Annotated in this window: 98 protein-coding genes, 1 tRNA gene and 2 pseudogenes (1 of these 101 cut by a window edge); 48 read left to right on the top strand and 53 right to left on the bottom strand. The window is 68.5% G+C overall.

Annotation, left to right across the window (positions count from 1 at the left end; all coding sequences use genetic code 11):
- The 3 genes from ACWPXK_RS31980 to ACWPXK_RS31970 all read left to right on the top strand — a co-directional run.
- A protein-coding gene (locus tag ACWPXK_RS31980; protein WP_454199886.1) for an EXLDI protein crosses the window boundary here: on the top strand, window positions 1-283 show its 3' portion. Its footprint begins 248 nt before the window's first position; the window shows 283 of its 531 coding nt (coding positions 249-531); its start codon lies beyond the left edge, outside the window; it ends in the stop codon at window positions 281-283.
- A 122-nt stretch (window positions 284-405) separates the two neighbouring features.
- Window positions 406-1380, top strand: coding sequence for an ATP-binding cassette domain-containing protein (locus ACWPXK_RS31975; RefSeq protein WP_454199885.1), 975 nt, complete (start codon window positions 406-408; stop codon window positions 1378-1380).
- Entirely contained in the window at window positions 1377-2147 is a 771-nt protein-coding gene (locus ACWPXK_RS31970) for an ABC transporter permease (RefSeq protein WP_454199884.1), read from the top strand. The genes ACWPXK_RS31975 and ACWPXK_RS31970 overlap by 4 nt, the downstream gene beginning before the upstream one ends.
- Window positions 2148-2208: 61 nt before the next feature.
- Here ACWPXK_RS31970 and ACWPXK_RS31965 read toward each other — a convergent pair whose 3' ends face one another.
- The 3 genes from ACWPXK_RS31965 to ACWPXK_RS31955 form a co-directional block, all read right to left on the bottom strand.
- The gene (locus ACWPXK_RS31965) at window positions 2209-2973 is read right to left on the bottom strand and encodes an anti-sigma factor family protein (RefSeq protein WP_454199883.1); all 765 of its coding nucleotides are present in this window, start codon (window positions 2971-2973) and stop codon (window positions 2209-2211) included.
- Complete coding sequence (locus ACWPXK_RS31960) at window positions 2970-3497, bottom strand: sigma-70 family RNA polymerase sigma factor (RefSeq protein WP_454199882.1); 528 nt, start codon at window positions 3495-3497, stop codon at window positions 2970-2972. The genes ACWPXK_RS31965 and ACWPXK_RS31960 overlap by 4 nt, the downstream gene beginning before the upstream one ends.
- Before the next feature lie 132 nt (window positions 3498-3629).
- Window positions 3630-4274, bottom strand: coding sequence for a YqgE/AlgH family protein (locus tag ACWPXK_RS31955; protein ID WP_454199881.1), 645 nt, complete (start codon window positions 4272-4274; stop codon window positions 3630-3632).
- A gap of 125 nt (window positions 4275-4399) precedes the next feature.
- On the opposite strand from ACWPXK_RS31955, the gene ACWPXK_RS31950 reads away from it, so the two are divergent.
- A complete protein-coding gene (locus ACWPXK_RS31950) occupies window positions 4400-5161 on the top strand; it encodes a lysophospholipid acyltransferase family protein (protein WP_454199880.1) in 762 nt (253 codons plus the stop codon).
- 1 nt (window position 5162) lies between these two features.
- On the opposite strand, the gene ACWPXK_RS31945 is transcribed toward ACWPXK_RS31950, so the two are convergent.
- Window positions 5163-5474 (bottom strand): GNAT family N-acetyltransferase, encoded by a 312-nt coding sequence (locus ACWPXK_RS31945; RefSeq protein WP_067477949.1) that lies wholly within the window; start codon window positions 5472-5474, stop codon window positions 5163-5165.
- A 158-nt stretch (window positions 5475-5632) separates the two neighbouring features.
- Here ACWPXK_RS31945 and ACWPXK_RS31940 point away from each other — a divergent pair, with 158 nt between their 5' ends.
- Window positions 5633-7222: an alpha/beta hydrolase gene (locus ACWPXK_RS31940; protein ID WP_454199879.1), complete on the top strand. Its 1590-nt coding sequence runs from the start codon at window positions 5633-5635 to the stop codon at window positions 7220-7222.
- A 79-nt stretch (window positions 7223-7301) separates the two neighbouring features.
- Window positions 7302-8426, top strand: a complete 1125-nt coding sequence (locus ACWPXK_RS31935; RefSeq protein ID WP_454199878.1) for a glycerate kinase — start codon at window positions 7302-7304, stop codon at window positions 8424-8426.
- Here the strand turns inward: ACWPXK_RS31935 and ACWPXK_RS31930 are convergent.
- Complete coding sequence (locus ACWPXK_RS31930) at window positions 8423-8773, bottom strand: winged helix-turn-helix transcriptional regulator (protein ID WP_454199877.1); 351 nt, start codon at window positions 8771-8773, stop codon at window positions 8423-8425. The genes ACWPXK_RS31935 and ACWPXK_RS31930 overlap by 4 nt on opposite strands.
- Here ACWPXK_RS31930 and ACWPXK_RS31925 point away from each other — a divergent pair.
- The 3 genes from ACWPXK_RS31925 (at window position 8662) to ACWPXK_RS31915 (ending at window position 10818) form a co-directional block, all read left to right on the top strand.
- Complete coding sequence (locus tag ACWPXK_RS31925) at window positions 8662-9795, top strand: NAD(P)-dependent oxidoreductase (protein ID WP_454199924.1); 1134 nt, start codon at window positions 8662-8664, stop codon at window positions 9793-9795. The two genes, ACWPXK_RS31930 and ACWPXK_RS31925, sit on opposite strands and share 112 nt — an antisense overlap.
- A gap of 186 nt (window positions 9796-9981) precedes the next feature.
- Window positions 9982-10191, top strand: a complete 210-nt coding sequence (locus tag ACWPXK_RS31920) for a hypothetical protein (RefSeq protein WP_454199876.1) — start codon at window positions 9982-9984, stop codon at window positions 10189-10191.
- 177 nt (window positions 10192-10368) lie between these two features.
- On the top strand, window positions 10369-10818 hold the full coding sequence (locus tag ACWPXK_RS31915) for a nitroreductase family deazaflavin-dependent oxidoreductase (protein ID WP_454199875.1): 450 nt from the start codon (window positions 10369-10371) through the stop codon (window positions 10816-10818).
- 24 nt (window positions 10819-10842) lie between these two features.
- On the opposite strand, the gene aroQ is transcribed toward ACWPXK_RS31915, so the two are convergent.
- Entirely contained in the window at window positions 10843-11298 is a 456-nt protein-coding gene (aroQ, locus tag ACWPXK_RS31910; protein WP_040784787.1) for a type II 3-dehydroquinate dehydratase, read from the bottom strand.
- Between the two features lie 25 nt (window positions 11299-11323).
- The gene (locus tag ACWPXK_RS31905; protein ID WP_454199874.1) at window positions 11324-11941 is read right to left on the bottom strand and encodes a hypothetical protein; all 618 of its coding nucleotides are present in this window, start codon (window positions 11939-11941) and stop codon (window positions 11324-11326) included.
- Window positions 11942-12378: 437 nt separating this feature from the next.
- On the opposite strand from ACWPXK_RS31905, the gene ACWPXK_RS31900 reads away from it, so the two are divergent.
- Window positions 12379-14007, top strand: coding sequence for an NTF2-like N-terminal transpeptidase domain-containing protein (locus tag ACWPXK_RS31900; RefSeq protein ID WP_454199873.1), 1629 nt, complete (start codon window positions 12379-12381; stop codon window positions 14005-14007).
- On the opposite strand, the gene ACWPXK_RS31895 is transcribed toward ACWPXK_RS31900, so the two are convergent.
- From ACWPXK_RS31895 to ACWPXK_RS31885, 3 genes are read right to left on the bottom strand one after another with little or no spacing between them, the layout of a single operon-like run.
- Complete coding sequence (locus ACWPXK_RS31895; RefSeq protein ID WP_454199872.1) at window positions 13978-14379, bottom strand: DUF3054 domain-containing protein; 402 nt, start codon at window positions 14377-14379, stop codon at window positions 13978-13980. The genes ACWPXK_RS31900 and ACWPXK_RS31895 overlap by 30 nt on opposite strands.
- Before the next feature lie 28 nt (window positions 14380-14407).
- Complete coding sequence (locus tag ACWPXK_RS31890) at window positions 14408-15496, bottom strand: lysylphosphatidylglycerol synthase transmembrane domain-containing protein (protein WP_454199871.1); 1089 nt, start codon at window positions 15494-15496, stop codon at window positions 14408-14410.
- Window positions 15497-15500: 4 nt separating this feature from the next.
- A complete protein-coding gene (locus ACWPXK_RS31885; protein ID WP_454199923.1) occupies window positions 15501-17021 on the bottom strand; it encodes an adenylate/guanylate cyclase domain-containing protein in 1521 nt (506 codons plus the stop codon).
- A gap of 193 nt (window positions 17022-17214) precedes the next feature.
- On the opposite strand from ACWPXK_RS31885, the gene ACWPXK_RS31880 reads away from it, so the two are divergent.
- The 5 genes from ACWPXK_RS31880 to ACWPXK_RS31860 all read left to right on the top strand — a co-directional run bounded on the left by ACWPXK_RS31880 (window position 17215) and on the right by ACWPXK_RS31860 (window position 21571).
- Window positions 17215-18519 carry an AI-2E family transporter gene (locus ACWPXK_RS31880; RefSeq protein ID WP_454199922.1) on the top strand — a complete coding sequence of 435 codons (1305 nt, stop codon included), beginning with the start codon at window positions 17215-17217 and terminating at the stop codon, window positions 18517-18519.
- Entirely contained in the window at window positions 18497-19672 is a 1176-nt protein-coding gene (macS, locus tag ACWPXK_RS31875; RefSeq protein ID WP_454199921.1) for a MacS family sensor histidine kinase, read from the top strand. The genes ACWPXK_RS31880 and macS overlap by 23 nt, the downstream gene beginning before the upstream one ends.
- Before the next feature lie 46 nt (window positions 19673-19718).
- Window positions 19719-20384, top strand: coding sequence for a response regulator (locus ACWPXK_RS31870; protein WP_454199870.1), 666 nt, complete (start codon window positions 19719-19721; stop codon window positions 20382-20384).
- A gap of 148 nt (window positions 20385-20532) precedes the next feature.
- Window positions 20533-21177, top strand: coding sequence for a DUF1707 SHOCT-like domain-containing protein (locus tag ACWPXK_RS31865; RefSeq protein ID WP_454199920.1), 645 nt, complete (start codon window positions 20533-20535; stop codon window positions 21175-21177).
- A gap of 25 nt (window positions 21178-21202) precedes the next feature.
- Entirely contained in the window at window positions 21203-21571 is a 369-nt protein-coding gene (locus tag ACWPXK_RS31860; RefSeq protein ID WP_364320912.1) for a MerR family transcriptional regulator, read from the top strand.
- Here the strand turns inward: ACWPXK_RS31860 and ACWPXK_RS31855 are convergent.
- Window positions 21568-22758, bottom strand: a complete 1191-nt coding sequence (locus ACWPXK_RS31855; protein WP_454199869.1) for a helix-turn-helix domain-containing protein — start codon at window positions 22756-22758, stop codon at window positions 21568-21570. The two genes, ACWPXK_RS31860 and ACWPXK_RS31855, sit on opposite strands and share 4 nt — an antisense overlap.
- A 374-nt stretch (window positions 22759-23132) precedes the next feature.
- On the opposite strand from ACWPXK_RS31855, the gene ACWPXK_RS31850 reads away from it, so the two are divergent.
- A complete protein-coding gene (locus ACWPXK_RS31850) occupies window positions 23133-23585 on the top strand; it encodes a hypothetical protein (RefSeq protein ID WP_454199868.1) in 453 nt (150 codons plus the stop codon).
- A gap of 160 nt (window positions 23586-23745) precedes the next feature.
- On the top strand, window positions 23746-25821 hold the full coding sequence (locus ACWPXK_RS31845) for a DUF2339 domain-containing protein (protein ID WP_454199867.1): 2076 nt from the start codon (window positions 23746-23748) through the stop codon (window positions 25819-25821).
- A gap of 558 nt (window positions 25822-26379) precedes the next feature.
- Here ACWPXK_RS31845 and ACWPXK_RS31840 read toward each other — a convergent pair.
- The 4 genes from ACWPXK_RS31840 to ACWPXK_RS31825 are packed head-to-tail and all read right to left on the bottom strand — an operon-like array spanning window position 26380 to window position 32319.
- Window positions 26380-29376 (bottom strand): MMPL family transporter, encoded by a 2997-nt coding sequence (locus ACWPXK_RS31840; protein ID WP_454199866.1) that lies wholly within the window; start codon window positions 29374-29376, stop codon window positions 26380-26382.
- Window positions 29376-30104, bottom strand: coding sequence for an NYN domain-containing protein (locus tag ACWPXK_RS31835; RefSeq protein WP_040784763.1), 729 nt, complete (start codon window positions 30102-30104; stop codon window positions 29376-29378). The genes ACWPXK_RS31840 and ACWPXK_RS31835 overlap by 1 nt, the downstream gene beginning before the upstream one ends.
- Entirely contained in the window at window positions 30101-30913 is an 813-nt protein-coding gene (trmB, locus tag ACWPXK_RS31830) for a tRNA (guanosine(46)-N7)-methyltransferase TrmB (protein ID WP_454199865.1), read from the bottom strand. Before trmB ends, ACWPXK_RS31835 begins: the two co-directional genes overlap by 4 nt.
- A gap of 59 nt (window positions 30914-30972) precedes the next feature.
- Window positions 30973-32319, bottom strand: coding sequence for a lipase family protein (locus ACWPXK_RS31825; RefSeq protein WP_454199864.1), 1347 nt, complete (start codon window positions 32317-32319; stop codon window positions 30973-30975).
- Between the two features lie 148 nt (window positions 32320-32467).
- Between ACWPXK_RS31825 and ACWPXK_RS31820 the strand changes: the two genes are divergently transcribed.
- The 4 genes from ACWPXK_RS31820 to ACWPXK_RS31805 all read left to right on the top strand — a co-directional run bounded on the left by ACWPXK_RS31820 (window position 32468) and on the right by ACWPXK_RS31805 (window position 38147).
- Window positions 32468-33250: an SDR family oxidoreductase gene (locus ACWPXK_RS31820; protein WP_454199863.1), complete on the top strand. Its 783-nt coding sequence runs from the start codon at window positions 32468-32470 to the stop codon at window positions 33248-33250.
- A gap of 64 nt (window positions 33251-33314) precedes the next feature.
- Entirely contained in the window at window positions 33315-34448 is a 1134-nt protein-coding gene (locus tag ACWPXK_RS31815; RefSeq protein WP_454199862.1) for a hypothetical protein, read from the top strand.
- A 109-nt stretch (window positions 34449-34557) separates the two neighbouring features.
- Window positions 34558-36096 carry a hypothetical protein gene (locus ACWPXK_RS31810; protein WP_454199861.1) on the top strand — a complete coding sequence of 513 codons (1539 nt, stop codon included), beginning with the start codon at window positions 34558-34560 and terminating at the stop codon, window positions 36094-36096.
- Window positions 36097-36314: 218 nt separating this feature from the next.
- Window positions 36315-38147, top strand: coding sequence for a phosphoenolpyruvate carboxykinase (GTP) (locus ACWPXK_RS31805; RefSeq protein WP_454199860.1), 1833 nt, complete (start codon window positions 36315-36317; stop codon window positions 38145-38147).
- A gap of 109 nt (window positions 38148-38256) precedes the next feature.
- On the opposite strand, the gene ACWPXK_RS31800 is transcribed toward ACWPXK_RS31805, so the two are convergent.
- Entirely contained in the window at window positions 38257-39093 is an 837-nt protein-coding gene (locus ACWPXK_RS31800; protein WP_454199919.1) for a phosphohydrolase, read from the bottom strand.
- 32 nt (window positions 39094-39125) lie between these two features.
- On the opposite strand from ACWPXK_RS31800, the gene ACWPXK_RS31795 reads away from it, so the two are divergent.
- A complete protein-coding gene (locus ACWPXK_RS31795) occupies window positions 39126-40076 on the top strand; it encodes a GlxA family transcriptional regulator (protein WP_454199859.1) in 951 nt (316 codons plus the stop codon).
- A gap of 347 nt (window positions 40077-40423) precedes the next feature.
- Complete coding sequence (locus ACWPXK_RS31790; protein ID WP_454199858.1) at window positions 40424-40627, top strand: hypothetical protein; 204 nt, start codon at window positions 40424-40426, stop codon at window positions 40625-40627.
- Here ACWPXK_RS31790 and ACWPXK_RS31785 read toward each other — a convergent pair whose 3' ends face one another.
- Window positions 40628-42073 carry an aldehyde dehydrogenase gene (locus ACWPXK_RS31785; RefSeq protein WP_454199857.1) on the bottom strand — a complete coding sequence of 482 codons (1446 nt, stop codon included), beginning with the start codon at window positions 42071-42073 and terminating at the stop codon, window positions 40628-40630.
- A 209-nt stretch (window positions 42074-42282) separates the two neighbouring features.
- Between ACWPXK_RS31785 and ACWPXK_RS31780 the strand changes: the two genes are divergently transcribed.
- Window positions 42283-42585, top strand: a complete 303-nt coding sequence (locus ACWPXK_RS31780) for a hypothetical protein (protein WP_040784748.1) — start codon at window positions 42283-42285, stop codon at window positions 42583-42585.
- A gap of 5 nt (window positions 42586-42590) precedes the next feature.
- Here ACWPXK_RS31780 and ACWPXK_RS31775 read toward each other — a convergent pair whose 3' ends face one another.
- Complete coding sequence (locus ACWPXK_RS31775; protein ID WP_454199856.1) at window positions 42591-43376, bottom strand: class I SAM-dependent methyltransferase; 786 nt, start codon at window positions 43374-43376, stop codon at window positions 42591-42593.
- 110 nt (window positions 43377-43486) lie between these two features.
- On the opposite strand from ACWPXK_RS31775, the gene ACWPXK_RS31770 reads away from it, so the two are divergent.
- On the top strand, window positions 43487-44659 hold the full coding sequence (locus ACWPXK_RS31770; RefSeq protein WP_454199855.1) for a glycosyltransferase family 4 protein: 1173 nt from the start codon (window positions 43487-43489) through the stop codon (window positions 44657-44659).
- Window positions 44660-44818: 159 nt separating this feature from the next.
- Here the strand turns inward: ACWPXK_RS31770 and ACWPXK_RS31765 are convergent, their stop codons facing one another.
- A complete protein-coding gene (locus tag ACWPXK_RS31765) occupies window positions 44819-46957 on the bottom strand; it encodes a hypothetical protein (protein ID WP_454199854.1) in 2139 nt (712 codons plus the stop codon).
- 453 nt (window positions 46958-47410) lie between these two features.
- On the opposite strand from ACWPXK_RS31765, the gene ACWPXK_RS31760 reads away from it, so the two are divergent.
- Window positions 47411-48586 (top strand): polysaccharide biosynthesis protein, encoded by a 1176-nt coding sequence (locus tag ACWPXK_RS31760; protein ID WP_454199853.1) that lies wholly within the window; start codon window positions 47411-47413, stop codon window positions 48584-48586.
- Between the two features lie 138 nt (window positions 48587-48724).
- On the opposite strand, the gene ACWPXK_RS31755 is transcribed toward ACWPXK_RS31760, so the two are convergent.
- Complete coding sequence (locus tag ACWPXK_RS31755; RefSeq protein WP_454199852.1) at window positions 48725-49873, bottom strand: DUF3068 domain-containing protein; 1149 nt, start codon at window positions 49871-49873, stop codon at window positions 48725-48727.
- 203 nt (window positions 49874-50076) lie between these two features.
- On the opposite strand from ACWPXK_RS31755, the gene ACWPXK_RS31750 reads away from it, so the two are divergent.
- Entirely contained in the window at window positions 50077-51261 is a 1185-nt protein-coding gene (locus ACWPXK_RS31750) for an acyltransferase family protein (protein ID WP_454199851.1), read from the top strand.
- Between the two features lie 18 nt (window positions 51262-51279).
- Here ACWPXK_RS31750 and ACWPXK_RS31745 read toward each other — a convergent pair whose 3' ends face one another.
- From ACWPXK_RS31745 to ACWPXK_RS31725, 5 genes are all read right to left on the bottom strand, one after another.
- On the bottom strand, window positions 51280-51699 hold the full coding sequence (locus ACWPXK_RS31745; RefSeq protein WP_454199918.1) for a DinB family protein: 420 nt from the start codon (window positions 51697-51699) through the stop codon (window positions 51280-51282).
- Between the two features lie 326 nt (window positions 51700-52025).
- Window positions 52026-56372 (bottom strand): alpha-(1->3)-arabinofuranosyltransferase, encoded by a 4347-nt coding sequence (locus ACWPXK_RS31740; protein ID WP_454199850.1) that lies wholly within the window; start codon window positions 56370-56372, stop codon window positions 52026-52028.
- Window positions 56353-56523 carry a DUF2613 domain-containing protein gene (locus ACWPXK_RS31735; protein WP_454199849.1) on the bottom strand — a complete coding sequence of 57 codons (171 nt, stop codon included), beginning with the start codon at window positions 56521-56523 and terminating at the stop codon, window positions 56353-56355. The genes ACWPXK_RS31740 and ACWPXK_RS31735 overlap by 20 nt, the downstream gene beginning before the upstream one ends.
- A gap of 173 nt (window positions 56524-56696) precedes the next feature.
- A complete protein-coding gene (locus tag ACWPXK_RS31730; RefSeq protein ID WP_454199848.1) occupies window positions 56697-57791 on the bottom strand; it encodes an isochorismate synthase in 1095 nt (364 codons plus the stop codon).
- A 61-nt stretch (window positions 57792-57852) separates the two neighbouring features.
- On the bottom strand, window positions 57853-58326 hold the full coding sequence (locus tag ACWPXK_RS31725) for a universal stress protein (protein ID WP_454199847.1): 474 nt from the start codon (window positions 58324-58326) through the stop codon (window positions 57853-57855).
- A 365-nt stretch (window positions 58327-58691) separates the two neighbouring features.
- Here ACWPXK_RS31725 and ACWPXK_RS31720 point away from each other — a divergent pair, with 365 nt between their 5' ends.
- The 3 genes from ACWPXK_RS31720 (at window position 58692) to ACWPXK_RS31710 (ending at window position 62000) form a co-directional block, all read left to right on the top strand.
- A complete protein-coding gene (locus ACWPXK_RS31720; RefSeq protein WP_454199846.1) occupies window positions 58692-59852 on the top strand; it encodes a glycoside hydrolase family 3 N-terminal domain-containing protein in 1161 nt (386 codons plus the stop codon).
- Between the two features lie 166 nt (window positions 59853-60018).
- The gene (locus ACWPXK_RS31715; RefSeq protein WP_454199845.1) at window positions 60019-60618 is read left to right on the top strand and encodes a TetR/AcrR family transcriptional regulator; all 600 of its coding nucleotides are present in this window, start codon (window positions 60019-60021) and stop codon (window positions 60616-60618) included.
- Between the two features lie 65 nt (window positions 60619-60683).
- A complete protein-coding gene (locus ACWPXK_RS31710; protein ID WP_454199844.1) occupies window positions 60684-62000 on the top strand; it encodes a DUF5685 family protein in 1317 nt (438 codons plus the stop codon).
- Between the two features lie 68 nt (window positions 62001-62068).
- Here the strand turns inward: ACWPXK_RS31710 and ACWPXK_RS31705 are convergent, their stop codons facing one another.
- Window positions 62069-62956 (bottom strand): MaoC family dehydratase, encoded by an 888-nt coding sequence (locus tag ACWPXK_RS31705; RefSeq protein ID WP_454199843.1) that lies wholly within the window; start codon window positions 62954-62956, stop codon window positions 62069-62071.
- Window positions 62956-64314 carry a 3-oxoacyl-ACP reductase gene (locus ACWPXK_RS31700; RefSeq protein ID WP_454199842.1) on the bottom strand — a complete coding sequence of 453 codons (1359 nt, stop codon included), beginning with the start codon at window positions 64312-64314 and terminating at the stop codon, window positions 62956-62958. Before ACWPXK_RS31700 ends, ACWPXK_RS31705 begins: the two co-directional genes overlap by 1 nt.
- Before the next feature lie 210 nt (window positions 64315-64524).
- Here ACWPXK_RS31700 and ACWPXK_RS31695 point away from each other — a divergent pair, with 210 nt between their 5' ends.
- Window positions 64525-65847, top strand: coding sequence for an acetyl-CoA C-acetyltransferase (locus ACWPXK_RS31695; RefSeq protein ID WP_454199841.1), 1323 nt, complete (start codon window positions 64525-64527; stop codon window positions 65845-65847).
- Between the two features lie 84 nt (window positions 65848-65931).
- Here ACWPXK_RS31695 and gnd read toward each other — a convergent pair whose 3' ends face one another.
- On the bottom strand, window positions 65932-66960 hold the full coding sequence (gene gnd / locus ACWPXK_RS31690; RefSeq protein WP_454199840.1) for a phosphogluconate dehydrogenase (NAD(+)-dependent, decarboxylating): 1029 nt from the start codon (window positions 66958-66960) through the stop codon (window positions 65932-65934).
- A 459-nt stretch (window positions 66961-67419) separates the two neighbouring features.
- On the opposite strand from gnd, the gene ACWPXK_RS31685 reads away from it, so the two are divergent.
- Complete coding sequence (locus ACWPXK_RS31685; RefSeq protein WP_454199839.1) at window positions 67420-69192, top strand: VanW family protein; 1773 nt, start codon at window positions 67420-67422, stop codon at window positions 69190-69192.
- Window positions 69193-69308: 116 nt separating this feature from the next.
- On the opposite strand, the gene ACWPXK_RS31680 is transcribed toward ACWPXK_RS31685, so the two are convergent.
- From ACWPXK_RS31680 to ACWPXK_RS31670, 3 genes are all read right to left on the bottom strand, one after another.
- A complete protein-coding gene (locus tag ACWPXK_RS31680; RefSeq protein WP_454199838.1) occupies window positions 69309-70394 on the bottom strand; it encodes a DUF4185 domain-containing protein in 1086 nt (361 codons plus the stop codon).
- Between the two features lie 68 nt (window positions 70395-70462).
- The gene (locus tag ACWPXK_RS31675) at window positions 70463-71212 is read right to left on the bottom strand and encodes a helix-turn-helix domain-containing protein (protein ID WP_454199837.1); all 750 of its coding nucleotides are present in this window, start codon (window positions 71210-71212) and stop codon (window positions 70463-70465) included.
- Between the two features lie 202 nt (window positions 71213-71414).
- Window positions 71415-73250: an acyl-CoA dehydrogenase gene (locus tag ACWPXK_RS31670; RefSeq protein ID WP_454199836.1), complete on the bottom strand. Its 1836-nt coding sequence runs from the start codon at window positions 73248-73250 to the stop codon at window positions 71415-71417.
- A gap of 270 nt (window positions 73251-73520) precedes the next feature.
- Between ACWPXK_RS31670 and ACWPXK_RS31665 the strand changes: the two genes are divergently transcribed.
- Window positions 73521-74111 (top strand): alpha/beta hydrolase family protein, encoded by a 591-nt coding sequence (locus tag ACWPXK_RS31665; protein WP_454199835.1) that lies wholly within the window; start codon window positions 73521-73523, stop codon window positions 74109-74111.
- Window positions 74112-74231: 120 nt separating this feature from the next.
- Here the strand turns inward: ACWPXK_RS31665 and ACWPXK_RS31660 are convergent, their stop codons facing one another.
- The 4 genes from ACWPXK_RS31660 to ACWPXK_RS31645 all read right to left on the bottom strand — a co-directional run bounded on the left by ACWPXK_RS31660 (window position 74232) and on the right by ACWPXK_RS31645 (window position 78299).
- The gene (locus ACWPXK_RS31660; protein WP_454199834.1) at window positions 74232-74921 is read right to left on the bottom strand and encodes a class I SAM-dependent methyltransferase; all 690 of its coding nucleotides are present in this window, start codon (window positions 74919-74921) and stop codon (window positions 74232-74234) included.
- Window positions 74922-74979: 58 nt separating this feature from the next.
- Window positions 74980-76179, bottom strand: a complete 1200-nt coding sequence (locus tag ACWPXK_RS31655; protein ID WP_454199833.1) for an erythromycin esterase family protein — start codon at window positions 76177-76179, stop codon at window positions 74980-74982.
- Window positions 76180-76272: 93 nt separating this feature from the next.
- Window positions 76273-77379 carry a DUF4185 domain-containing protein gene (locus tag ACWPXK_RS31650; protein ID WP_454199832.1) on the bottom strand — a complete coding sequence of 369 codons (1107 nt, stop codon included), beginning with the start codon at window positions 77377-77379 and terminating at the stop codon, window positions 76273-76275.
- Between the two features lie 176 nt (window positions 77380-77555).
- Window positions 77556-78299, bottom strand: a complete 744-nt coding sequence (locus tag ACWPXK_RS31645) for a crotonase/enoyl-CoA hydratase family protein (RefSeq protein ID WP_454199917.1) — start codon at window positions 78297-78299, stop codon at window positions 77556-77558.
- A gap of 196 nt (window positions 78300-78495) precedes the next feature.
- Here ACWPXK_RS31645 and ACWPXK_RS31640 point away from each other — a divergent pair, with 196 nt between their 5' ends.
- Window positions 78496-79260: a crotonase/enoyl-CoA hydratase family protein gene (locus ACWPXK_RS31640; RefSeq protein ID WP_454199831.1), complete on the top strand. Its 765-nt coding sequence runs from the start codon at window positions 78496-78498 to the stop codon at window positions 79258-79260.
- 8 nt (window positions 79261-79268) lie between these two features.
- Here ACWPXK_RS31640 and ACWPXK_RS31635 read toward each other — a convergent pair whose 3' ends face one another.
- Complete coding sequence (locus ACWPXK_RS31635) at window positions 79269-80057, bottom strand: alpha/beta fold hydrolase (RefSeq protein WP_454199830.1); 789 nt, start codon at window positions 80055-80057, stop codon at window positions 79269-79271.
- A 168-nt stretch (window positions 80058-80225) separates the two neighbouring features.
- On the opposite strand from ACWPXK_RS31635, the gene ACWPXK_RS31630 reads away from it, so the two are divergent.
- The 3 genes from ACWPXK_RS31630 (at window position 80226) to ACWPXK_RS31620 (ending at window position 81205) form a co-directional block, all read left to right on the top strand.
- Window positions 80226-80450, top strand: a complete 225-nt coding sequence (locus ACWPXK_RS31630; RefSeq protein ID WP_063016531.1) for a hypothetical protein — start codon at window positions 80226-80228, stop codon at window positions 80448-80450.
- Window positions 80437-80733, top strand: coding sequence for a hypothetical protein (locus tag ACWPXK_RS31625; RefSeq protein ID WP_454199829.1), 297 nt, complete (start codon window positions 80437-80439; stop codon window positions 80731-80733). The genes ACWPXK_RS31630 and ACWPXK_RS31625 overlap by 14 nt, the downstream gene beginning before the upstream one ends.
- A 142-nt stretch (window positions 80734-80875) precedes the next feature.
- The gene (locus tag ACWPXK_RS31620; protein WP_454199828.1) at window positions 80876-81205 is read left to right on the top strand and encodes a hypothetical protein; all 330 of its coding nucleotides are present in this window, start codon (window positions 80876-80878) and stop codon (window positions 81203-81205) included.
- 134 nt (window positions 81206-81339) lie between these two features.
- Here the strand turns inward: ACWPXK_RS31620 and ACWPXK_RS31615 are convergent, their stop codons facing one another.
- Window positions 81340-81501 carry a DUF1905 domain-containing protein gene (locus tag ACWPXK_RS31615; RefSeq protein ID WP_454199827.1) on the bottom strand — a complete coding sequence of 54 codons (162 nt, stop codon included), beginning with the start codon at window positions 81499-81501 and terminating at the stop codon, window positions 81340-81342.
- A gap of 52 nt (window positions 81502-81553) precedes the next feature.
- Window positions 81554-81607, bottom strand: a pseudogene (locus ACWPXK_RS31610) (DUF1905 domain-containing protein); the annotation flags it as partial.
- Window positions 81608-82007: 400 nt separating this feature from the next.
- Between ACWPXK_RS31610 and ACWPXK_RS31605 the strand changes: the two are divergent.
- Together ACWPXK_RS31605 and ACWPXK_RS31600 are read left to right on the top strand one after the other, a co-directional pair.
- Entirely contained in the window at window positions 82008-82523 is a 516-nt protein-coding gene (locus tag ACWPXK_RS31605; RefSeq protein WP_454199826.1) for a flavin reductase family protein, read from the top strand.
- Between the two features lie 298 nt (window positions 82524-82821).
- A complete protein-coding gene (locus ACWPXK_RS31600; protein WP_454199825.1) occupies window positions 82822-83931 on the top strand; it encodes a methyltransferase in 1110 nt (369 codons plus the stop codon).
- Window positions 83932-83986: 55 nt separating this feature from the next.
- On the opposite strand, the gene ACWPXK_RS31595 is transcribed toward ACWPXK_RS31600, so the two are convergent.
- Window positions 83987-84057, bottom strand: a tRNA-Gly gene (locus tag ACWPXK_RS31595).
- Window positions 84058-84368: 311 nt separating this feature from the next.
- Here ACWPXK_RS31595 and amrS point away from each other — a divergent pair.
- Entirely contained in the window at window positions 84369-85457 is a 1089-nt protein-coding gene (gene amrS / locus ACWPXK_RS31590) for an AmmeMemoRadiSam system radical SAM enzyme (RefSeq protein ID WP_454199824.1), read from the top strand.
- A gap of 94 nt (window positions 85458-85551) precedes the next feature.
- On the opposite strand, the gene ACWPXK_RS31585 is transcribed toward amrS, so the two are convergent.
- From ACWPXK_RS31585 to ACWPXK_RS31570, 4 genes are all read right to left on the bottom strand, one after another.
- On the bottom strand, window positions 85552-86718 hold the full coding sequence (locus tag ACWPXK_RS31585; RefSeq protein ID WP_454199823.1) for an HEXXH motif domain-containing protein: 1167 nt from the start codon (window positions 86716-86718) through the stop codon (window positions 85552-85554).
- Window positions 86705-89131 (bottom strand): FxsB family cyclophane-forming radical SAM/SPASM peptide maturase, encoded by a 2427-nt coding sequence (locus ACWPXK_RS31580; RefSeq protein WP_454199822.1) that lies wholly within the window; start codon window positions 89129-89131, stop codon window positions 86705-86707. The genes ACWPXK_RS31585 and ACWPXK_RS31580 overlap by 14 nt, the downstream gene beginning before the upstream one ends.
- Before the next feature lie 24 nt (window positions 89132-89155).
- The gene (locus ACWPXK_RS31575) at window positions 89156-89308 is read right to left on the bottom strand and encodes a hypothetical protein (RefSeq protein WP_454199821.1); all 153 of its coding nucleotides are present in this window, start codon (window positions 89306-89308) and stop codon (window positions 89156-89158) included.
- Window positions 89309-89784: 476 nt separating this feature from the next.
- Window positions 89785-90549, bottom strand: a complete 765-nt coding sequence (locus ACWPXK_RS31570; protein ID WP_454199820.1) for a phosphatase PAP2 family protein — start codon at window positions 90547-90549, stop codon at window positions 89785-89787.
- Window positions 90550-90678: 129 nt separating this feature from the next.
- Here ACWPXK_RS31570 and dcd point away from each other — a divergent pair, with 129 nt between their 5' ends.
- Window positions 90679-91278: a dCTP deaminase gene (gene dcd, locus ACWPXK_RS31565; protein WP_454199819.1), complete on the top strand. Its 600-nt coding sequence runs from the start codon at window positions 90679-90681 to the stop codon at window positions 91276-91278.
- A gap of 77 nt (window positions 91279-91355) precedes the next feature.
- Here the strand turns inward: dcd and ACWPXK_RS31560 are convergent, their stop codons facing one another.
- Window positions 91356-91805, bottom strand: coding sequence for a hypothetical protein (locus tag ACWPXK_RS31560; protein WP_364321073.1), 450 nt, complete (start codon window positions 91803-91805; stop codon window positions 91356-91358).
- A 229-nt stretch (window positions 91806-92034) separates the two neighbouring features.
- Between ACWPXK_RS31560 and ACWPXK_RS31555 the strand changes: the two genes are divergently transcribed.
- The 3 genes from ACWPXK_RS31555 (at window position 92035) to ACWPXK_RS31545 (ending at window position 96356) form a co-directional block, all read left to right on the top strand.
- Window positions 92035-93372, top strand: a complete 1338-nt coding sequence (locus ACWPXK_RS31555; protein WP_454199818.1) for a helix-turn-helix domain-containing protein — start codon at window positions 92035-92037, stop codon at window positions 93370-93372.
- A gap of 102 nt (window positions 93373-93474) precedes the next feature.
- The gene (locus ACWPXK_RS31550; RefSeq protein WP_454199817.1) at window positions 93475-94731 is read left to right on the top strand and encodes a pyridoxal phosphate-dependent aminotransferase; all 1257 of its coding nucleotides are present in this window, start codon (window positions 93475-93477) and stop codon (window positions 94729-94731) included.
- Between the two features lie 347 nt (window positions 94732-95078).
- A complete protein-coding gene (locus ACWPXK_RS31545; RefSeq protein WP_454199816.1) occupies window positions 95079-96356 on the top strand; it encodes a YibE/F family protein in 1278 nt (425 codons plus the stop codon).
- 234 nt (window positions 96357-96590) lie between these two features.
- Here the strand turns inward: ACWPXK_RS31545 and ACWPXK_RS31540 are convergent, their stop codons facing one another.
- Complete coding sequence (locus tag ACWPXK_RS31540; RefSeq protein WP_454199815.1) at window positions 96591-97898, bottom strand: Hsp70 family protein; 1308 nt, start codon at window positions 97896-97898, stop codon at window positions 96591-96593.
- Window positions 97899-98050: 152 nt separating this feature from the next.
- Entirely contained in the window at window positions 98051-99373 is a 1323-nt protein-coding gene (locus ACWPXK_RS31535; protein WP_067476621.1) for a UDP-glucose dehydrogenase family protein, read from the bottom strand.
- 144 nt (window positions 99374-99517) lie between these two features.
- Between ACWPXK_RS31535 and ACWPXK_RS31530 the strand changes: the two genes are divergently transcribed.
- From ACWPXK_RS31530 to ACWPXK_RS31520, 3 genes are all read left to right on the top strand, one after another.
- On the top strand, window positions 99518-100054 hold the full coding sequence (locus ACWPXK_RS31530) for a YdcF family protein (RefSeq protein ID WP_454199814.1): 537 nt from the start codon (window positions 99518-99520) through the stop codon (window positions 100052-100054).
- Between the two features lie 121 nt (window positions 100055-100175).
- Window positions 100176-101405: an acyl-CoA dehydrogenase family protein gene (locus ACWPXK_RS31525; protein WP_454199813.1), complete on the top strand. Its 1230-nt coding sequence runs from the start codon at window positions 100176-100178 to the stop codon at window positions 101403-101405.
- Window positions 101405-102553, top strand: a complete 1149-nt coding sequence (locus ACWPXK_RS31520; RefSeq protein WP_454199812.1) for an acyl-CoA dehydrogenase family protein — start codon at window positions 101405-101407, stop codon at window positions 102551-102553. The genes ACWPXK_RS31525 and ACWPXK_RS31520 overlap by 1 nt, the downstream gene beginning before the upstream one ends.
- A gap of 75 nt (window positions 102554-102628) precedes the next feature.
- On the opposite strand, the gene ACWPXK_RS31515 is transcribed toward ACWPXK_RS31520, so the two are convergent.
- Complete coding sequence (locus tag ACWPXK_RS31515) at window positions 102629-105787, bottom strand: (Fe-S)-binding protein (RefSeq protein WP_454199811.1); 3159 nt, start codon at window positions 105785-105787, stop codon at window positions 102629-102631.
- A gap of 458 nt (window positions 105788-106245) precedes the next feature.
- On the opposite strand from ACWPXK_RS31515, the gene ACWPXK_RS31510 reads away from it, so the two are divergent.
- On the top strand, window positions 106246-106953 hold the full coding sequence (locus ACWPXK_RS31510; RefSeq protein ID WP_454199810.1) for a hypothetical protein: 708 nt from the start codon (window positions 106246-106248) through the stop codon (window positions 106951-106953).
- A gap of 71 nt (window positions 106954-107024) precedes the next feature.
- On the opposite strand, the gene ACWPXK_RS31505 is transcribed toward ACWPXK_RS31510, so the two are convergent.
- From ACWPXK_RS31505 to ACWPXK_RS31480, 6 genes and pseudogenes are all read right to left on the bottom strand, one after another.
- Window positions 107025-107912, bottom strand: a complete 888-nt coding sequence (locus ACWPXK_RS31505; protein ID WP_454199809.1) for an NRDE family protein — start codon at window positions 107910-107912, stop codon at window positions 107025-107027.
- A 138-nt stretch (window positions 107913-108050) separates the two neighbouring features.
- Window positions 108051-109376: a S1 family peptidase gene (locus tag ACWPXK_RS31500; RefSeq protein ID WP_454199808.1), complete on the bottom strand. Its 1326-nt coding sequence runs from the start codon at window positions 109374-109376 to the stop codon at window positions 108051-108053.
- 112 nt (window positions 109377-109488) lie between these two features.
- Entirely contained in the window at window positions 109489-110847 is a 1359-nt protein-coding gene (locus tag ACWPXK_RS31495) for a S1 family peptidase (RefSeq protein WP_454199807.1), read from the bottom strand.
- 164 nt (window positions 110848-111011) lie between these two features.
- On the bottom strand, window positions 111012-112106 hold the full coding sequence (locus ACWPXK_RS31490; RefSeq protein WP_454199806.1) for a hypothetical protein: 1095 nt from the start codon (window positions 112104-112106) through the stop codon (window positions 111012-111014).
- Between the two features lie 47 nt (window positions 112107-112153).
- Window positions 112154-114751 carry a LuxR C-terminal-related transcriptional regulator gene (locus tag ACWPXK_RS31485; protein WP_454199805.1) on the bottom strand — a complete coding sequence of 866 codons (2598 nt, stop codon included), beginning with the start codon at window positions 114749-114751 and terminating at the stop codon, window positions 112154-112156.
- Window positions 114744-114961 (bottom strand): annotated as a pseudogene (locus ACWPXK_RS31480) (Hsp70 family protein); the annotation flags it as partial. The pseudogene ACWPXK_RS31480 and the gene ACWPXK_RS31485, both read right to left, overlap by 8 nt.

The raw sequence follows: 114961 nt of genomic DNA, 5'->3' as shown, positions 1-114961 counted from the left end.
GCACGTCAGGGTGTATCGCAGCCGCAAGGGCAAATATGTGATGCACGCCCAGTATTCGAACTGGGACGACTACCCGACCGACGCGGGTGCGAAGTGGCTCAAGGACTGGAAGGACCCGAAGAGCTGGCGTCGCCTGCTCGGCGTCGGGCAGCAGGATTGGGGTGAGTTCATCTTCGTCGTGGTGGATTCGCCCGACGAGCTGAAGGGGCACCTCCCCGACAAGCTCTATCAGCGGGTGGTCGACCTGGCCGAGGGGCCGAAGATCGAGGATCTGGACATCTAGCCGGCGCACACCCGGCACGACAAGCGAATAACCAACCGGCAATCGCCGCACCGGACACCGGGCGCGGTGCAGCTGAAACATGCCCACATTCGCATGAAGGCATGCATTTCGAAAGGAAAATCATGGTGAACGGCCACCGCGCGCCTGCCGTCTCGGCACAGGGCTTGCGCAAGAAATTCGGCGAGCAGGTGGTGCTCGACGGCATCGACCTCACCGTCGCGGAGGGCACGATCTTCTCCCTGCTCGGCCCGAACGGCGCGGGCAAGACCACCACCGTGCAGATCCTCACCACGCTCATCAACGCCGACGCGGGTGAAATCCGGGTCGGCGGGCACGACGTGGCCGCCGAGCGCAAGCAGGTGCGTTCGCAGATCGGGGTGACCGGCCAGTTCTCCGCGGTCGACGAGCTGCTCACCGGCCGGGAGAACCTGCTGCTGATGGGTGATCTGCACCATCTGCCGCGCCGCGAGAACCGCAGGCTGGCCGCGGATCTGCTGGAGCGCTTCGACCTGGTGGACGCGGCCGACAAGACCGCGTCCAGCTACTCCGGTGGCATGACCAGGCGGCTCGATCTGGCCATGACCCTGGTCGGCGATCCGCGCATCATCTTCCTGGACGAGCCGACCACCGGGCTCGACCCGCGCAGCAGGCGGTCGATGTGGGACATCATTCGGGGGCTGGTCGACGACTACAGCGTCACGGTCTTCCTCACCACCCAGTATCTGGAGGAGGCCGACCAGCTCGCCGACCGCATCGCCGTGCTCGACCGGGGCAAGATCGTCGCCGAAGGCACCGCCGCCGAATTGAAGCGGCTGGTGCCGGGTGGGCATATCCGCCTGGAGTTCGCCGATCGGTCCGCCCTGCTCGCGGCGGCCGACGCGCTCGGGGCCGCCGCACCGACCCCGGATGACGACGAGGAAAACCTCACTCTCGCGGTGCCGAGCGACGGCGGCGTGAAATCGCTGCGGTCGGTGCTCGACCGGCTGGACTACGCGCAGATCGAGGTCGACGGGCTCTCGGTGCACACACCCAACCTCGACGACGTATTCCTCACCCTCACCGGCCACCCCACCACCGAAAAGGAAACCGTGCGATGAGTGCCATGTCCTACGCGCTCGCCGATTCGGCGACCATGCTGCGCCGCAACCTCGTGCGCGCCAAGCGCTATCCCAGCATGACCTTCGGTGTCATCGTGATGCCGACCATACTGCTGCTGGTGTTCAACTTCGTCTTCGGCGGCGCGCTGGAGAAGTCCTCCGGCGGAAACTACATCGACTATCTCGCTCCCGGCATGCTGCTGATGATTCCGGCGTACATGACGGTCTCGGTCGCGGTCTCGGTCGCCACCGACACGACCAAGGGCATCGTGAATCGGTTCCGCACCATGGACATCGCGCAATCGGCCATGCTCACCGGCCACGTGGTCGGCGCGCTGATCCAGGCGCTGGCCGGGATCGCCGCGATGGTCGCGATCGCGGTGCTGATCGGGTTCCGCCCGAACGCGAACCTGCCCGAGTGGATCGCGGCATTCGCGTTGCTCGCGCTGATCATGGTCGCGCTCACCTGGTTGTCGGTGGCGCTCGGACTGCTCGCTCCGAACCCGGAGAGCGCGAGCAACACGCCCTTCCCGCTGGTGATGCTGCCATTTCTCGGCAGTGGGCTGGTCGCCACCGACACCATGCCCGCCGGTCTGCGCCAGTTCGCCGAATACCAACCGTTCACGCCGTTCACCGAGACCCTGCGCGGCCTGCTGATGGGCACCGAGATCGGCAACAACGGCATCATCGCGGTCGCCTGGTGCGTCGGCATCACGGTGGCCGGGTACCTGTGGTCGTCCTCGATCTTCCGGCGTCAGACGCGCTGATCGGCTTGCCGCACGACGATCCCCCGCGGGCATTTGTCCCGGCGGGGGATCGTTCGATCGATCAGACCGCGCCTGCCAGCAACACCCGGCCAGTGCTCGCGGCGCGGATCTCGACCGAGCGGACCTGATCGGGCGGGCCGTCGATGGTCCGATCGATGGTCAGTTCGGTGCCGGGGCCCGCGGGCCACTGGTCGAGTTTCTGCTGCTGTCCGTTGGCGCTGGTGACGTACAGGGCCAGCTCCCAGTTGTAGCGCTGCTGCTCGCCGGGCGGGTAGCTGCAGGACATCACGAGCCGCGTCTTGTCGCCTGCCGGAAAGAGCTTGAAGCTCGCCGAGACCGGCGTTGCCTCCAGCGGATCCATCGGGCGTTCGACGAAAGCCTGCTCGGTGGTGCCAGGTGTGTCCGTCCCGTCCGACTCCGACATCGTGACGGCGATCGGCACCGCTATCGCCACGGCGGCCGCGGCCGCCGCCACCGCCACCCCGACCGACGTCCACCGGCTGCGCCGGTTGCGCCGTTCGGCGGCGTCGGCGAGCCGCGGCGGCGGGGGCGGCGCCGCCGGCCGTTGCGGCATCGGCGGCGGTGGCGGCATCGGTGGCGGCATCGACGGAACGGACTCGGCGGTGGTCGGCTCGATCATCGCGAGCGCGGTCTCGGTCTCGACCATGGCGAGCATGCCGGGCAGACCCGCCAGCTCACCCACCGCGGCTCGGCATTCGGTGCAGCCGGCGAGGTGGCTTTCGTACTCCAGGCGCTCATTACGGGTGAGGGAGCCGAGCACGTACGGTGCGTCCCACGTGGTGTAGTCGTCCGTGATATCCGTCATTGATTCGTCACCCCCATCTCCTGTAGTGCCAGTCGCAATGCGCGCATGCCGTAGTGCATCCGGGATTTCACCGTGCCCGGCGGGACGTCGAGTTCCTCGGCGATCTGGTGGGTGGACAGTCCTCGGTAGTAGGCCCGCACGATCACCTCGCGATGGTCGGCGCTGAGCCTGCCGAGGGCGTCGGCGACCAGCCACCCGTCCAGTGCGCGGTCGGACTGGTCCGGGGCGGCCCGTTCGGGCGGGCTGTCGGTGCGGAACTCGCGCCTGCTGCGGGCGCTGCGATGCTCATCCACGGCGAGATTGCGCGCCACGGTGAACAACCACGCGCGCGCCGACATGGTCGATTGGTCCAAGACGTTCGGGCGTTGCCATGCCCGCAGCAAAGTTTCCTGCACGATGTCCTCTGCTCGCCCTGGATCCCGGACCAAGCCGAGCGTGTACCGCCACAGTGGGGTGGCGTGTTCGCGATAGAGAGCCCGCATCAATTCGGACTGATCGTCGGGCTGATCTGCTTCGTTGCGCACAACTAGATCCCTCTCCGCCTGTGCTGCGGGTCCGGTGTGTGGGCGCACCCGAGGAGTCACCCATGCTCTCGCCAGATCAGTTGTCGTGTCTCATACCGTGTCTCCTTCGGTCCCTTCGAGGAGTACACGTTGTCAGTTGCGTTCGAGTTCAATCGGGTGTGTCGCGAGAAGGGCCAGCGGCAGCGGCTGGCGGCGCAGCACGTGTGCCCACAGGTCCGGGCGGCCCGTGCTGATCGGGTCGGACGGCAAGGCCGACAGCACGATCCAGTCATTGTTCTCCAGCTCGCCTTCCAGTTGGCCGAAGGTCCAGCCCGCGTAGCCCGCGAAGATCCGGATGCCCTCGACGATCGGGCCGACTCGTTCGGGATCGGCGTCCAGGTCGACCAACACGACGCGGCCGTCGACCCGACGCAGCCCTGGCACGCCTTCGATCTGCGCGCCCACCCGGACGGTGCCCAGGCACAGCGCCGCGTCCCGTTTCACCGGGCCGCCGATGAACAGCGTGCGCGGCGCCGCGACCGCGTCCGTCCAGCGGGGTAGCACGTCGTGCACCGCCGTGTCGCTGGGACGGTTGAGCACGACCCCGAGACTGCCCGCCTCGTTGTGCTCGATGATGTAGACGACGGTGCGCCGGAAAGTGGGTTCGACCAGCTCGGTGGCCGACACCAGCAGCGTTCCGGCACGTACCACCTGCTCGCCGGGCCGGAAATCGCGCCGCCTGCGGTCGCCGTGTCCGCCGCGAGTCTTCCGATCATCCGGGTCTTCTGCGCGTGCCACTCCGACATCATCGCAGCTGTTCGCCCACAATGCGCCTTCTGCGGCGCACTTCTGTCGCCCGGATTTGCGGGCGGCGGCGGGACGCCGCGTTGCGGTGCCGGCGCGACATCGTAGAGTCCAAGGTCATGGAACCGCCCGAGGTGCGCCTCGAGAACAGCGACACCGTGTACGACTTCTACCGAGACCATCGCCAGAACCGGCTGAAAGCGTGGGGGGCTTACGCCCTTCTCGGCCGCCGCTACCATCCTCGCGTCAGCTACGCGGAAGGGGCACGCGCCTCGCTCCGCGCGGTGATCGACCAGGGTCGGCCGCTGCTGATCGCGATCAACCACCTATCCGAAAACGATCCCTACACGGTCGCCGCGGCGGCGTGGCGCAGCGGGCTGCGGCCGGTTATCGGGCGGGTGCGCGTGCTGGCGAAGGACGAACTGTTCGTCGACTCCGAGCAGCGGCGCAAGATCGACATGATGGGCGGCATCCCGGTGTTCCGCGGCAAGGACCACGGCATCCGTGCGGTGAACGCGGCCGGTCAGCGCATGATGGACATCTGCGCGGAGCGGATGGCTCGCGGCGACGGCATCGCGGTGTTCCCCGAGGGCACCTGCAACGACGTCGACCCGACCCAGGTGCAGCCGGTGGGCAGCGGCATCGGGCACATCGCCTTCCGGGCGATGAAACTCGGCGTCGAGCCGGTGCTGCTGTCCATGGGGCTGAGCTACGGGCCGCGCCAGGACCCGGCGGTGCAGCCGACGAAGGAGGAGGCCAAGTCGGCCAGCTTCTACTTCGGCGCCCCGGTGCTCGACCTGCCGACCCGGCCCGGTGACATCGCCCGATTGGTACGCAAGGACCTGCAAGCGGCGCTCGACGGCGCCGTGGCGGCCTACTGAGTTACTGCGGCAGGTTGAGCCGGTCGCGCGCCCAGTGCGGCACCATCGCCAGGTATTCCGGGCGGGTCTCGATGAAGTGGTGGACCGTGCGGCACATGGGCAGCGCGCCGAGCTTGTCGTCGCGGGTGCTGTTCAGCGCGGTCTCGACCAAGAGCCGCGCGTAGCCCTGGCCCTCGTAGCGCGGATAGATCTCGGTGTGCACGAACGCGCGTTCGGAGGCCGTGTCCTGGTATTCGGCGTAGCCGGCGATCGCACCGTCGACGTAGATCTCGAAACGTTCCAGTGCGGTGTTGTTGCTGACCTCGGTCGACATGGCTCGACGCTACTCCGTGCACCGCTATCGGGATAAACCACATGCTCGACCCGGCGAAATCCCGCCACCGACTTGTCTGTCCGGGCGGGCCTGCGCAGAATGCTCTTGGTCGGCGCCGGTTCACGCGCGAGCGCGGCAGGCCCGGGGAGGTACGGAACATGATGAGGACACTGCGGGTTTCGCGGGTCGCGGCCACCGTCGCCGCCGCGGCTCTGTTCGGCGGATCGATCGTCACCGGCCTCGCGAATGCCGCACCGGGCGTCGAGTTCGGTGCGTGCCCCGACGGGTCCGTCACCGCTGACCGCGGCGTGCAGTGCGCCGTGGTCCGCGTTCCGATGGACTACGCCGAGCCGAACGGGCCGACGATCGAGGTGACCGTCAGCCGGATCGCGGCGACCGGCACGCGAGAAGGCGTCTTGTTCACCAATCCCGGCGGTCCCGGCGCGGACGCGCTGGACTACTGGGCGCGCCGGTCGGAGACATTCCCCGCTGAACTCGCCGCCCACTACGACCAGATCGCCGTCCAGCCGCGCGGGCTGCGCTGGGCCACACCGCTGGAATGCGGAGCGGGCGGGAAAACCGCGGAGAGTGAACAGGTTTCCTTGGGCGGCGGCAACCGCGACGCCATCAAGAAGGCCTGTGACGCCGCGCAGCCCGGCTATCTGGACACCATCACCACCGAGAGCACCGCACGTGACCTCGACGCCGTGCGTGCCGCGCTCGGGCTGGAACGGATCAGCTACTTCGGCACGTCCTACGGCACCTACCTCGGCGCGGTGTACGCGAGTTTGTTCGGCGATCGGGTGGAGCGGATGATTCTGGACTCCAACGTCAACCCGGACTGGGTGTGGACCGAGGAGTTCGCCCAACAACAGCTCGCGGGCAAACAGCGCCTCGACGATCTGTTCGCCTGGATCGCCGAACACAATGCCGAGTACCACCTGGGCGACACCGCTCTGCAGGTCTACCGGACCTGGGTGCAGCTGGCGGCGGCCCAGGGCGGCGGCTGGTACGCCAACCTGACCCCGCCACCCGCGAGCCTCGCCGACCTCCCCGGCGCACTGCCCGAGCCGCTGGCCGAGATCGCCAAGGACGGCTACAACGGCAGCGTCGAGCAGCTGGGCAAACTGCAGAACCTGCTGCGCACCTTGGTGAGCGGTGGTGTCTCCGCGCAGGTGCCGTTGCTCGGCGCGACCACCGTGGCCACCTACACCCGCACGTTCTGGCCGACCTTCGCCCGCGCGATGGCCGACGCCGCCGCCGATCCGGCGAACGTGCAGCGACTGCGGGCCATCGAGGGCGCGACCTCGACCGACCCCACCGGGCGGTTCGTGTTCAGCGCGATCACCTGCAACGAGAACGCCGTGCCCGGCAGGCCGGAACTGCTCGGCTCCGCGGTCGGCACCATCGCCTCCGGCGGCAACGCCATGGACGCCCGCGCCGACCTGATCCGCTCCGGAATGGCCTGTGGTTCCTGGAAACCCGTGACGAAGCCCGTGCCGATCACCGGGGCAGCTCTGCGTACCCCGCCGCTGGTGCTGCACAGCCGTCACGACGCGCTGACCAAGTACGAAGGCGGCCCGGCCATGGCCAAGGCGCTCGGTGGTGCACTGGTCACCGTCGAGGGCGGCGACCACGGCACCTTCGGTCGGGCAAACCCCGCGGTCGACGAGGCCGTGCTCACCTACCTGCGGACCGGGAAGGTCACCATCACGCAGGCTGACCAAGCTCCCCTGCCCGGAAGCTGAGCGCACCGCGCGGGTTGCGCGTCGTGTGCGCCGAACATGCCGTGGTGCGGCCGATCCGGTCGCGTCCGACAATGTGGGGATGACGCGTGCATCCACCGCCCGGGTGATCCTCGCTCCGGACAAGTTCAAGGGGTCGCTTTCCGCGCCGCAGGTGGCGGTGGCGCTGGCCGCGGGATTGACGCGGAGCGCGCCGAATGTCGACGCCCGGCTGGTTCCGGTTGCCGATGGTGGTGACGGCACGGTCGAGGCGTTCGTCGCCGCCGGTTGGACGCGCGTGGAGCTGACGGCGCCGGGACCGACCGGGGTGCCACGTCGGGCGGCCTACGCCCGGCACGGGACGCGGGCGGTCGTCGAATTGGCGGCCGTGGTCGGTTTGTCGGCTCTGCCCGAGGGGCGGCTCGATCCGCTCGGCGCGAGCACGTACGGGTTGGGCGTAGTCCTGGCGCATGCCATGGACCACGGTGTGACCGACATCGTCCTAGGTCTCGGCGGCAGCGCGTCCACCGACGGAGGGGCGGGCATGCTGCAAGCGCTGGGCGCGCGCATCCTGGACGCCAACGGGCGGGAATTGTCCACGGGTGGAGCTGTTTTGGCGCGCGCCGCCGAACTGGATCGTTCCGCCATGCACCCCGGAATCGCCGCCACGACGTTCACGCTGGCCTGCGACGTCGACAATCCGCTGCTCGGAGCGAACGGTGCGGTCGCGGTATACGCGCCGCAGAAGGGCGCGGGTCCGGCGGAGTCGGACGTGCTCGAATCCGCGCTCGGCACCTGGGCGTCCGTCGCGGGACCCGATTTCGCAGGCCGTCCCGGTGCGGGCGCCGCGGGCGGTACCGGTTTCGGAGCGCTCGCCGTGCTGGGTGCGCGGGTTCGCAGCGGCATCGACGTCGTGCTCGAACTCCTCGAATTCCGCGACCTGCTCGCCACCGCCACCCTCGTCCTCACCGGCGAAGGCTCGCTCGATCGGCAGAGCTTGCACGGCAAGGCTCCCGTCGGTGTCTGCGCGGTGGCTCGCGAGGCGGGTGTTCCGGTGGTCGCCGTGGCCGGCCGCACGCTCCTCGAGCCCGACGAGGTGCGGGCCGCGGGTTTCGCGGACTGCTATGCGCTGACCGACCTGGAACCCGATCCGGCACGCTGTATGACCGACGCGGCGTCGCTGCTCGAACGCGTCGGCGCGCGTATCGCGGTCGAGCAGCTGACTTAACTCGCGGACGCCAACAGGTTCGCGGTCAGTTCGTGCCGGTGCCGGTCGCCCCACTCCTCGAGCGGGCGCAGCGCGACGGCGAGTTCCTGACCGAGCGCGGTGAGCGAATATTCGACCCGCGGAGGGACTTCGGGATACACCTCGCGGTGCACCACGCCACTGGCTTCCAGCTGGCGCAGATTCTCGGCGAGCACCTTCTCGCTGACCCCGGTGAGGAGCCGGCGGATCTGGCCGAATCGCTGCGGGCCGGCCCCGAGCACCCACATCAGGTGCAACTTCCACTTTCCGCCGACGACATCGATGGCGACCGTCATGCCACACACATCGTGATCCGCGTCACTGCTCATGCCCACCGCGCTCCTCTGACCTGTTTTCGAACCTCGAGGTAAGCAACCGCACCTCGACGTACGGTCTTCCCGACTCTACCTGCGGGAACGACGATGGATTCCGGCGCCGACAGCAATCCGAACGACAACCGAAGGGACACATCATGTCCGAGCAGACCACCGCCAGCGCCGTCTCCGTCATCGGGCTCGGCCCGATGGGTCAGGCGATGGTCCGGGCTTTCCTGGACGCCGGCGTGGAGGTGACGGTGTGGAACCGCAGCTCCGAGAAGGTCGACGCCATGGTCGAACTGGGCGCCAAGCGCGCCGCGACCGTCGCGGACGCGCTCGACGCCAACGAGGTCACCGTGCTCAGCCTCACCCACTACGCGGCCATGTACGACGTGCTCGGTCAGGCGACCGATCACCTGAAGGGCAAGGTGATCGCGAATCTGTCCTCCGATTCGCCGGAGAAGGCCCGCAAGGGCGCCGAGTGGGTTCGCTCGCACGGTGCGCAGTTCCTCTCCGGCGGCGTCATGTCGGCCGGCGACAACATCGTGCATCCGGCGTCGTACATCTTCTACAGCGGCCCACGGGAGGTCTTCGACGCCCACGCCGAACTGCTGCGCCCGTTGAGCCCGCAGGAGTACCTCGGCGCGGACGACGGCCTGGCGCAGGTCTTCTACCAGGGTCTGCTGACCATCTTCCATCCCTGGCTGCTCGCCTTCGACCAGGCGACCGCGATGATCGAGCGCGCGGGCCACGACATCGCCGCGTTCGTCCCGTTCGCGATCCGTTCGGCCGCCGCCTTCCCCTACTTCATGGAGGAGTTCTCGGTCGCCAACCAGAACGGCGGATGGGCCACCCTGGCCAGCCTGAAGATGATGGACGCGGGCGCCCAGCACATCATCGACGCGAGCGAGGAAGTCGGTGTCGACGCGACGTTCTCGCACACCTCCCAGTCGTTCTGGCGCAAGGCCGTGGCCGCCAGCGAGCAGGCGGGCAAGCCGGTCTCCACCTACGCGCTGATGCGCGGCGACGCGTAGTCCTGCCGCCGCCCGACCTCGCAGCGCTGGTCGCTTCCTCACTCACGCCGGTACATGGGCGAGGAATCAACTGGCCCTGCGAGGAACACGGGAGCCGCGGTCGAAGGTCATCTTCGAGCTCGAACCTCGACGCCTGCACCAGCCTCCCCGCCGGCTCCTACGTCCACGCCTACCCCGGCTCCCCCCATGCCCAGCCCCTACGGCACCGATGGTTACGACCGTCACGGCTATGACCATTCAGGCTACGACCGCGGTGGCTACGACAGATTCGGCTATGACCGAGTCGGCTACGACCACAGCGGCCGCGACCGGGAAGGCAAGGACAGGCACGGTCGCGGCCGAGTGAATCCGCAAACCAATCCCCGGCCGCTTCCGGCTACCGGCAGCGCGGGCTGAGTCGCCCGCGTCACCCACCTGGGCTCCTATGGCCGTGCTGGGTGACGCGCTTCCCGGCCTGCTATGTCCGGCGCACCGATGTAAGCCGAAATAGAGAGCAGTGCTCTTGACTTGGCCGTGGGAAACATGGAACACTTCTCGCTATAGAGAGCAGTGCTCACAATCGAGGAGTCGGACATGGACTACAGCACCCGCTACATCGGCCCCGCCGGACTGGATCCGTTCTTCAACCGGATCTTCAATCTGCTGCCCAAACTGGGAATCAGCGTGATGGGTTCGCGGCTGCTCGCGGTGCGCGGGCGCAAGAGCGGTGAGTGGCGGACCACGATGGTCAATCTGCTGGTGCGCGAGGACGGCGAGCGCTTTCTGGTGGCGCCGCGCGGACACACGCAGTGGGTGCGCAACCTGCGGGTCGCGGGCGGCGGTGAGCTGCGGCTCGGTCGCAAGGTCGAGGCGTTCACCGCCACGGAGGTGCCCGACGCCGACAAGGTGCCGTTGCTGCGGCTCTATCTGCAGAAGTGGGGCTGGGAGGTCGGCAAGTTCTTCGAGGGCGTGACCAAAGACGCCACCGACACCGAACTCGCCGCCATCGCACCCGGGTTTCCGGTTTTCCGGCTCGCCAAGTGAGAAATGCCGAGGACGCTGGTCGGATCAGGCCGAGCGCGCCAGGAATTCGATGGCGGCGGCGTAGCCCTGGATCCCCATTCCCGCGACCACGGCGGTGGCGATCGGGGAGATGTACGAGTGGTGCCGGAACTCCTCACGCGCGTGCACATTGCTGATGTGCACCTCGACAATGGGGAGCTCCGGAATCACCAGCGCGTCCCGCAGCGCCACCGACGTATGGGTGAGTCCGCCGGGATTGATCACGATGCCCGACTCGGCGCCGCGCGCCTGATGGATGCGATCGATCAGCGCGCCCTCGGAATTGGACTGGAAGGCGACGACCTCCCGGTCGAACTTCGCCGCGGTCCGCTTGCACAGTTCCACGACGTCGTCCAAGGTCGCCGACCCGTACACCTCCGGTTGCCGGGTGCCGAGCATGTTCAGATTCGGGCCGTTGAGCACGAGGATCGGGCCCGGCGTCGCGCCGACGGTCTCAGCCATGCACGCAACAGTAGACCCGGCCCGGCTAGAGCCCCTGCGGTCCTTCCGAGCGCAGATCGTCGACCTTGCGCATCGCTACGCGCAGTTCCTCCAGCCACGCTTCCGCGTGCTTGCCCGCCAGTTTCACCGTCCAGGCGAGCGCGTCGGCGCGGGAACGGGCCACGCCCGCGTCGACCAGGGTGTCGAGCACCTTGCGTTCCGGCTGACGCAGCCGGGTCATGACGGGAACGGCCAGGTGGGTGAACATGATCCGTTCCCCGTCCACCGATACGCCCCAGGCGACACTGCGCCGGTAGCGGTGCTGCGCTTCGTTCGCGATCTGCATGCGAGCCGGGCGGGTGGACTCGCGGAAGCGGGCCACGGCGCCCTCTTTGGTCGCGCGCGGCACCTCGTCGGTCTGCGCTCCGGCGTCGTCGGTCTTCGCTTCGGCGTCGTCGGTCTGCCGCTTCTCCGGTTGCGGGATCGGCAGCTCACCGATGACGACGATCTCGTCCCGGTCCACCTCGATCACCGGCGGACCGGAGAACCAGTCGCTTGGCAATCTTCCGGCGAACCAGTCCGGCACGTCCGCGGGATCCGGCAGGTCGGCCTGCTGCCAGCCGCCCGGTCGTCCGAAACCGCGGCCGCGGTGTGTGTTTCTCATGGAGAGTCACCTACTTACTGTGGTGCGTTGCTTTCACTGATTACAAGATTACTTCGCAATTGAGCGCGCGGGTTCCGCTCTGTGCGAACAGGGCCCGCATGCTTCGATCGGGGCGCGGAAGGGTATTTATTGATTCGAAGCGTCCGGTACGGCGGTAACCGCGCGACTTTTCGTGGAGGCCGGTACGGTAGCGGCGCCGGAGCGGCGCCGGTTTGCCTCCGTGCGGCCGGTCGATGATCATGAAAGGCCCCCCGAGATGCGAGATCCCGGGGCAGAATTGGGATGCTGAGCATGGGTAACGTCCGCGCTACGGAGGCATCGCGGTCTGGTCTTTTTCGGGTACGGTGGTCTTGTTACTGGAGTGACAAGAGTGAAGAGTGGGCGACATGGATGTGTGGGGATCCCGCCCCTTTCGCGTTCGGGGCGCAATGGCACTCATGGCGGTGGCATCGCTCGCGCTCGCGATCGGGTCGTGTGGGATACACGAGAAGCAGAATGAAGCCGAGGCAGTCGTAGAGCGCTTCACGGATCTGCTCGACGATCAGGACTACGCCAAGGCGGCGGACCTGACGTCGTACCCCACTGCGGCTTCGGCAACGTTGAAGCAAATGTTCGACGGACTCCAGCCCGGCAAGGTCGACTACCGCAAGACCCAATTCATCGGTCTCGACGCGCAGTCGGGGATCTTCAGCATGGACGTCGAGTGGAGCTTCGGCGAGAAGAAGACCTGGAACTACAGCCTGCAGGGCAACGTGCGCAAGCTGGCCATCGGCTGGCGGATCTCCTGGGAGCCCGCGGTGGTCATGCCGCAGCTGGCGCACAACCGGACGGTCCGGTTGGTGCGTACCCTGCCGTCGCCCGCCCCTCGGGTCAACGACATGGTCGGCCAGCCGCTGATGACCGAGCAGATCATCAACGTCATCAAGCTCGACCCCGCGAAGATGCCCGACCCGGTGGCCTCGACCGATGCGCTGGCCAAGGCCATCGCGCCGGTCGCGCCGCTGATCACCGGGCCGTCGCTGATGCAGCAGCTGGCCACCTCACAGGGCAAGCCGATCATCGCGGTCAACCTGCGCGAGGGTGATTTCGCCATTCTGGAACCGCGGATGGCGCCGATTCCCGGCGTGGTCATGGAGAAGCAGCCGCGGCTGATCTCCGCCGACCGCAGGGTCTGGTCGCCGATGCTGGACGCGTTGCGCAAGGTGCAGCAGGAAAGCCAGGAGGAGCACTCCGGCTGGGGTGTCCAGTTGTTCGAGCGGGATGGCCGGTTCATCACGCAGCTCGCCGGCCAGCAGGGCCCGCCGGGGCCGGACATCGCGGGCACCATGGACCAGCGCTTGCAGCGTGCCGCCGAGGACGCGGTGGTCAGCGTGGGCACGCCCGCCTCGATCGTGGCGATCCAGCCGTCCAGCGGGGCGGTGGTCGCGGTCGCGCAGAACAGCTACGCCAGCGAGCACGGCCCCGTGGCGTTCACCGGGTTGTATCCGGTCGGCGGTGCCATGGACCTGTTCCGCACGGTCGCGGCGGTGGCCAAAGGCAAGGCGCCGCAGGAGGTCTCGGTGCAGGACGCGGCCGAGGCGGCGACCGCCCTCGGGGTCGGCATCGACTTCAAGGTGCCCGGCTTGGACGAGGTGACCGGCCGGCTGGCCGTGGCGGGACGCAGCGCCGAGCAGGTCGTCCAGGGTGCCGGTTCGGACGCGGTGCTGGCCAGTCCGTTCGGCATGGCGATCGCCGCGGCCACGATCGCGCGCGGCTCGGTGCCGCCGCCGATGATCGAGGTCGCTCGGCCGAGCACCACCGACGCCCAGCTCGCGCCGCTGTCGCCGGAGACCGCCGATCGGCTGCGCGGCCTGTTGCGCGACGCCACGAACGCGCCGGAGCTGGCCAGTGTGCGCCGCTACCGGGACGTCAACGCGTTCGCCGCGATCGCGGGGCGGGACGGATGGTTGATCGGCGGCATGGGCGATCTGGTCTTCGCCGTTCACATCAAGGACGTGGACAGCAGAGACGCGACCGCGCGAATGGCGGCCAGGATGCTACAGGCGCTGGCGACCCCGGAACCGTGATCGGCTCAGGGCCCCGAACGCGGCGCGCCACCCGAGCAGGAACAGCGCGAGCACGGTGCCTGCGACCAGCACGAAGCTGACCGCCGTGCCCTGACCGCTCACCACGCGCAGCAGCATGCCGCCGACCAGGGTGCTGATCCAGACCACGATTCCGGTGGGCCACAGGGCCGTACCATCGAACCCAGGCTCGTCGGCCCTGCGCCACCATCGGCCGGACGCGACGATGAGCCAGCCCACGGCCAGTCCGGTGGCGAACGGCCAGAAGGTGCGCAGCAGCCCGGCGAGGACGGCTTCGTCGTGGCTGCGCCTTCCGATCGCGCAGAAGACGATGACCAGCAGCGCATCCGTGACCAGCGGCAGCAGTTTCCTCACGCGGGCAAGCGTAGTGGGGCCACCCGGCTCACAACCGCCGCTGCTCGAATTCCTTCTCGAACTCCGCGTCCTCGGCCTGGCGTGTCCGGAACAGGAACAGGAACACGATCCAGCCGACGATGGCGACCAGGATGAAGCTCACCATCCGGTAGACGAACGCCGCGGCGACCGCCTGCGCGGCGGACAGTCCCGCGGCGGCGGTGAGACCGTAGATCAGTGTCGCGTCGACGTAGACGATGCCGCCGGGTGCGAACGGGATGGAGCCGACCACCTTGCCGATGGCGAACGCGAGCAGCAGCCCGGCCATACGCGGGTCGGCGCCGACCGCGTAACAGGCCGCACCGAGGCAGGCCACATCGGCGAAGCGATGGACCACCGCCCATACCGCGACCAGGACGCCGTCGCGCTTGCCGAGATCCACCGACTCCAGCTGGCCGAGCACGTCGGCGATCTTGTTCGCGCCCTGGTCCCGCGGGCGCTTGCGCAGCCGGTTGACCAGCGCGAGCTGCCTGCGCAGCAGCGCTTCGAGCGAACCGGGATTGCGCGAGACGTAGTTACCCGCCAATACCAGCACGACGATGGCGGCCAGCGAGAGGATCAGGTTGAGTGGGCCGACGTTCCCGCCCGCCAGTAGCGTGCCGCCGACGCCGAGCAGCGCCAGTCCCACCGCGGCGACCACACCGGAGAACACCAGCTGCCAGGAGGCGACGATCGGACTCGCACCCCAGCGCCTGGTCTGCCGGTAGGTGAAGGCCGTGGAGAAAACTTGGCCCGCGGGCAGGGTGACCGACATCGCGGTCGCGCCGTAGACAACCGCGACCGACTTCCGCTGACTCACCGCCACGCCGCCCGCGTTGAGCAGCTGTTTCTGCACTCTGGCGAAACCGCTCATGGACACCGCCTGCAGCCAGATGGCGACCGCGAGCCAGCCCCAGTGGATTTCGGTGAGTTTGCGCCAGGATTCGTGCAGCCGGGGCCAGAGGTATACCCCCTCGGCGATCAGCAAGGCCAGCAGGGCGGCTCCGAGCACCCATTTCAGCCACCGGAATCTGCCACGGCGGGAACCCGCCGTGGGCGGCGGCGCAGGTTCTCCTGCCAGTTCCCCGTCGGCCGTCACGCGGTCAGCCTAACGAACGCGCCGTTTCGACATCGGTACCCTCGGGCGCGTCGTCCCTTTCCCGTGGCCAGGCCAACAGCGTTTTCCTGCGTCTGCCGCGCAGCTGTACCTCGTCGCCGGTTTCCCACTGCTCCTGCTCGCTTTCCTCGGCGAAATACAGCGCGCTGCCCGACGCCAGTGTCCGGCCGGGCCGTTCTTTGGCCAGTTCGGTCAGCCGGGATGCCTCGTTGACCGGATCTCCGATCACCGTGTATTCGAAACGGTTCGCGGCACCGATATTCCCCGCGACGGCCAGACCCGCCGAAACGCCGATTCCGATGTCGAGGCCGGGGACTTCGCGCAGGGTTTCGCGCAGCTCCCGTGCGGCGGCGAGCGCGGCGGTCGGCGCGTCCGGGCGGTCCAGCGGCGCGCCGAAGATGGCCAGCGCCGCGTCGCCGACGAATTTGTTCACGAAACCGTGGTGACGGTCGATCACGTCGACCACGATGCGGAAGAACTCGTTGAGCAGGCTCACCACTTCGGTGGGCGGGCGCTCGGCCGCGGTCGCCGTCGAGCCGACCATGTCGACGAACAGCACCGCGACGAAGCGTGTCTCGCCGCCGAGCTCGGTGCCGTAGTCCAGCGCCCGCTGGGCCACGTCCTCGCCGACGTGCTGGCCGAACAGCTCTTGCAGCTGGCGGCGCTTGGCGGCCTCCTCCATCATCCGGTTGAAGCCGACCTGCAGCAGCCCGATGACGCTGCCGTCGAAGACCTCGACCTGAACGTCGCGTGCGCCGGCTTGCACCCGGTCGATCGCTTGGCTGAGCTGGCGCACCGGGTCGGAGATGCTGGAACCGGTGAGCATGGACAGCGCGAGGGCCTGCATGATCACCACGCCGCACAGCAGCAGGATGGACAGCGCCAGCGACTGGGCGGAGAACTTCACATCCGAGGAGATCTGGGTGACGCACAGCAGCACGATGGCGATGGTGGGGGCGAAGGTGCCCAGTCCCCAGGTCATCGCCATCCTGGTGCCGATGCCAGGGGTCAGGGTGTGGTCGAAGGTCCCCTCGGTCAGCGCCTGGGCCGCGACCGGCCGCAGGATGCGTTCGCCCAGCATGTAGGTGAAGCCGAAGACGAAGGTCGCGGCCATGCATTCGGTGACCACGACCGCGCCCGCCAGCTCGGGGGTGTCCTTGATGATCAGCGCGGCGAGGATGGCTCCGCCGATGAACCACAGCGCGAGATGCAGGATCGCCTGACGCAGCGGGGCGTGCAGCGCGGCCATCTGCTCTTGCCGGCTCGGCGGTCCGCCGCGCATCTGCCAGCGCATCACCGGTCGCAGCATCAGGGCGGAGGCGGCCACGCTGAGCAGGCCGCCGGTCAGGAAGACCAGGGCCGGGATCAGCAGGCCGGTGCGCCTGACACCGGAGGGCTCACCCTCCGGGACGGGCAGCCCGTACTGGATGAAAGCCCATACCAGAACCGCGCCGAAAGCGTTCGCCAGCAGCATCGATGTCAGGTACAGCGGCCAGCGCGTTCGCATGGTCTGTTTGACCGCTTCCAAGGGCGCCGACACGAGGACCAATCTAGCGTTTCGACAAGTGGGCCTGTCCGGGCGCCGTGCTGCGCGGACTGAAGAAGGACCACGTCCGACCGCGCCGATTAGGCTCACGGAGGTGACCGAGCCGAAGTCGAGTCCAGAGCGGAAAATCAGCCTGTCGCGGCCCGCGGCGGAGATGGTGCACCCGGTCGTGCGCGTCGCCGCGGAGTGGGGCTGGCGGCTGCTGGTGCTGTTCGCGCTGGCGATCGCGGTCACCGCGATCGTGCAGAAGTTGGCCACGGTGGTCATTCCGCTTGCCATCGCGCTGCTCGCGGCGGCGCTGCTCGCACCGCTGGTGGACTGGATGCAGCGCCTGGGGATACCGCGCGTGCTGGGCGTCTTCGTCGCGCTGGTGGGGTCGCTCGGTGTGGTCGCGGGCATCATGACGTTCGTCGTCGAGCAGTTCGTCGCCGGTGTGCCGCAGCTGTCCGCCAAATTCACCGACAGCATCCATCAGATTCAGGACTGGCTGATCAATGGACGGCTGCACCTGAGCAACGAGCAGATCCGCAACGCGGGCGACGCCATCGTCAAGGCCATCCAGTCCAATCAGGCCAGTCTGACCAGCGGGGCGCTCACCACCGCGACCGTGATCGGCGAGTTGCTCACCGGCGCTTTCCTGACCATGTTCATCCTGATCTTCTTCCTCTACGGCGGGGATCAGATCTGGGAGTTCGTCACCAGGATCGTGCCGACCGAGCACCGCGAGCGGGTGCGCACCGCGGGCCAACTCGGGTTCGGCACGCTGGTCGGGTTCGTTCGCGCGACCGTGGTGGTCGCCGCGGTGGACGCCATCGGCATCGGCGCCGGATTGGCGATCCTGGGCGTGCCGCTGGCGCTTCCGCTGGCCTCGCTGGTGTTCATCGGCGCGTTCATCCCGATCATCGGCGCGTTCCTCGCCGGATTCATCGCGGTGTTCATCGCGCTGGTGACCAAGGGGCTCGTCACCGCCCTGATCGTGCTCGGCATCATCATCGCGGTGATGCAGCTCGAGGGCCATGTGCTGCAACCGCTGCTGCTCGGCCGGGCGGTGAGCATCCATCCCCTCGCCGTGGTGCTGGCCATCACCGCCGGTGTGGTGCTGGGCGGCATCGCCGGGGGTCTGCTCGCGGTGCCGTTCGTCGCGGTGATGAACACCGCGATCCGGTCGCTGCTGGAAGGTCCCGAGGAGCTGTTCGAGGAATTGCAGACCGGCGAGGACCATCGCAGGTTGTATGCGGCCGAACCGGACCGACCCGATCCCGGCCGGTTCGACGTGGTGGCGACACTGGTCGAGGCGGCGCACCGGCAGGCGGCGGAGCGGAAAGCCGCGGGACACGAAGGGGGGAAAGCGGCTGAGCAGGAAACGGCGGGACCGTCAGGCGCGGAGCGGGAAGCCGCGCGGCAGCGGGCGGAATCCGATGAGGGCGCGGAATTCGATGGCGGCGCGGCGAACACCTGAGTTGCGCTCGGCCGACGTGGCGACCACGCCGCTGTGGCGGGCCGCCCAGGCGCTGCGGCTGGTCACGCTGCTGTACGCGGTCGGTCAGCAGATCGCCTCCGTGCCGTACTACTCCAACCAGCGGTTGAGCTGGGTGCTGATCGCGTTGATGGCCGTGTGGTCGGGTGCTTCGGCGATCATGTTGTCGCAGTGGCAGTTCCCCGGCGTCGCCCGGTTGCGCACCTGGGTGGTGATCGGCGATCACGTGGTGGTGATCGGGCTGATGGCCGCCACCAGGCTGGTCGCCGACTACGGCTGGTACCACGGACACCAGACGCTGCCGACCACGCTGTGGGCCACCAACGCCGTGATCGGCGCGGCGATCCTGCGCGGACCGATCGCGGGCGTGCTGTCCGGCGCGCTGATCGCCGCGGTGTCGCTGACCGTGCGCGACCAGTGGGGCGAGGACGTGTGGACGGATGCGACGGTGCCGGTGCTCGTCTCGGTGGGCCTTGCCTTGGGGCTGGCCGCCAACACCGCGCGCCGCGCACAAGATCAACTCGAGCGCGCGGTGCGCCTGACCGCGGCCGCCGAAGAGCGTGAACGTCTTTCCCGCGAGGTGCACGACGGCGTGTTACAGGTACTCAGCTACATCAAGCGCCGTGGCAGCGCCATCGGCGGTCCCACGGAGGAACTGGCGCGGCGCGCCGGTGAGCAAGAGGTGGCCCTGCGGGTGCTGATTTCCGAGCAGGCCGACCACCGAGACGAAGGCGGGACCGAGGTGGACCTGCGTCCGCTGCTGACCGCGCAGTCCACGCCCAAGGTGTCGGTGTCGACGCCGGGCGATCCGGTGCGGGTCGGGCGCTGGGTGGCGAACGAGATCGCGGCCGCCGTGGCCACCGCGCTGTCCAATGTGGAGCTGCACGCCGGACCGGATGCGAAAGCGTATGTGCTACTGGAGGACACCGGCGACGAACTGGTGGTCAGTGTGCGCGACGATGGTGTCGGCATCCCGCCGGGCCGGTTGGCCGAGGCGGAAGCCGAAGGGCGGATGGGGGTGTCGCGGTCGATCGTCGGGCGGATCGCGGCGCTCGGCGGCAGCGCGGACCTGCTCACCGAGATCGATGGCGGCGTCGGGTTCGGCACCGAATGGGAATTCCGGGTGCCGAGATGAGTGAGCGCCGGCGAGGCGCGGGCATGGGCGAAGACGGGAGGCGCGGATGACGGACCGGGCGGCCGAGACCATTTCGGTGATGGTTGTGGACGATCACCCGATGTGGCGGGACGGCGTCTCCCGCGATCTCACCGAGGCCGGATTTCAGGTGACGGCCACGGCCGATGGCGTCGGCGCGGCGACCAGGCGGGCAGCGGCGGTGCGGCCGGACGTGGTGCTGATGGACATGCAGTTCCCCGACGGCAACGGGGCGCAGGCCACTGCCGAGGTGCTGCGCGTTTCGCCGCGGACCCGGGTGCTGGTGCTCTCGGCATCGGCAGAGCGCGACGACGTCCTGGACGCGATCAAGGCCGGGGCCTCGGGGTATCTGGTCAAGAGCGCGTCGGTGGCGGAGCTGATCGACGCCGTTCGCGCCACCGCCGCCGGTCAGGCTGTCTTCACGCCCGGCCTGGCGGGGCTCGTGCTCGGCGAGTACCGGCGCATGGCGACCGCGCCTGCTGAGCTCGACGAGCCGCATCGCCCCGCCCTCACCGAGCGGGAGACCGAGGTGCTGCGGATGGTGGCGAAAGGACTGTCCGCCAAGCAGATCGCGGCGCGGCTGGGCCTGAGCCATCGCACGGTGGAGAACCACGTGCAGGCGACGCTGCGCAAACTCCAGCTGGCGAACCGGGTCGAATTGACCCGCTATGTCATCGAGCAGGGACTCGAGTAATACGGAAATGGCGACAGGCGGAGGCCGGAATCGGGGATCGCCCTGATGCGGCCGTGGTCGTGCGCTCGGTAACCTCGATTGCATGGTCGGCCCCGAATCGGTATCCAATGCGGTCGGCTCCGATGGCGGCAACCCCGCGGCGTCCACGGTGGGTGACCGGGAACTGCGGGTGTCGGACACGGAGCGCGAACACGTCGGACAGCTCTTGCAGCGCGCGGTCGGCTTGGGCATGCTCTCGCTCGGTGAGTTCACCGAGCGGATGGACACCGCGCTGGCCGCGAAGACGCGCGGAGAACTGAACGCCGTGCTCATCGACCTCCCCGGCGTCCGCCTGATCGGCCAGCCCGCCGCCCCGCCGTCGACCTTCGTGCACTCCTCGCGCGCCTTCGGCAAGCCGGCCCCTCCGGTTCCCGGCTCGAATACGGCGGGCAATGTGATCCGCGCGCGCATGTCCGCGGTCAATCGCCGCGGCCCGTGGCAGGTGGCGCCCAGGCTGTATCTGAACAACTGGATGTCCGGGGTAACCCTGGACTTCACCGAAGCGATCATGTCGACCCAGGTGGTCGAGGTCCGCATCGACGACTACTGCGGTTCGGTGACCCTGATCGTGCCCGCCGAGGCCACCGTCGACCTGAACGCGCTGGAACTGATCGGTTCGAGCGTGAACAACAAGGTCCGCACCGGACCGCCGCTCGGCCCGCTGCACCTGGTGGTGCACGGCCGGATGCGGCTGGGATCGGTCACCGCCAAGCATCCGTTCCTGGCGCACTGGCGCCGATTGATGGGGCGCTGAGCCGACGCGAAAGTCGAGGTGGCGGATGCGGATCGGGGAGCTTGCCGAGCGTACCGGCGTCAGTGAGCGGTCACTGCGCTACTACGAGCAGCAGGGGCTATTGGCGTCCGATCGCACGCCCGGCGGCCATCGCGAGTATCCGGAGCGGGCCGTGGACCGGGTCATTCACATTCAGGAACTGCTCGCGGCGGGGCTGACCAGCAAGAAGATCGCGCGGATCCTGCCGTGCATGCGGGATGCGGACGGCGGCCCCAACGAGTACGCCACCCCGGCGCTCGTCGCGGAGCTGCGGACCGAGCGGGAGCGGATCACCCGCACGATCAATGATCTCGTGCGCTCGCGCGAGGTGCTGGACGACGTGATCGACCGGGCGGGCGAGCGTCCGGCGGTCTAGGTGTTGACCCCGATGCGGCGGGCGAACGCGCGCAGCGGCACCTTCCGGTCGTGGTCGAGCAGTTCGGACACGATGTGCCGGGGCAGCGTCTGGTATTTCAGCCAGTCCGCTCCGCCCACCCGTTCGGCGGTCAGCAGCGCGTCGAGCGCGCGCTGGTGCTGCCCGGTGCGGGTCAGCGCGACCGCGGTGTCGGCCAGGTGGCGGGCCCGCGACGCCTGCGGGAGACTCCCGTTGACCGGCATGTCCTTGGCGGCGGCCAGCGCCTCCGGGTAACGCTCGGAGGAGACGTTCACGTCGACGGTCTGCATGACCACCTGCGAAGGGCCGAAATAGGTTTCGTAATCCTGGCGATCCCCGCCGATCCGCAGCGCGACCTCGCTCGCTGCCTCGACCAGCGACAAGGCGCCCGGCACGTCCTGCGCCCGGCCCGCCGCGGTCGCACCCTGCAACACCAGCGAGCCGTAGGCGGACAGATGGGCGGCCGTGACATCGCCGGAAGGCTCCAGATTCGCCGCCGCGTTCAACGCGACGCCGCGCGACTCCTCGTAGCGGCCCTGCACCAGCAGCTGCCAGGCGACCGAGCCACGGATGGTGGCCAGCAGCAGCGGGTCGTTGCCGAGCTCGGCCGCGGCGAGCGCTTGGCGGATCGCCAGGAACGCCGGATCGGTCTGGCCGAGATGCACCAGCGTGCAGCCGGTTACCCAGTACATCCTGGCCAGCAGCTCGTTGGCGGGCGCGACCGAACCGTTGCGGGCGGCGTGCACGGTGGCGCGCAGCTGGGTCAGTCCAGGCGGAAGGATGGAGGTCAGCGTTTCGTAGCGGCCCGACCAGTAAGCGCCCCAGGCGTACTCGACCGCTCGGCGACCGTCGTCGAGGCTGACCGCCGCCTCCTCCTTGGTCTCGCCGAGCAGGTCGTCGACCGGCGTCAGCGCGCGGCGGATGGCGACGATGCCCGCGTCCGGATTGGCGGACGGCACGCCGTGGCGTTTGCCGATGAGGTCGGCGATGTCCACATCCAAGGCGCGCGCGATCTTCTGCAAGCTGGCGATCGAGGCGGTCTGGCGACCGCCCTGCTCGAGCTTGCGCACCAGATCCACGCTGACCCCGGCCTGATCGGCGAGCTGGCGCTGGGTGAGCGCCTTCCCGCGGAACTGGCGGATCCGAACTCCGATCGACGATTCGTCCATGTACCCAAGTCCTTTTGTTAAATCTGGGTTTCAGAGTACGACGCTATGCCATCGAACTCGACCGAAGTGGGACATTGCGTACGACTAGTTGGCTGCTGGTTGGAATACCGTTGCCTTTCTGCAACTTTGACAGCAAAGGGCGGCGGCAATGATCACCATGCCGAACAACACCGTGCAGGCCGGACGCGCCGATCGCGCGTGCGGGCTCGATGCACAGACCAAGCGACCAGCGCGCCACAGCACCACTCGATCGGCACGCTTCGTCAGCGCCCTACCCGCGTTCCCCAGGCGGCGGGTGCGCGACCAGCAGGAGTTGCTATGCCAAAGGTCCGTTGCCGTCAGCGGATCCGGCTTCTTCGGGGCGGGGTAGGGCCATGTTCGAGCGCTGTCATTCTCCCCACGAAGTCGCGCACCTGCTGCGGCATACCTACGGGCTGCCGGTTCAGCTTCTCGCCGGACGCCCGATAATCACCACCGGTTCCATCATCGGCGCGATCGTCATGCCACCGGAACTGGGCCGTAAGGTCCTGACCCAGCTGGAACGCCACCACACCGCGCCCGTGGTCGCCGATCCGGGCGAACGCAACTGGACCTTCCTCGTCACGCCGCCGAGCCCCGCGCGGCCCGTGGAGGTCCCGATCCGGCGCAGCCTCGCCGGTCACCAGGTCACCGTGGTCCCGGGCGGCCGGATCATCCTGCTCCCCAGTTCCGACTCCCCTCTCGGCTGGCACTGGGCAGGGGAGCCCGCGCCCGGCGTGCTTCGGATGCCGCCGCGTTCCGCGGTGATCGAAGCCGTGCACGAGGTCATCGGCCTGCGTGCCTACTGACCATCTGGCGCGGACCGGCCCTCACTCGACTTCCCGGGTGGGGGCCGGTCGTGTCCGCGGGACGTGCACGACCGGTAATCCGGCGAGAACAGGTAGATCTCGGCTGTCTACAGGGGTTACTACTCATGCTCGCGCGCGTGGTGGCAACCAGCATGAAGTCATGACTACCTCTATCGATCCGGCGCTGCTCGCGCGGCTCTCCGGCGAGTTCACCACGCTGGGGACGCGGCTGGGTGCGCTCGGTCGTGATCTGGAGCTGCTGCGCGAGCAGGTCGCCGCGGATTCCGCCGCAGGTCAGGGGGTTACTGCGCAGCCGGGGCGCACGTCTTCCGCGGGACCGGCTTCGGCCGCGACGCCGGGCGCTCAGCAGACGCAAACCGGCGCGGCTGCGATGTCCGGCGGAGCCGGTGACCCGACACCACCTTGGCCCGGGCATGCTCCGATGACTGGTGCACCGATTCCCGCGCCACAGCCCGCTTACGTGGCGCGTTTCGCCCCACCGCCCAGCGGGGGATGGGGTGGCGGCGCGCCGTGGGCGCCGAACCCGCGGGGACCGATGCCGGGAGTCGCGTCGCCGATGTCGCCGCCGCGTCCGCCCGTCCCACCACGCGCGGCAGGGCCGCGCGTGCCACACACGCCATGGTGGCAGCGGGACGGGGTGATCAGCCGGATCCTGGCGTTGGCCGGTGTCGCGGTGACGCTGATCGGCGTCGCGATGTTGCTGGTGCTGGCCGCGCAGGCGGGTTTCTTCGGGCCGGTGCCGAGGGTGGTCGCCGGCGGTGTGTTCTCGGCTGCGCTGGTGGGCGCGGGCGTGCGGGTCTTCGGGCGGACCGGCGGACGGGTCGGCGGAATCGCTTTGGCGGCCACCGGCATCGCCGGTGCTTACCTCGACGTGGTCGCGGCGACCGCGATCTACCACTGGCTGCATCCGGTGCTCGGACTCGCGGTCGCCTTCGGTGTCGCCGCCGTGGGCGTCGGACTCGCGATGCGGTGGCGGTCGCAGCCGCTGGCCGTGCTGGTGGTGCTCGCCGTGGCGGCCCTGTCGCCGGTGCTGACCACTCGTCTGGTGCTGCTGGGGTTCCTGATCGTGTTGCAGGCGGCCTGCGTACCGGTTCAATTGCCGCGGAACTGGCCATACTTGCACGCGGCGCGGACGATCCCCGCGGTACTCGCGACGTTCGTGTTTCTCGTGGGTGCCGTACTCGGTACTCCCGCGGCGGGTGAGCGGGCCTGGTTGCTGGTCGCCGCGGCGGCGGTCGCGCTGGTCGGGCTCGCCGGGACGATCGTCGTCGTCCGGCATCGGCCCGCCGACCTCACCGCCTCGCTGACGATGGCGTCGGCGCTGGTCCCGATGCTGATCGCGCCCGGCATGTACGAGGACCGGCGCGCCGCCGTGCTGGTGGCGTCGGTCGCCGCCGCGGTGCTCCTGCTCGTCGCCGCGGCGCCCATGATGCCGAAACTCGGCGCGTACCTGCGGATTCCGGGACATACCAGCGTGGTCGCCGCCGTGGCGGGCTCACTCGCCTTGCTCGAGGCGTGCGTCGGCGTGTCCGAGACGGAGACGCTGCCGATCGCTCTGCTCATGGTGGCGCCGGTCTTTCTCGGCGTGGCGGGTCAGCAGCGGTCCCGCGTCGCGGCCGGAATCGGGGCGGCCTTCGCCGTACTCGGCGGATTCGCGTTGCTGAACGTCGCGGGCCCGGGAATTCTTGCCTCGCAGGCTCGTTCCGAGGCGAATTTGGGCTCGGCGACCGTGCTCGGCGCGGTGCTCGCCCTCGGGGTGGTCGCGGTGGCGCTGTGGTGCGCGCGACGGCTCCCCGGTATGGCGGCAGGCGGCGAATTGCAGTGGATCGCCGCGAGCGTCGCGGGACTCTACGCGGTGACCGCGGCGACGGTATCCATCGGCGTCGCGACCGGCACGCCGAACGGATTCCTCATCGGCCACAGCGCCGCGACCATCCTGTGGATGGCGGGCGCCACCGCGGCCCTCCTGTTCGGATTACGCAGGCTTGCCGGCGCACCCGCCGTGGCCAAACTCGCCCTCGGATCCGGATTGCTGGTCACTGCCGCCGCTTTGGCCAAACTGTTCCTCTTCGACCTGGCCACCCTGGACGGGCTCGTCCGCGTCGCCGCGTTCCTGGTCGTCGGCATCCTGCTGCTCCTGGTCGGCACCCGCTACGCCCGCGCCTTCGCCGACGCGGGAGCGGGCAACGATGCAGGTGATGCGGCGGTCGGTTGACGCCGACCACATCACGCACAGCGCGGACCAGACTGCGGAGATCCATGGAACCGATCGGGGACGTGCCACGTCCTACATAGTGATCGGCCGAGAGTCGAAAGGGGACCAGTCGGGTGTGCAAACGCTATGCGAAATGGCTGTGCTACGAGCCTCTGACCGAACTGTATCTGCGCGAACTAAGGGGTGACGACCTATACATACGAGCATTGTTTGCGCGCCAAAATTCGCCTGACTTTGAGGAGTTGTAATGCTTGCCAAGATTTCGGTTGTCATGGCTGTTGCCGCATCGCTATCCGGGATAGCTTCTGGTGTTGCTTCTGCGGAGCGGCCCGGGGTTCCTGTCGAAGGCCCGATGTACGACACGTTTGAGTGTATTGGGTGGATAGCTAACCATGGAAATCCGAATTCGGAATACGAATGCCGGGAGGGGGCGGATGGGCGTGTGTGGGTGATTTTGTTGACTGGATAGTCTGGCCGCAGAACACAGAACCCGCGGTCTGCGGTTTACCGCAGATCGCGGGTTCCGTGTATGCATATTGGTTTGCGGCGACCTACCGTTCACTCGCGTTCGCGGCGGCGCAGCAGTTCGTTCACGCTGACCGTGCGGCCCTCGCTGTCATGGTGACGTCCCTCGCTGTGCCGCACGCTCTGACGGCGGGACGAGCGGAGTTCGGCCATCCAATTCTCGATGCTGCTGCGGTTGGTGTCCGGGCCGTTGTCCGGGTCCGAAGTCGCCCCGCTCTCAGGCGCACGATGCGCCGGACCACCCGTCTCCCGCGACAGCGGCTGGGGTTCGGGTGGTGTGGAGGTCTGGGGCGGCAAATCTACGGTGGGGTCCTGCCAGAGTCCCGAAAGTGGCTGCGGTTCCGGCGACTGGACCGGGCGCGGCGGGGGCGTGACGGACGGGACGATGGGGCCCGGGCTGTGCTCCGGCAGGGCCAGCGAGGGCGTGCCGGCGTGCGACCCGTTCGGATCCCGCGGCGTGCCAGCGGACGGAGCCAGTCGTGGTGCGGCGGCGTTATAGGTCGTCGCGGACATCGGCTGCGGTTGCGGTTCGGCCTGGTCCGGCGCGAAGTGTGAAGCCTTCGGGATCTGCGCGATTCGCCGCGGGCGGATCGGATCCCCTTGCCCAGCCGCGGAATTCATCGGTGGCGCAGGACGCCTCCTGGTTGGATCGTGCGGGGCGGGCGCGGGAGCGGTCTGCGGTGCGGGCGACGGCGGCGGCGTGCGGTCCAGCCGCTGCGTGGGCGCATCGGCCTCGATCTCCGCGACGGTGCGCGGCTTGCGCCTGCGTGGCACCTTGTTGGCGGATGTCACCGCGGGGATCTGCATGGTCACCGGGTCGGTGACCGGCGTGGTCTTGACCAGGTCGACGACATCGCCGCCGCCGGGGCGCTCGTCGTCGAGAATGGGTTCACCGAGGCCGATCTTCTGCTGAACCTTCTTCATCCAGGCAGGGGCCCACCAGCAGTCGTCGCCGAGCAGCTTCATGGTGGCGGGCACCAGCAGCATGCGCAGGACGGTCGCGTCGATGAACAGCGCCGCGATCAGGCCGTAGGCGATGTACTGCATCATCACCAGATCCGAGAACCCGAACGCGCCGACCACGACGAGCAGGATGAGCGCGGCCGCGGTGATGATGCGGCCGGTGTGCGCCGTGCCCGCCCGCACCGCCTCGGTGGTGGAGGCGCCCATCGTGCGCGCCTCGACCATGCGGGACAGCAGGAAGACCTCGTAGTCGGTGGACAGGCCGTAGATCACGGCGATGATCAGCACCAGCACCGGCGACATGATCGGCTGCGGCGTGAAGTTCAGCAGGCTCGCGGCGTGGCCGTCCACGAAGATCCAGGTCAGAATGCCCAGCGTGGAGCCGAGGCCGAGCGCGCTCATGAGCGCGGCCTTGATCGGCAGCACCAGCGAGCCGAAGGTGAGGAACATCAGCAGCGTGGTCACGAACATGACCAGCGCGATCATCGCCGGCATGCGGCTGAGCAGCGCGTCGATGCTGTCCTTCTGGATCGTGGGCTGGCCGCCGACGTAGAGCTGGACGTTGTCGGGCACGTCGATCGAGCGCAGGTAGTCGATGGTCGGATCGGCGTTTTCCGAATCCTCCAGCGTCGCGCTCGTCCGGTAGACGTCGGGCTGGCTGCTGGAGCGGCTGGGCACCTCGAACTTGCCGGTGAGGCCGGGAGCCTCGCTGGCTTGCTTCCACACCTTGCCGACCGCGTTGCTGTCGTCGGAGACCATGACCAGCTGGACCGGATCGGTCTTCTTCAGCGGGAAGACCTCGTAGAAGTTCTCCAGTGCCACGCGGGTCTTGTTGTCCGGCGGCAGGTATCGCTCGTTGATGCCGCCGAAGGCCAGATTCTTCACCGGAATGATGAGCAACAGCAGGCCGATACAGATCGGCACGGCGATCTTGAGCGGGTGCTTCATCACCCATTGCGTAATCCGGCCCCAGAAGCCGTTCTCGACTTCTTCCGCGGTCTTGGACTTACGGAACGCCTTCAGGCCCAGCATGTCCACGCGGGGGCCGAGGACGCCGAGCATCGCGGGCAGGATGGTGATGGCGGTCAGCGCGGCCAGCGAGACCGTCGCGATGGTGCCGTAGGCCACCGATTTCAGGAAGCCCTGCGGGAACAGCAGCATGCCGCCGAGACTGGCGATGATCATGGTCGCGGAGAACACCACGGTCCGCCCCGCCGTCATCACCGAGCGCCGGACCGCCGCGCGGGTGTCGTAGCCCTCGGCCAGTTCCTCGCGGAAACGGCTCACGATGAACAGTCCGTAGTCGATGGCCAGGCCGAGGCCGATCATCGAGACGACGCCGGAGACGAACGAATTCACCTCGGTGAACTTCGTCAGGAACATGATGATGCCGTTGGCGCCGATGACCGTGAGACCGCCGACGACCAGCGGCAGGCCCGCCGCGACCAGTCCGCCGAAGATGAAGAACAGCAGCACCGCAACCGCCGGGATGGCGAGCATCTCCATGCGCTTCTGGTCGGCGGCCATGGTGTCATTGAGCGTGCCTGCCACCGCCTGGAGGCCGGTGACCTGGACGTCGACGCCCGGAATGTAGAAGACGTCCTTCACTTTCCGGAAGTTGCGCACCATCACGGTGTCGTTGTCGCCGACTATGGCGATCGAGGCGAAGGTGTACTTCTTATCTTTCGAACCAAAGAGCGAAGGAGATGCCTGCCCGGTCTCGGTCTGCCAGTAGGCGCCGTTGACCTTGGCGATCTCATCCGGGTGCTCCTTGGGCAGCCGGTTGAGGCTGTCGACGATCTTCTGCCGGAACGCCGGGTCGTCGATCGTCTTGCCCTCGGGCGGGGTGTAGAGCACGATCACGTCGCTGCTGTGATCTCGCCCGAACGCGGCGTCCGAGATCCGCGCTGCCTCCGCCGATTCCGAGGTCGGATCGTCCCATCCGCTGGAGCTGAGGTGGTGTTCCAGGCCGAAGCCGTATCCGCCCAATGCCAACAGGGCCGCGCTGACGATGCCGATGACGGCGAAGCGCAGCCGGTAGGCCAGATCGCCCCAGCGTGTGAACACTAAGCGACTCCTTGCGCAGGGCGAGAGGTGAGCAGTGCCGACAGCGGCCGGAACGGCTGCAGCCAGGCACCCTCGTCGGGCAGCGAGTCGAGGCTCACCCGGGGCAGTGGTTCACGGAATACGCCCGGAATGTCCTCGAGGTCGATGAATTCGAGAGTATCGGATGTGACGGCCCAACTCGCGTGCTCGCGGAAGCCGAGCACTTGCACCGGTACACCCTTGGCGGCGAGTTCTTCCAGCGGTTCGCGAAACGCCTGGCCATCGGCCGACGCGACCATGATGCCGGCCAAGCCGGCGCCGCGGCTGCGTAACGCGATATGCGCCAGCATGTCGGCGTCGACATCGGAGTCGTCGTCGATCTTGGGTTTGGCGAAGACCGCGTAACCGACGTTGCGCAGCGCCTCCACCCACGGCCGCACGACGTCGGCGGTGCCCGGCGCGATGTTGGTGAAGACGGTCGCCTCGGGTTCGACGCGATGCACGCTGCCCACCGACAACTCGGCGGTTCTGGCCAGCAGCCAGCGGCCGAGGGCGTCGAACCTGGGGCGGTAGGCGGCGGTCGGCCGCCCGCCCAGGATGGCGCCGAGGCCCATGTCGAGGTTCGGGGCGTCCCAGACCAGCAGGACCCGGCGCACGTCCGGCGCCGCGCCGCCCAGGCCTTCGGCTCCGCCTCCGTGCACCTCCCCGGCAACATCGACTACCTCGTGGGCCATCTCACTGACGCTCATCGGTCGATCTTCCCCCATATGAGCTCGGTGATGGCGCTACCGGCGCGATGCGCCTTGCCTTCGAATTTCGTGACGGGTCGTTCGAAACCGATCGGCGCGGTCGCGCGATGCTGCGCGCTGTCACCGCCCGTGGTCTCATTCAACCCTCTGAGCTGCGGTTCCGCCATGCCGACCTGATGAATGTGTTCGGCGTAGCCGGCGTGGTCGGTGGCGACGTGCAACACACCGCCCGGCTTCAGGCGGCTGGCGATCAACGCGACTGTCGCGGGTTGCAGCAGCCGCCGCTTGTGATGGCGCGCCTTGGGCCACGGGTCGGGGAAGAACACTCGGACGCCGGTCAGCGACTCCTCGGCAATCATGTTCTCCAGCACGTCGACCGCGTCGCCGCGCAGCAGCCGGATGTTCCCGATTCCTTCGCGCTCGATGCGCTGCACCAGCTGCGCGAGGCCGGGCTGGTATACCTCGATGCCGATCAGGTTCAGATGCGGCTCGGCCTGCGCCATGGCGGCCGTCGCGGTGCCCGTGCCGCAGCCGATCTCGATGACCAGCGGCGCCTCGCGGCCGAACCAGGCGGCCGCGTCCAGTGGCTCGTCGGCCACTTCGCGACCGATCGTCGGCCACATCCGGTCCCAGGATTGCTGCTGGGTCGCGGTCAGCGCGCCCCTGCGCGACCGGAAGCTGGTGACTCGGGGGTACAGGCGGGAGCCGGTCTTGTGCCGAGGCCCGCCTTCGGCCGAAGCCGAAACTGTGGACGGCGGGCCCGGAACTGATTCGGCAGTATGGTTCACGGCGTCGTTCACGGCGTCCATTGTCCAGCATCCGGCGATCAGTGCGGCAGGCGGTTGTGCACGGACCGCTGAGCGGGAGGTCAGGCGGCGCGCGCGGGCGCGATCCTGGACTCGGTCGGTTGCTGCTGGCGCAGCGGACGGCCCAGCGCGACCTTGGCCGCGGTCACCGCCATTTCCAGCAGGCCACGCACCCCCGACGGCGAGGCGGCGACCGACCACACGGTCGTGTCGCCGACGTCGCTCACCGGTTGCCCGGCGAACCGATCGGCCAGCCAGTCCAGGCTGATCGGAGTGGACAGCGGCAGCAGCGAAAGATGCTCGCTGAGCCGGTCGCGCACGTAGGTGACCATGGCTCCGCCCCGGCGGTATCGCTCCACTTGGCCGTCGACGGCCTCGACGTGGATGACCTGATCGTGCACGGGTTGCAGCACGAGCAGCGGGCAGGCCGGTGTCGCGTTGCCGAGGCGCAGATCATCGAACATCGCCGTCAGTTCCGGCGTGTCGAGCACCTCGGCGAGCGGGCGGCTGAGGAAGTCGTCGACTTTCTTGTGGGCGAGCCCGAGGACCGCGCCGACCGGGGTCGCGTTCTCGGCGTGGACGACGAACCGACGGCCATCGTGGTTGAGTTCGTGGTCGATCAGCCTGCTCAGCGCGGGATACAGCCTGCGCAGGGCGGCGATCACGATGGCGGGCAGGCCCGCGTAGGCGGTGCCGTTGAGCCGGTCGAATATCTGGCGTGGGTCGCCGACCGGGGCGCCGAGCACCGCACCGACGATGTCGAGTTCGGGGGCGTACGTCGGCGCCACCTCGACCGTCCACGAGCTGGCCATGCCGCCGCCGGAGTAGCCCCACACCGCGATCCGGGTGTCGGGGGCGAGGCCGAGCGGGGCAAAGCGCAGCGCGGCGCGGATCCCGTCGAGCGCCCGGTAGCCGGGCTCCCGCGGGGCCCCGAAGTTTCCGTGCGGGCCCTCGTGGTCGGCGATGCTGACCGCCCAGCCGCGCCGCAGCGCGTTCGCGACCAGCAGCCATTCGAACTGGGTGATCGAGCCGAGCGCACGGGCTCCGTAGCGCAACGCGTACGACGGCGAACACTTCTCGGCCACCGCGTCCATCGCGGTCTGGAAGGCCAACAGCGGTCGATCCTCGTCCGGTTCCGCGTCGATCGGCAGCAGGACCGTGGTTATCGCCGCCTCAGGGGCTCCGTGCAGATCACAGCTGCGGTACAGCAGCTGCCAGGCCGAGACCTGCTGCGGGATGATGCCGAACAGCGCCACGTCGATCTTCCGGCTGCGCAGGATGGTCCCCGGCGGCTTGGCCGCGAACCCCTTCGGAGGTCGGTGGAACGGGTCCACGCTCGGCAGCAGGGGCCCGTGGTCCGAGGTGGAAACAGGCTCAGGATCGACAACGCAGGTGATTTCCGCGGTCATCGCAACCTCCGCATCGTTGTGGTCGTTGCCGATTCGAGACCTAACATTGCGTTTTGATAACGGTGCTGACCTCAAAGAGAGGGTAAATGACCAACCACAGGTCTGTGAACCCCCTGTTACCAGGACTATCGGTACTAGACTCCGCGGCATGAACAGACCGACCGTGTTCATCAGCGGTGCGGCAGCCGGGATCGGGCGGGCTACCGCCCTCCTTTTCGCCGCGCAGGGCTACCACGTCGGCGCATATGACATCGACGAAGTCGGTTTGACAAGGCTCGCCGCCGACATCACCGGCAAGGGCGGCAGCGTGCGCACCGGCGTGCTGGATGTGACGAACGACACGCAGTGGGCGAAGCGACTCACGGAGTTCGATGCCGAAAACGGGCGGCTGGACATCTTGGTGAACAACGCGGGCATCCTGCGCGCCGGGCCGTTCGAGTCCATCGATCTGTCCGCTCACCGGGCGATCGTCGAGGTCAACCTGGTCGGCGTGCTCGCGGGGACACACCAGGCGTTCCGCTATCTGCGCGACACCCCCGGCGCCCAGGTGGTCAATCTCTGTTCGGCCTCGGCGATCTACGGCCAAGCCGAGCTCGCGAGCTATGGCGCGACCAAGGCGGCGGTCAAGAGCTTGACCGAGGCCCTCGATCTCGAGTGGGAGCCCTACGACATCCGGGTGATCGCGATCTGGCCGTTGTTCGTCTCCACCGCGATGGTGGAGGGTGTGACGACCGGGACGACGAAGTCGCTCGGCGTGCGGTTGACCGCCGATGACGTCGCCGCCGGAATCTGGGCGGCCACCCGCAAGCGCGGCCGGCTGCCGAAGGTGCACTACGAGATCGGCACGCAGGCGAAGGTGCTGGCCACGGTCGCGAAATACGCCCCGAACTGGGCAGTGCGGACGGCGAACAAGTTCTTCAGCGGCAGCTGAACGGTCGAGCCTGTCCGGTGGCGCGACTTCTGACAGAATTGCGCACCGAACAAGGGGGTGCAGCATGCCGACAGCCACTGAATCCGACGGGCCACTGCGTGGGCGGGGCGTTCCCGCGCCCGACCACGATCAGCTCGACAAGCTGCTCGCCGAACTGCGTTTCGGAGCGGGACGTGACCCGCAGATCGGCTACGCCGCCGCGGCGGCGGTCAGCGCCTGGCGTAAACCGCCGCGCATCCAGGTGACCGGGCGCGCGCACGCGGGGCGGACCACGGTGCTGCACGCGCTGGCGCTGCTGTCCGCGGTGGAGACCGATCCGGTGGACGAGCCCGGGGCGCCCGATCCGGAGCTCGACGCCGACATCGTCGTCTACGTGCTGTCGGCCGCGCCGACGCCCGCCGACCGCAGAATCTTGGCCGCTCTGCCGCCGCAGCGCACGGTCGTGGTGCTGAACAAGGCCGACGCCATCGGCTCCCGCTGGGGCGACGCGGTGGCGGCGGCCGAACAATACGGCAGGGAATTGCGGGTTCCGGTCGTTCCGGTGGTTGCGTCGCTGGCGGTGCGCACCAGGGCGGGAACGATGACCGGCGCCGACCTGGCCCTGTTGCGCAAGCTCGCCACCGAGGCGGACCCCGCGCTGGTGCTGTCGCCGGACCTGTTCGTCGCGCCGGGGCCGGATGTCGCCGAGCGGGAGCAGTTGTTGCAGCGCTGGGACCTGTACGGCGTGGTCTGCGCCTGCACCGCCCTGCGCCACGATCCGGAACTCGCGCCGCAGGCGCTGCTGCAGATCCTGCACGCCGCCAGCGGCATCGACGCACTGCACCGGCTGCTGCACCGCCGTTACGAACAGGTCTCCGCGCTCCGCGGCGGCGAACTGCTCGACGAACTGGCCCGGCTCGCCGCCCGCGCGGTCCCGGAAGAGGGCGGCCGTGCTCGCGACCTCCTGGAGACCTATCTCTACGGTGACGACGCTCTCTGGCTCGGGCTCTGCGCGGGCCTGGCCCGGCCCGAGGTGGCGCACCTCGCCGCGGGCTATCCCGCTCCGGCGCCCTCGGACGCCGACGACGCGATGGCCCGCGCCACCCGGTGGCGCGCCGTCGTCACCAGTGACATGCCCCCGGCGGCCCGCCGCGCCGCCTTGCGCGTGCACAACGGGTACGTCCGACTATGGGAGCGGATGAGCAGTGCCGGTCTCTGAGCCCTCGGACGCACCGACGGCCGACACTCCCGACGCGGCAGGTTCGGCGCCGGGCACCGGAACCGGCCGACCCGCCGGCCCCGGCTCACCGACCGACGATGGTCCCGCCGTGGACTCCGGAACCGTGCGCGCCCTCTCGCCGGAGGTCGAGGCGGTGGTGGCGCGATGGAATCCGCAAGGTTTGGCGCTGCTGGGTGCGGTGCACGGTTCCGGCGCCGCGAGGACGGTCACGGTGATCGGTCCCGCCGATGTCAACACCACACTGCTGCGAACCGAGCTGGCCCGGTTCGAGCCGCGCATCGCATTGTCCGAGCCGATTCCCGACCCGCGTGCGGCCGTGGCGACGACCTCGCCGTCCGACCGTGGTCAGCCGTCCATCGGCGCCCTGTCGGCGCCGGCGCTGATTCTGCTCGACGCGGGCACCACCATCGGCGCGGACCTGCTGGAGATGATCGGCAGGATGCGCGCGGTCGGGACGCGCGTTCTGCTCGCCATGAACGGCATCCACGCCTACCAGGACTGGCGTGCGGTGCGGGCGCGGAACCTGGAGCTGCTGGCCGCCCAGGGCGCCGATCTGAACATCGTGCCGGTCTCGGCACGGCTCGCCGCGGCGGCCCGCACCGCGGGCGACGCCGGGCTGCTGGATCGCTCCGGTCTCGGCGCGCTGCACGCGGAGTTGACCGCGGCGACCTCGGGCGCCGCGGCGACCGGCGACCGGTTGGCCACGGTCACCGGCCGAGTCCTGGCCGATACGCGCCAGCGAGTGATCGAGCAGGTGGCCGCGCTGCGCTCCGGCGCCGACCTGGCCCGGCTGCGCGAGGAACGTGCGGTGCTGCTCGCGGGCCGTGACGGCGGACGCGCCACCGCCATGTCCACCCTGCGCGGGCAGTTGCACCTGGCGCGAGTCGACCTGATGACCGATATCGGCGCGCGGATTCGCGCGCTGCACACCGCGGCTCGCGCCGAGTTGGATCGAGTGCGTCCCGCCCAGCTCCGTGGCTATCCCGACCGGCTCCAGCAGGCCGTGACCGAGCTGACCGGCGCTGTCGATCACACCATCGACCACCGCTTGGCCCAACTCGGGGACCGGATCGAAGACGTTGACCGCGCTGTGCCACCGCGACGGCGTGATCCGGCTCCGCGGGTAGGGCCGGATCCGGAGCCCAGACACCGGGGTGTCGAAGATCACCTTATGATCGCGCTCGGCGCGTCGGCGGGTGTCGGCATCGGTCGCCTGCTGGTTGCTCCGCTGGCGCTGGTGCCCGCGCTCGATGTCGCGAGTGTCCCGGTCACCCTGCTACTCGGCGGTAGCGTTGCGGCCTGGGTGGTCCGTGCCCGCGGGCAGCTGGCCGATCGAGCGCACATCCGGCAATGGGTGGCCGACGCGCTGGTCAATGTGAAAGCCCAGCTCGAGCAGCGGGTGGCGACCGCGCTCGTGGAAACCGAGACCGCTTTGGCCGATAACGTGGTGCAGGCAAGCACCGCGCGAATGGTGGAAACCGATCGTCGCGTCGCCGAACTGGAGGTGAAGCTGCGCCGGATGGCGGCCGAACAGCCCGGTCAACTCGCCGCATGCGAGCGGGATATCCGGATCCTCGACCGCTGGATCTCACCTGTTGAAACGAGCGACCAATTGGGTACACAGTGAGGAACCCGATGCCGTACGGGTCGTCACATGGCGTTAACCTCTAGTCAGGAACTTGGGCGTTCCGCTGAGTCCTGATCTGCCGCCCGGCTGGGTGCGCTGACGACCGGTCGGAGCGGGCGCCTTCCCGCCAACGGTGGCGCTGGGTGCATTCGCGCTGGTCATGGGCCTTGGGCCAGGCGGCGAAGCATCGAGTGGCCGCCCATCTCAGGAGAGTTTTCATGACGTCAGCGACCATTCCTGGTCTTCGTGGATCCGACGGCAAGGCGCCGACCGAGCACAGCGAACTACTCGCCTGGGTACAAGAAGTCGCCGAACTCACCCAGCCGGATCGAGTGGTGTGGGCGGACGGCTCGGACGAGGAATGGGACCGGCTGACCGAGCAGCTCGTCGCGGCGGGAACGTTCAAGCGCCTGGATGAGAAGAAGAAGCCGAACTCCTTCCTCGCCCTTTCCGACCCCTCCGACGTGGCACGGGTGGAGTCCCGCACGTACATCTGTTCCAAGACCGAGGCCGACGCGGGCCCGACCAACAACTGGGTCGACCCCGCCGAGATGCGCGCCACGATGACCGAGCTGTACCGCGGTTCGATGAAGGGCCGCACCATGTACGTGGTGCCGTTCTGCATGGGCCCGCTGGGCGCCGAGGACCCGAAGCTGGGCGTGGAGATCACCGACTCCGAGTACGTCGTCGTGTCGATGCGCGTGATGACCCGCATGGGCGCCGCCGCGCTGGAGAAGCTGGGCGCCGACCGGCCGTTCGTGAAGGCGCTGCACTCCGTGGGCGCGCCGCTGGCCGAGGGCCAGGCCGACGTGCCGTGGCCGTGCAACGACACCAAGTACATCACCCACTTCCCCGAAGACCGGGAGATCTGGAGCTACGGCTCCGGCTACGGCGGCAACGCGCTGCTCGGCAAGAAGTGCTACTCGCTGCGAATCGCCTCGGCGATGGCCCATGACGAGGGCTGGCTCGCCGAGCACATGCTGATCCTGAAGCTGATCTCCCCGGAGAACAAGGCCTACTACATCGCCGCCGCCTTCCCGAGCGCCTGCGGCAAGACCAACCTCGCGATGATCCAGCCGACCGTGCCGGGCTGGCGCGCCGAGACCCTGGGTGACGACATCGCCTGGATGCGCTTCGGCAAGGACGGCCGCCTGTACGCGGTGAACCCGGAGTACGGCTTCTTCGGCGTCGCGCCGGGCACCAACCGCAGCTCCAACCCGAACGCCATGGCCACCATGGAGGCGGGCAACACGGTCTACACCAACGTCGCGCTGACCGACAACGGCGACGTGTGGTGGGAGGGCCTGGAGGGCGAGCCCGATCACTTGATCGACTGGAAGGGCAACGACTGGTACCACCGGGAGACCGAGACGCTCGCCGCCCATCCGAACTCCCGCTACTGCACGCCGATGGCGCAGTGCCCGATCCTGGCCCCCGAGTGGGACGATCCGCAGGGTGTGCCGATCTCGGCGATCCTGTTCGGCGGTCGCCGCAAGACCACGGTTCCGCTGGTCACCGAGTCCTTCGACTGGCAGCACGGCGTGTTCATGGGCGCGACGCTGTCGTCCGAGCAGACCGCGGCCGCCGAGGGCAAGGTCGGCACGGTGCGCCGCGACCCGATGGCCATGCTGCCGTTCATGGGCTACCACGTCGGTGACTACCTGGGCCACTGGATCAACGTGGGCAAGAACGCCGACGCGGCCAAGCTGCCGAAGATCTTCTACGTCAACTGGTTCCGCCGCGGCGACGACGGCCGCTTCCTGTGGCCGGGCTTCGGGGAGAACTCCCGCGTGCTGGAGTGGATCATCGGCCGCATCGAGGGTTCCGCCGAGGCGGAGGCGACCGCGATCGGCAACGTGCCGACCGCCGAGCACCTCGACCTGGACGGTCTGGACGTCGAGCCCAAGGACGTCGACGAGGCGCTCGCGGTGAACGCCGACGAGTGGCGCAAGGAGATCCCGCTGATCGAAGAGTGGTTCGAGTTCGTGGGTGACAAGCTGCCTTCCGGCGTGCGCGACGAGTTCGAGGCGCTCAAGCAGCGTCTGGGCTGACACTCCACCAAAAGTAGCACCGCCCGCACCATCTGGCCGATGGTGCGGGCGTTTTGCTTGCGCCCCAAGCCTTTTCCCGCTTCCGAAGCTCGGCTTCCGCCCGGCGGCGCTATTCGTCGAACGGCGCCATCCGGACCATCGTCAGGAAGCCGGCGCCGCTCAGCCAGCGCACCCTGCCCTCCGGCACGGCCTTCGCCTCCGCCTCGAAAGCCGCGATCACGTGCCGTTTGAGGTCGTGGCGCGGGTGCCGTCGCAGCAGGTCGGCGACCCAGTCCCGGTCCAGTTCCGCCAGCCGCGCACCGATCACGTCCACGGACGCGCCCGCGGAGACGAAGCCGCCCGGGTCGTTGAGATCGTCGGCGACACCGGGCGTGATGTGGGCGGCGATGGCCGCGCCGATCGCGTCGGCGCGCACGGGGTCGGCGCCCGCTTTCCGGGCGAACGCGGCGGCACGCTCTCCGCCGGTCACCGCGAAACACCGTCCCGGCGTGGGGTGTTCGAGCTGAAGGTCGTGCAGCAGGCACGAGACGTAGACGAGTTCGTCGTCGTAGGTGGCGCCATCGAGGTCGGCCAGGACTCGTCCGAAGTAATAGGTGCGCAACGAATGATGCAGCACGTGCGGCGAAAGTGATTCGCGCGCTTCGATTTCCGCTGCAACGGCCAGCGCGGAATCGGGCAGCCGCAGACCGGCGAAGTCCAGTTTGCCGCGTCCGCGCCGACCCAGCGCGAGCCGGACCCGGTTGGGCACCGTGGCGGGCAGCGTTCGCGCCGTCTCGACGGCCAGTCTGCGGCGTTGCTCCTTGGTCAGCGCGCCACCGGTGCGGGTGGCCCATTCCCAGTCGAGGCCCGTTGGTGCGGCCACGGCGTTCTCCTTCGTCGTCGGAAACTCGCTGCGGGCTTCAGTCAAGCGCGCACCAGGGCCCGCGACGAGTGGCGGAAACGACAGTAATACTCGGATTCATGCCAAACTAGTGCGTGATGAAGAAAGTGGTCGCGCTCGCGCTGGACGGCGTCATGGCCTTCGACCTGGCCTCCGCCGTGCAAGCGTTCCGGCACGGACCCGGTAAGACCGGCGAGCCGCACGGGTTCGAGATGCGCACCTGTGGACTGCGCCCGGGGCCAGTGTGGACGCCCAACGGCTTCGAATTGCGGGTGGAACACGGGCTAGAGGCGCTCGCGGAGGCCGATATCGTCGTCGTCCCCGGGATCGGCATTCCGACACTGCCCACTCCGCGGGAGGCGCTCACCGCGCTGCGGGATGCGGCGGAACGCGGCGCGACGCTGGTGAGCATCTGCGTCGGCGCGTTCATCCTCGCCGAGGCGGGTCTGCTGGACGGGCGGCCCGCCACTACGCACTGGGCCTACTGCGACGAGTTCGCCGAGCTGTATCCCGCGGTGAAACTGGACCCGGCGGCGCTGTATGTGGACGACGGCGACGTGCTCACGTCGGCGGGCCTCTCGGCCGGTCTCGACCTGTGTCTGCACATCGTCCGCAGGGAGCTCGGCGCGCATGCGGCCGCGGAGCTGGCCAGGTGGAACGTCACTTCGCCGCACCGGGAAGGCGGTCAGGCGCAATACATTCCGGAGGGACCCGGCGCTCGCGGTGTCGATGGCGGCCTCGCCGCCACGCTGGCTTGGGCGGTCGCCGAACCGACTGCGGCGGTGGATGTTTCGGCGCTCGCCGCGCACGCGTTGATGAGCGAGCGCACGTTCATCCGCCGGTTCAAAGCGGAGGTGGGTACCACGCCGCGACGCTGGCTCGACGCCCAGCGCACCGCACGTGCCCGTGAGCTACTGGAAACTACGCGTTTGCCGGTCGAAGTCGTCGCGGCCGAAGCGGGATTCGGCAGCGTCACTGCCCTGCGGGTGCATCTGCGTGCGGCGACGGGAGCCACGCCGGCCGCGTATCGCCGATCACTGGGTCGGTGACCAGGGCTCGACTCGGCGGTTCTGTGCGAATGGGATTGTGGTGCAGTTGAATCGGGCCACAAAGTGAAAGTTTTTGACCCGGAGTGCATCCGCGTACGGCGTCAGCACCGGCAGTAGGTTACTGAATTCACCCGATTCAGTAGGTTTATCAACCGGCGCAATGGGGTAATGATCTTGTCGAGAGATCTTATGTAGTCGTAGCTTATGCTTGACGTGTTGTTCCTGCTACCTACACCGCTCTGATTACTGGCGGTTAACTGATCGACTGACCTACTTCCCTATCGACATCGGATCCGCGATCCCCGCGGTGCACGGCGAGATCGAGGCGCGAGAGAGGCGGTTGGAGCATGGCCGATCTGGAGACGACGGCGTCCATTCCCCGGATGGGTGCCGAATTCGAGTTCGCGACCGCGAGCACGCCGCTGCGCCGAGCTGCGGGACGGCTGCGGTCGGTGCTGCCGCCAGGGTGGCGCGTCGAGATCGTCGACGCGCCGACCCGGCTGTACGGCGACCGTGCGCCCGTACTCCGGGTGGTCATGCCGCCGGACTGATCACCCGGTCCAGCCGAGCGGCATGAGCAGCGACTTCTGCTCGCAGAAGGAGTCGAGGCCCTCCGGGCCGTTCTCCCGTCCGAGTCCGGAGGCCTTGTAGCCGCCGAACGGCGAGCTCGGGTCGAACGCGTACCAATTGATCGCGTAGGTGCCGGTGCGCACCCGCGCCGCGATCTCGGCGCCGTGTTCGATGTCGGTGGTCCACACCGATCCCGCGAGGCCGTAGACCGAGTCGTTGGCGATGGCGACGGCCTCGTCCTCGGTCTCGTACGGGATGACCGACAGCACGGGGCCGAAGATCTCCTCCTGGGCGATGGTGGACTTGTTGTCCACGTCGGCGAAGATCGTCGGCTCGACGAACCAGCCGCGGTCCAGGCCCTCCGGCCGGCCACCGCCGAGCACCAGCCGCGCGCCCTCGGCCTTGCCCTTGGCGATGTATCCCTCCACCCGCTCGCGCTGGCGTTCGGAGATCAGCGGGCCCAACTGCACGGTGGGGTCGCTCGGGTCGCCGACCTTCATCGTCCGCACATGGTCGACCAGCGCGTCGAGGATTTCGTCGTACCGGCTGCGCGGGGCGAGGATGCGCGTCTGCGCGACGCAGCCCTGCCCGCTGTTCATCAGGCCGGAGAACGCGAGCACCGGGATGCCGGCCGCGACATCCATGTCGGGCAACAGGATCGCCGCGGACTTGCCACCCAGCTCGAGCGAGACGCTCTTGAGCTGTCCGGTGGCGATCGCGCCGATCTTCCTGCCGATCGCGGTGCTTCCGGTGAAGGTCACCTTGTCCACGCCGGGGTGCGAGACGAGGTACTCGGCCGCGTCGGGCTCGGCGGGCAGCACCGAGAGCACGCCTTCGGGCAGCCCGGCCTCGGTGAATATGTCCGCGAGCATATTGGCCGTGATCGGCGTCAGCGGGGCCGGCTTCAGCACCACGGTGCAACCGGCCAGCAGGGCCGGAGCGAGCTTGTTGGCCGCGAGGAACAGCGGGACATTCCACGCCGTCACCGCCGCGACGACGCCGCGCGGCTCGCGGGTCACCCGCGTGGTGCCGAACCCGCCGACCCGTGTTTCGCGCCAGGGGAAGGATTCGGCCAGGGCGGCGTAGGCGTCCAGCGCGGCGACCGCGGGGATCTGGTTGAGCGTCATGGCGATCATCTGCGGCGCGCCGACCTCGGCGGTCAGCGCGGCGAGCAGGTCGGCGGAACGCTGCTCGATCAGCCGTGCGGCCCGGGTGAGCACCGCGGCACGCTCCTGCGGTGGCGTTGCGGGCCACGGGCCGTGGTCGAAGGCGTGCCTGGCCGCGGCGACCGCGGCGTCGACGTCGGCCCGGCTCACCGCGGGTACGCTGCCCACCGGCTCGACCGTGACCGGCGAGATGACCTGGACGCGCTCGGCGGTGGCTGGCGCGGTCCAGCGGCCGCCGATGAACAAGCTGTCGTAATGCATGGGAACACGTTACAGATTTCCCCGAATTTTGTCTGTAACCTGTTCTAGTTTTTCCTCCGCTCGAAACCCTCTTGGGTGTGAATTCCGACCTCTCGGTTCGCTTTTCGCCGAACGCACTATTGCGTTCTGTTGCTGGAAAGGTCATGCTGTAGCGACAGATCAGCTCGCTCCATTCACCAACCGTTACCGCAAACTGGGGAGTCCGAGTCATGGCGGTGCAAGTGATCGGCCGGTCGCTGATGACCAGTGATCAAACCGAGCATCAGGCGAAGTGCGTCGGCAGCGGAGGATGGGTGGTCTCCTTCCTACCCGGCCGTACCCTGACAATCGAGCAGGCAACCGCGGCTATGCAGGCCGCCGAGGCTGTCGCCGCAGTCGGGATGCTAGCCGATCTGGTCGGTCTGACCACGCTGGAAACCGTCGGGTTGGCCATGCGGGAGTCGCCGTGGAGTGAGCCCGTGCACGCGCCGTGCGGTAAGCGGCACTGGCGTCGCGGATGGCTGGAGCCTTAGTTCAGCTAACTTTTAGTTGCCACAACGACCAGATTGCTCACGAGTAACTCGCGCACCACTGGTATCCGCACCAGCCACCAGGCCCAGCGCGGGTGGTACCGCGGGAAGACCGTGTGGACTTCGGCTGGAGTGCCTGCCGCCCAGCGCAATCCGTCCGCAGCGCGCACCGCGAACAGCGACCTGCCGAACCGGTTCTTGGGTTCCCGCCCGTGCTTGCGCCGATACCGGCGCGCGGCGTACTCACCACCGAGGTAGTGCCACGGCCCGGTCTCGTGCCCGCCGAACGGGCCGTGCCACACCGTGTACGAGAGCACGATCAGTCCGCCCGGCCTGGTCACCCGCACCATCTCGTCGGCCATCAACCACGGCTTCGAGACGTGCTCGGCGACGTTCGACGAGAAGCAGATGTCGACCGCGTCGTCGCGGAACGGCAGCGCCATCCCGGACCCGCGAACGGCACCGGCAACCGAACGTCCCGCCGCGTGCATTTCCGATGGGTCCGGCTCCACCGGGATATAGCGCGCTCCGGTGCGGATGAACTCGTCCGCGAAGTACCCCGGTCCGCCCCCGACGTCGAGAATCGTCGCGCCGTCCAACGACCGGCCGGTGAGGTCGCCGTAGAAGTCGGCGATCATGGCCGCGCTGTCGGCGGCCAGACCGCCGTAGAACAGCGCCGGATCGGTCTGCTCGAACCGGAAACTGCCGAGCAGCCGCAGCGACCGCCGTAGCGTCGCCCGCCGGGCGAACCGGGGCGAGCTGCTGCGCGCGGGCGTTGTTTCGGCTTTGAGCACGGCGCCGAGTTTCGCACAACCCCGATGGTCGGCGTACTGGGCGGGTGCTCGGTTAGGGTGTAGCGCGACATCCGACCCTCCCACCGGGACCGACCGAGAGAAGCTCCACCGTGCGCGAAGTCCTCCTGCTCTGCTGGCGTGACACCGGACACCCGCAGGGCGGCGGCAGCGAGCGGTACCTCGAGCAGGTCGGCGCGCAGCTCGCGGCACGCGGGGTCAAAGTCACCCTGCGCACGGCCCGTTATCCGGGGGCGGCACGGCGGGAACACGTCGATGGCATCGACATCAGCCGGGCGGGCGGACGCTACACGGTGTATCCCCGGGCGCTGGCCGCGCTCCTACTCGCGCGGATCGGACTCGGCCCGCTGCGCGGCGTGCGCCCGGACGCGGTGATCGATACCCAGAACGGCATTCCCTTCTTCGCCTCTGTCGTCACCCGGGCGCCGTCGGTGGTGCTGGTGCACCACGGCCACCGCGAGCAGTGGCCGGTGGCCGGTCGGCTGGTCGGCCGGATCGGCTGGTGGATCGAATCGCGGCTGTCGCCGCGCGTGCACCGGGACAATCAGTATCTGACCGTGTCCCTGCCTTCGGCCGAGGAACTGGCCACGCTCGGCGTCGACCGTTCGCGAATCGCGGTGGTTCGCAATGGAGCTGAACCGGTTCCAGTCGACGCGCCGACGGGCGCCGCGGAAACGCGGACCGGCGCGCCGACCGTCGTGGTGCTCTCCCGCCTGGTGCCGCACAAGCAGATCGAGGACGCGCTCGCCGCCGTCGCCCGGCTGCGCGGCCGCATCCCGGGGCTGCGTCTCGACGTGATCGGCGACGGCTGGTGGGCCGCCAACCTGAAGGACAACGCCCGAGACCTCGGCATCGCCGACGCCGTCACCTTCCACGGACATGTGGACGAACGCCGCAAACACGAACTGCTCGCCCGCGCGTGGGTGCACGTGCTGCCTTCGCGCAAGGAGGGGTGGGGACTCGCGGTGATCGAGGCCGCCCAGCACGGTGTGCCGACCGTCGGCTACCGGAGTTCGCGCGGGCTCACCGATTCCATCGTCGACGGCGCCACCGGCGTTCTGGTGGACGACGTCGCGCAATTGGCCGATGCCGTCGGCGAGCTGCTGGAGGATCCGGCGGCGCGGACGGTCATGGGTGAGAAGGCACGCGCCCGCGCCCGCGAATTCTCCTGGGAGCAGACCGGAAACGGAGTCTACGAGGTGCTGGCGGCCGCTGCACGCGGTGAGCACACCGCGGGCTTGATCGCGGCGCGGCCGGGCGACTGATCTCGTTTTCCAGCGCTGGGTGGGCCAGCCGCCACCGTGTGTGGCGATCGACGCCTGCAAGGTTCCCGGGCGCCGTGGATCCGTGCGCGTAGAGTGCCGCCGTCGTGCCAGTCAGCGATCGGTTCCCTTGCGTGAAATCGACAGTGGCGCAGCCCGAAGCTACCGCCGGATTTTCGTCCGGGATCGTGCACGCATACCGATAACGACGAGCGGCCCAGCGATAAGTATTGCCCCCCAGAGCGAATGGGCCGCATAGGCGAATGCGCGCTGTTGTGTTGTCGATCCGCGTCTCTCGATGACGCCGGGGACGCGATACAACGCGAGGTCGGCGTCCTCGTAGGTCGGCTCGAGCTGGGCAAGGGTGGCCGCCGATTCGCCGAGCGGGCCGGGGGTTGTTCGTTCGACGAGCACCCAGCCGACGCCGAGACGCGCCAGATCCACGGCCGGACCGCCGTGCAGCAGAAGGGCTTCCACTTCTCCGGCGCGGGCTCCTTCGCCGGACACGGTACGGCCGCGCACCGGGAGCTCACCGGTCTGTAAGACGTCGCCGGGCAGCATCCGCGGCGCCGGGTCCAGTACCGGCGCGGCGCCGCTGTAGGGGAACTTACGGAACATCCCGGCTGGCAGTACCGCGATGTCGGTGGAATCGTCGACTCGTTCCGCGACCTGCTGCCACCCGTCCGGATAGCGCACGGCTCGAACCGCTCCGCCGACGCCCCAGGCGAGGTCGTAGAGCGGCAGCACGAGGAGCGCGACGAATACCGCTGCGACAGTGGATGTCACGGCTCGGTGCGCCGGTACGCGTTGATCTGCAGCCGCAGGCTGGGGGGTCGCGGAGACACGCCGAGCCAGCACGCCGCATCCGGCCGCGGCGCACAGCGCATAGGCGGGCATGGCCAAGGCCACGTACTTCTGGGTGTCGCGCAGCAAACCCGCGCCGGGTACGTGAGCGACCAGCCACTCCAGCGCGTGCATGCCCCACGGCGTCGCGCCGAGCGCCGGAAACAGGACCGCGATGGCCGCGAGCAGTAGCAACATGCGGCGGACGTGGCGACCGTCCGGATCGTCATCGCCCTTCGCGACGGCACGTATGCCCAGCGCGACGATCGCGAGCAGCGCGACGGTGCCGATCGCGGCGAGCGGCGTGGTGCGCGAGTCCGGCACGGCCTCGGAGTTCCAGATTCCGCCCAGCCCGGCCACGCTGCCCAGCGTGCCGAGCCCGGGTTCGGCACGCGCGGCGAAGGCGGCGATACCCGCGGGGTCGGAGGGCTCGCTGCCCGCGCCGGAAAGCGCGGTCGCGGTCAGCCACGGCGCCGACGCGGCCACCCAGAGGGCGAGTGTCGCGGGTAGTTGCCGCACGCGGACGAGGGCGAGTGCGGTGCAGCCGGCCAACAGCGCGCCGGTCGGCGTGAGGCCCGCCGCTGCCAGCGCCACCGCCAGCGCCGCCCATGCACCCGTCGCTCGGCTATGCGCGGACGCGATCTGCCGAAGATCTCGGCGTTGTCCTGCCCCGTGGGTTGATGCGGTGCCGCGCAGGCGTCCGGTTGTATCGGCTGCTCGAGCGCTGTGCGGATGCCCTGGTCTATCGGGTCTCGGGGTGCCCTCTGGCGATTCGACCGTGTCGGCTGGTCCGATATGGTCGGCTGGCTGGTCGGTGCTGATCGGTCCGGCGTGTTCGGGCGGCTCGACTGCGTCGGCCCCCGGGGCGGTGCCGGCGTGCTCTCCTGTGTTGGTTGGTTGGGCGTGGTTGGACTGCCCATCGGCGTCGGCCGGTTGACCGACCTCCAGTTGTCGCACCGATGCGGTCCAGTAGGTGCCCATGCGCTGCCGCGCTGCTGCAGCGGATCGGAGGCGATAGGCGGCAAGCGCCGTCCACGGCAGGGCGGCATAGCCGGTGAGCAGACTCCAGTGGCCCTGTAAAAGGCGCTCGGCCACGTAAGGGTTCCACAGCGCGACCGTGATGGCGACCAGTTGTGCGCCGAGCGGCGCGCGCAGCAGTTCGCGCGCGAGTACCGCCGCACCGTACGCCGCGGCCCACAGCGCGACGACCAGGATCGCCTTGACCACCAGCCCGCCGTCCACGATCGGCGACAGGACCGCGAGCAGCGCGTCCTGCGGCACCGCCCGCGGCGCCGCGTCGCCCAGCCCGAGCGCCGAGTCGGTCGGATAGCTGCGCGGCGTGCTCACCGCATCACGTAACAGCAGGTACCCCGGTCGCAGCAGCGGGCCGACCACGAGCAGCGCTCCGGCCGCGCTGTATCCCGCAGCCACCACTCGATCCCGACGGCTCACACCCACGCCTGAGCACTGTACGTCCCGAACACCGCCACGGCGGAGCGGAGCGGAGACCAGGACGTTCAGTTCGGTACGTCGCGCGGACGCTCGTCGCCGATCTCGCCGTTCCCAGCATGGCGGTTCCGCCGCCGATCGGCCGGACTCGGCGTCGGCCGGGTGCTCGTCGCCTCTCGCGCGGCGCGAGCCCGCTCGGCCGATCGGCGACGACCCATGCTCAGCTCGAGCTGGCCTCCTAGGGCGTCGACCTGACACTGTATTGTGTGCCGAACGTCCTCGAGTGCGGCGAGTTCAACGACATGCAGCCAGCCGCCCTCGCGCAAGAAGTGGCTTGCGACAACATGAGAGTCTTGCGTCACCCGACTGGTACGGCCTGAGGATTCGGAGAGGCGGGGGAGCGTGTCTGCTGTCCGTCGATTACTTGTGGTGGCGGATTTGACGTGGGTGACGGCAGGGGCGATGACCGCCAACGTCGCCGGGTATCTGCTGCAGCTGCTGGCTGGTCGATGGCTGGGGGTTACCGGGTACAGCGAGTTCGCGAGTTTGCTCGCAGTGCAGTTGCTGTGCGCGGTGCCCGCGCTGGCCTTGCAGAACGTGGTCGCCCGCGAGCTGGTCCGGGGTGCGGGTGCGGCGGCACTGCGCGGGTTGCAGTGGCGGTGCGCGCTGATCGTCGCCGTGGTGGCGGCGGTGTTGGTGCCGCTGGTTTCCCTCACATTGAACGTCGGGCTGGCTGCCACCGCGGCGGCACTGGGTGCCGCGCCCGCGCTGGTGCTCTTGTCCGGCGAGCAGGGAGTCCTGCAGGGCAGCAAGCGGTTTCGGGCTCTGGGTGTGGTGCTCGGCGCGGCGGGAATCGCCCGGGTCGCGCCCGCGCTGGTGGTCTTGGCGCTGAGCGGCGGCGCCACGCTCGCGCTGTGGGCCGCGGCCTGCGGGATCGCGGTGGCGGCGCTGCTGGCCAGGATGGTCGCCGGTTCGCCGTCCAAGCGGACCAGGGCCGGAATCGAGGCGGGCGAGGACGCGGCGGCCACGGGAGTGCTGCCGGTGCTGCGGGCCGCCCAGGTGCAAGCGGCGCTGATGGCGCTCCAGTCGGCGGACCTGATCGTGGTCCGGATCGTGCTCGACGATGTGGACGCCAGCCGCTACGCACTCGGCACCATCGCCACCAAGATCGCGTTCTGGCTGCCGCAGGCAGTTGGCGTGGTGCTGTATCCGCGGATGGCCCAGCCGACCCAGTCGGCGGGCGCGATCCGGGCCGCGCTGGCCGTGCTCAGCGGCATCGGTCTCGTCGCGGTGCTCGGGGCCGCGCTCGCCGCCCCGCTGGCCCCGTTGCTCGCGGGCGAGGACTACGCCCCGATTCAAGGCCTGCTGTGGCTGTTCGCGCTGCACGGAGCGCTGCTGGCCGTGCTGCAAGGCGCGGTGCTCTCGGCCATCGCCGTCGACCGCACGTCGCTCGCGCTGGTCACCTGGCTGGGGCTGGCCGTCGAAGTCACGTTGATGTTGTCGCTGGCCCGCTCGGTCCCGGCCCTGATCACCACGGCTGTGTCCGTCGCGGCCACTACTACGCTGCTGGTCGCCGTCATCGTCCTTCGCGCCGCCGACAGCACGCCACGCCCTGAACCGCTGCGCCCGGTTGGTTGACGGACCACTCCCCACGATCGAGCCCTTGTCCACCACGATCGTGCTGGTCGCGGCAACCAACAACCGCCTGACCCTACGAACGAATTCGGCTCCCCAGCCGGAAGGCGGGGGAGCCGAATTCAGTGGTGCTGAGCCGGATCAGGGTTGCTTGTTGATCCGGATCTGCTCGGTGGGCGCGTCATCGCCGCCGCGACCGGCCGGACCCCGAGGGGTGCCGCCCGGACGCTGGCCCGGGGTGCCGCCGGAGCGCGCGGGCGCCGGGGCCGGTCCACCGCGGACACCGAGGAACACGCCGGCGATCAGCGCGATCACACCGAGGACGCCGAGGACGATCGGCATGATCCGGCCGTACAGCGCCAGCTTGTCGATGTTCTCCTTCGCCACCGAGATCTGCGACTCGACGGTGTTCTCGTCGAACACGATGTGCGACTTCAGCGCGGTGACCTCCGGCTTGTCCGCGGTGCGCGAGTAGTACAGGTGCAGCTGCTCGCCGCCCTTGACCACCGTGCCGGTCGCCGGCTCGACCCACAGGTCACGGGTGTTGGTGTAGTACCGGTTCATGGTCACCGGGGTCTCGCCGCCCTCGACGCCCCACTTGGCGGCGGGCAGGGTCAGCCGGTTGGTCGGCGACTGCACCACGTCCGACAAGTTGGTGGCGGGCACCGACATCTGGAAGTGGTAGACCTTCATGTTGTTGATCTCGGTCTCTTCGACGAAGGTGGCGTCGAAGGTCTTGCGCACGTTGAGATCGAAGTACGGGTAGGTCTTCTTCTCGGTGCCGATCGGGAACCGGTACTGCAGGCCGGTGTGCTGCACCGGGTCGGCGATGTCCTCGCCTTCCTTGGTGGTGGTGACCGCGATGGAGCCGTTGGGCTCGGTGGCGACCGGCATGCCGGTCTTGCGGTCGATGGTCACCCGGTCGATGACCGCGGTCAGCAGGCCGGTGTCGCCCTGCTTGTCGATGCGCCGCAGCGTCTGGCCCGCCTGCACCGTCATCTGCTCGGCGTCGGCCGGGTCCTCGACGGTGAGGAACCGCTGCGAGACCAGCGGGACGTTGGTGTCGACTTTGGCGGAACCCTCCGGCGCGGTCAGCGACCTGGAGTCGAGCACGATGCTGTCCTCACCGGGCTGATTCGTCGCGATCGTGGTGATCTCCAGATCGAGGGGAGTTTTCGCCAGTTTGTCGACGGTGTAGGTCGGGATCATCAGTGCGGCGACGATCAACAGCGCGCCGAGACCCACGAGCAGGCAGGCCACCGTCCTTCTGGTACCGGCACTCAGTGCCATGCAAACACTCCTCGTCGTAGAACACAGGTCGCTCCGGCGAGCACTGCGGGCAGCCCGCGGCACTCGTGAGCCCCGACACTAACAGTCCGATGTCGTACCATGCGGCGTCGAGGCCGGAAACGGCCGAGAAATCGCCCGAGTTTAGCGCGAAATCTGAAACGTCGGGTTATCAACTGTGAATTCGCGAGGCAGACTGGAGCCTGATGACCGCGACGCTGCCCACCACCGCACCGGCCACCGAACGGGTGCGCCCACGGGCGTTCGTTACCGCGCTGGAAGGTATGCGCGGAATGGCCGCTCTCGGCGTCCTGCTGACCCATGTCGCCTTCCAGACCGGAGCCTCCGGCACGCCGGTCATCGGGCGGGTGTGGGGACGGTTCGACATGGCGGTCGCGGTGTTCTTCGCACTGTCCGGATTCCTGCTCTGGCGCCCGCACGCCGCGGCCGCGCGTGGGCTCGACACCGCCCCGCCAACCGGCTACTACCTGCGACATCGCGCCGCGCGCATCTTGCCAGCCTACTGGGTCGTGGTGTGTGTGGTCCTGGTGCTGCTGCCCAGTGCGGCGGGGACCGCGGGACTGCGGGTGTGGGTGTCGAACCTGGCGTTGCTGCAGGTGTTCGTGCCGCTGACGCTGACCGACGGGCTGACCCAGATGTGGAGCCTTTCGGTAGAGGTCGCCTTCTATCTGGTGTTGCCGTTGTTTGCCTTCGCACTGGTTCGATTGCGCGGCCCGGCGGCGCGCCTGCGGATCCCCGTGCTGCTCGCCGTGGCCCTGATCAGTCTCGGTTGGAACTTCATTCCGGTGCCGACGCCGGACGCCATCCACGCCGACAACTGGCTGCCCGGTTATTTGCCGTGGTTCGCCGCGGGCATGTTGCTCGCCGAACTCGCCGACCATAGCGTTCGGCTATCACGGTGGTGGAAGGTCGCGGGGAACCAGCCGTTGATGTGGACGGTCGCGACCGTCGCTTTTCTGCTCGCCGCGACCGATCTCGCCGGACCGGCCGGGCTCACCCGCGCCGAACCGTGGCAGTACGTGGTGAAGATGGGCTTGGGCGCGATCATCGGGTTCACCTTGCTCGCGCCGCTGGTGCTGCGGGACCCGGCCGCGCGGCCGCACCGCTGGCTGGAATCGCCGGTGGCCGCGACGCTCGGACGCTGGTCCTACGGCATCTTCATCTGGCATCTCGCGGTGCTGACGATCGTGTTCCCCGTGTTCGGCATCCTGCCCTTCTCCGGGGACTTCGTCTATGTCCTCGTTCTCACGATCGCGATCACCCTGCCGGTCGCCGCGGCCAGCTACGCGCTGGTCGAGGAACCGGTGCGGCGCTGGGTCCGCAAGCGGGACCGGGTGAAGCGGGACCAAGAGCCGCAGCCCGCGCCCTGATCGGCGGCGGGTACTGCGTCAGCCGTCCAGTTGCCGGTGCATGTCCAGCAGGTGGTGGCGAAGTTCGTGCAAAGTGTGCACCGCGAGCCAACGCAGCGAGCGATCCGCGCGCTCGGGATAGGGGAAGCTCAGGGTGCGTTCCCAGTCTTCGTCGCCGAGTCGCTCCAGCACGTTGGCGAACAGCAGCGCGGCGTCGCGGATCTGGCGGGCCACGTCCGCGGGAGCCTGCTCGGCGTAGCCGTCGTGCTCGACCCGCTCCTCCCGGCCCATCGGCGTGACGAGCGGATTGTCCAGGCGGCGGGCGGCCAGCACGCGCTCGCGCTGGGCCAGCAGCACATCCCGCATGTGGCAGGCGTATTCGAGCGGCGACCACACGTCGGGCTTGCCGCGCTGCCGTAACTTGTCGATATCCGCGCCGAGCAGGTCGGCGTACTCCACGGCGTGTTCCCGCGCCAGCGACGGCACCTCGGCCGCCGCAGCCAAATCGTAGACGAAACCGCATTCGGCACAGGTGTTCACGCGTGGTCACGTTAGCAACGAGTGCCGTTGCGGCGCACGGCGAATCCGCGCCTTCGCGAGCGGAAGCCCGACCGTGCGCCCGAGGCAAAGGCAGGGATCCTCATCGCGGTGCGGCGCGATCTCCACTCGCGTGTCCCGCGACAGGCCGCAGGCGTCCGCCAGCGACGCGTGGATGCCCGCGCCGGACGCCACGAGCGATCCCGGACGGAGCGGTGACCGCGCCGAGGTGGCTGGCAGCGGGTCGGTCAGTCGGCGGCCGGTCGGTCGATCTCGCCCCCATCGCGCTGCGGCAGCGCCGCGATTCCCACCGCGATGATCGCGATCAGTGCGGGCAGCTGCACCAGCAGCGATCCGCCCATATAACCGTCGGGCGAGCGCCATGGGCCGGTGGACAGCGCGGCGGCGGACAGCGTTGTGCCCACGCCCGCCACGACGACGAGCGCTCGGGGGGCCAGGCGCGGCCTGAAACGAGTTACCGCCAAGGCGATCACCGTGAAGATCGCGCCTACCGGCCCCGTGATCAGCGTGGTCGCACCGGCGAGCCCGGCCGCGCCCATCCACCTCCGTCCCCAGGTGCCCGGGGCCGAACCGGCGGGCGAGCCTTGTTGCCCGGCAAGCGCATCCGAGGCCGGGCGAGTGTGGTCGGTCGCGGCGACATCCGGTCGCCTTGTCGTGCGGTCGCGACGGGGAATGGCGAGGACGGCGAGCGGGATGAGCAGCAGCAGGCCGCCGAAGATGCCGAGGCGGTACCAGCGGTCGACCGGGAACGAGACGGTGACCGGGCCGGTGGCGTCGGCAGGCAGCAGCCAGGCTTGCTGCCAGCCGTCGACCACCACCGGTTCGAGGATGCGCCCGTCCGCGGTGGTCGCATGCCAACCGACGTTGGTGCTCAGGGGCAGCACGAGCAGCTGTGTTCCGGCGTCGGACCGGTGCGCGGGGGAAGGCTCCGTCCCGGTGCGGTCCAAGCGCAGACGGTCGACGAAGAACAGATCGGTCGGCCCGACCGACACGTCGACCCGGCCCTGCGGGAGCGCGAGCTCGCCCGGGGTCTCGGCCGCGTCGTCGGTGCAGACCCGAGCGGGAACCGGCGCGCCGGACCGCAATTCGGCGGCGGTCGCGGTGACGGTGGTGGCCAGGATCCGGCCACCGACCTCGATCGTCGGTCCCAGCGCGCACGGGACGGTGAGTTCGCGGTCCAGCGGCGTCGGCTCGGGATACTCCGGTCCGAGCACCGTCACCTCCGCCAAGCCGGACGGTTGGGTCTGGGCGAATCCGAGCGCGGTCTGGTCCAGCACCGGCTGCCAGGTGCGCATGCTGAGCTCGATCCGGTCGGTCACGGTGGGATGCAAAGAGACGCGCACCGGCGTGCCCGGGTCGGTTCGGTCCAGCTCGCGCACCTGCGGGCCGTCGCCGAGATTCACCGTCACCGAGGTCGGCGCCGCGGGCAGGCCGCCGAGCGATGGGGTCAGCTCCAAGCCGGTGACCAGCGCGGGTTCGGGCAATTCGATCGTGAGTGTCGGCCTGCCGCCGGTCGGATTGCGGACCGAGTCCTCCACGGCGGTCCAGCTCGTGCGCGGATCGCCGTCGGTCGCGGCGAAGGCGGCCCCGCGCAGGTCACCGACGTCGGCCTTGCCCCTGGCCACCGGGCGGGCGTGGTCGGTCAGCAGCGCCTCCAGCGCGGGCCCCTGCCTGGTCCGGACGGTCAGGTCCGGAGTGACCGTCATCTGCTCCGGGACCATCACCGTGCGCTGGAACGTTCCCGGCTCTTCCGGCGCCAACGCGAGGCCCTTGCTGCAACGCACACGGTCGGGCGCGTCGAAACAGGCGCTGCGGCCGGGGAACTCCTGGCCCAGATCCCACACGCGCACCTGTGCGCCCACCGGGGTGGGCGGCAACACCGTCCGATGCCGGATGTCGACGCGGACCGGTGCGTCACGGTCGGAGTAGTCGTTCAGGGCCAGTTCGCTGATGCCGAATTGCCCGCCGCGGGAACCGCCTTCGGTGCGGATGGCGGTGACGGTCAGCCAGTCTGTCTTGCCTGCGGGTAGCGAAACCGAGACCGGCGTACCGGGTTCCGGCACCCGGGCCGAGACGGTGCCATTGGCGGTGCGCACCTCGATCCACTTGACCGGATCGCCGATGGCGGCCGAGCTGGTGGTCAGACTCAGTTGCCCGGTCTTGACCGGGCGATCGAGGTCGAGCCGCAACCACTGTCCCAGCGCGCGTTCGGTGCCGTTGCTGATCCAGGCGGTGGCGGGATCGCCGTCCACGACGGCCGCGGTCGAACTCCCCGGCGCGGCACCGCCGAGCTGGGTGGCGTCCGCGGCCGAACTGGACGCGGTGATCGTCGCGCCGGACCATTCGCCGCGCACCAGCTCCGCGCCGGGCACCGGATAGTCGGGGACCAGGTTGTGCGTGCGGCGCGGGTCATCGGGAGCCCGCAGCGCCGAATTGTGGTTGTCCACCCGGCCGAAATCGGCTTCGCGATCCATCGGGGTGTCGGTGACGGTCACCGGGCCGATAGGCAGCCCGGCTCGCGTCGCGTCGGCGGCCAGCAGAGTGGGAGTCTCGGTGGCGGCGTCGTCGCGGTGCAGTCGTTCGAGCACTTCCGGCGCGCCCTGCACGACCGGAACGTCGCCGAGCGGGACGGTGTACGCCCCGGGGAACGCCTCCGGCGCGCCGGTGCCGCCGCGCACCTCGGCGGGCGTTCCCGGACCGCGTGCGTCCACCCGGTAGATCTCGATCGCCGGGTACGGCGGGCGCAGATCACCGTCGGCCACCAGGCCGTCGGCGATCACCAGCGATTCGATCGGGTCGCCGAACTCGGCGACTTTGGTCAGCCCGGGTGAGCCGTCCAGCGCTTGGTGGGCCAGCATCGGCCGCGTGGAGCGGGAGGTTTCCGGGTCCAAATCGTTGCGCAGCACCACGACGCCGATGCCCTGGGCCGCCAGCGTCGGAGCCAACCCCGTCGAGGGCCTGCCGTCGGCGATCAGCCGCTGCACCGAATCCATGGCGCGGATGGTGCCGGGCGGGTTCAGCGGCACCGCGTCGCGAATCGCCCACGGCGTGCCGGCCAGCGCTTGCAGGGGTTCGTCGCGGGTCAGGCCCCAGACCTGGCTGCCGAATGGGGCGCCGGGCACCACCAAGGCGCGGGTGTCGGCGGCATTGTGTCGCAGCCAGTCCGCGGTCTGCTGCCAGTAGGCGGGCACCCGGTCGTAGGCGCCGCGCGGCGCGAGTTTGCCGGTCCAGGCCAGTGAGGTGGACAGGGCCAGCGCGGTGAGGATCAGCGCGGCGACCGCGACCGCACGGTCTCGCTCCGGATGGGCGAACGCGCCGCGCCAGACCGGCATCGGCACCGAGCCGGGCAGCGGCACCCGAGCCAGCAGCTGAGCCAAACCGAGCACGAGGGGGATGCGGATCAGTGGCTCCAGCTTGTGCACGTTGCGCAGCGGAGCACCGCCGGAATCCAGGAAGACGCGCACCGACTCCGCGAACGGCCCGCCCAGCTCGCCAACGAACCCCGCGCAGATCCCGACCAGCCCGACGCACAAGATCAGCGCGAGCCTGCCCCGGTACGGCATGGACCGCAGGGCCAAGCCCGCCATGCCCGCCGCCGCGACCAGGCCGGTCGCCAGGACCGCCGCGGGCTGGGTCACCAGCACCGCGCCCGCGATGCGTTCCGGCGAGACGAACGGCGTCCAGCTGTCGGTGCCACGCAGCACCTCGCCGAGCGAGGCCCACTGCGTGGTCACGCCCGAGGATTCGATGTAGTCCAGGAACGGCGGACTCACCTTGCCGAGCAGCAGCAGCGGCACCACCCACCAGAATGTGGCGAGCACGAGCAGCGGAATCCACGCCGCGGTGAAGCGCCACCAGAGTCGGTTCGGCCGGTAAGAGGCCCACCACAGCAGCGCGGGCAGGAAGGCGGCAACCGTCGCCACCGCGTTGACCGAGCCCATCAGGGCCAAGGCCAGCGCGCTGCCCGCGGGCGATGCGGCTCCGCCGCGCCGCCGGTCGCGTTGGGCGATGCCGAGGGCGGCAGGCGCGAGCAGTACCCAGGGGGCCAGCATCATCGGCAGCGTCTCCGAGGAGATCGAGCCGAGCGTGGTCAGCACCCGCGGCGACAGCGCGAACGCGATCGCCGCGACGACGCGCGACCCGCGCGTGCCGATACCGAGCGTCTCGCACAGCCGGACGATTCCCCAGAACCCGGCGAGCAGCAGCAGCGCCCACCAGATCCGCTGGGTCATCCATGCGGGCACCCCGAGCACATGGCCGAGCGAGAAGAACGCGCCGTGCGGGAAGAAATATCCGTAGGCCTGGTTCTGCACCTGGCCCATCGGCGCCTGGCTGCTCCACAGATGGCTCGCGCGTTCCAGGAAGCCGAGCGGATTCTGCGCCAAGTCGTATTTCGTGTCGGCGACCGTGCGTCCGGGCGCCTGCGCGAAGGTCAGCAGGAACGCCGCGACGACCGTCGCGGCGAACCAACGTCTACCCAGCGGCGCGGTGCTGTGCTGCCCCGGCGCCGCGGAGGATCCGAGCGAGTCGGCAGGTGAAGGTGAGGTCAGCGGGTCAGCGGCTGCCGTACTCAACGTTGTTCAGCAGCGAGGAGTCCTTGTCGCCGCTGCGGTCGATCTCCGGTCGCGTGTTCTGCTGCACGGCCACGGTGATGAGAAGAACACCGATCACACCCAGTACGGCGCCCGCGACCGCACTCGCAACACCCGGGACAGCAAACTTCATCGCGGCAACTCCAATACGTCGATGCAGGCACGTTCCCGGTCAACCTAGCAGGACGTCCGGTATTTGTATGCGTTCAGGCCGCGGAATCTCGATCGACATGTCCCGCGGACCGGCGCCGAGGATGCGCTGACCTGCATGTGACCGGCCACACAGGCCGACCGGCAGCTGGGTGATCAGTGCGCGGGGAGCGTGCAGTGCAGCGCGCCGAGCAGGGTGCGCAGCTTCGCGGTGGTCTCGTCCAGCTCCGCCTGCGGGTCGGAGGCCGCGACGATGCCGCCGCCCGCGTACGCGTGCACCGTGCGCCCGTCGGCCGAGAGTTCCGCACTGCGGATCGCGACCATCCACGCGCCGTCGCCGTCCGCGTCGCACCAGCCGACCGCTCCGCCGTAGAACCCGCGGTCTTCCTCGATGTGCGCGATGGTGTCCAAGGCGAGGTGGGTCGGGGTGCCGCAGACCGCGGGCGTCGGGTGCAGCAGCACCGCCAAGTCGAGCGCGGTGATCGAGGTGTCGCGCAGGCGTCCGCTGATCGGCGTCGCGAGGTGCCATACCTCGTGCGTGCTGATCAGCTCCGGGCTGTCCGGAATGGACAGTTCGGCGCAGATCGGCCCGAGCCGATCCCTGATCCAGTCGATCACGAACGCGTGCTCGTCGCGATTCTTGGTGCTGGCCAGCAGTTCTCGGGCCTGCGCGGCGTCGGCGGCCGGGTCGGGCAGCCGCGGCAGGGTGCCCGCCAGCGGACGCAGCGTCACGGTGTCGCCGTGCCGGGCGATCAGCACTTCCGGCGTGGCCCCGACCAGGGTCGCGCCGGGGCGTCCCGCGGGCGTCAGGTCGACGGCGAAGACGTTCGCGTGCGGATGCCTGGTCAGCAGGTGTCCGGCGACGAGTTCCGGGTCCAGCGCGAACTCCGCCTCCGCCAGCACCGATCGCGCCGCGACGACCTTGCGCAGCGGCTGCCCCGGATCCTCGAGCTGCTCGACCAATTTCGTCACCCGCGCGACATGCTCTGCCGGGCTGGGTATTTCGGCGACCACCCGGACCGCGGGCAGATCGGGCAGCGCGGCGGGCCGCCACGGACCGACCGTGTGCTCGGCGCGTTCGGGCACACTCAGGGCGGCGGGCCTACGCGGATCGAAGGGCAGCGCACCCACGACCAGCTCCGCGCTGCCGTCTCGCAGCGCAGCCCCCGCCCGCTGCGCGTCATCGAAGACGACCCGGCTCCCGTACCCCCGAACAACCCCGGCGGCGCGAGCAAGCAGGAACCCATCCATGGGACCAAACTAACCCCGTCATCGGTGTTCCATCGCTGTCGAGCGATCCAAGTCTCACCAGTCAGGGATTCTTTCCTGGCGGCACGAGCAGGACGGGACGGTGGCAGTGCTTGAGGACGGCGTCGGCCACGCTGCTGTGCAGGAGCGCACGGATACCGGTGGCGCCGCGAGTGCCCGCGACGATGATGTCGACGTCCAATTCGTCGGCGCAGTCGACGATGGCGTTCCAGATGGTCGAGGTGCATTCGGCGGTGCGCGCCTCCGCGTTCAGGCCCGCCAGCTCGGCCAGCCGCACGCCCTCCGAGTTGATGGCGCGCGCGTCGACGTAGGCGATGTCCTCGATCTCGTCGTCGGGCACCCATTCCGGTTGCATGACACCCGACAGCCCGGAGAGACGGGCGGCTTGACGCACCATCGGTTCCCACGCGGTCAGCACGATGGCTCGATTCGCGGTGAGGAACCGTCCGGCGTATTCGACGGCGCGCTTGGCGTTCTCGGAGCCGTCGTAGGCGATGAGCATCAGATCGCAGGGCACGGTGACCTCCTGAGGGAGACGCACGGCGATACCCCGAGACTACCCCGCTCGGCCTACCCGAATCAGCTTGTACACCGTCCCGACCTGCGCGAACGAAGTCGAGTAGCACGAGATGGCGCCGTGCGGATCTCGCTCCCGAGCCGAGTCGCACCGGCTCGGCATCGGAGGGGATCGCATGAGCGGCAGTGCGATGCGCCGAACCGAGCAGCACGAACGAATTGCCCACGAGGCCAATAGCTTTGCCCTGTGTTGGACCGCCGCCGCACGCGGCTGGACCGCCGCCGCCATCGAGTCCGCGAGCCGCCCGCCCGGTAGGCACCCAGCGGGTGCGGTCGCCCACGCCGCGGCGAGTACGGTTGACCTCTATGCGGAAGACGCCTCTGCTCGTCCTCGCCGTTCTCGCCGCCATCGTGAGCGCCTGCTCCAATGGCGGTTCCTCCGATTCGGCGTCGCCGAGCAGCACCACACCGGACCCGGCGACGGCCGCGGTCCCGGTCACGTCCGCGGCGCCGCCGGACTGCACGGCCGGGTACCTCGCGCAGTTCACCACCCGCGAGAAGCTGGCCCAGCTGCTGACGGTCGGCGTCACCGGCGCGGCCGACGCGACGAACGTGGTGCGCAGCGAGCAGATCGGCGGCATCTTCGTGGGTGGATGGACCGACCAGGCGCTGCTCGGATCGGGCCAGATCACGCAGGTCAAGGAGGCGGCCAAGGTTCCGCTCATGGTGACCATCGACGAGGAGGGCGGCCGCGTCTCCCGCGTTCGCGACCTGATCGGCCCGGCGCCATCCGCGCGGGTGACGGCGCAGACCATGAGCCCCGAGGAGTTCTACGGCGCGACGCTGGACCGGGGGCGTGCCCTGAAGGACGTCGGCGTGACGGTGAACTTCGCCCCCGACGTCGACGTCAGCTCCCAGCCCGACGACACGGTCATCGGCGACCGCTCCTTCTCCGACGATCCCGCCGTGGTCACCCGCTACGCGGACGCCTACATCCGGGCGATGCGTGAGGTCGGTGTCGGCACGGTGATGAAGCACTTCCCCGGTCACGGGTCCGGCTCCGGCGACTCGCACACCGGTGCGGTGCGCACCCCGCCGCTGGCGCAGCTGCAGACGGTGGACCTGGTGCCGTTCCGCGAGCTGATCGGCTCGGGCGCGGCGGTCATGGTCGGCCACCTGGACGTGCCCGGCCTGACCACCCCGGATGTTCCGGCGAGCATCAGTCCCGAGGTGATGGCGCTGCTGCGCGAGGGCCGCGGCTACGGCGCCGCGCCGTTCCAGGGACCGATCTTCACCGATGATCTCGGCGGGATGGCGGCGATCACCGCCAGGATGTCGATCGAGGACGCTGTCGAGGCCGCACTCGTCGCCGGCGCCGACAACGCCCTGTGGATCACCACCGACGCGGTGCCGCGGGTGCTCGACCGGCTGGAGCAGGCGGTGTCGAGTGGACGCCTCCCGATGGCGCAGGTGGATGCCTCGGTGCTGCGGATGGCCGCTTTCAAGGGTGTGTTGCCGCGCTGCTGAGGCAGCCGCATAGGCCCCGCGATGGCTCGAGGTGGCTGCTTCATGCGCCGGGCCGAGTGAAGGCTCAATGCAGCCGCACGGCCGAGTCGAGCGACCGGTGAGCAAATCGGACCGACCGAACTTACCTTGGAGTAATATATGAGGTTCACCTGTGGTAGGAGTGTGGATGGCAGGCGGAACGAAGCGACTTCCGCGGGCGATACGCGAGCAACAGATGCTCGACGCCGCGGTGGAGGTTTTCTCGCGTAAAGGCTTCCACGACACCTCGATGGACGCGATCGCCGCCGAGGCGAAGATCTCGAAGCCGATGCTGTACCTGTACTACGGCTCCAAGGACGAACTATTCCGTGCCTGCATCCAGCGCGAGGGGATGCGCTTCATCGAATCCGTCGCACCGGCGGGCAATCCGTTGTTGTCGCCGCATGAGCAGGTCCGCACCGCGCTGGAGGGTTTCCTCGGCTTCGTCGACCGCAATCGCCGCTCCTGGCAGGTGCTCTACCGGCAGGCCATCGGTCAGCAGGCGTTCGCGTCGGAGATCGAGAACGCCCGCGAGCGGGTCATCGAATTGACCGCCAAACTGCTCGAGTCCAGCGCCAAGCACGCCGAGCCGGGAACGAATTTCGACGTCGTCGCGGTCGCCGTGATCGGCGCGGGCGAGGCCATCGCCGACCGGTTGGCCAGTGGCCGGATCGAGGTCGCGGAAGCCGTCGACCTCCTGGACGACCTCGCCTGGCGCGGTCTGGCCGGCCGCAAGAAGATCGAGTAGTCCGGCTTTTGCCCAGCCCAGTTGCCTCCGCGCGGCCCTCCTGCCAGAGTGCGTGAGTTCGACAAATGCGGACCGGCGAATTCGATCGAGCCGGGGGAAACGGGGCGGAAGTGTTCGGGTTGCTCAGGCCGTGTGCGCACGGCGCTCAGAAATACGGCATCGATAGCACGGATTGGCGTGCGCATTTGTGCGGGTTATGTCTGGGGTTGCGGGACGGGCACGGTCAGCTTGCCCGCGCCACGACCAACAAGGACGCGCTGGTGCTGAGCATGCTCACCGAGGCGCAGTCCGGTTCGGCGCCGCGCACCACGGCGGCTCCGTGCCCGCTGCGCGGAATGCGGCGGGCCTCGGTGGCCGCCGCGGACTCGCCCGGCGTGCAGCTGGCCACCACGGCCTCATTGCTGTTGGCGGCAGCCAAGATTCGCGATCACGTGGATGACGGTGAGGTGGCCGCGCTCGCGCGTGGACCGCTGGCGAAAGCTGCGACGCGGTGGGCGGGGGAGGCACGCGCGGGCGCCGCGCGGATCGGTCTCGACGTCGAACCCCTCGTCGCCGCGCTCGACGCCCAAGTGCGACTGGAGCAGGAGGCGAAAGAGCTGGTCGCCGTGGGCGGTTCGAGTGCGGCCGCACTGCGGGCGGGCGGGTTCGTGCCGGAATCGCTTGCTGCTTCCTCGCATTGGCAGTCGGCGATGGCGTCGTCGGCCGATCCGCTGGACCGGCTCACCGCACCCACTCAGCTGTGCGCGTCGGCGTTCTTCGCCCACACCGCCGTGCTGGCCGATCGCCCGGACAATGTAGAAGCCCTGCGCGAGGCGGGGTGGCAGTTCGGCCGGATCGCGCATCTGGCCGACGCCGTCGCGGACTATGACGAGGACTTGTCTCGGGACAACTTCAATCCCCTCGCGGCCACCGGGACAACCTTGCACGAGGCATACGACCTGGTGCGCCAATCGAATTCGCGCCTGCGAACCGCTATCGCCGCGGCCGAGCTGAGCCGGGTGCCGACCGTACGCTGGATGCTGCTCGACCCGCTGGCCTCGGTGCTGCGGCGGATCGGCAGCGGCCTCGGGACGTTGGCCGCACACAGCTGCTCGGTGTCGCACGACAGCGCCGGACTGCCGCATGCCGAGGCCCACCTCCACATGCACCGCACCGGTCATCGTCCACCGACCCGCCGCCCCGGAATAGGCGAATCCCTCGCACTCATCCTGGGCGCGTACTGCACCGGTTACGCCTGCTGCGCCGATCACACGCAACCCTGCACCGGCGAACGCAAGGACGCCTGGATCAAGGACTGCGATGGCGGTGATTGCGGTGATTGCGGTTGTTGCGATTGCGGCAACTGTGGCTGCTGCAACTGCGATTGTGGCTGCGACTGCTGACAGCTGACATCGTGAAATGAACGAAGCCGCTGCCGGATTCACCTGAATCCGGCAGCGGCTTCGGTCGCTCAGCGAAGAGTCGCCGTCAGGTGCGGGTAGCCCTTCTTCGGGTGGCGCAGCGCCAGATCCCAGCCGCCTTCGACCTGGTCGGCGTACACGTTCACGGTGGAGGGCAGCAGAATCGGCTTGCCGAACTTGACCGAATACGTGGTCTTCTCCGGAATGCGCCCCTCGATCGAGCCGAGGATGGTCGCCGCCGACCACATGCCATGCGCGATCGACCTGGGGAACCCGAATGCCTTGGCCCCCAACGCGGACGTGTGGATCGGGTTGTGATCACCCGACGCGGCCGCGTACCGGGTGATCGTCTTCTGTTCCACCCGCAACGTGCGCAGCGGCGGGGGCGGGACCTCCTCCGGCTTCGGCTCCGGCTTCGGCCCGCCCGACAATGAGGTGCGCTGCTGGTGCAGGAACGTGGTGATCTGGTGCCACACCAGCTCACGCCCCACCTTCACGTCGCTGATCGCGTCGACGAGCAGACCCTTCGGGTGCTCGCGCAGATTCTCGATGTGCGTGCGGATGTCCAGCGGCTCGCTCACCGAGATGTCGCGAGTGCGCTCGATGACATTCTCCGCGTGCACCGCACCTACCGCGACGAACGGGAAGTCCCGTGCCACCACCAATTGCATGGCAAGCGGGAAGGTGAGGATGAACGGGTAGGTCAGCGGCAGCGCGTCGCCGAACCGCAGACCGGTCGCCCGGCAGTAGGCGGCCAGGTGATCCGGGTCGACCCGCAGACCCTCCAGCTGAACGGCCCGGTCCGGCAGCGTCGGCTTGCGCGCCGACAGCAGCGGCACCGCGCCGAGCGCCGCCTTGGCGAACAGCCGGCTGTTCTTCGGTGGCTCGGTGAGCGTGATCACCTGTGTCTGTTCCCCCGCTGCTGCGCTGTGGGCCATCATGCTCCGATCAGGCTCTGCCCGCAGACCCGAACGACGTTGCCGGTCACCGCGTTCGAGGCCGGGCTCGCGAAGTAGGCGATGGTCTCGGCGACGTCGACGGTCTGTCCGCCCTGCTGCAGCGAGCTCATCAACCGGCCCGCCTCACGGGTGGCCAGGGGGATGGCGGCGGTCATCGCGGTCTCGATGAAACCGGGCGCGACGGCGTTGATGGTGATGTTCTTCTCCGCCAGCTTCGGCGCCTCGGCGGCGACCATGCCGATGACGCCCGCCTTGGATGCGCCGTAGTTGGTCTGGCCGCGGTTGCCCGCGATGCCGGCGATCGAGGACACGTCGATCACGCGACCGCCCTCCTTCAGCGCGCCCCGGGCCACCAAGCCCTCGGTAATGCGATGCGGCGCGGCGAGATTCACGTTGATGACCGAGTTCCAGCGACCCTCGTCCATGTTCGCCAGCAGCTTGTCGCGGGTGATGCCCGCGTTGTGCACGACGATGTCGATGCCGCCGAAGCGCTCGGTGGCGAATTCGGCCAGCTTCTCGGCCGCGTCGGGAGCGGTCACGTCGAGCGCGAGCGCGGTGCCGCCGACCTTGTTCGCGGTCTGCGACAGTGCCTCGCCCGCGGCCGGGATGTCGGCCACGATCACTTGGGCGCCATCGCGGGCGAACACCTCGGCGATGGTCGCGCCGATCCCGCGCGCCGCGCCGGTGACCACGGCGACCTTGCCCTCCAGCGGGCGGTCCCAGTCGGCGGGCGCGGTCGCGTCGTCCTTGCCGACGCGGATGACCTGGCCGTCGACGAACGCCGACTTGGCCGAGAGCAGGAACCGCAGGGTCGACTCCAGGCCGGTCGCGGCGGCCGGAGCCTCGGGGTGCAGGTACACCAGCTGGGCGGTCGCGCCGCGCCGCAGCTCCTTGGCCACCGAGCGGGTGAAGCCCTCCAGCGCCCGCTGCGCGATCTGCTCGTCCACGCTGGACGCCAGCTCGGGCGTGGTGCCGATGACCACGACGCGCCCGGACGGGGCGATACTGCGCATGGCGGGCTGGAAGAACTCGAACAGCTGCGAGAGGTCCTCGATGGTGCCGATGCCGGTGGCATCGAACACTACTGCGCCGTACTTGGTTTCGGGACTGAGCGCGTCGGCGAAAGTGTAGTCCGACAGCAGCGTGCGGACCGGCTCGGCGACCCGGCCCTTGCCGCCGAGCAGCACCGGACCGGGCAGCGGCGACTGGCCCTTGACATAGCGACGCAAAGTCTCCGGCTGCGGCAGGCCGAGCTTGCTGGCCACGAACGCGCCGGGAGCGGAGTGTACGAACGATCCGTAGAGGTTGGGAGCACCCTTGTTCTTGCTGGCTGCCACTATTCCTACCTTTTCTGAGTTCTGTCTCTCGGGTTGGAGGTCGCCCCGGCGTGGTCTGCTAGCGCACTTTTGCGGGGTACGTGTCGACATTGAACTTACTCCAGAGTAAGTTTGTTGTAAACAACCGCGACGGTGCGCCGATCCGCGTGGAGTCAGCCACGCCGAACCGGGCCGCCGGGGACATCCATCCACGAGACCTTGGAGACTCGAGTGACCAGCAAAGCCAATTCGGCGAAGAGCACCGCCAAGACCGGTAAGACGACCCGCCCGGTCGCGATCGTGGGCGGCAACCGGATTCCGTTCGCTCGCTCGGACAAGGCGTACGCGCACGCCTCCAACCAGGACATGTTCACCGCCGCGCTGGACGGGCTGGTCAGCCGTTTCGGCCTGCAGGGCGAACGGCTCGGCATGGTCGCCGGCGGCGCCGTGCTGAAGCGGGTCGGCGAGCACGGCCTGATCCGGGAGAGCGTGCTCGGCAGCACGCTGAGCCCCTACACCCCCGCGCATGATCTGCAGCTGGCGTGTGGCACCGGCCTCCAGGCGATCGTCACCGTCGGTGACGCGATCGCCGCCGGTCGCATCGAGGCGGGCGTCGGTGGCGGCACCGACACCACGTCCGACGCCCCGATCGGCGTGAGCGAAGGCCTGCGCGAGTGGATGCTCGACGCCAACCGCGCCAAGACCAACAAGGACCGTCTCAAGCTGGTCGGCCAGCTGCGCCCGAGCATGCTCGGCATCGAGATCCCGCGCAACGCCGAGCCGCGCACCGGGTTGTCCATGGGTGAGCACGCCGCCATCACCGCCAAGGAATTCGGCATCGCGCGCGAGGCGCAGGACGAGCTGGCCTACCTGTCGCACAAGAACATGGCGGCCGCCTACGACCGCGGTTTCTTCGACGATCTGATCACGCCGTTCCTCGGCCTGACCCGCGACGACAACCTGCGGCCGAACTCCTCGATCGAGAAGCTGGCCACGCTGAAGCCGGTCTTCGGGGTGAAGGCGGGCGACGCGACCATGACCGCGGGCAACTCCACCCCGCTGACCGACGGCGCCTCCGCCGTGCTGCTGTCCAGCGAGGAGTGGGCCGCCGAGCGCAAGCTGCCGGTGCTGGCCCACCTGGTCGACAGCGAGGTCGCCGCGGTCGACTACATCCACGGCCCCGACGGCCTGCTGATGGCGCCGACCTACGCGGTGCCGCGCCTGCTCGCCCGCAACGGCCTGACCCTGCAGGACTTCGACTACTACGAGATCCACGAGGCGTTCGCCTCGGTGGTGCTGGCCACCCTGGCCGCGTGGGAGTCCGACGCCTACTGCAAGGAGCGTCTCGGCCTGGACGGCGCGCTCGGCTCGATCGATCGGAGCAAGCTCAACGTCAACGGCTCGTCGCTGGCCGCGGGCCACCCCTTCGCCGCCACCGGCGGCCGCATCGTCGCCTCCACGGCGAAGCTCCTCGCCGAAAAGGGCTCCGGCCGCGCCCTGATCTCCATCTGCGCGGCGGGCGGCCAGGGCGTCGTCGCCATCCTGGAGCGCTGATCGCGCCGAGCGCCGGAAGTACTCCGCGCACAACGTATGGGGCCCCCGATCGGAGTTTCCGATCGGGGGCCGCATTGTGCTCGCCTAATTACCTGGTAGCTCGTGGTGACCGCCGAATGCCTTCCGCATCGCCGAGAGCATCTTGTCCGCGTAGAGGGCCTCACCCCGGGAAGAGAACCGCGCGAACAACGCGGACGACAGCACCGGCACGGGCACGCCGATATCGATGGCGGCATCGATCGTCCAGCGCCCTTCGCCGGAATCGGACACCCGGCCGCTGTAGGTCTCCAGGTCCGGGTCGGCGTGCAGTGCCGCCGCGGTGAGGTCGAGCAGCCAGGAGGCGACCACCGAACCCCGCCGCCACACCTCGGTGACCTCGGGCACGTCGATGTCGTACCGGTAGTACTCGGGATGCTCCAGCGGCGTCTCCTCCGCGGAGAACTCGCCCGCGTGCTCGGCGCCGTAGTTGGCCTTGTGCAGGATGTTCAAGCCTTCGGCATAGGCGGCCATCGCACCGTACTCGATGCCGTTGTGCACCATCTTCACGAAGTGGCCCGCGCCGGCCGGTCCACAGTGCAGATAGCCGAGCTCGGCCGTGGACGGCTCGCCGGTACGCCCCGGCGTCCGCTCGGCCGCCTCCAAGCCCGGGGCGATGGATTTCAGCAGCGGGTCCAGGTACTTCACCTGCTCTGCCTCGCCGCCGATCATCAGGCAGTAGCCGCGCGTGCGGCCGAATACCCCGCCCGAGGTGCCGATGTCCAGGTAGTGGATGCCCTTGGGCCGCAGCCGCTCGGCGCGCTCGATGTCCTCGTGGTAGCGGCTGTTGCCGCCGTCGATGACGATGTCGCCGGGTTCGAGCAGTTCGGCCACCTGGTCGATCACCGCGCTCGTGGCGCCGGCCGGGATCATCACCCAGACCACGCGCGGCGTCTCCAGCAGCCGCACGAACTCGGCGAGGTCGGTGCTGCCCTGGAAGCTGTCCTCGAGCTCGGCGCGCAGTTCCTCGATGTGCTTCGCGCGAGGCTCGTACCCGACGGCGGTATGCCCGTCGGCGACGATCCGACGCACGATGTTGGCGCCCATTCGGCCGAGGCCGATCATTCCCAGCTGCATGCCATCCATCTCCCTCGTGTGCGAAGTCCTGCGGCGTCCAGCGCGAGCCGCTCCGGGGCGGTCCTTCTCGATTGTCCCGCGTTGCATCGATCACGGTCTGTCCGGCGCGTGTAACGCCCCATGCGATACGCCGATAAACAGGGCGGCTCCGCGCAGTTGCCAGACCCCCGACCCGGCAACTGTGCGGGCCTCTTTGCGTGCTGTACCCGGCTCTTTTGCGCGGGATTTGCTGCTGATCCGTGCTGTGCCGACCCCGGTCGGCAAGGGCCACTATCGTTGGTGGGGACTCGTGTCGTGCGGGTCCACAATTCAATCGAACGTGGAGGACGGTTCGTGACGAGCCAGCCGAGCACCGGAGACCGCGGCCCTAGAGCGGGTGGCGACGTCGGATGGCGCCAGCTCCTCGGGGCGGATCGACCCCAGGAATCAGATCAATCAGCCGGGTGGCGTGGCGATGCAATGCCCACCCAGCCCATGCACACCGGCCTGCGGCGGCCGTCGCCTCCGCCGCCGCGTCGGGCATCCGGGCGCCGTCCGATTTCCAGCCCGCCGCCGAACCGCCAGGATGCCGCCGTGCTGCGCCGGGTGGGTATCGCGGTCGGCGCGGTGCTCGCTCTCGCGGGTCTCGGATACGCCGCGGACTGGGCGCTGTCCTCGGGCGAGGTGCCTCGCGGCACCGTCGTCGAGGGCGTCGACATCGGCGGCATGGACAAGTCCGCGGCCGATGCCCGCCTGCGCGCGGAACTCGAGCCCAGAGCGAGCCGGGAACTGCCGCTGCGCATCGGCGACGTGCAGACGAGTATCGTGCCGAGTTCCGCCGGACTCGCCGTGAACTGGGACGCCACCTGGTCGCGGATCGGCTCCCAGCCGCTCAGCCCGTTCACCCGGCTCGCCTCCTTCTTCACCACCCGCGACGTCGCGATCGTCAGCGCGGTCGACGAACCGGCATTGGACCGCCAATTGTCCGAACTGCGGGTGCACGACCGCCCCACGGTCGAGGGCACCATCACCTTCGACAACGCCAAACCGGTTGCGGTGCCGCCGGTTCCGGGGCGGGTGCTCGACCTCGGGCCCGCACGTGCCGAACTGGTCGACAACTGGATGACCAGTGGGCCACTGGATCTTCCGGTCGTGCCCGCGCCGCTGAGCGTGCGCCCCGAGGCGGTGGATCAGGTGCTGCGCGAGATCGCGCAGCCTGCGGTGCAGGCGCCGATCACGTTCGCGGGCAAGGGCGCCGCCGCCAGGCTCGACCCGGAACAGATCGCGTCCGTGCTCACCTTCGCGCCGGACGGACAGGGTGGCCTGGCCGTGTCGGTGAACCAGGACGCCGCGATCGGCCTGCTCGCCCCGCAGCTCGCGCCAACGGAAGTCGAGCCGAAGGACGCTACCTTCGCTGTATCCGGCGGTAGACCGGCGGTCGTTCCCGCAGTCGTCGGCGACAAGATCAACTGGCCGAAGACCTTCGAACAGTTCAACGCGCTGCTGGTCGCCCAAGGCGAGCGGACCGGCCAGGCGGTCTATGAGCGAATCGAACCGAAAGTGACCACCGAGGCGGCGCAAGGTCTCGGCATCGCCGAGACGGTGGGTTCGTTCACCACCAGCGGCTTCAGCGGCCCCTCCGGCGTCAATATCCGCACCGTGGCCAGGAAGGTCAACGGCGCGATCGTGAAGCCAGGAGAAACGTTCTCGCTGAATGAATTCACCGGCCCGCGCGGTACCGCGGAAGGATATGTCGAGTCCGGCATCATCGACCACGGCCGTCCCAGCACCGCCGTCGGCGGCGGCATCAGTCAGTTCGCCACCACGCTCTACAACGCCGCGTACTTCGCCGGTATGGAAGACGCGGGCCATACCGAGCACAGCTACTACATCTCCCGCTACCCGGCCGCCCGCGAGGCCACCGTCTTCGACGGCGCGATCGACCTCAAATTCCGCAACAACAGCCAAACCGGCGTCTACATCGAGGCTTTCGTCACCGACTCCGAGGTGACCGTCCGTCTGTGGGGCACCAAGACGGTGGACGTCGAATCCATCACCGGCGAGAAGACCAAACCGACCGACCCCAAGACCATCACCTTGCCCAAGGGCAAGGACTGCATCGCCTCCGAAGGCGCCCCCGGCTTCACCATCTCCGACACCCGCGTCATCACCGACCGCAAAACCGGACGCGAAGTCTCCCGCACCACCCGCACGGTGAAATACGACCCGATTCCGATCGTCAAGTGTGAGTGAGAGTCCCTCCGTTCTCCTAGCGTGTCGCCGAAATAGATCCGCCCCGCCTCGCGATGAGGCAGGGCGGATTATCGCGTGTGCGGGGTAAGGATCTCACCTCGCCGTATCGGGCACCGTCACAGCGGTGTCCGCATCAGCACAACGTTGTATTGGGTGTGCTGGGTGACCAGGAAGTAGAGGTCACGGCCGGTTTGGTACGGGAAGATCATCGGTGCGTACGCGGTGGGCAGGGCGCGGGCCTCGATGAGGACCCTGGGTTCGCTCCACGGTCCTTCGGGGGCGGCCGCGGTGCGCATGACGACGCTGTTGAACGGATCGGTGGTGAGCATGACGAACTGACCGAGGTAGTCGTTCCACATCACCGACAATTCGGCCACGCCGCCCACGATGGGCGCCGCGGTCTTGGCGTCGCCGGGCTTCCACGCCTTGCCGTCCCAGTATTCATAGGCGTCGATGTTGGCGATATCGGATTCTTTCGCGCGGGAGACGAATCCGGGATTGTTGCGGCCGGACGGGGTGCCGTAGCGGTAGATGTAGCCGCCCGCCTTCAGGAAGGCATTCTGCTGGAAGTTCTCGTGGCCGTCGACATTGGCGCGGCGGGTGTGGGTGAGCGGCGTCCAGGTGGTACCGCCGTCGTGCGAGGCGGCCAGCGTGGCGAAATTGGTGTGCCATTTGCCGTGGTCGCCCCATTCCCGGACCGACATCAGGCTCATGTACTGCACACCGCCCACCGAGATGCCCGCCGTGGGGATCAAACTGATTTCGATGCCGGGGATCTTGGGGCTGGGCAAGGGATTCGGCACCACGTCCTCGAAGATGATGCCGTTGGCCGGGTCATGTGTCGAGCTGCGGAAGAGCACGTTACTGGTCCAGGCCCAGATGCTGCCCGCCAGCAGATTGGGGAAGCCGAGCCCGGCGCTGTCGCCGAAAGCGGTGATCATGCGTCCGTTGCCGTCGTCCCACATGATGCCAAGATCGGTGCCGAGCACGTTGAAATTCTGCGTGCGGTTCGGGCTGTCCATGCCGGTCACCTGGAAGACGGCCTTGGTCGGGCCGGGCAGGTTCGGCAGTCCGTGGATGCCGTTGAGGGCCGGGATCGGTATGACGTTGTTGGGGTCGGCCCCGACCGGCGCGGCGGCGGCGAGGGCGAGGACCGCGGCGAGCGCACCGGCACCGGCGAGTGCGGACAGCGATCGAGTCATCCGGCAATTCCCTTCTTCTGGGACGCAGTCTGCTCGCTCATTCTGCCTGTTCGCCGCCTCGATGTCGCTTACATCGGCGCATACGCGCCGCGCGTTCGACCGCTTGTCACCAGCCGGTAAAGCCACCAAGGCCGTTCGGGGAGTTCGGGGCTGTAGACGCGCATGCTCATCGTGCGTACCCGGCGGGTGGCGAGGTCGCGCATCAGCAGCCTGCCGCGCGGGATGTCCGCGAAGCGAACCTCGCTGGTCCACATGCGATCCCAGTCGGGGGAGCGGCGGCAGCGCTCGGCGATCTCCTCGACGCGCTCGCGCGGCGCGAGCGGGGACAGGATGCGAAACGCGTCGACCAGCAGGTGCGCTTCCACGGCCCACTCGACGATCACCCGTTTGGCGGCCGAGTCCAGAAACATCCACTCCAGCATGTTCGATCGGGCGGCGGCTCCCGGAAAAGTCCGCTCGTAGGCGGAGTTCGCCGCCACCAGATCCTGCGTCGGCATTCGTTGATAGCAGGCGGGATCGGGAAGGCTGTGCAGGTCGTCCAGATCGTCGGGAGTCGGCACCCCCGGCCCAGGTCCGTAGGCGGCCTCGAAGAAGTTCGGCAAAGTCAGCACGACGATGTGCCTGCGGTACCAGGCCGGTACTTCGAGCGCGTCGAAAAGCCGCTCGAGCAGTGCGTAACCCGGCATGACCGCACCCGTTTCGACTTGGTCCAGCACCGGCTCGGCGAGCCCGGCGTGTTGGGCCAGGTGCGCGGGCGTCAATCCGGCGGCGAGTCGCCGTTCGCGCAAGTAAGCGCCAATGCCAGTCGCGTTGCGCATCCCCTCGGGCACCTTTGCCGTCACCTTCCGCGCCGAAACGTGGGAGTCGGGAGGCTCCTGCCGCCTCCCGGGAGCACGCAATCTACCGGAGCGCATCGGCGTCGAGCGCTGATCAGACGTCACGAATCGACAACCGTAGACGACAAAACGGCCCGGAGATGATCTCCGGGCCGTTTTGTCGTGTGCGTGTTATGAAGATGTGTCAGAAGGCCGCTTCGTCCAGCTCCATGATGTCGTTGTCCAGGTTGGACAGCACGGCGCGGGTGGCGGTCAGCTCCGGCAGGATGTTGCGCGCGAAGAACTGCGCGACGGCGATCTTGCCGTTGTAGAACGCCTGGTCGGCGCCGGTCGCGCCGTTGTCGAGCGCCGCGATGGCGATCTCGGCCTGACGCAGCAGCTGCCAGCCGATGAGCATGTCACCCACCGAGAGCAGGAAGCGCACCGAACCCAGGCCGACCTTGTACAGCTCGCTCGGCTGCTCCTGGGCGCCCATCAGGTGGCCGGTGAGCGTGGCGGCCATGGCCTGCACGTCCTCCAGCGCGGTGGCCAGCAGCTTGCGCTCGGCCTTGAGGCGGCCGTTGCCCGCTTCGGCGTCGATGAACTTCTGCACCTGGCCGGCCACGTGGGCCAGCGCGACGCCGCGGTCGCGGGCGATCTTGCGGAAGAAGAAGTCCTGCGCCTGGATGGCGGTGGTGCCCTCGTACAGCGAGTCGATCTTCGCGTCGCGGATGTACTGCTCGATCGGGTAGTCCTGCAGGAAGCCGGAACCACCCAGGGTCTGCAGCGACTCGGTCAGGTACTGGTAGGCCCGCTCCGAACCGACGCCCTTCACGATCGGCAGCAGCAGGTCGTTGACGCGGGCGGCCAGGTCGGCGTCCGCACCGGAAACATGCTGGGCCACATCGGCATTCTGGTGCGCGGCGGTGTACAGGTAGACCGCGCGCAGGCCCTCGGCGTACGCCTTCTGGGTGGCCAGCGAACGACGGACGTCCGGGTGATGGGTGATGGTCACGCGAGGCGCGGCCTTGTCGGTCATCTTGGTCAGGTCGGCGCCCTGCACGCGCTCCTTGGCGTAGTCCCGCGCGTTCAGGTAACCGGTCGACAGGGTCGCGATGGCCTTGGTGCCCACCATCATGCGAGCGTGCTCGATGACATCGAACATCTGCGCGATGCCGTTGTGCACCTCGCCGACCAGCCAGCCCTTGGCCGGGATGCCGTGGCCGCCGAAGGTGACCTCACAGGTGGCCGAGACCTTCAGGCCCATCTTGTGCTCGACGTTGGTGACGAAGGCGCCGTTGCGCTCACCGAGCTCGCCGGTCTGGTGGTCGAAGTGGAACTTCGGCACGAAGAACAGCGACAGGCCCTTGGTGCCCGGTCCTGCGCCCTCGGGACGGGCCAGCACCAGGTGCATGATGTTCGGGAACAGGTCGTCGGAGTCGGCGGAGGTGATGAACCGCTTCACGCCCTCGATGTGCCAGGAGCCGTCTTCCTGCTTGATCGCCTTGGTGCGGCCGGCGCCCACGTCGGAACCGGCGTCGGGCTCGGTGAGCACCATGGTGGCGCCCCAGCCCTGCTCGGCGGCGATCTTCGCCCAGCCCTTCTGCTCTTCGGTGGCGTTGTTGTAGAAGATGTTCGCGAAGCCGGGACCGGCGGCGTACATGAAGGCGGCCGGCTGCGCGCCCAAGAGCAGTTCCGCGATGGCCCAGTAGGCCGCGCGGGGAACGGGCAGGCCACCGAGCTCCTCGGCGATGCCCAGCTTGTCCCAGCCGCCGTCCTGCAGCTTCCGGTAGCTCTTCTTGAAGGATTCGGGCAGCGTGACCGTGTGGGTCGCGGGATCGAAGACCGGCGGGTTGCGGTCCGCGTCGGCGAACGACTCACCGAGCGGGCCCTCGGCAAGGCGACGTACTTCGTTGAGCATCTCCTTGACGGTGTCCGCATCGAGGTCGCCGTAGGCGCCGCTGTCCAGGATGGAACCGAGGCCCAGGACCTCGAAGAGGTTGAACTCCAGGTCGCGGACGTTGCTCTTGTAGTGACCCATTGTCAGTACTCACTCTCCGTTGAGTTTGGTGCGGTCGGTTGGTGCCGTTCCCGCCCGTTGTTCGCTCCACCGGGTAGTCATGCCGGTTTTCCGCATGCTACTCGCGGGTAACTTATGCGCCATATTACCGATCGGTAATGAGGACGCAAAGAGCTGAGCAGGCAATGTGACGCGTTTTACAGCGTTTGATGGGCGCGCCGTCGGCGCGTCGTGCACGGAAGCCGCCAGGTGTAGCGAACGCGCAGCGCACCGGGTGCAAAAATAAGCACAATGCGCATCGAGACTAGTGCCGGACCGGCCGAGGTCAAGCTCGAGCAGCCCCGCAGGCCCGCGTTCCTGCTGCTGCTCACGCATGGTGCGGGCGGTGGAGTGGACACGAAAGACCTCCTCGCCGTGCGTGATTCGGCGCTGCGGCTGGGTGGCGCCGTGGCGCGGGTGGTGCAGCCCTATCGGGTCGCCGGGCGTCGGGCGCCTGGTTCTACGGTCAAGCAGGACGAGGCGTGGCTGGAGATCGTCGCTCGGCTACGCGGCCGCAAGCGCATTCCACTGATCCAGGGTGGGCGCAGCAATGGGGCGCGGGTCGCCTGCCGCACCGCCGTCGCGGCCCGCGCTCGCGGCGTCCTCGCGCTCTCGTTCCCGCTGCACCCGCCGGGCAAGCCGGAGAATTCCCGCCGGGACGAGCTACTCGCCCCCGGAGACATCGAGGTCGTGGTCGTCAATGGTGCCAACGACCCGTTCGGCATTCCCGATCCCGCCGATGCTGCCGAAGTGCGGATCATTCCTGGCCAACCGCACGCTTTCCGCGCCGGATTCGATCTGATCGCCGAGACCGTCACCCCGTGGTTGGAGCGCTGGTCCTGAACCGGGCTCTCGGCGCCGCAGGTGGGCGGGCTCAGCCGGGCCCGTCCGGACCATGATCGCGGCACACGGTCCGGGTACTCATCGGGCAGATGCGGTGTGCGTCCTTCCTGTTCGGGTGTCTCACTCGGTCGGCACGTACTCGGCCGGACGGGTGGCGATGACCAGGGCATCGATGGCTTCGCGGGTTTCGGTCGGGCGGTAGACGCGGTCGGCGATGCGGACGCGGATGCGGTTGGCGGCGATCACGGGGTCGAGGTCGGCGACGATGTCGTCCGGGGTGAAGAGGATGGCGGGGTCCTGTGGCCCGCCGCAGCCGTTGGTGAGGTTGGTGGTGTCGTGGCCGAGGACGAGCAGGGTGCCTTCGGGAGCGAGCAGGCCGGCCGCCTTGCGAACCACCGCGCGGCGCTGCTCGGTGGGCAGGTGCAGGAAAACCATCAGCACCAGCTCGAACGGGCCGGTGATACCCGCCGCGTCCAGGTCGGTCACGTCGGCGCACTGCCAGGTGATGCGACCGCGGACCGATCGGGACAGCCGTGACGCCACGGTGCGCCCCTTGTCGATGCCCACCTGGGAGTAGTCGACCGCGTGTACCTGCCAGCCGTGCGTGGCCAACCAGAGGGCGTTGCGGCCCTCACCGCACGCCAGATCGAGTGCGCGGGGGAACTCCGGTGGCTCGCCGTCGGGCGTGGCGGGTTGCAGCGGCGTCCGCCGCTCCAATCCGTAGACATGTTCCACCACGGTGTTGTTCGGCGGTGCGCCCCAGACCAATTCCGTTTGCGCGTAGCGCTCGTCCCAATCGGCCGCATCCATATCGTGAGTCTATTGATCCGCCATCGGGACTTCGCAAGGTTGCCAGTGGCGCGGCAGATCACACATCGAGCCAGTGCACCGGCGTGGTCTCGCGCACGTGGATCAGGACGTCGAACGCGGCGGCGAGGGATGCCAGCTGGATGTGCGCCTCGGCGTCCGCGGCGGGGTCGTAGACGCCGCTGATGGTGCGCACCTTCGCGGGACCGGCCAGCCGGTCGCGGACCGATTCCGGTGCCTCGGCGTGCAGGTCCACGTAGTACGCGGGCAGTTCGACGTCGCCGAGCGCGGCGTCGACCAGGTCGGGGCGCGGATCGGGCGCCACGGCCATGCCGAGGTCGCCGTGGTGGAAGCCGATGCCGACCGACACGTACGCATCGCCGAAGTGGTCGCGCAAATGACTTCCCGCGCCACGGAATTCGGCCGTTCCGAAGACAATCGGGATATTCGTGGTGTGGGCGAGCCCGTCCCAATAGACGATCTTGGCGCCGGTGGCGCGCTGGTGATTCAGCACCGTCTCGGCGGACGGTCGCTCATCGCGGGCGAAGCCCTGGCCCGCGACGCTCTGCCGGTGGAAATCGAGGATCAGGCGGGCATGGACGAGCGCGGTGGCGCGTTCCGGTGTGTCCGGCAATGTTTCGAGCAGGGCGACGGCCTCCTCGGCGTGTTCGGCGAACGGGCGGCCGGGGTGGATGTCTTGGTGCCGCTGAACGTGTTCGTCGACCTGATGTGCGGTGCGGATCGGCGCGAGGTGCGCCTCGATCGCGGCCCAGTGCTCGGGAGCCGTGTCGCGCACGTAGGCCAGCACCGCGTCGTAGTCGCTCGGCTCGGCGTGCGGAGGTTCGACGCCGAAGATCCGCACCGGGTCGTCCGGATGGGCCAGGTTGTACCCGCGAATCCAGCGCAGCGCCGCCACCGATTCCTCGGTCCGCCACGGCCGCCACGCACCGGCGAGCACCGTTTCCGGCTCGCCCTCTCCGGCGGTGACGAACCCGTCCCAGCGTTCGCCGGAACGCGCGCTGTCCTGAATCGCCAACGCGCGGAAGCCATGCCGCTCGACCAGGGCGCGGAATATCCGCTCGCGGATTCCGAAGGTTTGCCGGGAGAACCGCGTCGACTCGCCGAGCCCGACCACCGTCGCGGTGCCGAGCCGCGCGATCAGGGCGTCGAGGTCCCGGCCGGGAGAGCCGGGGTCGGTGCTGTCGATCGCGACGGCGTTGTCGCGCAGCCAGGTGCGCATGTCGGCGGTGGTGGTGACCATGAAACCTCCCGAAACGTGAACGATCCAACGCGGTCCAGCCTCATACGTGAACCTTTGTTGAGGTCAAGCCGCGTTGGATCGGTACGCCGCGAGCTACAGCGTCGTACGCATCAGCACGACGTTGTATTGGCTGTGCACGGTTGTCAGGAAGTAGAGATCGCGTCCCGTCTGGTACGGAAAGATCGATGGCGCGTATGCGGTGGGCAATTCGCGCGTGTCGATCAGCACTTCGGGTTCGCTCCACGGGCCGGCCGGAGACGACGCGCGGCGCATCACCACGGAATTGAACGCGTCGGTGGTGAGCGAAATGAACTGTCCGAGATAGGAGTTGTACATCACCGACAGCTCACTGACACCCCACATGATGGGTGCCGCGGCGTTCACGTCGTTCTTGCGCCAACTGTTGCCGTCCCAGTATTCGTATTCGCTGAGATCGGCGATGTCCTGCGCCCGGACCCGAGCCACATGGGCGGTGTGGTTGCGTCCGGACCGGGTGCCGTATTCGTAGATGTATCCGCCGTCTGCGAGGAACGCGTTCATCTGGAAGTTGGCGTTTCCGCCCTCGTTCGGACGCCGGGTTTCCGGCAATTCCGCCCAGGTCTCGCCGTTGTCGCCGGAGACGGCCAGCCCGGAGAAGTTGGTGCTCCACCGTCCGATGTCGTCCCAGCTCCGCACCGACATCAAGCTCATGTATTGCACGCCGCCGACCGAGATGCCCGCGGTGGGAATGCGGCTGATCTCCAGGAACGGAATCTTCGGGCTCGGGATGAGATCACGCGCCTGGCCGAATACGTCGCGGACCACGCTGTCGAAATAGATGCCCTCGGCCGGATTCGTGGTATGGCTGCGGAGGAGGATATTGCTGCGCCAGGCCCACATGCTGCCCGCGAGCAGATTCGGGAAACCGAAACCGGCGGTGTCGCCGAACGCGGTGAGCATTTCGCCGTGCCCGTTGTCCCACATGATGCCCAGGTCGGTACCGAGCACGTTGTAGTTCTGGGTGTTGTTCGGGCTGGCCATACCCGTCACTTGAAAGACCGCCCTGGCGCGGCCGGCCAGATTGGGCAGTCCGGTCGTGCCGTTGAGCACGGGAATCGGGTTGATGGCGTTCGGGTTGGCGATGGCGGGGGTAGCCGCTGGGCAGAGCAAGGCCGATACACCCGCCAGCACTGAGAGCAGCAAGGATGCGGACTTGATCAAGGTCTGTGAGCCCTCCGGTTTCTTGCCGGGAGCGGTGCGAAACAGACGTCCCGCGATACACAGACTCCTTCGCAGTGTGCCTCGCACCGCTAGTTCGACTGGCTGGCAAATCGTGCAAATGGTAGCAGCGGAACCGGCGGATTCGGGGCTTCTGTCTCAGACTGGTTAGCTTTCAGCTACCTTGCTGTTAGATTGCTGACTGCTTTCCGAACGATCAGCGGAAGTTGGGTGGCGCGCTCTACGGCGAAGGTGCGCCGCGGCGAGGTATGCCAGGTCCTCTCGAACAGCCGCTTGGCGGCCGCGACGGCGTGCTGCGGCCGGGCCGCGATCTGGTCGGCCAGTTTCTCCGCCTCGGCGACCGGGTCGGCCGCCACCTCGGTGACCAAGCCGATCTTCGCCGCGTAGGCGGCGTCCACGGTGTCCGCGGTCATCGTCAGCAGGAGTGCCTTGTCGATGCCGACCAGCCGGGATAGCGTCGCGGCGCCGGTCATATCGGGGACGAGGCCGTGCTTGGCTTCCATCACGGAGAACTCCGCGTCCGGGGTGGCGAAACGGACATCGGCGGCGAGTGCGAGCTGGAGTCCGCCGCCGTAGCAGCGCCCGTGTATCGCCGCGATCACCGGGACGGGCAGGCGGCGCCACGCCCAGCACGCTTCTTGGAAGGCGTTCGTGCCGCGCCCGGGCAGGGGCAGGAAGTTCCGTAGGATTGCCAGTGGATCGCTGGAGGCCGCCGCGATGTCCATGCCGCTGCTGAAGCTGGGTCCGTTGCCGGAAAGGATTACCGCGCGCACTCCCGGGCGGCGAGCCACGGTTTTCGCACTGGCAATCAGTCCGCTAATCATGTCGATGGTCAGGCCGTTGTGCTTGTCCGGCCGGTCGAGCGTGACGTAGGCGCGGTCGTTGTCGAACCGCAGCGCGATGTTGGTGCCCATTCTCGTATCTTACTCATGAGTCAGTTTCGCTGGAAGCCGTTGTGGTGCGCGCGCTGACGCTCGCGGGACCCCGCATACTGGTCCGGGCGTCGGATACCGGCACCACCGCGGCAGGCCATTTGCTCCCTCCGGACGCTGACCTCGCCGCGGATACGTTCACCTTGATCACCGAGAGGAGCGCCCGATGACCGACCTGGTAGGTGTCGAACGGCGCGATGCGATCACCGTGCTGACGGTGAACCGTCCCGAGGCGCGCAACGCGATCAACCTGGCCACCGCGCAAGCCATCGAGGCCGCCGTCGACGAGTTCGAAGCCGACGCCGCCGCCCGCGTGCTCGTACTCACCGGTGCGGGTGGAACCTTCAGCGCCGGAATGGATCTCGTCGCCGCCTCGAAGGGCGAGATGCCGATCACCCAGCACCGCGGTCCGCTCGGCATCACGGCGAAGCCTCCGGCGAAGCCGATGATCTCGGCGGTCGAGGGCTTCGCGCTGGCCGGTGGCTTCGAGCTGGCTTTGTCGGGCGATCTCATCGTCGCCGCGCGGGACGCGCAGTTCGGCATCCCGGAGGTCAAGCGCGGTCTGGTCGCCGCGGGCGGTGGCGTGCTGCGGCTGACCCAGCGGCTGCCGCGCAGCATGGCCGCTGAATTGGCGCTCACCGGCGGACGGGTCGGCGCCGAGCGGCTCTACCAGCTCGGCTTGGTCAACCGGGTCACCGAGCCCGGCGCAGCGCTGTCCGCCGCGCTGGAGCTGGCGGCCGAGATCGCCGCGGCCGCACCGCTCGCGGTGGCGGCGAGCAAGCGGATCATCGACGAGTCACCGGATTGGCCGGTCGCGGAGGCGTTCGCGAAGCAGGGCGAGATCGCGTTGCCCGCACTGTTCTCCAAGGACGCCGCCGAGGGTGCGCTGGCGTTCGCGCAGAAGCGTGAGCCCCAGTGGCAGGGCCGCTGAGCCGAACGTTACTGCGCCCGCGCGATCGTCTCGAGCAGGACCTGCGCGCAGGCCGCGGGGTCGTCGGGGAATGGGCTGTGCCCGCTGCCGTGCAACGTGACGTGCTCGGCGGTCGGCAACGCGCGACGCGCCCTGCGGCTCTGGGTGGCATAGGTGAGCAGGATGTCGCGGCTGCCCCAGGCGATTGTCACTGGAATGTCGGTGAGCGAGCCGATTTCGTGCAGTCGCGCGTCGGCGAAGGAGGCGAGCGCCTCGTCGAATCCGGTCGCCTCGACCGCGCCGATGGCCGTCTCCAGCGCGACCTGGGCGTCCAGCGCCCAGGGCTTGCCGAAGATCAGCGAGAGAAAGACGGTCCGCCCCGCGGCGTTTCCGAGGACGTACGGCAATGTGGGCCGGACCAGCCGCGCGAGCGCCCGCGACTTGCCCAGCGACTGCTGGCACCACACGCGACCCGCGGTGTCCCAGAAACCGATCGGCGAAAACGCGGTGACCGAGCGGGCCAAACCGCGTGCCCCCAGATTCAGCGTGATCAGACCGCCCATCGAATTACCCGCCAAATGTGGCTGTTCGATTCCTTGTACCGCGAGGAATTCGCTGAGCGCGTCGGTGAGATTGTCGACCGTGTTGTGCGCGATCGGGCCCGATCCACCGAAGCCCGGCAGGTCCACGGCGATCACGTCGTACGACGCGGCGAGGGTGCCGACGATCGGTTCCCATATTTGCCACCGGCTTCCGACCCCGTGCACCAGCACGAGCGGTTCCCCGGCGCCCACTCGGTGATGGTGCAATGTCGTCATGCTCGTCATCTCCGCTCGTCCGCGCCCGTGCGCCAACCCTAACAGCAGTCAGTAGCCATCAGTTCGCTTCGGCCGAGCCCTGCCCCGTACCGTGACTCCGCTGGATGCCGCGCCTGCTGGGAAAACGAGTCTGGCGCCGGTCCCCACGCGGCCGGTACGATAATTGGTATGGCAACCCGTAAGGTGACCCTTTCGCTGGACGAAGCCGCTTGGTCCTACGCCGAGCAGGCGGCAGCCCGCGCGGGTATGTCGCCCTCGGCGTGGATATCGAAGGCCGCGCGACGGGAAGCCGTGCGTACCGGCGTCGGTCCGGTGTCGGATGTGACCGCCGAGGCCGCGGCTGACGCCGCTGAGCTGGCGGCCGCCGAGGAGGCGATGCGTGCGTCGGGGTGAACTGTGGATCTACAACCCGCATGGTTCGCCGCGTCGCCGAACGGTCGTGCTGATCAGTAGTGATGGCATCAATGAATCGCCGCGTCCGTGGCTGATCGCCGCCGAGGTGATCGAGGAGGATCCGCGGGACATCCTCGCGGTTCCGGTGCAGGACCACGGCTGGGTGCACGCGGGCAATATCGGGCGCATTTTCCGCGGATGGCTGGCCGAGCGGGTCGACGTGGTGGACACCGACACCCTGGAGCGGCTCGACACCGCGTTGCGAGCGGCGATGGATCTGTGAGTACCGTTCCCGTAAGCCTTTGTCCGGCAAGGTATCCAACGCTGGTGGGCGAGTACGACTACCGCGGCGCGCCACGGGGCATTATGGTTGCCACGCCACTGACGGTGGCCAGTCGAGGAAGAGGAGTCAGGTGCGGATCTGCATGATCGCCGCGGCGCTGATCGCGCTGCCGGTGCTCGCGGCATGCGGCAGCGACAAGGACACGGCGGCGCCCACGGTGACGCAGGCCGAACTCGCCCAATCGCTGCAGGACAAAGGCCTCAAGAACAAGCAACTGGCCGACTGCGCCGCGAAGGTGTTCATCGAGCAGGGTATTTCGCAGGCCGGGCTGCGGGTCATGGTCAGCGACGAGTACGACGTGAAGGCTCCCAACCAGGAGACGCTGGGAATGACCAAGGAAGACGCGGACAAGGCGCGCTCGGCCAGCAGTCGCATCGCCAGCGAGTGCATGTCGGCGGCGCAGCCGCGCTGAGCCGGCGGCCCGGTTGCGGGCGCTGACGGCGTCGACCGGCTGCTTTATCGCGGCAGACCAGCGCCAGGTGGCAATCGACGCTTCGCGTAGCGGGCCGGTAGTGCGCGCCGTCTACGTCGCGCGGCCGCACCGGTTTACAGCGCGACGGTGAGTTCCACCCGCGCGGCCGAGCCCGCCTCGAGCCCTTCCGCGACCCGCACCGCCTTCTTCACCGGCAGCACGTAGGTCGCCCGGGACTTGTCCGGGAACAATGACGTCGACCATCGACTGTTGCCGACGACCACATGCACCCGCACCGCCGAACCCACCCGCCCGATGCGCGTACCGCTCCTCGATCTCGTCGGCCACGTCTTCGGGCACCGACACGAAAAACCATGCGGCATCCCCTTGGTGCTCCCACACCTCTGCCGTGAACGTGTACCGCGATCCAGCCACGCCGCGACTGTATCGGTAGGCACCGACACCTCCGACCTCGATCGGCCAGCAGAGCGGCTGTGGGCAGCAGCCGGAATCCGGCCGCACGGTCTATCGGCGGGTGCTCATTCGCTGGATCGAGGACCGGGAACTTGATTGCTCGGCAGCCGAAACCGAGCAGCGTTGGGCGGACATGCGGACAACCGTATTTCGATCCCGCTGCGCGCAACCCGTGAGCGCCTGACGGAGGTGCGCGATCGTGAGGTGATGACGACCACCGAGGCGAGATCCACTATCGACACCGCCGAGGACGGCGTCATCGACCGGTACAGTGGTCGGTGGCGTTCGGTCGCCCAGGCACTGATCCACAGCTCGAAGGCTGCGAACCATGTATGACCTGTTCGAATTCCCCGCCGACGGAGCCAGTCTGCGCCGCGCGTTCGCCAACTTCCCCAGCGGTGTCGTCGCGGTATGCGCGGACATCGACGGCACTCCCCACGGGCTGGCGGTCAGCACGTTCGTCCCCGTCTCGCTCGACCCGCCGCTGGTCTCGTTCTGCGTACAGAACTCCTCGGCGACTTGGCCCAAGCTCGCCGCGGCGAGCCATCTCGGACTGAGCCTGCTCGGCACCGATCAGCAGGCCGCCGCCCGCTCACTCGGCACCCGCGACGGTGACCGCTTCCGCGACATCCACCTGCACCGCGGCTCCGGCGACGCCGTATTCATCGACGGCGCCTCCGCCTGGATCGAGGGCGTCCAGGAAGCCAGCGTGCCCGCGGGCGATCACGCCGTCGTCATCCTCCGCATCCATCGCATAGCCACCCGCACCGACGTCGACCCCCTGGTCTTCCAGGGCAGCCGCTTCCGCCGGTTGCACGCGGAACCCGCCAACGGGGCGGCCTGAGGGCGAGCTGACCCGAACGCGGCGACCGGCCATCCGCAAGGCTGCCCGCCACCTCGCGCCTGACGCCGGTCGGGTCGGTTTGGTTCCGCGCTCTGCGCTGTGCAAGACTCGGGCTCCTCTCCTCGGAAGGGGCCTGGCTATGACGCTCGGCATGGTTCTCGGCGATTTTCCGCGCACTTCGGCGCGGGCGTAGACAAGCTTTTCCCTTATTTCTGTGCGGTAGCCGGACGGGCCTTCTCGCGACCCGTCGTCGAAGTGCTTCTCGTGCCCTTGCACGTTCCATCACGAGGAGTACGCGGTGTCCACCGTTTTCTGGACCGAAGACAACACATCCCGAACCGCTCACTGGCATTCCGAAACTGCCGCGCCACCACCGGAATCGATCGTGCCTGCGGATGATCGGACGACAGCAGATACCGCCTGTCGGCTGGCGCGGGCAGGAACCGGCTTGTTGTGGCGCGGGGATTTTCACAACGCCAGGCAGCTGTTGCGGGCGATGGGCCGGCGGGCTGATCGAGAGGTTTCGCTCGGTGATGATCCGGCCGAAGCATTCCGGCGGCACCGCGCGGCGCGTCGCCGTCGTGCGGGCGTGCTCGGCAAGCTGCTCGTCCTGCTGGAGGACGACCACTCGCTGCGGTTGCGCCGCGCCCCCGACGTACGGCGCGCGTGCACGGAGGCGTACGGGCTGCCGCGCGGTCGCAGGGTAGTGGCGCTCACCGAGTTGCTCGGCGTGCTCGGCGCGGCGCAGTGGCGGGAGAAAGGTGTGTACGTGCCCGCCCTCGGCGACCGGGTTCATGCCCACTATGGCGTGTTCTCCCCGGTTCGGGGCGAGTACGTGGACCTCGTCGCCCGCGCTCCACTGCCCGCGCGGGCGGACAGCGCCTTCGACCTCGGTACGGGCACCGGCGTGCTGGCCGCAGTCCTGGCCCGCCGCGAATGCACGCGAATCACAGCCACCGACAAGAGCTCTCGCGCCCTGGTCTGTGCCCGCGCCAACCTCGATCGACTTGGCCTCACATCGGTCGATGTGCAAGGCCCGACCCTCTTCCCGGAAGGCAAGGCCGACCTCGTCGTCTGCAATCCACCGTGGATCCCGGCCACGCCGACCTCAGCGCTGGAAAGCGGCGTCTACGACGAGAACTCGTCCATGCTCCACGCCTTCCTCTCCGGCCTCTCCGCGCACCTGCACCCCGGCGGGGAGGGCTGGCTCATCCTCTCCGATCTGCCTGAACTCTTCGGCATCCGAACCCACCACGACCTATTCGCCCGCATCACCGCCGCGGGTTTGGCGATCGCCGACCAACTCGAAACCCGGCCCGTCCACCCTCGGGCTCACAACCCCACCACGCCCCTCCACGCCGCGCGCGTCGCGGAAACGATCACGCTCTACCGCCTCGTCCCGGCCTGAAGGACATCTCCGTAGGCACGAAAAAGCCCCGCACCACGAGGTGCGGGGCTGGGAGAGCCGATGACGGGAATCGAACCCGCGCTGTCTGCTTGGGAAGCAGAAGTTCTACCATTGAACTACATCGGCCTGCGTACCGAGATACATCGGAGACTGTAGCAGAGTCGCAAGTGCTGCGGTAAAAGTCCTGGTAGATGCTCCTGACCTGCGGCGATGTGCTCCAGTGTGGTCGGGCTGCGCGGACAGCTCCCCGCTCGGATTCGATCTTGCTTTCAGTCCGTTCGGTGGCGTTCGGGGCCGCTTCCCTCCCAAATCCTCCCAAAACGAGGGCCCAGGGTTCGGGCGAGCGCCGACAGAGACCGGCGAGCGTGGGCGATTGCCGCATTGCATACCTAGCGGTCGCTCGGACGACGTAGTCTTGTCGTCGGAGGAATCCGAAGATGACCGTAACGCTCGACGATCCTCACACCGTCCCGACCAGGCACTGGCACCGGCTCGACGACGGCAGGCTGCAGTGCGATGTGTGCCCGCGCGCCTGTAAGTTGCGCGAGGGGCAGCGCGGGCTGTGCTTCGTTCGTGGCCGCGTCGACGACCAGATCGTGCTCACCACCTACGGCCGCTCCAGCGGGTTCTGCGTCGATCCGGTCGAGAAGAAGCCGCTCAACCACTTCCTGCCCGGCTCGGCGGTGCTGTCTTTCGGGACAGCCGGCTGCAACCTGGCCTGCAAGTTCTGCCAGAACTGGGACATCTCCAAGTCGCGCGAGATCGACACCCTGTCCGGCCGCGCCGAGCCCGGCGAATTGGCAAGCGCCGCAGAGAATCTCGGCTGCCGTAGTGTCGCGTTCACCTACAACGATCCGACCATCTTCTTCGAATACGCGGCCGATATCGCCGACGCCTGCCGCGACCGCGGCATCAAGGCGATCGCGGTGACCGCAGGCTATATGTGCCCCGCACCGCGCGCCGAGTTCTACTCCCACATCGACGCGGCCAACGTCGACCTGAAGGCGTTCACCGAGGACTTCTACCGCCGGGTGTGCGTCGGGCACCTGGACGACGTGCTGGACACGCTGCGATACCTGCGGCACGAGACCGACGTGTGGTTCGAGATCACGACGCTGCTCATCCCTGAGCACAACGACAGCGACGCCGAGATCGCCGCCGAGTGCGCGTGGATCCGCGACGAACTCGGCGAGGACGTGCCACTCCATTTCACCGCGTTCCACCCGGACTACAAGATGCGCGACATCCCGCCCACGCCACCCGCGACGCTCGCCCGAGCGCGCCGGATCGCCCGCGCCGAAGGCTTGCGCTTCGTCTACACCGGCAACGTGCACGACACCGAGGGCGGTACCACCTCCTGCCCATGCTGCGGCACGGCCGTGGTCACACGGGACTGGTACGTGATCCGCCAGTACGCACTCACCGACGACGGACGCTGCGCCAAATGCGGAGCGCAACTGCCCGGCGTCTACGACGGACCGGTCGAACGGTGGGGGAGCAAGCGGTTGCCGGTGCTCATTGCGTGACGCCGCCGAGCACGCCTGACGGACCACGGCGCCCGCCCCACAAAACCTTGGTGAGCAGGGTAGACGGTGCTGTCCCCCGTTCAGAGAAGACGCGTCAACAAGCCCGATCGGTTTCGCTCATCGCCTGCACCAGAGACTCGCCCAGTGTGGTCAGTGAGCCGGACTCGCGCAGTTCGCGCAAACCCGCTGCGGTGTACCTGCGCACCTCGGCGAGCCGATGCGCGGCAGACTCGCGTGCCGATCCGGTCGCCAGTGTTTGCCGCACTCGCCAGAAGTCCGCGATGGCAAGGTGGGCGTAGGTGCTGTGCAGCACGCCTTCGATAGGCCGCGGATGCGTGAAACACGGCGGATGATAGCGCGGCTCGGTATCCGAGCGGTCGTACAGTTCGAATGCGTCCATCATCGCGCCCAGCTTCACATGCTGAAATTCGTGCACCAGCAGTTCGGCGAGGGCGATCGGGTCCAGCCGCAGAGCCGCGATGCCGACAGCGCCGAATGCCAGCCTGGCCGAGGCACTTCGATCTGCCTGACCGTCCGCTTGCAGCGGCAACACGGTGCGCAAACCGGCGCGAAGACCGGGAGCGTATGCGGGCAGATGGGTTTCGATGTAGTCGATAGCGCCAGCGAAGGCTGCTTGCCACTGCCGCGCCTCGGCATCACTCAGCCGCCCGGTGGGGTGAATCTCGCTGCCGAGGTAGGGGAGCACGCGATAGGGGTCGGTGTCTTCCAGAGTGACAGTCGGTCCAGCGGAGGTCATCCGGCGCAACGGCTGTGCCATGGGGAGCCCATCCACCGCACCGGTCTCGATCCATACCTGTTCCACTGCACCGGCTTCCAGCGCCCCGAACATCGGCAGCGGCGCCACTCCGTCATGAACGGGCACCGGTAACCGCATATCCCAGCCGGCCCGCAGCGCCGCGCTCGCCGCGACCGCTTCCAGGTGATGGACGTCCGCAGGCGCGAACTCGCTGTCGGCGGCACCTTGAAGCAACCGCACCGCCCACACCCGCGTGTACGGGTGTGCCAGCACGTCTGCCACCGCATCCGGCGCGGATGCGTCGAGTGACACGAGAACATCCCACGCGGCGGCGAACCGAGGATCGCTGCGCGGTCCGAATCTGCCTACCGCTGCCAACAACTCGCGCTGCAATGACGACTGAGCCTGTACCAGCCAACTCACTGCCGCGGCATCGCCGAAACCCGATGCCAGTTGTGCGAATTGATCCGCCGACAGACTGTGCGCCGATTCAACGGCCGTCATGGCTCTCCTTCACGCGTTCGTCGAACGCGGCGCGGTGTTCCGCGGCGGCGCGCACCGCGGCAGTTTGCGCCTCGGCGTCGACCGGTTCGGCCAGCCATGGCTGCATCGTCTCGCTCATGCCCTGCACGAAGCGCTCTCCCAATGCGGTCAATGACCCAGACGCCTGGAGCTGGCGAATCGCCTCGGCGGTCATCATGCGCCACCGCACGAATTGTTGCTCCGATTCCTCGCGCTGCGCACCCTCCGCGTGCTTGCGATGCACCCGCCAGAAGTCGGTCACGCCGATGTGGGCATAGGTGCCCTGCAACAGCCCTTCGAGCGGACGGGGATCCGGCCGCCACGGCGCATAGTGCACGAGAGCGGTGTCGGTGCGGTCGAACAGTTCGAACATGTCGAGTACCGCACCCATCTTCACGTGCTGGAATTCGTGGATCAACGGCAGGGCGGCCGACACACAGCTACGGCGCAACCCGATACCGACAGCACCGAACGCCAGCCGCATAGAAGCGCTTCGATCATATTTTTCCTCCGGCTCCATCGGCATCACCGCACGCAATCCGGCGCGCAAGCCCGGTGCGTACACCGGCAGGTGCGCGTCGATGAAGTCGATACCTTCGGCGAAGGCGCGCTGCCATCGGTGCGCCTCGGCAGCGCTCAACCGCTCGGCTGGGTAGGTGTGGCCTATTCGGTAGGGGTCGGTGTCTTCCAGCGGGACAGTCAGCCCGGTGGCGGTGAGGTGACGCATCGGCTGTGCGAAGTCCAGATCGTCGATCGAGCCGGTATTGATCCACACCCGATCGTCCGCCCCGGCTTTCAGGGCGCCGAATGTCGGCAAGGGCGCTACCCCGTCACGCACCGGGACAGGCAATCGCAGATCCTTGCCCGCATGCAGCGCCGCACTGGCGGCGATGGCCTCCAGGTGGTAGACATCCTCGGCGGCGATCTCGCCGCGACTCACGCCTTCGAGTAGTCCGACGGCCCACACCCGCATGTAGGGATGTGCCAACACTTTGGCCACTGCGGCCGGAGCGGTGGAGTCCAGTGATACCAGCACGTCCCACGCCGCCGTGAAGCGCCGGTCGTTCTGTGGGCCGAATCTACCTACCGCGGCGAGCAACTCGCGCTGCAGCGACGATTGTGCCTGGGCCAGCCAATTTACCGTCGCTGCATCACCGAAACCGGCTGCCAGTTGCGCGAATTGGTCTTCGGTCAAGCTGTGCACAGCTTCGTCGGCCGTTCGTGCCGAGGTCTGTGCACCACCGCGGCCTGCTGCCGCTTCTGTCGCTGCCACGTGATCGATCATCTCCTCGAGATCAGCGCAATAAACGGAGGGATTGTCGAAGCCGGTGCCAGGCCGGTAGCGGTGCGGATAGAAGCCCCCGCCGCACACCTGCACCAGACGGCACGATCGACAGGTAGCGCTGACACCGTCGATGCCATCCCGGCGGACGGTGATACCGGGAAGCACGGCTGCCTCGTCGAGGGTGTTGTCCCACACGTTCAAACCGGTAGCCGCCGCGCCGTCGTAGGCAGTCTTGAGCGAGTCGACCTGCTCCAGGGTGCCGTCGGTTTCGATCACCAGCAGGTCCACCGGATCGAGCCCGATGGCTTCGGCGGTGCTCGGCCGACCGTACATCGCGGCCACTATGGATTCGAACGTGCGGATCGGCACCGGTCGGCCGTCGGCGTTCCAGGCGTCGAACATCGCGATCAGCCATTTCGCATACTCGCCGTCGCCGTTCGTCGGGTTGTCCGGGTCGCGCGGGATGCGCAGTCCGGGCGGCTGATGTTCCCAATTCGAATGCGGAAGAAGGAGATCCATGCGCGGAGGCTCGTGCTCGAGCAGCCCTCGATACACGGCGATCGGGTCGTTGGCGATGTCCACGGTGCACAACAGGCCCGAATAGAGCGCGCGGTACTGCGGCTTCCGCAGCAGATCCAGACTCCCGATCACCTGGTCGTAGCTGCTTCGCCCGTTGCGATACAGCCGATGCCTGTCGTTGGCGGCACGATCGCCGTCGAGCGAGACACCGACTCGCACGTTGTATTCGGTGAACAGGTCGAGGTACTCCTCGTTCAGCTGCACCGCGTTGGTGTGAATATGCAGATTGAGGCGGGAAACCGGAGAAATGGCCGTGTCCAACGCGGCCAGGAAATCCCTGGTGCGGTCCACACCGAGCAGCAACGGCTCACCGCCGTGTAGCACGATCGCGACTTCGGGCAGCGAATGCGTCGCCGCATGTTCGGCGATACGAAACGCAATCCGGGCGGCCGTCTCCGGGGCAAGCCCCATCGGGCGGCCGCGCCAGGATTGGTCGACGTGCTCATACATATAACAGTGATTGCACGCCAAATCGCACCGGCTGTGCACCTTGATCACAAACTGACGAAATGGAAGCGGTCTATGGTTCATGAGTCAGCCGGTGTCGACGCTGAATTAGACGAGTGCGGAACTGAACGAAATTCCGGTGGTCGACGAGTTGCCCAGGCTCGACAGCAGGTCGGGCAGGCTCTGCGACGAGAGCTGGCCCAGCGGCGTGCTCCGCAGATCGGTCACAGCGGAAACCACGGCTTTGTCGTCCGACTTCATGATCATTCTCCTTCCGAGCGAAACCCTTTGGCGCTCAAGTCGAATGCTATCCGCATCAGCCTCGGACGCTCCTTCCCATCCATGGGGGCTGCCGGGCCGCGTTGGAACACAGATCATTTCGCCCATTGCGAACCGATAATGCCTCTGCCCATGTATATTTCGATCGCACACGACTGCCCGAAGCTCTACATCTTTCGTTGTCTCACTCCGTAGCTCGGCGCGGGGCAACAGCCGCAGGTTCTCGCGAATGTCGTCGTCCACCCTGAATCAGGTTCGGTGGAACCAGGCGAAAGATCACGGCGAGCGCTCGGTCGCCAGAGAGATGTCGGCGGACAGATTGCCCCCGGTGGTCATCGTCGCCAGGGCACCGCACGGGCTGAACCCGCGGTGTGCCAGGTGGGGCTGGTTTCTGTGCAGCCGATGACGTGAACAGAACTCACGCCGCCTGCTCGGGAAGCAGAGCTTGTTGGGCTGAGCTACGTCCGGCCGCGGTCAGAAGCAGTCGCGGCGTTATCGGGCCTCGCTCCATGGCGGCCCGGTCGAGGCACGGACGAGTCGGCTTCCGAATCTTCTCCGGATTCTCCGTCCATATCGGCGAAATCCTCCTGGACAGGCTCGAAGTAGCGGTAGACAGTCAGGCAGAGGATGAGCCAGAGGGCGCTGATGCACCAGCCGCCGAGGATGTCGGTGGTCCAGTGGACGCCCAGGTAGACGCGGGACAGGCCTACCGCGACGATGAACAGCGCGGCGGTGGCCGCGGCGAGGGTACGCAGGGCGGGGGTGCGCAGGCTGGGTAGGGCAACTACCGTGACGACGCTGATCACGACGAATGAGCCGACGCTGTGGCCGGACGGGTAGGACAGGTTCTCCACGGAGATGAGGTGGTCCTCGAGGGGTGGGCGGGCACGGCCGACCAGGTTCTTGCCGCCGCGGACGAGTACGCAGGCCCCCAGGCCCGCACCCGCGACGAGCGCCGCCGAGGACCAGCGTCGCCGCCAGGACAGAGCGAGGCACGTTAGGGTGGCCAGCACTGTCATGGCGACGGTGCCGCTCACCGCACTGACGGTTACCGCGATGGGTGTCAGCCATTCGGTGCGGTGGGCGATGGCCCAGTCGGTGATCGTTCGATCGATTCCGCCATGGCCGTCGTCGCCGAGCGCGACCGCGGTGAGGGCGGCGGTGCACACCATCAGCAACGCAGTGAGTATCCCGATTGCGATGGGAATCCGACGGGAGGTCACCCCTCCACGGTGCCACTACTGGCGCTGGAGGTTAACCGGGGTCCCTTCGCACTGCCGGGAAGGTCCGCATCCTCGCGCCGTTGTCGACAGGCTGCAGTGCCGCGGCGAGCAGGCGCTACGCTCGTCGGCGTGCTGCTTTCCGATCGTGACATCCGTGCGGAGATCGCCGCTGGGCGTCTCGGCGTCGAGCCGCTGCTGGAGAACCTGATTCAGCCGTCGAGTATCGACGTGCGTCTGGACCGGATGTTCCGGGTGTTCAACAACACCCGCTACACCCACATCGACCCAGCGCAGCGGCAGGACGAACTGACCAGCCTGGTCGAGCCGGAAGAAGGCGAGCCGTTCGTGCTGCATCCCGGGGAGTTCGTGCTCGGCTCCACGCTCGAGGTGTGCACGCTGCCGGACGATCTGGCCGGACGGTTGGAGGGCAAGTCGAGTCTGGGCAGGCTGGGCCTGCTGACCCACTCGACCGCGGGTTTCATCGACCCCGGTTTCAGCGGTCACATCACGCTGGAGCTGTCCAACGTGGCCAATCTGCCGATCACGCTGTGGCCCGGCATGAAGATCGGCCAGCTCTGCCTGCTCAAGCTGACCAGCCCCGCCGAGCATCCGTACGGCAGCGCCGTGGCGGGTTCGAAGTACCAGGGCCAGCGCGGACCGACACCGTCGCGGTCCTATCTCAACTTCCCGATTCCGGCGGCCGCGATGGACGCCGCGGAATCGCGCTGAGCGAGGGCCGGGCCCGCCTCGTCGACTGTGCGGAAGCGGCCCCGGCGGACGGCAGCGGGAACTGATCGCGGAGGTGATCAGTCCCCGCCGCCCGCTCCCACCGCGAGCGCCGTAGTGAGGATGACGGACAGCGGCGGAAGCGTGTCACCGCGGCCCGGCGGGCTGACCCAGAAGCACCCTTCCCGGGTCCAGCGGCCTAGGCCGGTCGGCAACATCACGGCACTGCCGATAGCGGGCAGTCCGATATCCAGCCGATTGAGCACCTCGAGCACCTGGGGTCCCGGTCGGCTGTCCGGCTCGGCGAGGAAGCTCCATCGGATCTGTCTGGCCAACATGGGACCCCTCATGCCCTGTTGTTCCAGTGCGGTGCGCACCTTTTCGGCGCGTGCGGTCGGCAGGTGAACGACGCAGACGCGCCCGGTGACCGGGAGCATGGCGAAGCCACCACGTTCGGTGACCGGCAGCCCGAACTCGTGCCGATAGAAAGCCACCCAATCGTCCACGGTCCTGAGCTTCTCGACATTCACGGCGAACTCCTTGCCTTCCCTCTCAATGGTCCCGTCGTGCCTGCTGATTCGGCATCGCCCGAGAGGCCGCCTTCCGCTGCCCTTCCGCTGCCTTTGATAGAGCGCGTATTTCAACTGTGGCTCTGCTCACAAACCCCTCGTACTCTGGAAGGAATCCGTGCGGAAGGGATGAACCGTGGTCAGGCATTGGTCAGGCAGAGAGGCCCGAGCCCTTCGCGATGCCAAGCGGATGAGCATCAGGGAGTTCGCCGCCCATCTGGGGGTGCACGAACGCTTGGTGTCCAAGTGGGAGGCCGGCGGCGTCCGGGTCCACCCACGACCGATCAATCAGGCCGCTCTGGACACGTCCTTGGCCAGGTCCGACGAAGTGGTGCGGGCGCGGTTCGCGGCAATGATCGATCAGCCGGTGACCGATCGAAGCGTCCCGGCGGGTTTCGATGCGCGGGGCGGCGCCTCCGCAGGCGGCCCGTATTCGACCGACGCGGATCTTCTGGCTCTCATAGACGCCGGTGCGATGAGAGGTGCTGCGCTAGCAGCGATTTCGGAGAGGGATCTGATCATGGCGGCTGCCCACGAGGCCAGCGAGCACGCCGGCAAGGCCGAGAGCACCAATGTGGGTGCGACCACCCTGGAACAACTCGACGCGGATGTCGCGCGGATCGCGAACGATTACGTGCACATCCCGCCGGTTCCGATGATGGTGGAGATGTTGCGGGTGCGACGCCGGGTGTACCGGCTGCTGGAGGGCCATCAGCGGCCCGCGGATACCAGCCATCTGTATTTGCTGGCGGGCACGCTCTCGGGCCTGCTCGCCAACGCGAGTACCGATCTCGGCTATTACGACGCCGCGGGCGAACAGGCCAGGGCGGCTTGGGCTTATGCGGAACTCTGCGGGCACAACGGACTTCGCGCCTGGACCCGCGGCATGCACGCGCTGATCGAGTACTGGTCGCAGCGCCCCCGCCGGGCGGTCCAGCTCGCGCAGAGCGGGCAGGAGTTCGCCGAGTCCGCGACCGCGCAGGTGCGACTGCTCAATATCGAGGCGCGGATCTGGTCCGCGCTGGGCAGCACCGCCGACACCGACCGATGCATCCGGGCCGCCGCCGACGCCCGCGAAATCGGCGCGACCGACGCCCTGCACGACGAGGTGGGTGGCGTCTTCGGTTTCAACGACGCCAAGGCCAACTACTACGCCGGAGCCACCTACATCCACCTCGGTCAGGCGGAGTCCGCGCTGAACGCCACCAAGCGGGCCATCGAGCTGTATGCGAAAGGCCCGTCCGAGCAGCGTTCCTACGGCGCGGAGTCCTTGGCGAGGGTGGACTGCGCGGCCGCTCACCTGATCAACGGCAGTCTGGACGGGGCGGCCGAGGCGCTGCATCCGGTGCTCGACCTCGACGAGGACAAGCGCATCGCGCAGCTGGAGGAACGGTTGAACGGCGTGCGCAGACGGATCGCGACCCCGCCCTTCAAGGACGCGGTGGAAGCGCGGCGTTTGGACGAGCGGATCGAGGAGTTCTGCGGCTCCACGGCGGCCAAGGGCATCCCGCCGGGCAACCCCTGTTGATGTATGACGCGTCACATTCAACCGCCCGGAGCCGCCGTCGCGGCCACTGCCACCCGATGCTCGCTCGGACACGCGATTTATCCAGTTGCGACGGATGGCACCATGGGACGCGTGAGTCCTAGTCATCATCCGCACCGCCCCCCGCGTGTTCTGGAGCAGTCCACGAAGCTGCAGAACGTCGTCTACGAGATCCGTGGACCGGTACACGCGCAGGCGGCACGGCTGGAGGCCGAGGGCCATCGCATCCTCAAGCTCAATATCGGCAATCCGGCCCCGTTCGGGTTCGAGGCGCCGGACGTGATCATGCGCGACATCATCGCCGCGCTCCCGTACGCCCAGGGCTACTCCGAATCCAAGGGCATCCTGTCGGCGCGGCGCGCCATCGTGACCCGCTACGAACTGGTGCCCGGCTTCCCCGAACTGGACGTGGACGACGTCTACCTCGGCAACGGCGTCTCCGAGCTGATCACCATCACCATGCAGGCGCTGTTGGACAACGGCGACGAGGTGCTGATCCCGGCGCCGGACTACCCGCTGTGGACCGCCATGACCAGCCTGGCGGGCGGCACCCCGGTGCACTATCTGTGCGACGAGTCCAACGGCTGGCAGCCGGATATCGCCGACATCGAATCGAAGATCACCGACAAGACCAAGGCGCTGCTGGTGATCAACCCGAACAACCCGACCGGCGCGGTGTACTCCGCCGAGGTGCTGCAGCAGCTGGCCGATCTCGCGCGCAAGCATCAGCTGTTGCTGCTGGCCGACGAGATCTACGACAAGATCCTCTACGACGACGCCAAGCACATCTCGTTGGCGACCATGGCGCCCGACCTGCTGTGTCTGACCTTCAACGGGCTTTCCAAGGCCTACCGGGTCGCCGGCTATCGATCGGGCTGGGTGGCGATCACCGGTCCCAAGGAGCACGCGGCCGGTTTCCTGGAGGGCATCGACCTGCTCGCCTCGTCGCGGTTGTGCCCGAATGTGCCTGCGCAGCACGCGATTCAGGTAGCGCTCGGCGGACATCAGAGTATCGAGGACCTGATCCTGCCCGGCGGCAGGCTGCTCGAGCAGCGCGATGTCGCCTGGGAGCGGCTGAACATGATTCCGGGCGTTTCCTGTGTGAAGCCGAAGGGCGCGCTGTACGCGTTCCCCAAACTGGATCCGAATGTGTACGAGATCTACGACGATTCGAAACTGATCCTGGATCTGCTGCTCCAGGAGAAGATCCTGATGGTGCAGGGGACCGGCTTCAACTGGCCCGACCACGATCATCTGCGGATCGTGACGCTGCCCTGGGCGCGGGATCTCGCGGTCGCCATCGAACGCTTCGGCAACTTCCTTTCCAGCTATCGCCAGTGAGGACGGTGCGGGGTGTGGCACGATAGCCGCCCCGCTTCGAGCAGGTAAACAAACCATATGTACGAATATCTGTCGGATTTTGCGACTACCTAGCGCAAAAGAAGTACTTTTGTGTACAGTGGTCCTCGGCACCACAGAGTGCCTGGTCGGATTGCCTACCCCCCTGGGCACATCCGACCTCGGGTTCGGCCGCCTACCCCCCTGGGCCGCCGACCCGCGGGCGGCGGAGACATCCCCCTGCTCTCCGCCGCCCCCTCCAAAATCCCGCTTTCTTTTCCGATCGGATCGCTTCGTCTGTGTATCGTGGCCACCGCTCTGCAGAAACACGTCTGACAGGTAGGAGCGCGGTGAGCGACCACCACCATCACCACGATCACTCGGGACCGATCGCGATCGGCGCCCCCGCGGCGCGCGTGGTCATCGGGTTACTCACCGTGATCGGCATCGCTGTCGTCATCGGTGCGATCGCATTGTGGCCGAGCAAGCAGCACGTCGATATCCCGCTGCCGATGCAGAACGCCGGTGGCGGCGCGGTACAGACCGAAGCGGGCACCGTGGTGATGCAGGACATCGGCCCGTGCGGCAGCCCGTCGCTGGGCAAGGTGTTCCCCGACAAGCCCGAGCCGCCACGCAGCAACGCCTACACCTGCCAGCGCAGTGTGATCGCGATCGAGTCCGGCCCGCACAAGGGCAACCGCACGTTGTTCGAAATCGCGCCCGGCCCAGGACAACCCGATCTGCGCGCGGGCGACGAGATCCGGGTGGTCCGCCAGACCGATCCGAGCGGAACGCCGCTGTACTCGTTCGAGGACTACTCGCGCGGGCTGCCGCTTACGCTGATCGTCCTGGCTTTCGTGGTGGTGATCATCGTGGTGGCGCGCTGGCGCGGCGTCCGTGCGCTGCTGGGACTGGTGTTCGCCTTCGCGGTGCTCGTGATGTTCCTGCTGCCCGCGCTGCTGGACGGCAAACCCGCGATCCCGGTCGCGTTGGTCGCGGGCTCGTTGATCCTGTACTCCGTGCTGTATCTGGCGCACGGAGTGAACCTGCGCACCAGTTCGGCGCTGCTCGGCACGCTCACCGCGATGTTGCTCGCGGCGGCGCTGTCCTGGCTCACGATCGAGTTGACGAGTCTGACCGGGCTTTCCGAAGAGCAGAACACCAACGTCGCCACCTACATCCAGCACGTCAGCATCACCGGGTTGCTGCTGGCCGGGTTCATCATCGGGTCACTCGGCGTGCTCAACGACGTCACCATCACTCAGGCCTCGGCCGCGTTCGAGCTGGCCGCCATCGACGAATCCGCTACACGGCGCGAGGTTTTCGCCGCCGCCATGCGCGTGGGCCGCGACCACATCGCCAGCACCGTCTACACCCTGGTGCTCGCCTACGCCGGTGGGGCGCTGCCGCTGTTGCTGCTGTTCAGCGTGGCGGGGCGGTCCATTCGCGACGTGCTGGCCGGTGACGCGGTCGCGATCGAGATCACGCGCTCCGCGGTCGGCGGCATCGCGCTGGCGCTCTCGGTGCCGTTGACCACCGGCATCGCGGTGCTGCTCGCCCGCCCGTTCGGCGCCAAGGAGCCGAGCCCCCCGCCCCGGGCCCGGCACGCCCGGCACGCGCGGGTCTGAGTGGGCCTTCTCGGCGACCGTGCTCTCGGCCGCGGCATGTGAAGGTGCACAGTCGTGCAGCCGTCGACACCTGTGGAAACCGCCACGGCCCTGACGACCGCGGCGACGATGCGCGAGGTGCCCGTCGGCGGTTCGCAGTGCGGCCGCTGCGCGCCAGTCAGTTCCCGGTGGGGTGCGGCCCTACTTGCTGGGATGTCGATCATCACGCCAGGCCGAAGCCAGGGCGCATCCGATTCAGCGCGGCGGCGGTGGGGGGAACGGAAAAACCCCAGGTGGGATCGTGGGGACCACGATCGGCGGAAGGCCGGGCACGACAATGGTGTTCGGGCCGGGAGTCGGTGGCGCTTCGCTGGTGGTCTGTCGCCGATTGGGCGGCGGTGCGGCGACCGACTCGTGCGCGGATGGTTCCGTCGTGCCCGGTGCGACCGCGATCTGCGGGTCGAGGATCGTGGTGCGCGGCGCGGTGGTCGGCGATAACGAGGGCGAACCCTCGTTGGTGTGCGAATCGCGTTCCAGCACCTGCGGTCCGTAGCCGAGGCCGAGCCCGATCGCGGCGACCACGGCGAGCGCGCTGACCGTCAACACGGCGCCGCTGATCTCGCGTTTGCCGCGCTGGGACGGTGCGGATAACCAGGCGGGCGAGAGTTCGTCGTCCAGTACCGGGCTCGCGGCGGCCGTCTCCTTGCGGACCGGCCGGGCCAGGAGCGCGGCGCCGCGGGCCATCACGGTCTCCGGGCTGTCCGGCACGATGACGGGCACGCCCATCCAGCGCTCGAGCACCTTGGCCACCAAGGGAATTCGGGCACAGCCGCCGATGGCGAGCACCCCGTGCACCGGGCGGTCGGAGCGCACGATCACGTCGCGCGCCATCCGCGCCGACGACTCGATCGCCAACATGATCAGCGACTCGAAGTTCTCCTGCGCCAGCAGCACCAAGCCCTGCTCGCTCGGCAGCGCCACCGCCGTGTTGCTGCTCAGCTGCTCCTTGGCCTCCCGGCACAGCGCGTCCAGTTCGGCCAGGCCCGCCGCGTTGGGCGGGTGGGCGATCCGGCCGGAGGCGATCTGCTGCTCACGAATCAGCGAATCGAGATAGTCGCCGCTGATGTCGCTGGTGCGTTCACTGTGCCGGACTTCACGGGTCTGCGTGTCGACCACGCTCACCGACAGGCCCGAGCTGCCCAGGTCATAGACGACCAGCGAGGAGATACCGCGGATATCGCCGGTGGCCTGCGCGAACTCCAACGCGGCGACGATCTCCGGCACGAGTTCATAGTTGGTCACCTGCTGACGCGCCATGGCCGCGCGAATGGCGCGGGCGTGCTGCTCACTGCGGTAGGCGATCGCGGTGGCGCCGATTCCCGGCGCGGCTTCCAGAGTGACACCAATGGCTTCGGCCGCGAGCTCTTCCACGCTCTGACCGGCAACCGGAATGGTCTGCAGGTCGAAAGAATGCGGGGAGACATGCCCTTGGGGGTTGCCGGCATGCGGGCGCGCCATTCGGACAGCGCCGGCCCCCACCGAAACTCCCAGTACCGAACTCATCAGCTGCCCATCTCGTTAACACGTCACGACATGCGAGCTCGCACCGCACGTCGGCGGAGGAGGCGCGCTGGACGGACCCTACCGCCGGCGATCAGCTGTGCTTAAGGCGGACTGGTCATCTGTCTGGCAGTAGTCCGCCTCGCTCCGCAACTCTACGGTGTGCCGAGTCCCGCGTACACCCATCCGGCGTCTCTCCAAGTGGCACGATTGAGACAGTTCCGGCCGTCGATGATCGAGCGCGCCCGCACCACCCGGTCCAGATCCTGCGGGCGCAGCGCGGTGAACTCGTCCCACTCGGTGAGAACGAGCACGACATCGGCACGTTCGCAGGCCTCGGCGATCGAGGTCGCGTAGTTCAGCGTCGGGAACACCCGGCGCGAGTTCTCCAGTGCCTTCGGGTCGTACACGGTCACCACCGCACCGTGCAGCTGGATCATGCCCGCCACGTTCAACGCGGGGGAGTCGCGGACGTCGTCGGATTCCGGTTTGAACGCCGCGCCGAGCACCGCGACGTTGGCGCCGAGCAGTGAGCCACCGCAGGCGCGGGCGGCCATGTCCACCACCTTGGTGCGGCGACGCATGTTGATGTTGTCGACCTCGCGCAGGAAGGCCACGGCGTGGTCGGCGCCGAGTTCGCCCGAGCGGGCCATGAACGCGCGGATGTCCTTCGGCAGGCAACCGCCCCCGAATCCCAAGCCCGCGTTGAGAAATCGGCGGCCGATCCGCGCGTCGTAACCGAGCGCGTCGGCCAGCATGGTCACATCGGCGCCGGTCGCCTCGCACACCTCCGACACCGCGTTGATGAACGAAATCTTCGTCGCCAGAAACGCATTCGCGGAGACCTTCACCAATTCGGCAGTGGCCAGGTCGGTCAGCAGGAAGGGGACCTCGGCGGCGAGGAGGTCGGCGTAGATCTCGCGCACCAGCTGTTCGACCCACCCGGCCGCGTCGCGGTCGCGGTCGACGCCGAGCACCAGCCGGTCCGGGCGCAGGGTGTCCTTGACCGCGAAGCCCTCACGCAGGAATTCCGGATTCCACGCCACCTCCACCTCGGTGGGACTCAGCGCGCGGGCGCGGTCACCCAGCGCGGCCGCCGTGCCGACCGGAACCGTCGACTTGCCGACGATCACCGAAGGACGCTCCAGCATCGGGGCCAGCGTATCCACCACCGCGTGCACGTATTTCAAATCGGCGGCGTACTCCCCTTTCTTCTGGGGAGTGCCCACGCCGAGGAAATGCACCTCCGCGTGCGCGGCCGCCTCGGCATAGGAGGTGGTGAACCGCAACCGGCCTGCGTCGAGGTTGCGGCGCAGCACATCCTCGAGTCCGGGTTCGTAGAACGGAACCACTCCATCGGACAGCTTCGCGATCTTCCCCGGGTCCACGTCCACCCCGATGACGTCGTGCCCGAGTTCAGCCATGCACGCCGCGTGCGTAGCCCCGAGGTACCCGGTTCCGAAGACTGTGCATCGCATGATCGATTGGTAAGCCCCGACTGTGGCCACGCCACGTCACCGAGGCAAGTGTCCGGGCAACAGCAGATGTACATGCGGCGACATCGGCGGGTGCGGCCCATTGACCTGGTCGAATCTGTGCCATGCCCGGCTAACATCGGCGTGGTGCGACGTCATCGGTGGGCCTTGGCCCTGCTCGGTGCTGGTCTGGTGGTCGCGGTTGCCGTGGTCGCGCTCTGGCCGGTCTACGTGCGTCCACGGACCGACCCACCCGCCCCGGCGGACGCGATCCTCGTTCTGGGCGGCGCGCACGACGGGCGCGAACAACTCGGCCTGCGCCTCGCGCACGAGGGGTACGCGCCGCGTGTGGTGTTCTCCGATCCGTATACCAACAGCGCGATGCTGAACCGCATCTGTCATGGCGGCTACAGCTTCGAAGTCCTGTGCTTCGACCCCGCGCCGCGGACCACCCGCGGTGAGGGCCGAGAACTCGCCCGCCTCGCCCGCGCACACAATTGGCGGCGGGTCATCGTCGTCACGTTCACCCCGCACATCTCCCGGGCCCGCTACATCCTGCAAAAGTGCTGGGACGGAGAACTTCTCTTCATCGACCCCCAACCCCGTCTCTCCGTGCCCCGCTGGGCTTACGACTACGCCTACCAATCCGTGGGCTTCGCGAAGGCATTCTTCGAGGACTGCTAGCTGCGGGCCAAAGTGGAGGCAGGCGACATCAGTTTGACTCGATGAGAGAGTTGACCGTACATTCTGTCGCGTGGCGGGAATGTCGCCACGGAAGCGATTGGCGGACCCTCCGGGAGGGCAGATGGAATACGACTGGTCGGCGGAGGATCTGGCGTTTCGGGACGAGGTGCGCGCGTTTCTCGCCGCGAAACTGACGCCGGAGTTGCGGCGGGCTGGGCGCTTGGCGACGAGCGTGTATCCCGACCACGGGGCGAGCATGGCATGGCAGCGGATCCTGCACGAGCGCGGCTGGGCGGCGCCCGGCTGGCCGGTGGAGCACGGCGGATGCGACTGGAGCCTGACTCAGCACTACATCTTCCATCGGGAATCGGCGCTGGCCGGGGCGCCGGCACTCTCCCCGATGGGGATCAAGATGGTGGCGCCCGCGATCATCGCATTCGGCACCGCCGAGCAGAAAGCGTTCTATCTGCCGCGCATTCTCACCGGCGAAATCTTCTTCTGCCAGGGCTACTCCGAACCCGAGGCCGGATCGGACCTGGCCGCGCTGACCATGGCCGCCGTCGACGACGGCACCGACTTCGTGTGTACCGGCAGCAAGATCTGGACCACCCATGCCACCGAGGCGAATTGGATCTTCTGTCTGGTGCGCACCTCGCGCACGGGAAAGAAACAACAGGGCATCACGTTTCTGCTGATCGATATGACCTCGCCGGGCATCGAGATCCGGCCGCTGGTGATGACCTCCGGTGAACAGGTGCAGAACCAGGTCTTCTTCGACAACGTGCGGGTGCCCAAGAGCAATGTCCTCGGCCGCATCGATGACGGATGGACGGTGGCGAAGTACGTGCTCGTACACGAGCGCGGGGGAGCGGCGGCGCCCTACCTCCAGGTCATGGCACAGGACATCGCCACAGCCGCGGCGCGCCAGCCCGGCCGGGACGGCAGTCCGCTGATCGATGACCACGCTTTCGCGGCCGAACTGGCCGACCTGCGGATCCGCACCGAAGTGCTGGAAATCCTGGAATACCGCACCATTTCCGCGATGGCGCGGGGCAAGGACCCGGGCCCCGCGTCGTCCATGCTCAAGATCCTCGCGACCGAACTCAGCCAGAAGCTCACCGAGCTGGCGTTGGAAGCCGCCGGTCCGCGCGGGCGCGTGTACCAGCCGCACGCGACCGAACCGGGCGGCCCGATCGCTCGATACGTCCCGCCGGCCGACGGATACCTCAGTGGCGCGGACTGGCAGGCCGTCGCACCGCTGCGCTATTTCAACGACCGGGCGGGCTCGATCTACGCGGGCAGCAACGAGATCCAGCGAAACATTCTCGCCAAAGCAGCATTGGGGCTCTGATGGACTTCACACTTACCGAGGAGCAGGAAATGCTCCGCTCCGCGATCGCCGGATTCCTCGGCGCCCGCTACGACCTGGAAGAAAGCCGCGCGGCGGCGAAATCAGATGTCGGCTGGCAGCCTGCGATCTGGCGGGGGTTCGCCGACGAACTGGGGATTCTCGGCGCGACCCTGCCCGAGCGGGTGGACGGATCCGGCGGAGGTCCGGCCGAATTGATGGTCATCGCCGAGGAGCTCGGTCGGGCGCTGGTGGTCGAGCCGTTCATCGACACGGTGGTCATCGGCGCCGGGCTGTTGGAACGCTGCGGTGGCGACCAGGCCGACGACGTGCTACGCCGAATCGTCTCGGGTGACGCGCGCGTCGCCTTCGCCGCGCTGGAGCCGACCTCCGGGCACACACTGTACGACGTGTCGACCACCGCCTACCGCGACGGCGATTCGTGGGTGCTCGACGGCGCGAAGGTGGTGGTGACCAGCGCACCGCTGGCCACGCACCTGCTGATCACGGCGCGCACTTCCGGCGAGCGCCGCGACAAGGCGGGGATCTCCTTGTTCCGGCTGGAATTCGACGCGAGTAGTCCGCCTGCCGGAGTCGAACTGCATTCCTATCGGACCGTGGATGACCGGGTCGGTTCCGACCTCGTGTGCACCGGCCTGCGCCTGCCCGCCGACGCACTGCTCGGCACGGAGTCGGATGCCTGGACGGTCATCGAACCGACCATCGCGGAGGCGACCGCGGCGATCTGCGCCGAGGCCGTCGGATGCATGCGGAAAGTGCTCGCCGACACTGTCGACTACACCAAGCAGCGCCAGCAGTTCGGTCAGCCGATCGGCGGCTTCCAGGTCTTGCAGCACCGCATGGTCGATATGTATATCGAACTCGAACAAGCCGTCGCCGCTGTCTATCTGGCGATCCATTCGTTTCGCGCCTCCGCCGCGGACCGCGCGCGGGCGGTGTCGGCGGCGAAAGTCACCATCGCGCGGGCGGCGCGGTTCATCGGGCAGAACGCCGTGCAACTCCATGGCGCGATGGGCATGACCGAGGAATTGGCCATCGGCCACTATTTCAAGCGCCTCACCGTGATCGAGCACGAATTCGGTTCCATTGCCGAGCATCTCGCCCGGTACGCCGCGCTGACCAGGCCGTAATTCGCACGCCACACGGGAAACGAAAGAGCCCGGGTCTCGAGGACCCGGGCTCTTGTCGTCGGTCGGACGCCGTGCTCAGTTCTTCCGGCCAGGTGCCTTGGCACCGGCCTTGAAGCCGAGACCGCCTGGCTTGGCGGCGGGCGGAGCGACCTCGGGTGCGCCGTTGCTGCCGGTACCGTTGCCGGCCGGCTCCGGCTCGGCGGCGGATTCGGCCGGTGCCGCGGCGGGTGCCTTGTCCGTCGTGGCGGGAACCGCGGCACCGGGCGCCTTGGGGCCGGGCCGTTTGAAGCCGGACTTCATGGCCAACCCCTTGGCGGGCACCGTCGGCTTCGTCTCGACCGGTTTGGCGTCGGTCGGTGCCGCTGCCGTCTCGGCAGGCGCCTCTTCGGCCGCCGGGGAGGCGGTGGCCACCGGAGCCTTCGCGCCGGGCGCCTTGGCGGCGCCCTTCATCCCGAGGCCCTTGACCGGCTTGGGCGCCGGAGCCTCGGCCGCGGGTGCGGATTCGGTGACCGGGGCCGCGGCGGCTTTGGCGCCGGGCGCCTTGGCGGCGCCCTTCATCCCGAGGCCCTTGACCGGCTTGGAGGCCGGAGCCTCGGCCGCGGGTGCGGATTCGGCAGCCGGAGCCGCCGCGGCCTTCGCACCCGGCGCCTTGGCGGCGCCCTTCATGCCCAGACCCTTGCCCGGCGCCTTGGCCGGACCCTTCATGGCCAAGCCCTTGGCGGGCGCAGGAGCAGGCGCGGCCGAAGCTTCCGCGGCCGGAGCCGCTTCCGCCTTCGCGCCGGGCGCCTTGGCGGCGCCCTTCATGCCGAGTCCACCACCGGGCGCCTTGGCCGCACCCTTCATACCCAGACCACCGGGCGCCTTCGCCGGGCCCTTCATAGCCAGGCCACCCCCGGCCGGGGCCGCCTTGGCGGGCGCCGGGGTTTCGGTCGCCGCGACGACGGGCTCCGGTTCCGGCTCGGGCTCCGGTTCGACCTTGGGCTCCTGGATGACGGTCAGGTTCTCGGTCAGCGTGGCGGGCTCGACGCGTTCGATGGCGTCCAGCATCAGCTGTGCCACGTCGACGACCTCGACGCCTTCTCCTTCGCCCTTCTCCTGACGCGCGGTGACACCGTCGTTGAGCATCACGCGGCAGAACGGGCAACCGGTCGCGATCTTCCCCGGCGCGGAGCCGTTCGATGCCGCCAGGGTCGACAGACCCTCGTCGACCCGGTCGACGTTGATGCGCTTGCCGAGCTGCTCTTCCATCCACATCCGCGCGCCACCGGCGCCACAGCACATGGACCGCTCGCCGTGCCGCGGCATCTCGACCAGGTTCGAACCGGACGCCGCCATCAGCTCACGCGGCGCGTTGTAGACCTTGTTGTGGCGGCCCAGGTAGCAGGGGTCGTGGTAGGTGACGTTCTGCGACACCGGGGCGACCGGGATCAGCTGCTTCTGGCGCACCAGGCGGTTGAGCAGCTGGGTGTGGTGCACCACTTCGTAGCTGCCGCCCACCTGCGGATACTCGTTGTTCAGCGCGTTGAAGCAGTGCGCGCAGGTGACGACGATCTTCTTCTTGCGCTCCTCGACGCCCTCGAACACCGAATTCAGCAGCTCGATGTTCTGCTGCGCCAGCTGCTGGAACAGGAACTCGTTGCCCGCGCGGCGCGCCGAGTCGCCGGTGCAGGTCTCCTCGGCGCCGAGCACCATGAACTTCACGCCCGCGGTGGCGAGCAACTCGGCGACCGCCTTGGTGGTCTTCTTGGCACGGTCCTCGTAGGCGCCGGCGCAGCCGACCCAGAACAGGTACTCATAGCCGTCGAAGCTGTCGGCGTCCTGGCCGAAGACCGGGATCTGGAAATCGAGCTCGTTGATCCAGTTGAGCCGGTCCTTGGCGTTCTGGCCCCAGGGGTTGCCCTTGTTCTCCAGGTTCTTGAACAGACCGGCGAGCTCGGACGGGAACTCCGATTCGATCAGCACCTGGTAGCGGCGCATGTCGATGATGTGGTCGACGTGCTCGATGTCCACCGGGCACTGCTCGACGCACGCGCCGCAGGTGGTGCAGCTCCACAACACCTCGGGATCGATGATGCCGCCCACCTCCGCGCCGCCCACCAGGGGACGCTCCGCCTCGGCCTTGGCCGCCTCGGAGATCTCGGCCAGCTTCGCTTCGTTCGGGTTGCCCTCGGCGTCGACCAGGCCGACCTCGTCGCCGCCCATGTCTTTGCGGCCGCCGGCCAGCAGGTAGGGGGCCTTGGCGTAACCGTGGTCCCGAAGGGACATGATCAGCAGCTTCGGCGACAGCGGCTTGCCGGTGTTCCAGGCGGGGCACTGCGACTGGCAGCGCCCGCACTCGGTGCAGGTGGTGAAGTCCAGCCAGCCTTTCCAGGAGAAGTCCTCGATCCGGCCGGCGCCGAAGGTGTCGGTGTCCGGGTCCGCGGTCTCCATGTCGACCGGTTTGCCCTTCGACATCATCGGCTTGGCCGCGCCCAGCGCGACGCCGCCGTCGTCCTCGCGCTTGAAGTAGATGTTCGGGAACGCCGAGAACCGGTGCCAGGCCACGCCCCAGGTGATGTTGCGGCCGACGTAGTAGAGGAACGCCATACCCGACATCAGCTTGATGAAGGCGAAGATCGACACCATCACCGGGCTGGCGGGCAGCAGCTTCGCCACCTGCATGGTGAAGAAGTCGGTCGCGGCGTTGGAGTGGTGGTAGGTCGCGATCTTTCCGGCCTTGACGAAGATCATGCCGAGGCCCTCGAGCAGCACGATCGCCTCGATGACGTAGGCCGGTCCGAACTTGGAACCGCTGAACCGGGACAGGCGCTCGGGCACGCGCGGATGATTGAGCTGACGCAGGATGATCAGCGTGGTGATGCCGACCACGGTGCCGATGCCCAGGATCTCGTCCCACAGGTGGTAGATCGCCAAGTTGCCGATGAGCGGCCAGTGGAACGCCGGGTCGAACGTCTGCCCGTACGCCTCGAACCACAGCATGGCGCCGCCGAGGAAGCCGATCATCACCAGCCAGTGCGCCCAGCCGACGGTGCGGAATTTGTTCATCCGCGTGTGCGCGAGGAACTCCACGATCATCTGCTTGAACCGCGGGAAGAAGGGCCGCCAACGATCCGGCGCGGGCTGTCCGATCATGATGGCGCGCGCGATATTGCGGACGCCGCCTATGAACGACGCCCAACACAGGAGGCTGAGCGCCGCCCCAATCGTGCCCAGCGTCACTGTCAGGGCATTCATGTCGCGACCTTTCTTTAGAGGCACCACGAGCGCGGCCGGTCTGTTACCGCGTCGGTTGGCTCGTATCCTAACTGGCAGTAAGTTACCCGCCAGTAACAACCCCGTCCATCGTACGATCGGCTTTCGGGCTATAGCCCCACATGCTGGGGCTTGACCCATTATTTACCTGTGATCAATGTCACAGGAGATTCCGCCTACCTTCTCGCTGGTCCGGTGACCACCACGGTAAACGGCGAAGCATTCCGCCCGGTCGGTAAGGATTGGCTTAGTCCCCATGACTGATAAGGCATCTCGCTTAAAACGCGGTGTTCCATTAGGCTCACGACGTTCAAATAGCTGTGCCCGTCTTCACACCGCTCGGGGAGGATCCGGAGCCGACCACCCGGATTTGATGGAAAGAGCTCTCGCGTGCTGGAGATCAGCCGGTGACGACGACCTGATGATGGATTGGAAACTGAATGAAACTCCGCAGAACCACCGCGGCGGCTGCGATGGTCATCGGTGCGATGACCATCGGTCTGGGGACCGCACATGCCGACGAGCCGGCCGCTACGCCTGACCCGATTCGGTACTCGGTCAAGCTGGTGGAGAAGACCGTCGTGACGACGCTCAAGGGGGGCACGTTCGAGCTGGCGAAGTCTTCTGAGGATGTCGAGGAAGACGACATCTACAAGATCAAGGACGCGCAGGGCAACACCGTGCTGGCGATGCCGATCGCGTTCAAGGTCGCCGACACCGTCGTGCCGGTGAAGCCGGTCGTCAAGGACGACAGCACCGTGCTCGAGCTGACCCCGGACCAGAGTGTCGCTGTGCCCAAGGACAAGCCGGTCAACACCGTCAACGTCGTCGCGCAGCCGATCGCCTCGCCGCTCGAGAACCAGCGCGCGCAGAACGAGTTCGCCAGCCAGTTCGGCATCGCGACCGCGGTCGGCGGCTTCCTCGGCACCGCTGTGGGCGTCGTGCTCGGCGGTGTGATCGGCTGCATCCTCGGCCTGCCGTTCCTCGGTGTCGGCTGCATCCCCGCCGCGATCGCCGGTGCGGGCATCGGCGGCATCCTCGGCACCGTCGCTGTCGGCGGTCCGGCGCTGCTGGTCGCGGGCATGGACCTGCTCAACACGCTGCAGGCGCCCGATGGCACCACGAAGTGGGCGGATCAGCCGAAGTAAACTCTTCAGCTCGAACACTTCTCGCTAGAACCTCGGCGGCCCGCTCTCTTCGGAGGGCGGGCCGTCGCTCGTCAGGGGGTCGGATCGAGCATCCCCCGGACGACTACCTCGCCCAGATCCTGCCCCAGAACGCCGAACGAGCGTTCGACCATCTCGAACATGCCGTCCTCACGTACCAACAACACCGTGCTCGCCCTGGTGCCGTGCACGCTGTGCGCGATGAATCGGGCCGACAGCGCCCGTTCCATCTCGTACGGAACTCCGGTATGCGGTAACGCCTCATCCGGTGCCTCGGTGCGATCGGCGAGCACCGCGAAGTAGCGGTCCACCGCACCGGGATCGGATTCCACGAGCTTGCGCAGCTCGGTCATACCGGCCCGCACTTTGGGCCAGATGAGCTGTGGGGCGGCCAGATCCGCGTTCGGCCGGGTCATACCCGCGGAAGTGACGAACGTGCCGTTGGAGAGGCCGTGGAAGCCCGGAGCCAGCTCCCTCGGCTCCGCGGCGCTGCGGTTGGAATGCCACCACAGCGTCCGCAGGTCGGAGACCACCAGGTTGTAGCCGTTGTAGTCGTCGGGCGCCGCCGCGACATCGAGCACGTACTTTTCCGGGCCGGGAAATTCTCCCGCCGGATGGCGGTCCGAGGCGCCGCGCAGGAAGTCCATCAGCAGCGCGCCACGGGAACGGGCGTCGGAGCGCTCGTCGTTGGGGTCGCGCACATTCGTGACCGCCGCGAAGCGATTGTTGCCCTGCGGCTGTGCCGTGAGGCCCAGCCACGTGCCGGGAGGTTCGCCCTCGGCCCGGCCAACGGCTCCGGTGTCGCGCCCGGCGATCAGGCCGGGCACTTCCGGCCACCGGCGCATGGACTCGGTCGGCCGGGTGTAGAACTCATCCCGGTTGGCGGCAACGATCAACCGGTATTCCGGGTGGGCGCGCCAGCCGATCAACACCAAACACATGCAGTCCAGAATGCCCGACCGGCACGGCACCCCGCGCGGCGTTTCCACCACCGAAGGCCGCGTAAGGGCAGCGGAACGGACCGAAGACGGCGAAAAGGCCGACAGCACAACGGCTGCCGGCCTTTTCGCGTCCTGCTGTCAGTTGGTGCGCACGCGGAGCCCAGGGTTGTCCGAGAGCACGACGTGCACCGGCTGCGCGAACAGCTGCGGCACGTTACCCGTGAGCGCGCCGATCAGGTTCGGGATCTCGCAGATCGGGTAGTCGGCCACCGACGACGCACTGGAGATGCCCAGCGCCAGCCTGCCGGTCACGATCGGGCCGCCGCTGTCGCCGGGCAGCGCGCAGATGTTGGCCGAGAAGCTCTGGGTGAGTTCCCGCTCGCCGACCTGCACGGTCTGGTCGACCGCGTTGACCACGCCGCAGCTGAAGCCGGTGCGCGCACCGGACTTGCACACCGGAGCGCCGACGACCGGGGTAGCCACACCATCGATCGGGATCGGCGCCGCGCCGGGAGCGCGGACGCCGTTGTTGGCGAAGCGGTCCTTGGCCTGGTCGTTGATCCGCACGATCGAGTAGTCCTGCTCGCCGAGCACCGACTTCTGGAACACGCCCAGCTGGGCGCCGGCCCGGTCGCCGTTCAGCTCGTAGACGCCGGCGGCGTTGCCGGTGCCGGCCGAGCCGATGTCCGGGTTGCAATGCCCCGCGGTGATGTTGACGGTATTGCCATTGCGGTCGGTGCCGTTGAAGCCGAGCGAGCAGCGCAGCGAGCTGCGTCCGGCGATCGAGGCGTAGCCGTCGCCGCCCGCGAGGGGACCGCGCGCCTCACCGGCGATGTCACCCGCCTGCAGGGTGGCCTGTTCGCCTGCCACCGGCGGCGCCATCACGATGACGCGCGCCGGATCGATGAAGTTCGGCATCGGCAGGCCCGCCTGATCGACGCGCACCGCGATGCTGTTGTTCACGGTGTCGACCACCGCGCCGCGCACCAGCGCCCGCACCGCCTCCGGCTGGCCCTCCAGCCAGCGCTCGAACGCGCTCTTCTCGCCGCGCAGGGCGGCCTCGCTCTTGGCGACATTGCGGACTTCGAATCCGGCCGACTCCGCCGCCTTCTTGGCCTCCTCGGCGCCCGGGCCCTGAGCCAGGGCCACGACCGCTTTGCCCGCGTCGTCCAGCCAGGAGCCGGCGAACACGGACGGGTACTGCCGCTGGGCGGTGGTGGCGAACGCGGCCACCTGCTGCGCGACTTCCGCGCGGTGCAGATACTCGTCGGGCGAGATCTTCAGATCGCGGACCACCGCGGCCACCAGTTCGGCGGGCAGGCCGGGCGCCTGATCGGGTTGAGCCGTCGCTACTGCCGCCGTGGGGCCGAACAGCAGGATCGCCGCCGAGGCGGCGATCACTGTTTTTCGGATTCCGGTCTGTCGCGCAGCTGATCGGGGAGGACCTATACGTGGCAGGAGCATGAGCAGACTATATGGGGTTCTGCCCGGTATGCCTACTCATCTTGTGTTCTTGGTTGCCCCGATAGCCCGTCGGACGGCGATATGTCTGTCGCCACATGCGCGGAGGGTGAATTCAGCCCGCGTTCGGCCGGGTGCGCACCGCGATGCCGCTGCCGATTCCGCCACCGGAAGAGGCGTCGATGTCGGCCAGGATCGCCCGGATCGGGATGCCGAGCGAGGCGGTGCCGCCGTACTGCGCCAGGCCGATATTGGCTTCGTTGCAATTCGGCGCGTCCGCGGCGTTGGAACCGCTGGTGATGCCGAGCGCCAGCGTGCCGGACACGATAGCGCCGCCGCTGTCACCGCCGAGCGTGCACGCCGAACTGGCGAACCCGCGCACGGTCTTGCTCTCGCCCTCCGCGGTGTAGAGCTGGGTCTCCACCCGGTCGGCCACGACGAAGCCACAGGTGAACGTGGACGACTGGCCCGACTTGCATACCGGTGCCCCGGTGATCGGGTCGGCGGTGCCGGTGATCCACAGCGTGGTGCCGTTGGCGCCACGCACCGTGGGCTGATCCATGCCCGCCCGCACCGCGCGCTCGTTCAGTTTGATCACCGAGTAGTCCAGCGCGGCCGGGCCACCCAGCGAAGCGTGCACGAAGGTGCCCAGTTCGGGGCTGGCCGGAATGTCGCGCACGTTGGGGTAATAGACGGTGGCCTCCTGGTTCCCCTTGCCCACGTTCGGATCACAGTGGCCCGCACTGATGTTCAGCGCGTTGCCCGACGCGTCGATGCTGTTGAACCCGAACGAGCAGACATCGACAGCGCGCAGCGACGCGTCTTGCAGCGAACCGGGAGTGCTGATGTACGTGTCGCCACCCATCGGCCTGCGCTCGACCGGGCCCCCGCCGTTCGGCGACAGGATCACCTTGATGTTCGCCAGCAGGGTCGGCAGGTTGAGCAGGTGGCCCGCGGGGGTGTTGGCGACGCTGAGCACCAGCTGGCTGTTCAGGAAGTCGATCGCCACCGAGTTGATCCCCTGCGAAATCTCCCGCGGCAGACCGGTGATCCACTGGTTGAGCTGCACCAGCGAGTTCTCCAGGCTGTCGGCCGAGACCGGAGCCAGGCTGGTCTGGTAGCCGTCGGCCGCGGCGATCTTCGCGGCGTCCAGCGAGGTGACGGCGACGACGGGCTTGCCGTCGGCGCCGATCCATGCGCCCGCGTAGGAATCCGGTCGCTCCGAACGGAAGTCGCGCGCGTAGTCACGCAGCTGCTGGGCGCGCGCGGCGCGGTCCAGGTACTCGGTCGGGGTCATCTTCAGATCCCGCGCGATGGCCTGCACGAGTTCCGGTGGCAGGTTGTCCACGCCGAGCTGTGCGGGGGCCTCGGGTACCGCAGAGGCGGCGGTCGTGCCGAACAAGGGAGCCAGGAGAACGGTCGAGGCGATGGCGACAGCTTTGACCGCGGCGCGACGCGCCACCAACTTGCGCATGAAGTCCCTTCGTCGGCACGCACGTGCCAGCTAAATCCGTGGCCACGGACGCAATCCCATTGGCACACAGTCTTCGTCCAGCAACCGACCGCTGTGGCGAAATTCATCCGACAACAGGGTCAGCGCAACACTCTAGGGCACAAACTAGGAAAGGGCGCTACTAATCACCGACTACCCGGTGTTCCCATTCCGGGGATGGTCGGGATCGGCGGTAGCTGCCCGAACGGGTTGCGGGTGGTCGTGGTGGTCCGCGTCGTCGACGGAGGCGTGGTGGGTGGAGTCGTAGTGGGTGGCTCGGTGGGCGTCGGGGTGGTCGTCTCGGGCGTCGTCTCGGAGGTCACCACGGGCGGCTCGGGTTCCTCGGTGGTGGTGGGCACGGTGGACGACACGATCGATGGGGACGGCGGAGGGGGAGCCACCGACGTCTGCTCGGACTTGGCGTCCGGCAGTGGCGGCACCGGCGTCGGATCGCCGTCGCGGAACAGTATGGCCACCACGATGCCGCCGAGCACCAGTCCGAGCGCCGCTGCTCCGGCGATCAGCAGCGGCGTTCGCCTCTGGGCCTTCGCGGGAGCGGGTGCCTGCGCGTCCTCCTCGGGCGAGGCCGGTTCCGTGGCCGCGACGGGTTCGGCGATCGGGATGGCTGCCGAATACGCCTGCGGTGGCGCGTCGGCGGCGGACACGGCGGGGATGACGATGGTGTCCACCGTCGAGTTCTCCGCGGTCGACGGGTCCGGCGGGGTGGCTCCGGCCGGAGTGGCGAGCACGGCCGCCAGTGCACCGCGCGCCGCGTCGTGGGCGAACGAGCCCGGGTGTGCGCCGGTTTCGGCGCTGGGCAACTCGCCCTCACCGACCAGCAGCACCGAGCGGAGGCCGAGGTAGTCCAGTGCCTCGCGCAGCGAACGCACGTGCTCGGCGGGCCAGTCCGCCGGATGCGTCGCGTAGAACTCGGCCGGACCGTTCAGATGTTCGGCGGCCAGATTGATCAGGCAGAACAGGGCGGTCGCGACCAGATCCTCGGCGCGGTACGCCTCGCCCTCGTCGACCGAGATGCCTGTGGGGTCCCCTACGGCGCGCACGAATCCGGCGATCGAGTGGGAGTGCCCGGCGGGCGCGGGGCCGCCCAGGACGGTATCGCCGTCGTCGGACATGTGCAGGATCGACTCCCGGACGATGTACCGCGGTTCCTCGTCGCCGTCGGTGACGATGACCGCCGTGCACTCGTCCTCGGCGACGCGCAGGCCGACCCCAGTGGCCATCTTCTTCTACCTCGCTTCGGCGTGCCCGCTGACGGAACCGCACCCGGTCACACCAGAAGCGAGCCGTGTCCCATGGCGCGGAGCATCGACAATAACTCCGAACGGGAGCGGGCACCGACCCGGCGTCGAATGCGGGCGACGTGGTGCTCGACCGTCTTGGCGGAAATGTACAGGCGGGCGCCGATTTCCCGATAGGTGAGTCCGAGCAGGACCAGTTCGGCCACTTCGCGTTCGCGTTCGCTGAGGATCGCGGCCTGCGGCTTGGCGGGCGGCGTAGAGGCCGCGTCGCTGTTGTCGGCGGCCGCGGGTGTGGACGGCCGCGGCGGCATGTCCTGCGGGCGGGCTTCGGCGCGGACCGTGCGGGCCAGTTTGAGCAGCGCGGTGGCCGTCCCCGAGTCGGGCGCCGCGAGCGCCGCCTCGCTGGCCAGCCGGGCGCCGTCCCAGGTCATGCCGATCTCGGTCAGCGCGGCGACGGCCGCCTGGACCGGTGCGGTGGCGACCTGGCCACGCAGCACGAGCACCCAGGTGCGGCCCGCGTCGGCGAGCACGGCCGCGTGCCGGTCGCCCGCCTCGGCCGCCGCCTTCAGGGCGCGCGCGTGCGGTAGCAGGTCATCGGGGCTTTCGTGCGCGATCGCGGCCTGCACGCCGTACCAGTGGAAGGCGTTGGACCAGGCAGGTGGCTCGTCCAAGCGACGAAGCAGCGCGAGCGCGGCGTCCACCAGCGGCGTGATCCGGCGCTCGTCGCGCATCCGGATGGCCGCCAGCCACAGTTCGCCGATCGGCAGCACGGACAGCAGATCGGCCTGCACGTCGTCGAACAGCGGATACGCCGCCTGCCACGCGCGTGCGAGTGCGGTGTGATCGCCACTGCGCCGGGCGAGACCGACCGTGACGCCGTGCGCGAGCAGCCGGTCGCGGACGTCCAGCTCGGCGTGGTCCAGCGCGGCCACCGTCGCCGCGGCGGCGCGCTCGTCGCCGCCGAGCATCGCGGTCCAGGCCGCGAGCACGTCGAGCTGATGACAGCGCAGCCCGCTCGCGGTGGCACGCCGCAACGCGTCACCCGCGCGGCGCGGCTCACCGGTGCCGAGCGAGAGCAGGGTGGCGATCGAGGCCGCCGTGCACGGCAGGAAGCGTTCCACGCCCGCGTCCGCGTGCGTCGCCTGCACCAGCGCCGATACCGCGGCGGCGGTGCCGTTGCCCGGTTCGATGGTGTCCGTGAGCGCGGTTGCGATCAGCCGCGCGTGCGCGTCCGCCTCGGTGGGCGGCCACTGCGTCGCCGACGCGGACATCTCCTTGGCGCCCGCGGCGTCGCCCGCCAGGCACAGCACGGTCGCGCCGAGCGCCCAGTCCGGGCCGACCCGGTCCGGCCCGAGCCAGGTGTACAACTGCGCCGCGCGACCGACCAGGCCACGGCGGGTGAGCACCGCCGCGCAGATCCGCACGGCGGTCGCGAGATCGGCGCCCGGGCTGCCCGAACGCGCCAGCATCGGCTCGGCCAGCCGCATGGCCGTGTCGCCGTCGCCGGCGCGCGCGGCCGCCTCGGCCCAGCGCAGCGCGATCAGATCCAGTTCCGCGCCGGCGGAAGCCGCGGCGGCGTAGTAGCGGACCGCGTCGCGACCGGCCTTCTCCGCGGCGGCGATGAGGAATTCGGCCAGGCGGGCGTCGCGGACACCGGATTCGGCGAGTTGCACGGCGGTGCGGTCGCGCAGCAGGCCCGCCTCCAGCCGGGCGCCGAGCAACCGGCGTTCGACCGCGACGAACCTGCGATCGCCGAGCAGCGTGCGCAGCGGCCCGACGGCGGGCTCGAGCAGCAGGTCGGCGTCGGTCACCAGCGCACTGGCCCTGGCTCGGTCGATGAGATCCTGCGCGACGGCCTGCTCGATGCCGAGCACCTCGGTGAGCTCGCTGGAGTCGAGTCCGGTTCCGGTGGTGGCGACCACGAGCGTTTCCAGCAGGTCGGGCTCCAGGTTGTCCAGCAGCCCGCGTGCCCACGCGGCGACGGCCGTGTCGACGGCGGCGATGCCTGCGTCCAGCCGCGCCGAGCAGGCCGCGGTCAGCGCGGCGACCACACCGCCGCGGATACCGCCGGTCTGCAGGTGGATGTGCTGGGCGACCTGCCGCGGCACCATCATGCCCAGTTCCCTGGCGAATGGCGCCATGTCCGGGACGCCGAGCGGGCGCAGATCGACCACGCGCCCCCGCCGGGCCACCGCGTCGGCGAGCATCCGCAGCCGGGTGTCGTGCGGGCGCGGCTGGGTGGCGACGACCACCGTGCGATGACCGGATTCGACGGCGGAGCAGAGGTATTCGAGCTCGAAGTGGCCGAGGGTGTGGGCGTTGTCGATGACCAGGGCGGGGCGGGTGGTCTCGGTCGTCACCCCTGCCGTGCCTGTGACAACCGCGCCCGGCGCGTGGGACACCCCGTGTGAGCCGTTGCCCGCGTGTGCGTGCCGCAGCGCGGCGGTGTCGTCCTGCAGTGGGATGCCTCGGGCACGCAGGCGAGCCCGGATCTCCGTGAGGAGGGTCGACTTGCCGGTTTGCGAGCGACCGCGGATCAGGTAGACGACCGGCTGCTCGTCGACGGATTCCAGGTCGCGGAAGATGTCGCGGGCGCAGGGGAGGGTGTCGAAGGCGATCTCAGCCACCGGAGCCTCCCAGGATCTCGCCGGGCGCGCGCAGCACCGTGCCGACCGAGTCGCCGACGCCGTCGATGGTGTCGTTCAGCACGCCGGTCGGCAGGCTCGGCGCGCTCGGCACCGTGGGCCGCGGCTGCTGCGGCGCGGGTTGTGGGTTGGTCGGTGCAGGTGCCGGAGCAGGGGATGGCTGCGGCTGGGGTTGCGGCTGAGGGGCAGGTT

Source organism: Nocardia sp. Marseille-Q1738 (genome assembly GCF_965283145.1).
This window is presented reverse-complemented; position numbering and strand designations above follow the sequence as displayed.

Bases quoted from the DNA above. Each gene is read 5' to 3' on its own strand.
- ACWPXK_RS31975 (WP_454199885.1), top strand. From the start codon at position 406: ATGGTGAACGGCCACCGCGCGCCTGCCGTCTCGGCACAGGGCTTGCGC.
- ACWPXK_RS31970 (WP_454199884.1), top strand. From the start codon at position 1,377: ATGAGTGCCATGTCCTACGCGCTCGCCGATTCGGCGACCATGCTGCGC.
- ACWPXK_RS31965 (WP_454199883.1), bottom strand. From the start codon at position 2,973: ATGACGGATATCACGGACGACTACACCACGTGGGACGCACCGTACGTG.
- ACWPXK_RS31950 (WP_454199880.1), top strand. From the start codon at position 4,400: ATGGAACCGCCCGAGGTGCGCCTCGAGAACAGCGACACCGTGTACGAC.
- ACWPXK_RS31945 (WP_067477949.1), bottom strand. From the start codon at position 5,474: ATGTCGACCGAGGTCAGCAACAACACCGCACTGGAACGTTTCGAGATC.
- ACWPXK_RS31940 (WP_454199879.1), top strand. From the start codon at position 5,633: ATGATGAGGACACTGCGGGTTTCGCGGGTCGCGGCCACCGTCGCCGCC.
- ACWPXK_RS31935 (WP_454199878.1), top strand. From the start codon at position 7,302: ATGACGCGTGCATCCACCGCCCGGGTGATCCTCGCTCCGGACAAGTTC.
- ACWPXK_RS31930 (WP_454199877.1), bottom strand. From the start codon at position 8,773: ATGAGCAGTGACGCGGATCACGATGTGTGTGGCATGACGGTCGCCATC.
- ACWPXK_RS31920 (WP_454199876.1), top strand. From the start codon at position 9,982: ATGCCCAGCCCCTACGGCACCGATGGTTACGACCGTCACGGCTATGAC.
- ACWPXK_RS31915 (WP_454199875.1), top strand. From the start codon at position 10,369: ATGGACTACAGCACCCGCTACATCGGCCCCGCCGGACTGGATCCGTTC.
- aroQ (WP_040784787.1), bottom strand. From the start codon at position 11,298: ATGGCTGAGACCGTCGGCGCGACGCCGGGCCCGATCCTCGTGCTCAAC.
- ACWPXK_RS31905 (WP_454199874.1), bottom strand. From the start codon at position 11,941: ATGAGAAACACACACCGCGGCCGCGGTTTCGGACGACCGGGCGGCTGG.
- ACWPXK_RS31900 (WP_454199873.1), top strand. From the start codon at position 12,379: ATGGCGGTGGCATCGCTCGCGCTCGCGATCGGGTCGTGTGGGATACAC.
- ACWPXK_RS31885 (WP_454199923.1), bottom strand. From the start codon at position 17,021: ATGCGAACGCGCTGGCCGCTGTACCTGACATCGATGCTGCTGGCGAAC.
- ACWPXK_RS31880 (WP_454199922.1), top strand. From the start codon at position 17,215: ATGGTGCACCCGGTCGTGCGCGTCGCCGCGGAGTGGGGCTGGCGGCTG.
- macS (WP_454199921.1), top strand. From the start codon at position 18,497: ATGGCGGCGCGGCGAACACCTGAGTTGCGCTCGGCCGACGTGGCGACC.
- ACWPXK_RS31870 (WP_454199870.1), top strand. From the start codon at position 19,719: ATGACGGACCGGGCGGCCGAGACCATTTCGGTGATGGTTGTGGACGAT.
- ACWPXK_RS31860 (WP_364320912.1), top strand. From the start codon at position 21,203: ATGCGGATCGGGGAGCTTGCCGAGCGTACCGGCGTCAGTGAGCGGTCA.
- ACWPXK_RS31855 (WP_454199869.1), bottom strand. From the start codon at position 22,758: ATGGACGAATCGTCGATCGGAGTTCGGATCCGCCAGTTCCGCGGGAAG.
- ACWPXK_RS31850 (WP_454199868.1), top strand. From the start codon at position 23,133: ATGTTCGAGCGCTGTCATTCTCCCCACGAAGTCGCGCACCTGCTGCGG.
- ACWPXK_RS31845 (WP_454199867.1), top strand. From the start codon at position 23,746: ATGACTACCTCTATCGATCCGGCGCTGCTCGCGCGGCTCTCCGGCGAG.
- ACWPXK_RS31835 (WP_040784763.1), bottom strand. From the start codon at position 30,104: ATGAGCGTCAGTGAGATGGCCCACGAGGTAGTCGATGTTGCCGGGGAG.
- trmB (WP_454199865.1), bottom strand. From the start codon at position 30,913: ATGGACGCCGTGAACGACGCCGTGAACCATACTGCCGAATCAGTTCCG.
- ACWPXK_RS31825 (WP_454199864.1), bottom strand. From the start codon at position 32,319: ATGACCGCGGAAATCACCTGCGTTGTCGATCCTGAGCCTGTTTCCACC.
- ACWPXK_RS31820 (WP_454199863.1), top strand. From the start codon at position 32,468: ATGAACAGACCGACCGTGTTCATCAGCGGTGCGGCAGCCGGGATCGGG.
- ACWPXK_RS31815 (WP_454199862.1), top strand. From the start codon at position 33,315: ATGCCGACAGCCACTGAATCCGACGGGCCACTGCGTGGGCGGGGCGTT.
- ACWPXK_RS31805 (WP_454199860.1), top strand. From the start codon at position 36,315: ATGACGTCAGCGACCATTCCTGGTCTTCGTGGATCCGACGGCAAGGCG.
- ACWPXK_RS31795 (WP_454199859.1), top strand. From the start codon at position 39,126: ATGAAGAAAGTGGTCGCGCTCGCGCTGGACGGCGTCATGGCCTTCGAC.
- ACWPXK_RS31790 (WP_454199858.1), top strand. From the start codon at position 40,424: ATGGCCGATCTGGAGACGACGGCGTCCATTCCCCGGATGGGTGCCGAA.
- ACWPXK_RS31785 (WP_454199857.1), bottom strand. From the start codon at position 42,073: ATGCATTACGACAGCTTGTTCATCGGCGGCCGCTGGACCGCGCCAGCC.
- ACWPXK_RS31780 (WP_040784748.1), top strand. From the start codon at position 42,283: ATGGCGGTGCAAGTGATCGGCCGGTCGCTGATGACCAGTGATCAAACC.
- ACWPXK_RS31760 (WP_454199853.1), top strand. From the start codon at position 47,411: ATGACCGCCAACGTCGCCGGGTATCTGCTGCAGCTGCTGGCTGGTCGA.
- ACWPXK_RS31755 (WP_454199852.1), bottom strand. From the start codon at position 49,873: ATGGCACTGAGTGCCGGTACCAGAAGGACGGTGGCCTGCCTGCTCGTG.
- ACWPXK_RS31750 (WP_454199851.1), top strand. From the start codon at position 50,077: ATGACCGCGACGCTGCCCACCACCGCACCGGCCACCGAACGGGTGCGC.
- ACWPXK_RS31735 (WP_454199849.1), bottom strand. From the start codon at position 56,523: ATGAAGTTTGCTGTCCCGGGTGTTGCGAGTGCGGTCGCGGGCGCCGTA.
- ACWPXK_RS31730 (WP_454199848.1), bottom strand. From the start codon at position 57,791: ATGGATGGGTTCCTGCTTGCTCGCGCCGCCGGGGTTGTTCGGGGGTAC.
- ACWPXK_RS31720 (WP_454199846.1), top strand. From the start codon at position 58,692: ATGCGGAAGACGCCTCTGCTCGTCCTCGCCGTTCTCGCCGCCATCGTG.
- ACWPXK_RS31715 (WP_454199845.1), top strand. From the start codon at position 60,019: ATGGCAGGCGGAACGAAGCGACTTCCGCGGGCGATACGCGAGCAACAG.
- ACWPXK_RS31710 (WP_454199844.1), top strand. From the start codon at position 60,684: ATGCGGACCGGCGAATTCGATCGAGCCGGGGGAAACGGGGCGGAAGTG.
- ACWPXK_RS31705 (WP_454199843.1), bottom strand. From the start codon at position 62,956: ATGGCCCACAGCGCAGCAGCGGGGGAACAGACACAGGTGATCACGCTC.
- gnd (WP_454199840.1), bottom strand. From the start codon at position 66,960: ATGCAGCTGGGAATGATCGGCCTCGGCCGAATGGGCGCCAACATCGTG.
- ACWPXK_RS31685 (WP_454199839.1), top strand. From the start codon at position 67,420: ATGCCCACCCAGCCCATGCACACCGGCCTGCGGCGGCCGTCGCCTCCG.
- ACWPXK_RS31680 (WP_454199838.1), bottom strand. From the start codon at position 70,394: ATGACTCGATCGCTGTCCGCACTCGCCGGTGCCGGTGCGCTCGCCGCG.
- ACWPXK_RS31675 (WP_454199837.1), bottom strand. From the start codon at position 71,212: ATGCGCAACGCGACTGGCATTGGCGCTTACTTGCGCGAACGGCGACTC.
- ACWPXK_RS31670 (WP_454199836.1), bottom strand. From the start codon at position 73,250: ATGGGTCACTACAAGAGCAACGTCCGCGACCTGGAGTTCAACCTCTTC.
- ACWPXK_RS31665 (WP_454199835.1), top strand. From the start codon at position 73,521: ATGCGCATCGAGACTAGTGCCGGACCGGCCGAGGTCAAGCTCGAGCAG.
- ACWPXK_RS31660 (WP_454199834.1), bottom strand. From the start codon at position 74,921: ATGGATGCGGCCGATTGGGACGAGCGCTACGCGCAAACGGAATTGGTC.
- ACWPXK_RS31655 (WP_454199833.1), bottom strand. From the start codon at position 76,179: ATGGTCACCACCACCGCCGACATGCGCACCTGGCTGCGCGACAACGCC.
- ACWPXK_RS31640 (WP_454199831.1), top strand. From the start codon at position 78,496: ATGACCGACCTGGTAGGTGTCGAACGGCGCGATGCGATCACCGTGCTG.
- ACWPXK_RS31635 (WP_454199830.1), bottom strand. From the start codon at position 80,057: ATGACGACATTGCACCATCACCGAGTGGGCGCCGGGGAACCGCTCGTG.
- ACWPXK_RS31630 (WP_063016531.1), top strand. From the start codon at position 80,226: ATGGCAACCCGTAAGGTGACCCTTTCGCTGGACGAAGCCGCTTGGTCC.
- ACWPXK_RS31620 (WP_454199828.1), top strand. From the start codon at position 80,876: ATGATCGCCGCGGCGCTGATCGCGCTGCCGGTGCTCGCGGCATGCGGC.
- ACWPXK_RS31605 (WP_454199826.1), top strand. From the start codon at position 82,008: ATGTATGACCTGTTCGAATTCCCCGCCGACGGAGCCAGTCTGCGCCGC.
- amrS (WP_454199824.1), top strand. From the start codon at position 84,369: ATGACCGTAACGCTCGACGATCCTCACACCGTCCCGACCAGGCACTGG.
- ACWPXK_RS31585 (WP_454199823.1), bottom strand. From the start codon at position 86,718: ATGACGGCCGTTGAATCGGCGCACAGTCTGTCGGCGGATCAATTCGCA.
- ACWPXK_RS31580 (WP_454199822.1), bottom strand. From the start codon at position 89,131: ATGAACCATAGACCGCTTCCATTTCGTCAGTTTGTGATCAAGGTGCAC.
- ACWPXK_RS31575 (WP_454199821.1), bottom strand. From the start codon at position 89,308: ATGAAGTCGGACGACAAAGCCGTGGTTTCCGCTGTGACCGATCTGCGG.
- ACWPXK_RS31555 (WP_454199818.1), top strand. From the start codon at position 92,035: ATGAGCATCAGGGAGTTCGCCGCCCATCTGGGGGTGCACGAACGCTTG.
- ACWPXK_RS31550 (WP_454199817.1), top strand. From the start codon at position 93,475: ATGGGACGCGTGAGTCCTAGTCATCATCCGCACCGCCCCCCGCGTGTT.
- ACWPXK_RS31540 (WP_454199815.1), bottom strand. From the start codon at position 97,898: ATGAGTTCGGTACTGGGAGTTTCGGTGGGGGCCGGCGCTGTCCGAATG.
- ACWPXK_RS31535 (WP_067476621.1), bottom strand. From the start codon at position 99,373: ATGCGATGCACAGTCTTCGGAACCGGGTACCTCGGGGCTACGCACGCG.
- ACWPXK_RS31525 (WP_454199813.1), top strand. From the start codon at position 100,176: ATGGAATACGACTGGTCGGCGGAGGATCTGGCGTTTCGGGACGAGGTG.
- ACWPXK_RS31520 (WP_454199812.1), top strand. From the start codon at position 101,405: ATGGACTTCACACTTACCGAGGAGCAGGAAATGCTCCGCTCCGCGATC.
- ACWPXK_RS31515 (WP_454199811.1), bottom strand. From the start codon at position 105,787: ATGAATGCCCTGACAGTGACGCTGGGCACGATTGGGGCGGCGCTCAGC.
- ACWPXK_RS31510 (WP_454199810.1), top strand. From the start codon at position 106,246: ATGAAACTCCGCAGAACCACCGCGGCGGCTGCGATGGTCATCGGTGCG.
- ACWPXK_RS31505 (WP_454199809.1), bottom strand. From the start codon at position 107,912: ATGTGTTTGGTGTTGATCGGCTGGCGCGCCCACCCGGAATACCGGTTG.
- ACWPXK_RS31500 (WP_454199808.1), bottom strand. From the start codon at position 109,376: ATGCTCCTGCCACGTATAGGTCCTCCCCGATCAGCTGCGCGACAGACC.
- ACWPXK_RS31495 (WP_454199807.1), bottom strand. From the start codon at position 110,847: ATGCGCAAGTTGGTGGCGCGTCGCGCCGCGGTCAAAGCTGTCGCCATC.
- ACWPXK_RS31490 (WP_454199806.1), bottom strand. From the start codon at position 112,106: ATGGCCACTGGGGTCGGCCTGCGCGTCGCCGAGGACGAGTGCACGGCG.